Genomic DNA, 115343 nt, shown 5'->3' on the forward strand with positions numbered 1-115343 from the left:
TGCTTTTCTCTTTCTAAATTTAATATTTTCCCAATCATATTTTATTATTACAAATCTAAAGGAACGGAGCTCTTTTTTTGCTAAGGGAAAAGCTGTGGCAAAAAATAGCGGGAACGGAAGGCGGATAAAGGCGTCCAAATTATAATTATTGTATTATTAAAATCCTTTTTTCTTTTGTCTTTTTTCTTGTGTCTTTCATTTATTTTGTAACAAATTATTTTTATTTCTACTAACCGAATAGAGTTAAAGCAAGAATGGATTCTGAGAAAGAATTTTTAGAGAAAATCGATAAACATAAAGGGATTATTTTCAAAATCTCCAAAATATATATGGACAACCGTGATGACCAGAATGATCTCTTCCAGGAGATTGTTTATCAGGTTTGGAAGTCTTTTTCGAGCTTCGAAGGTAAATCTGAATTCTCAACCTGGCTTTATAGAATTGCATTGAATACGGCGATTATTTTCCTGAAATCGGAAAAACGACGAAGCTTTATTCAGAACGATGATGTTTCTGTTTATAAAATCAAAGAGGAAGATTACAATCTGGAAGATGAGCTGAAACTGAAGCAAATGTATGAGGCCATCCAAAAACTGAATCCCATCGACAAAGCATTGATTTTCTACTATTTGGAAGATTTTTCAGGAAAAGAAATGGCAGAGCAAATGGGAATTTCGGAAGGAAATGCGAGAGTGAAACTGAATCGTGCGAAAGAGAAATTAAAGGAATTAATTTTATAATGAGCTTCCCTTCGTCAAGCTCAGGATAAACTTCATCTCAGCCTGAAAATTCTAACATCTAATATCTAATATCTAATATCTAACAAAAATATGGAACTCGATAATCTTAAATCACTTTGGAATAAGGAAGATGTTTCCGAAACGCCGGAGATTTCGCCTGAGAAGCAGAAACAAATGCATCATCCTCTGGAAAGGATCAGGCGAAATATGCGCAACGAATTCTGGTCAACAGCAATACTTTTGCCTATCATTCTGATTATAATCTGGTTCTTTCCTATTCCTTTCAGATTCAAACTTTACATCGAGGTTTTGGTTGGTTCTATGGCTTTGATAACGGGATTTTTCTTTAGCAAATTCTTTAAACTTTATAAAGAAATTAGTAATTCTGCGTTGGGAACTTTGGATTCGTTGAAAGATTTGTTGCATCAGTTTGAATTGAATAAACAGTATTATCTTTCATTCTACCTGAGTTTCGTTCCATTTTTTGTTTGTGAAATAATCATCGTAACAGAATCTATCCCATACACTCATGAATACACGGACGGACTTTTAGCTTTTAAATTTCTAGCATCAATTCTATTTGGATTATTTTTCATATATATTTTGGGAAACTGGTGGTTCAAACATTTCTACGGAAAATACATCAAAAAGATTGAAGCTTTGGTTGAGGAGATGAAACAGAATTAGGATAAAGAAACTCAATAAATTTATTAAATTTGAGAAAAATATTTTATGAAAAATATATACAATTTTCTTTTTTTCTTTTTAATTATTGGGTTTTCTGCACAGAATTTAGAAAAAAAGGCTCAGGAAATTACAGAAGAAGGTATTACACTGTATAGAAGCGAAATGGCAAGTTGGTACGGAACTGATGTTTTTCTTGCAAATTATAAAAATCGAGAAAACATTGGCGGTTATTTTTCATACATAGACGAAGGTGTTCCAAAATGTATTTTTTTTTCAAAAAACAATCAAGTGATTGGAACCATTGCTTTCCCCACAAACTACAAACCGGAAAATGCTGACATTGATCTTAAAGAACGAAATTTCACTAATACCGAAAACGAATATGCAACAATCAGAAAAAGTGCATTAGAGAGAATAAAAACCGATACCATTTTCAAATTTTATAATAAGACAGATTTCAACCTGATCCCTATTATTAAAAATAACTCAAAAAAAGTATACGTTTTAACTGGACCAAAAGAAAACAATGTTGTGTTTTTTGGCAATGATTATCTGATCGACTTTAATAAAAAAAATGAAATCAAAAAAGTTCAACGCTTGCATAAATCGCTTATTTCTCAAAAAATTGTAGATAATGAAGTTGGTAAAACAGTATCGGGAGTTCATTCTCATATTTTGGAAGATTGGCCATATATGACTCCGACTGATATTTGCACGTTGATGCTCTATCAAAATCTTACTAATTGGGAAAGCTATAATGTTATCTCCAAAAAATATATGAGTATTTGGAATGGTAAAACAAATAATCTGTTCATATTGTTGACAGATGTCGTTAAGAAAATAAATGATGACCAGCAGAAAAGACATCCTGAAAAACAAAATCCCAGCAACAGTAATATAGACAAGTAAATTGATAATATAAAAATATTTAATATAGAAGATTAATTTCGCGAGTAATCTAAATCACCTCATTAAAAATCAATTTCAAAAACAATAAGATGCTTATGCATTTCCGTAAGCTGAAAATTTTTGTAAATTTGCCAACTTATGGGACAAATCCTGTCAATTGATTACGGAAAAGCAAGAACTGGAATAGCAGTGACAGATGATATGCAAATCATTGCAAGCGGACTGACAACGGTGGAAACGCCAAAGCTGACAGATTTTCTGAAAAAATATTTTTCTGAAAACCAGGTAGATGAAATTGTGATAGGACTTCCCACAGATCTAAAAGGAAACATGTCCGACATCGAAACTGAGATTCAGAAATTTATTTCAATCTTCGAAAAGGATTTTCCTGACAAAAAAATCAATCGTATGGATGAGCGTTTCACTTCCAAAATGGCTTCTTTTTTCATCAGCCAAAGTGGAAAAAACAAAAAGCAAAGACAGGAAAAAGGATTGATTGACAAAGTGAGTGCAACGATTATTTTGCAGAATTTTTTAGAACAAAAAAGATGATTTTACCAATTAGAGCCTTTGGCGACGCGGTTTTAAGAAAAAAAGCACAGGACATCAACCAAGATTATCCCGAGCTGAAAACGCTTATCGAAAATATGTTCGATACGATGAATGGTGCCAACGGAATTGGTTTGGCAGCGCCACAAATTGGACTGGACATTCGTCTTTTTATCATTGATGTTTCGCCGCTTGCAGATGATGAGGATTATGAAGATATTGCTGACGAGTTGAAGGATTTCCGAAAAGTGTTCATTAATGCACAGATTTTGGAAGAATCTGGTGAAGAGTGGAAATTCAATGAAGGCTGTCTCAGCATCCCGGAAGTTCGTGAGGATGTAAAGCGTAAATCGACCATCAAAATAGAATATTACGACGAAAATTTCGTTAAACATACCGATACTTTCAAAGATATCAGAGCAAGGGTTATTCAGCACGAATATGATCATATTGAAGGAATTCTTTTCACAGATCATCTAAGCGCTTTGAAGAAAAAAATAGTCAAAGGAAAGCTTCAGAAGATTGCAAACGGAGAAGTGAGCGTGAATTATAAAATGAGGTTTCCAAAATAATGCTGGAAGATGGATGAGTGAAAATGGAAGTTTTCTCAATTCAAATCAATCAACTATTAACAGACAACTATCAACTAAGTTAAATTAGATTAAAGAAAACATACTAAAATGCAGTTAGAAAAAATTATTTCAATCTCCGGAAAACCGGGACTTTTCAAATTGGTTTCTCAACTAAAGAACGGATTCATCGTTGAAGATATCACAACTAAGAAAAAAACAAGCATCTCAAATTCAAGCCAGGTAAGCTTATTGGATAATATAGCGATGTTTACGTTTGATAAAGAAGTTCCATTGTTCGAAGTTTTTGAAAATGTTGCAAAAAACCACGATTACAAAGCGACCATCAGCCACAAATCTTCCGGCGATGAGCTAAGAGCTTTTATGACAGCTTCTCTTCCTAACTATGACGTGGAAAGAGTTTACGAATCTGACATCAAAAAACTGGCGCAATGGTACAACCTTTTGCACAAAGCGGGTTACATCACACCTGAGAGTTTTGTAAAAACTGAAGAACATTCTGAAGTTGTAGTTGCTGAAGAAAAAACTGAGGAAGCAACAGAGAAAAAACCTGCAGCTAAAAAAGCGCCGTCAAAGAAAGCAGCTCCAAAAGCGGAGGAAGCAACTGAGGAAAAACCTGCCGCCAAAAAACCTGCCGCAAAGAAAACGACTAAAAAAGAAGATTAATTTTTCATAATTAATTTCAAATTATAAAACTCTCTCAGAAATGTTTATTTTTGAGAGAGTTTTTTTTATGAAAGTTATTTCACTTGTTCCTTCGATTACGGAAACCTTGTTTGATCTGGGTTTGACTTCTGACGAGATTATTGGAAGGACAAAATTCTGCATTCATCCGAAAGAATTGGTGAAAGATGTAGAAATCATTGGCGGAACTAAGAATATTAATATTGAGAAAATAAAATTACTAAAACCAGATATAATCATCGCCAACAAAGAGGAAAATGTGAAAGAACAGGTTGAAGAATTAATGAAAGACTTCAAAGTTTTGGTAACGAATGTAGAGACTTTGGAGGACAATTATTATTTGATCAAACAACTTGGTCATCTATTTGGAAAGGAAGACAAAGCACAATTTTTTAATCTGCAAACTTACGAAGCTTTTGATATTCCAAAACCTGAAAATAAACTGAAAGTTGCATATCTGATTTGGAAAGATCCTTACATGACCGTTGGTGGCGATACTTTTATTTCCAAGATTCTGGAGGAATTGGGATTTGAAAATCAATTTAAAAGTCAGAAACGATATCCCGAAGTTCAATTGGAAGATTTGAGAGAAGCGGATTTGATTTTCCTTTCGTCAGAGCCTTTTCCTTTTAAAGAAAAACATATTGCAGAGATTCAGGATATTTGTGTAAATCAGAAAATAATGATTGTGGACGGCGAAGCATTTTCCTGGTATGGATCGCACTTGGCGAAGTGTGGCGAGTATTATCGGGAGTTAATAGAAAAAGCTTAAAATTACAAAAGTCACAAAGGAAAATTACTTTTGTGACTTTTGTGGTTTTATTATACAGAATATTAATCTACAAAATCTTCGCAACCTCCTCGCAAAGCCAAGTCAATAATTCCTCGTCTTCTTTTGTAAAAGGGTCTATTTCGTGACTGTCAATATCGATTTGTCCGATATTTTCTCCGCCTTTGAAAATTGGAACCACTATTTCAGCTTTTGTATCAATAGAACAAGATAAATAATTGTCCTGAGCGTGAACATCAGGCACTACGAAAGTCTCCCCAGAAACCGCCACCTGACCGCAAATTCCTTTTCCAAACGGAATGATAATATGATCAGTCACTGCGCCGACGTAAGGTCCTAAAGCCAACTCGTCTTTGTCACCGTTCTTAAAATAAAAACCCGTCCAGTTGTAATATGAGATCTCTCTATCTAAAAGTTGACATACTTTCAGAAGTTTAACATTTGTCTCTTGTGGACTTTCCAAGATTACTGAAAGTCGTTTTTTAAGTTCTACCATTGTTTTATTTTAATCCTTCGAAAGTTAATTCTTTATAGCCGAACATTCCCCGGTCTTTTATCATTTGTGCGACGCCGTTTGGCAATTCTTCTTCCCAACCCAAATCATGGGCCATAATTTTTTTCAGAATCTCTCTCGAGTATATTTCTAAGAATTTTGGATTGTAATTTTCTATGTCCACAATTCTCTTATTCAGCTTGAAATACTTATATAATTCCTTCAAATTGTCGTGGACTTTCAGATTTTCTGAGGTCAGTAATTCGCCAGTTTCAGGATCTTTGTAAGGATAAAGATAAACACGCATATCCTTTTTGAAAAACTTACCGAACGCTTCCAAAATTCCGCCCGGAAGATTCTTATAATATTCCTCGTCGAAAACATCTAAAAGGTTGTTTACACCCATCGCAACACCAATATGCTGATTGGTAAATGATGAGAAATAATCTACCATTCTGTAATATTCTGAGAAATTGGAAATCATTACCGTGTAACCTAAAGTTCCCAAAATATCAACTCTGTCTAGAAAATCCCTTTCATCAATATCGCCGGCAGCTCTTAAGTTAGATATTGTAATTTCAAATAAGATCTGTGTATTTTCACTGTCGCAGGCATTATCTTGATTAAACAAATCCAGGCCGTGCTCAAACATATCAATATTCACGCGTGTTACAGGACGGAAACTTCCTCTTACTGCAAAAATATTTTTCTTGTAAAGAATATCCGCAGGAAGCATATTATTTCCTTTCGAATTGAAAATAACTGCATCTGTCATTCCTAATTTCACCAATTGAAGACTCATCAGACGATTGTCCACGTATTGGAAAACCGGACCGCTGAAATCTATCATATCAATCTCCAAACGATCCAAAGTAATATCATCGTACAAAGATTCTACAAGAATTCTGGGATTATCTGTATAAAAATAAGCACCATAAATCAAATTAACACCCAGACTTCCCAAAGTTTCCTGCTGCAAAGTAGGATTGGTCTCTTTGAATTTGACGTGGATAACGATCTCGTTATATTCCTCACTTTCAGAGTTTTGATATCTGATTCCCACCCAGCCGTGGCCTTTGGAAGTTTTATCAAAATTGATTGTCGTTACTGTATTAGCGTAAGAAAAAAACTTTTTTCCGGGATTTTTTTCTCTTGGAATTCTCTCTTCTATGAGCGCCATTTCGTAGCGCAGCATCTTTCTGAGACGGTTTTGCGTAACGTATCGGTTTTTGTTTTCGGTACCGTAGATGGCATCACTAAAGTCCTTATCGTAAGCAGACATCGCTTTTGCAATCGTTTGAGAAGCACCACCAGCACGAAAAAAATGTCTCACAGTTTCCTGTCCTGCACCTATCTCCGCAAATGTTCCGTAAATAGAGGTGTCCAGATTGATGGCTAATGCTTTCTGCTTAGGGGTAAGTTTTGGCTTTATCACAAAGAATTAGATTTATTTTGTAAATTTACCAAAATAACAGCTAAAATAAAAATGCTTTTAAAATTTTTAGGAACCGGTACTTCGCAAGGCATTCCTGTTATTGGCAGCCATCATCCGGTCTGCCTTTCCAACAACCAAAAAGACAAGCGTTTACGCACTTCTGCCCTCATCACTTCTGACTCTGGAAAGAAGATTTTAATTGACTGCGGACCCGATTTTCGCCAGCAGATGTTGACAAATGGCGAGGAACAGATAGATGCTGTCCTTATAACGCACGAACACAATGACCACATTATCGGTCTGGACGACCTTCGTCCTCTGATTTTCAAGAATAAAGGTTCGATGCCGATTTACTGCAATTCGCGGGTTGCTGTTGAAATTAAAGATCGTTTTCCTTACGCTTTTATAGAACATAAATATCCGGGAGCTCCTAGTTTTGATCTATTCGAAGTTGAAAAAAATTTTACATTATTTGACGAAGTTGAGATTCAGCCGATAGATATTATTCATTCGGAGATTAATATTCTTGGCTTTAAGTTTAAAAATCTGGCTTATATAACAGACGCCAGTAAAATTGATGATAAGGAAAAGGAGAAATTAAAAAATCTTGATTTCTTCATTATCAACTGTCTTAGAAAAACAGAACCTCACCATTCACATTTCATATTGCCTCAAGTTTTGGATTTGGTAGAGGAACTTAAGCCTAAAAAAACCTACCTCATTCACATCAGTCATCATCTTGGATTTCATGAGGAAGTGGAAAATGAACTTCCCGAGAACGTCCATTTGGCTTATGATGGTCTGGAAATTGAATTTTGACGAAAATATAATTTTGATTTACAGTTCGTTAAAAAATAAATTTAAAAATATTTGAAAATCATTTTTATCGCGTCAAAAATATTTCTATATTTGCACACCAATAAAAACAATACAATGCCCAGTTGGCGGAATTGGTAGACGCGCTAGACTCAAACTCTAGTATCGAAAGATGTACCAGTTCGATTCTGGTACTGGGTACAAAAACCACTGATTTCTCAGTGGTTTTTTTCTTTTCAACTTTATAAAAATCTATTCTTCCGGTCTGCTTTGTGATTTTGGTTGTTGAAACTTACTTTGGTTATTCTGACAAGACTAAATTATCTTCAACCTCTCCTCTTCCAGATCGATCTGGAATAACTGCTGACGGATGATCTCTTCATTTACCTTAGGATCTCTATTAAGCTCGGAAAGGTACTCCCTTTGAACTTCGAGCATTTCTATGAAAATGACTTTTGTTTTTTCGTTCATCCAGCTGTCGTCTGCCGCCTTTGCTCGTTCTTCCCAATGTTTCAGGAACATTTCCAATCCTGCGTGATCTTTCAATTCATTTTCATATTTAGACTTCAGGAATTGATAAATATGCTGTTTCAGTTCTTTTTTTATTTTTTGTTTGGTTGAATGTTCATTTTCTTCAGCAAAAACGCCATCGAAAAAACCTGTTCTTTTGATGATGTATGGCAACGTAAGACCTTGCACCAAAAGTGTCAACAGAATCACGACAAAGGTTATGAATAATATTAAATTCCTGTGTGGAAAAGCTTCGCCATTGCTCAAAGTTACGGGAATTGCTAAAGCAGCTGCCAGAGAAACTACAACACGCATTCCCGTCCAGCCCAATAAAAGAGGCATCATCCATCGGCGTGCTCTGGAAGAAGCATGTGGTTTTACACTCGGACGGAAAATCACTGTTGCAACCAATGCTGCGTAAGAACTTATCATTCTTGCTGCTATCAAAATTACAGTTACCAAAACACCATAACCAATGGCTGTCTCCAACGGAATCTGATCTTCACGAAGTCCATCTACAATCTCGGGAAGTTCCAATCCGATGATAAGGAAAACCACACCATTTAAAATAAATATCAAACTTTCCCAAACGCTGTACGCGTGGATTCTACTTGTACTATTGAGGAATTTCAATCGTCTTGCTGACATAAAAAGTCCACCAGCTACAACCGCCAACACACCAGAACTGTGAAGCTGTTCCGCAATCCAATACATTAAGTAAGGTTCGATAATTGTCAAAGCAATATCAGAAGGCGCATCTGTCGGAAGAAGCTTGTGCGCCTGTACGAAAAGCCATCCCAAAAGCAAACCAATTCCAACGCCGCCAATTACCATCCAGAAGAAACTTAAAGTTGCATCCTGCCAAACGAACTGGCCCGTCCCAACAGCAACCAATGCGAAGCGGAAAATAATCAATGATGAAGCGTCGTTGAGAAGACTTTCCCCTTCCAGAATAGTAGAAGTTGATTTGGGAATAGTTACAAACTTCGTAATAGCGCCAGTACTCACAGCATCTGGAGGTGAAACAATCCCACCAAGTAAAAACCCCAAAGCAATTGTAAACCCGGGAATAAAATGATTGGCAACCAACGCTACAGATAATGCTGTAAAGAAAACCACCAGAAAAGCAAAACTCCCAATAATCCGCCACCATTTCTTCATTTCTTTAAATGAAATAGTCCAGGCGGCTTCGAAAAGTAAAGGCGGAAGGAATATGAAAAAAATAAGATCCGGATCGATCCTGATGACCGGCAGTCCGGGAATAAAGCTGATTAGCAATCCACCAACCACTAATAAAATCGGATAAGCAATTCTGAGTTTTGCAGCAAACATATTCAGAAGAACGATGACCGCAACCATTGCCAATAGAAAAGGTAAAAGACTGTGCATTGTAATATTTGTGTTTAAGATACAAAAATAACAATTACATGGACTTTATAAAATACAAATTTCGAATCTGTTTTCAAAGATGATATTCGTCACACCAATTTATTAAATCATTAATAATTTAACTTTTTTTATAAATATTCAAAAATATCAATAATGATTTTCGTCATTAATTATCGACCTAACAAATGTCATATCTAATTTTTCTGCAACCATTATTAATAAAAGGCAAATCAAAAATTAATAAAATTTTAACATTTAGACAAAATCGATAAGTATTATTGAAAAAATTTATCAATAATACAAATCGTAGAATACATAAGATTTTTGTCATCATAATATAATATTGTTTTTGTTATTAACCTTATACCTTTGACCTATCAAAAAAGAAAAATAAATAATTATAACAATTAAATTTTATTAAAATGAAAAAAACGAAAAATCTAATTAGTCTTGGTTTAGTTTTAGGAGGTTTGCTATTTCCTCAATTATCAAATGCTCAAAAATTAAATCAAAAATCAACGACAATCACAGTTTCAGGAACATCTCCGATGCACGATTGGGAAATGACAGGTTCATCAGCAACTTTCTCTGGAACTTTAGCAAGTAATGCTATCACAAACATCACTTTCACTGTTCCTGTAAAAAACCTAAAAGCAGAAAAAGGCAAAACTATGGAAAAGAAAGCCTACGAAGCTTTGAAATCTGACAAAGCACCAAATATAACCTTCACAGCAACTTCCATTAATCTAGGAAAAAGCAATGCTGCAGGAAAATTAACCATCGCCGGAGCTTCTAAAAATGTTTCATTTCCTGTATCAATTGTAAAAAAAGGAAACACTTACATCATTGACGGAACCGAAACTATTAAACTATCAGAATTCGGAATGGAACGCCCGGGATTTATGGGAATCAAAACCGGCGATGTGGTCACTGTCAAAGTAAATGTGGTTGCAGAGTAAATCAATCTTGAAAAATTAACTGAATAATATTTAATATCATGAAAAGAAATCTATTAAAAGCCGGCTTCATCGCAGCTTTACTCACAGCAACATTCGGATTCGGTCAGGAAGGCAAACTGGACAATTTGAAACCAAGAGACAAACGAGGATTGACAGTCTTTGAAAATCCAAAAGATACCGTTTCAACCTTTGATCACTTAAGAGTGAAAGTTGGTGGCGCATTCGCTCTGCAATTTCAAGGATTGAAACACGAGAATAATGCAACGCCGGTTCTGAATGCTACAGGAGTAAATACAAATCAATTATTCGATCTTGGAAATAATATCAACCTTCCAACAGCTAATTTAGATCTTGACGTTGCTTTGTACGATGGTGTAAATCTGCACTTGAGAACATTCCTTTCTTCAAGACATCACAACGAAACTTATGTAAAAGGTGGATACTTACAAATCGACAAATTGGACTTTATTGAGAAAGGTTTTGCGGAGGACATTATGAAATACACAACCATTAAAGTAGGTCAGGATCAGATTAATTATGGTGATGCGCAACTCAGAAGATCAGACAACGCTTACGCAATCCTAAATCCATTTGTTGGAAATTATCTGATGGATGCTTATGCAACATTTCCTTTCGCAGAGGTTTATTACAGAAGAAACGGCGTGATTGTAATGGGTGGTGTAACCAACGGAAGACTGAACCAAACCGCAACCGGAGGAACAAGTCCGGGAATCTATGGAAAATTGGGATATGATAAACAACTTAATTCTGATTTAAGAATAAGACTTACAGGATCTGTCTACAATATCGCAAGAGCACCAAGACTTGACTTTTATAATGGCGACAGAGCGGGATCCAGATATTATTTCGTAATGGAAAATACAGCAGCCACTTCTTCAGCCCAAATGAGATCTGGAATGGTGGATCCGGACTTCCAAAACACTTTGACCTCATTTATGATTAACCCGTTTGTGAAATACAAAGGTCTTGAATTCTTCGGAATCTTCGAATCTGCATCCGGACGTAATCTTACAGAAACCGAAAGAAGAACCTACAACCAATATGCAGCTGAATTGCTTTACAGATTTGGTAATGACGAAAACTTCTACTTCGGCGGACGATACAACAAAGTGGACGGAAAACTGATCAGCGGAGACGACATCAGTGTGGACAGATATAATATTGGTGGCGGTTGGTTTATGACCAAAAACATTCTTACAAAACTGGAATACGTCAATCAGAAATACGATGGATATCCTACGACCAACATCAAAAGCGATGGTAAGTTCAATGGATTTATGTTAGAAGCTGTGATCTCTTTTTAAATATTTAGTTAATAGTTGCAGGGGAAACTCTCGGGAATCCTCTGCTTTTTAAAAACAAACATTATGAAATTTCTTTATCTGCTTTTCGGTTTATGTTTTTTCTTTTCAAATGCACAGGAAAACTTTGTTAAAATCAATGGCAGCACAAATGTTAACGGTTTTCAGTGTGTCAATAGTAAATTTAAAAATGATGGCAGCATTTATTATTTCTCAGAAAAAAACCTGCCTAATATCATTTTAAAAGTCACCGATTTCGATTGCGGAAACAAGATGATGACCAAAGATTTTCAAAAGATTCTGAATGCAGAAAAATATCCAGAAATGACGATTAAGTTTATCAAGTTTACGAAAACTCAGAAAAATTTCATCGCTGTTGTAGAAGTCAAAATGATGAATCAAAGCAGAAGGTACAATGTAGAATTCGAATTAGAGAATAACAAAATGACTGGCAGAAAGAATGTAAAATTCAGTGATTTCAACATCACACCACCGAAAAAAATGGGCGGAATGATCGTTGTAAAAGACGATTTGGATCTGACATTCAGCTTAGCAACAAAAATTTAAAACACTTTTTCATACAATTAGATTTTTCAATGCAGCATCACTGGGTTTTCCGGTGATGTTGTTTTCTTATACAACCACAGTATTGACTAAAATTAAATACTGATGATTATATGCTTAATACTGATATTTATATATTTAACACTGATATTTCTATGTTTAATATTGATATCTATACGTCTAATACTGAATATTATCCGTCTAATACTAATAATTATATGTTTTAAACTGATAATTATATATTTAATAAACATTATCATCAGTTTAAAGTATATAATTATGTATTTAAAGTATAAAAAAGATAGTTAACACAGTCTAGATGACGGAGTTTAACCGTTCGCGATCAATATCAAAAATGTATTGAAACCGATTTAAGATTTCGAATAGCAAAACAGCCGTTTTAATCTTTAAAAATTGCGGAAACCCACTTAAAATGCAAATCGTTCGAATCCAATAACCACATCAATTCAAATTCGTAAATTTGCATTGTGAATATCAATCAAGCAGACCTTAATGAATTAGAATTTCCGGAACTTCTTTCGGAGATTGCCCCTTTCGCATTCTCGCCAAAAACGGCAGACAAAATCATGGAACTTCGTCCGATGCCGATTGCCGAAGCCGAAATATCCTTAAAAAAAACCTCAGAATTCCTTTCAAGTTTTGAAGGTGCAGCTGCCGTTCCTTTCGATGAATATGAAGATATTGAAGAAGAGCTGAAACTGATGCTGATCGAGAATTTCCGGTTGGAAAACAAATCTTTCATCAGAATTAAAACGATGACGGAACAGATCGGGAAACTGCAACGGTTTTTCCCGCAGCTTTCCGAGATCTTCCCAACTCTTTTGGAAGAAATCAAACACCTTGAATTCAAAAAAGAAATTGTTGATAAAATCGACAAAGTCTTCAACCGTTTCGGAGAAGTGAAAACTGAAGCTTCGCCAATTCTGAAAGTACTTAGAACAGAAATCCAGCACGCCAGAAAAGCAATTACTGAGAATTTCAACAGAGCATTGTTCAATTATGGGCAAAGTGATTTTTTGGATGATATTAAGGAAAGCATTATAGAAGATCAACGTGTTTTAGCAGTCAAATCCGGATTCAAGAAGAGAGTTGCAGGAAGAGTTCTAGGTCTTTCAAAAACCGGTTCGATTACCTACATTCAGCCGGAAAGCGTTGTCAAACATTACTTCAAACTGAAAGAAAACCAGGAAGAAGAGAAAAAAGAAATCGATAAAATCCTTAGAAAACTGACAGCTGAGCTTGCCGAATTCCAACCGCAGCTTTCAGATTATCAATCTTATATTTTTGATTTAGACTTAATCAGAGCAAAAGCGAAATTTGCAGAATTGGTTAATGGTATTTTACCAAAAATCAACCGTCATCAGACTTTGAGATTGAGAGAAGCTTTTCATCCGTTACTTTGGATAAGAAACAAAAAAGAGAAAAAAGAAATATTTTCGCAAACGATTTCATTAACAGAACATAACAGAATTGTCTGTATTTCCGGACCAAACGCCGGCGGAAAATCCATCACTTTGAAAACCGTTGGATTATTACAATTGATGATCCAGAGTGGAATCCTGGTTTCTTGTCATCCAAAATCTGAAATGTTCTTCTTTGAGAAAATAATGACGGATATCGGTGATAATCAATCCATTGAAAATCATTTATCAACTTACTCTTCCCGACTGAAAAAAATGTCCGGAATGATCAAAGAAGCCGACGGAAAATCACTTTTATTAATTGACGAATTTGGAACAGGTTCAGATCCGGAATTAGGTGGTGCTTTGGCAGAAAGTTTCCTTGAATTTTTCTACGACAAAAAGAGTTTCGGAATTATTACAACCCATTACACCAACATCAAAATTGTGATAGAAAATCTTCCCGCAGCTACAAATGCCGCCATGCTTTTTGATGAAAATTCTTTGGAACCTTTGTACAAATTGGAAGTTGGGCAAGCCGGCAGTTCATTCACATTTGAAGTGGCAGAGAAAAATAGAATTCCGAGATTTATCATCAATTCTGCCAAGAAAAAAGTGGAACACGACATTGTGAATCTTGATAAAACCATTGTAAAACTTCAGCAGGAAAAATTCGAGGTTGAGAAAATCAAATCCGATCTTTCCGAAAAACGAGATTCTGTAGAAGACAAGCGTGATAATCTTCATAAACTCAATGAGCAGCTTCAGCAAAAGCTTCATAATTTCCAGAAATTATATGAAGATGAGCATAGAAAACTTCAGTTCGGAAATAAAATTGAATCTTTTATCGACAGCTACGTGAAAGGAAAATCAAGAAAAGATGTGGTGAAAGATTTCGTTAAGATTCTGGAACAGGAAAAGTTTCGAAAAATTGGCGTTGACAAAGACGAAAGCAAACGTTTGCAGGTCATCAAACGAAAAATCACACAACAGCTGAAAAAAGAAGATGTTCAGGAAAAAATCGTTGAAACCAACGAAAAACTGGAAGAAAAACGTGTTGCAGAACGTGCAGTTTGGATGAAAGTCGGTCAACGCGTCCGCATCAAAGGAAGTGCGAGCGTTGGAACGATAGACGAAATCAAAAAAAATAAAGTCACCGTGAATTACGGAACTTTCAAAACCACAATTGACTCTGGGGAATTGGAGAGGATTTAAAAAACTAAACTATGAAAATTGAAACCAAAATTGGATTGCGAGATTATATGAATCTAAATGTACAATTAATTACAAGTAAAATTTCTTTTTATTTTATCCCTCTTGCAATCATCATTTTGTTGACGAACAATATTGAAGGAATTTTACAAAAAGATATATTATCAATACTGTATGTGCTGGTAATTTTAGTATTTAGTATTTGGTTTCCTATTAATATTTACAAGAAGTTGAAAAGGGAATTTTATACACATAAGAATTTACAAGAATCCATTATCTTTGATTTTTACAAAGAAAAAATAGAAATTATTGGAGAAACTTTTCAATCAGAGATTTCTTGGTCAAATGTGCATAAAGTCAAAGAGTTGAAGAAGTGGTTTCTAATATATCAAAGTAATAATTTAGCAAATTTGATTCAGAAGAAGAATTTCACACAAGAACAAAAAAAAGAATTGAGAAATCTTATCATTCAAAATAATATCAATTCAAAATTAAGAAAAGACTAAATAAAAAAAGCGATCAAATTTTGATCGCTTTAATTTTTTATGCGTGAAAATGTGTTTTCACTTCTTCTAATACTTGTTCATCACTAAGCTGCGAATCTGTGCCTAGCGTAATATTCAGATTTTTGTACTGCGCTGTTTCCAAAAGGTGGTTTCTCAATTCTTCCTGAGCAGTTCCGGGTCCCGTTACATAAAGATCCGTACTGTTTGTAATTAGTTTTTCGATCTCTTTGTAGAACTTCAGCTTGTTGGATTGTTCCGCATTGTTCGCTGCATTTTCACTTGAATTTCCGTGCTGAATTTCTGCTTTTACTGTATCAACTATTGCAAATTCTGTTACTTCCTGAGAATCGTGATTACTCACTACGATTGCTTTTGTACCGTCTATCCAAAGTCCGGCAAGTTTTTTATCACTCATAATTTATTATTTGAATGATTACTTTCAAGGTTCGTGCTAATGGGTTGTTAAAGGAAGTTAAAGTTGCAATTAATGATAATAAATATCTTCATACATTACGCCAGCTTCTATTCGTGCAGATAACCTGTTCTTTTCCGGAACAATCGGGCAATTATAATCAAATGCGTTATAAGCACAAAACGGCTGATAAGACTGGTTGAAATCAATAACAATTTCATCGCCTTTTGGAATTTTCAGATCCATATATTTTCCGCCGCCGTAAGTTTCTTTACCATTGGTCTCATCACGGAAGGGCAGGAAAAGATGATCCTTGTACTTTTCCATTTGTATGAGTCTCAGATTTTGATAGATGGTCAAAGCATATTTTTTCCCATCAATCTCAAATTCCGCAGTTCCAAATTCCTGATAACTTTGAAAATTCCCTGATGATGTAGGTAATTCAAATGGAACAGGATTTTCGGCTTTTATAAATTTTGCTGTAACGCGGTATTTCAAATCAATTGGAAAGAACGGATGCTTTTTAAAATTCTTCAGATTATCACCTCGCAAAGGAGATTCTTTTGGGTTGAGATATTCAGCATTCAGCTCATTTTGAAACTTTTTTATAGCATCAATATTTTCTTTGGTTTGAGAATTAAAAAACAAAGAGAATAGTACAAACAGAAAACTTAGTTTTTTCATAGTTTAATTTTAATTATTTGATTTCATCGAACCACTTGTTAGGTTTGGGCAGCTTTATCCGCCTTCCACTCCCGATATTTTTCGCCCTCACTTTTCCAGCCACAAAAAAATGAGCTCCGTTCAAGTCGGGCTGCGGATACAATCTTTGTACAACTTTTATAAATTACTCAGTCCGTTCATCTTTCGGGTCAGCGACGATTTCCACCTTTTCAATTTTCGTTTTCTTAACCAGAAAATATTTTTCAAAAGTAGATTTAAAAACCGGAACATCATCATCCTCACCCATCAGAAATCCCCAGGACTGAAGCCCTTCTACTCTATCAAAAATGATTTTCATAATTGCCAAAACCGGAATCGTGAGAAGCATTCCGGCAATTCCCCAAAGCATTTCACCAATTACCAAACCGATGATCACAATCAAAGAATTGATCTTCACTTTGGAACCTACAACTCTTGGCATTATGATATTTCCGTCTATCGCGTGGATCACAACTATTGCAATCACGATAAACAAAACATGGCTCACGCCAGAAGTTGCAAACGTAATCAAAGCGCCAATCAGCAAAGCCGTGAAAATTCCGATGTAAGGCAAAATGTTCAAAATTCCTGTAAGAATGGCGAGCATGAAATTATATTTCACACCGATAATTGTGTAAGCAATCAAAGATAAAATCGTGACAATCAGCATTTGGAGAAACAGTCCAACTAAATATTTCTTCACCATAAACTGGATATTATCAATGATTTCAAAAACCGTTTTGTGATAGGCTTCGGAAAAACTGGCGACCAAGAATTTCAGCAAATGCGTTCGGTACAATAGGAAAAATAAGGTAAATAAAAATGTAAAAGCCGTCAGCATCAGGACATAACCAATCGACGTTAATGCTTTTTCCAGAATTGCTGTTCCAGTACTGATTGATTTTTTTGCGGTGTCATTCAGGTACAAAAGCTGATCTTTTCTCCTCACACCGAATGTTCTGGAAATCCAACTTTGAAGATCATCTATCAGATCCACAAACTGTTTCTGAAACTGCGGCCAGTCATTCGCCAATTTAGCAACCTGAAGCGACAAAACATAAATCACACCACCAATAATTGCCAATGCCAAAAGACTTGCTAAAATGGATGATAAACTTCTTGGAAATCGTAATCGCTTCTCCATAAAACGACCGAGGGGCATTAATAAAATCGCAATCAGCAATCCCAAAACCATTGGAATCAGAATCTGCTCACCAATGATAGCAAGGAAACCCAAGATCACAATGCTAATTAATATACAAGAAAGTTTCAGATAAAAAGGATAGGTTTGATTCATAGTTTATAGGATTGATGTTAGAAGCTGGATGATGGAAGTTCGATTCAAATCTAATCTTTAACTTCTTAATTACTTTCCAATGAGAAAAACAGCCGGAATTTTATGCAATTCCGGTTTTTGTTTCTTCCAGTCGTTGATGGTTTTTGTCTGGATAAATTCGTTTTCAGGATCGTTAATATTTGCTGCGATGCACAGTTTTGTATTTGGATTCAGGAATTTGGTTAAGTCTTCGAAAAGTGGATTATTTCGGTAAGGCGTCTCCATAAAAATCTGCGTGAATCCGGTTTTCTCAACCAAACTTTCCAAATGCTGAATTTCCTTTTTCTTCTTCTCTTTTTCAATCGCCAAATAACCATTGAACGAAAACTGCTGACCGTTGAAACCGCTAGCAATCAAAGCCAAAACGAAAGAACTTGGTCCATTGACGGGAATTACTTTTACATTGTTTTTATGCGACCAACCAACGATGATATTTCCCGGATCGCCAATGCAAGGCAAACCAGCTTCTGACAACAATCCGAAATCCACGCCTTCTTTCATCAGTTTTTGAGCTTCTTTCAAATCAGCAGTTTCGGAATATTTGTCGAGGAGAAACAATTTCAATTCAGGTTGTTTTTTTTCCGGTGCGAAAAACTTGATGACTTTTCTGGCCGTTTTTTCATTTTCCACAAAATAATGATCGACATTCATAATAATATCTTTGATCGTTGGTGCAAAGTAATTAACTGGAGAATTTTCGGAAAGGTAAGCTGGTAAAAGGTAAAGCATATTTTTTTGTTGTAAAAAGTATAATGTAAAATGTATTTCCGATTTTGCGTTATTTTTATAGAACGACAAAATACGTTTTTTATGTTGACAGTTGATTTATGCTGAATCTGCAGCCCGACTTGAACTGAAATCCTTTTTTGCTAGTAATTAATTTCTATTGAAATTTAAATCGTCTTGCAAAAAAGATTAGGAGTGGAAGGCGGATTAAGCTGCCCAAAAATTTATCCCTACAAATCTAATTCAAAACTTCTTTTAATCGATCTTTGTCGAGGCGATTTTCCCAATTGGAAACGACGACTGTGGCAACGGCATTTCCAATGACATTGGTCAATGCGCGACATTCGGACATAAATTTGTCAATTCCGAGAATCAAAGTCATTCCGGCAATCGGAACTTCGGGAACAACTGCCAATGTCGCTGCCAGTGTGATAAATCCTGCGCCGGAAACGCCCGCTGCGCCTTTCGAACTCAGCATAGCAACCAAAAGTAAACCGAGCTGATGTTCCAAAGTCAAATTAATATTGCAAGCCTGAGCGATGAAAAGTGCCGCCAAGGTCATATAAATATTGGTCCCATCGAGGTTGAAGGAATAGCCCGTGGGAACCACCAGACCGACAACGCCTTTTTCGCAACCAGCATTTTCGAGTTTTTCCATCAATCCGGGAAGTGCTGGCTCAGAGGAACTTGTGCCGAGAACCAATAGGATTTCATCTTTTAGATACCTTAAGAATTTGAAAATATTGAAACCGTTGTACCAAGCGACACTTCCTAAAACCAAAATTACGAACAAAGCGGAAGTAGCGTAGAATGTGCCGACGAGCATTGCCAAATTTTTGAGAGATTCGACGCCATATTTCCCGATTGTGAAAGCCATTGCTCCAAAAGCACCAATTGGCGCAAGTTTCATTAATATCTCAACAATTTTGAAAATCGGAATCGTCAAGGTTTGAAGGAAATCGTAAACGGGATAACTTTTCTCAGAGGTAATTGCCAATGCAACGCCGAACAAAATCGCCACCAACAAAACCTGAAGAATATTATCGCCTGTCAAAGGACTGAACAAAGTTTCCGGAATAATATTAAAAATAAAACTCACCATCGAATTGTCGTGCGCAGCTTTGACATATTTTTCTATTTCTGCGCCGTTCAACGAATTTGGATTGATGTTGAGTCCTTTTCCCGGCTGAACAATATGACTGACAATCAAACCAATAATCAATGCTAAAGTCGAAAATGTGAAGAAATAAATGAAAGCTTTTCCGGCGACTCTTCCTACTTTTTTAAGGTCGCTCATCCCGGCAATTCCAGTCGAAACCGTGAGAAAAATAACTGGCGCAATGATCATCTTGACGAGTTTGATGAATCCATCGCCTAAAGGTTTCATTTTTTCGCCAAGATCTGGATAAAAATAACCGAGCGAAACGCCAAAAATAATCGCAATCAAAACCTGAATGTAGAGATGCTGATAGAATCTTTTGGGTTTCAGAGGTTTTTGTTCAATGTCAAAATTCATAAGAGTGGCTTATCTTACAAATTTAGAATTGTTTGTGAATTATATGGTATTGTTCTTAATCTTTTCGGCAATTATTTGGCAGGATTCGTCCAGCATTTGATAAACTTTATCAAAACCATCGATTCCTCCGAAATATGGGTCGGGAACTTCCAGCTCATTATCCAAAATCAACCTGACTTTGTGTTTCTGAGAATCATCTGCCAGCTTCAGAACATCTTTGTAATTGTTTTTGTCCATACAGAATATCAAATCAAATTTTTCAAAATCTGACGTTGTGATTGGTCTGGATTGTTGTGTAGAAATATCGATTCCGTTTTTGGTTGCAGTTCTTATTGAACGTTCGTCGGGCTGACTTCCTTCGTGGTAATTGATGGTTCCGGCGCTGTCTACAAAATAACCGTCACCCAATTTATGTTTCAAAATCCCTTCTGCCAGAGGACTTCTGCAGATGTTGCCGAGACAAATCATTAGTATTTTCATTCGATGACTTTTAAAATTAAAACTTTATCAATTTATTGATTTAAAATTTAATTCAAAAATATTTTGTCCGTAAATTTTATATCGTAATATTGCAATATTAAATTATAAATTATGGGAGCAACCAAAACAGAACATTTTACTGAGCGTCAAAATCAAATGGCCAATATCGCAAAAGCATTAGGACATCCTGCAAGAATTGCTATCATAGAATATCTGATGACAGTGAACGAATGTATTTGTGGCGACATTGTAAATGAACTTCCGCTAGCGCAACCGACAGTTTCTCAACATCTTAAAGAACTTAAAAACGCAGGATTAATCAAAGGAAACATCGAAGGAAATGCTATCTGCTATTGTATTGATGAGAATACTTTTGATATTTTGAAAAGTTACTTTTCAAACGTCATTTCTGTAACCAAAGAAAAATGCTGTTAAAATTTTTTGAAAATAACTATCGTAATATTGCAATAAAACAAATTAAAATAATTAAATATGAAACTTTCTGACATTAAACAAATCCTGCCATCTTTAGAAAATGTGGAATTTCAACTGGAAAATGGATCTTTTGTTCCTGAACATTTTCATGTAACAGAAGTTGGAATGATCACAAAAAATTTTATCGATTGTGGTGGCATCATCCGTTCAGAAAAAGTGGTCAACTTTCAACTTTGGAATGCTGATGATTTTGAACATCGCCTGAAACCTGCCAAACTTCTCAATATTATCAAACTTTCAGAAGATAAATTGGGCATCGAAGACGCTGAAATCGAAGTGGAATATCAATTTGAAACCATTGGGAAATATAATCTGGAATTCAACGGAAAAAACTTTGTTCTGGTGAATAAAACAACAACCTGTCTCGTTCAGGACGCTTGTGGAATTCCATCTGAAAAGCAAAAGAAAAATTTATCTGAATTGACTATAAACGAATTAAATTCTTGTACGCCGGGAAGTGGATGTTGCTAAGATGAAACATAAATTCATAAAATATAAAAAACCAATTATTATAACCACATCCGTTATTATTTTGCAACTTATCTTCGGATTTGACCCGAAATTCTGCATCATTAATATCATTTGGTTATTCGTTTAGATTATGACAAAAAAAATATTAGTGCTTTGCACAGGAAACAGCTGCAGAAGCCAAATTGCTGAAGGTTATTTGAAATATTTTGCAGGAGATAAAGCAGAAATTTACAGCGCAGGCGTGGAAACTCACGGTGTAAATCCAAGAGCAATTGCGACAATGGAAGAAGATGGAATAGATATTTCCAACCACACCTCCAACAATATCGATGAATATCAAAATATCGATTTTGATATTATAATTACGGTTTGTGATAACGCTAAGGAACGTTGCCCATTTTTCCCGTCAAGTGCGAGAATAACTCATAACAATTTTCCTGATCCGGCAAAGGCAATTGGAACAGAAGAAAAAATCTTAGAAGAATTCGGAAAAGTTAGAAATCAGATAAAAGAATTTTGTTTTAATTTTATAAAAGAAAATATTTAAAGCGAAAACAAATAATTCCAAATCTATTATAAAAAAAATGTCTGAAATAATTTCAGACATTTTATATTTTATTGAGCGATCTTTTCTTTCAGATCCTTGATGTATTTTTTAAGTTCTTTATCGATTTTCGAAACATCACGAATGGTGTCACAAGCATACATCACCGTGGAGTGGTCTTTTCCGCCCATTTCTTCACCGATTTTTGTAAAAGTTGCATTGGTATATTCTTTTGCGAAATACATTGCCAACTGTCTTGGCAGTGCGATTTCTCTTTTTCTGGTCTTAGACAACAATTGTTCTCTCTGGATTCCAAAATAATCGCAAACAACCTCTTGGATGTAAGGAATATTGATGGTTTTCTTTTGAGTTGTCGCTAATTTATTGATAGTATCTTTTAGTAAGTCTAAACTGAAATCAGATTTGTAAACTGTTGAGTAAGCTATTACCGCATTTACAACGCCGATCAGCTCTCTCACACCGTTTGTCTTCACCTCAGAAGCCAAATAATCCAACATATCATCGGTTAATTCGATTCCGTCACGGCTTAATTTATCAACGATGATTTTTCTTCTGGTTTCAAAGTTAGGAGATTTGATCTCAGCAGAAAGTCCCCATTTGAAACGGGAAATAATTCTTTCCTGAGTATCCAAAATATCAGCAGGTGCTTTATCAGAAGTCAAAATAATTTGTTTCCCATTCTGATGCAAATAATCAAAAATATGAAAGAAACTATCCTGAGTTGCCGCTTTACCGGAGAGGAACTGAATATCATCAATGATCAAAACATCAATCATCTGATAATAATGCTGAAAATCTGTTTTGTTCTGAGATTTGGCCGCTTTCACAAAATCCTGAATGAACTTCTCAGAAGATTGATACAAGACCACTTTTTCCGGGTAAGCAGATTTTACTTCCAAACCAATAGCCTGAGCCAAATGCGTTTTTCCTACTCCATATCCTCCATAAACAAATAATGGATTGAAGGCTGTAGAACCTGGTCGCTTTGCAATCGATCTCGCAACGGTTGATGCGAACTTATTACTTTCTCCTTCTATGAAATTATCAAAAGACTGATCCGCTTTAAGGTTAGAATCAATATTGATTTTTTTGATGCCCGGAACAGCAAATGCGTTGACATTATTTTCTCTTAGTACCGGTCTTGCTTCCTGTATCTTCGGCTGTTGTGTAGAAATTCCTTTTACGTTCATTGTAATTGGTTTTTCTTTCCCCGATGGTTTGTTCTCCATCACAGAATACCACAATTTCACTCCTTTACCGATATTTTTCTTAAGTGCAGCAGACAGTAAAGACAGATAATTGTCCTCGATATATTCTTTGTAAAAATCACTGGGAACAAGCAACGTGAGATTATTGTTCACCAAAGAAATTGGCTGAACCTTATCAAATAACAAGTCGAAAGAGTTTTCTAACTTTTTGAGGTCTGTATTATCCTCCGCTGCGTTTAGATTGTCCCTCATAAATTGGAGACATCTATCCCAGATTAATCCTAAATTTTCATTCATTTTTCTGCTGCTATTTCCGGTGGGATTTTTAGTTTTTAAGAAGACAACAAATATCTAATTATTAATTTTCATAAAAAAATTTTTTCTCTATTGATTATTAAAAAATATATTTGTATGAATTATCAAGCACTTCAAATGATACACACAAAAACCTCAATACGAGTACGTTACGGCGAAACAGACCCTATGAAATACGTCTATTATGGCAACTACGCAGAATACTTTGAGGTAGCAAGGGTTGAACTTTTCCGCAGCCTCGGGATGTCTTATGATCAAATTGAAAAGAGAGGAATTTTCCTTCCTGTTTCAGAATATAAAATTAAGTATTTGAAACCAGCACTTTATGATCAGCTTTTGGAAATAAGAACGTATGTCAAAAAAATTCCGGGAATCAGAATCGAGTTTGATTATGAAATTTATAACGAAGAAAATATCAAAATCACAGAAGCATCCACTACTCTATTTTTCCTTGACTCCGAAACCAATAAAATCGTAAAATGTCCGGATTATCTTATGGAATTGATACAAAAAAAATGGAACATTGAAATTTAAAATTTAATTAAAAAAACATAAATGAACGCATCACATCGCTACAAAGTTTCTCATTTCATATTATGGACAAGAGAAAAAATCATAAAAATGCTGATCATCAGCACAATTCCAACACTTTTATTCTACTTTCTTGGCTGGAAGTGGCTGGCAATCCCATGGGTTCCGATTGCACTTCTGGGCACTGCAACTGCTTTTATCTCAGGATTCCGAAATACGCAGACTTACGGCAGACTTTGGGAAGCCAGACAAATCTATGGTGCAATTATAAACAACAGTCGAAGTTTCGGGATTATGGTCAAAGATTTCATCAGAAAGGAAAATTCTGATCAGGAAAAAGCATTGCACAAAGAATTATTTTATCGCCATTTTGCATGGCTTACAGCTTTAAGATTTCAATTAAGAGAAACTAAAGCTTGGGAAAATGTGAAAACGCGACCTTACAACAGACGCTATCTCAAGTTTTACAAAGTTGCGGAATGGGAATCCGACCTTGGTGAAGAACTAAAAAATTACATCAATGAAAATGAAGTAAAATTCCTCCTCGAAAAGAAAAACCGGGCAACGCAAATCATCGCTTTACAGTCTGATACTTTGAGAAAGATTCACGAAGCAGGATCAATCAATGATTTTAACTATACAGCCTTGGAAAATCAATTGAAAGAATTTTACGATCAGCAGGGCAAATGCGAGAGAATCAAAAATTTTCCTTATCCAAGGCAGTTTTCCACAATCAATACGTACTTCACCAATCTTTTTTGTGTTCTGTTGCCACTGGGTTTTCTGAATGAATTTGCGAAACTGGATAGTATTTATATTTGGTTCACGATTCCTTTCAGTATGCTGTTGGGTTGGGTATTTTTGGTTCTGGAACAGATCGGAGAAAGTTGTGAAAATCCTTTTGAAGGCTGCGCCAATGACGTTCCGATCACCCAAATCAGCCGAACGATTGAGATTGATATGAGAGATATGCTGAACGAGACAGATCTGCCACAAGCCATCCAGCCAACAAACGGAATTTTGATGTAAAATTTTATTGATTCAAAAAAACCAAGTTTCAGCATTTTTACATAACTTGGGATAAATCTTTTTCTTGATGAAAATCTTATCATATTTATTACTTACACTCTGCCTGATTTCCTGTATCAGAAGTGATATGGATCTTAAAACCCTTCAAAGCATTATCAGCAAAAATAGCTTTACCAACAAGCTGAATGTGAATGATGAAATGAAATATTACAGGCCAGACGGAGTGGAGGACATTCAATTTGAAGATTTCCTGTCAAAAAATGATGTCATGACGATAGATCAGGGAGATTTCAATCAAGATGGTGAAGAAGATTATATTGCCAATGTCATCAATAATTTTAACCGGACCAATATTGCACCTTCTCAATATTTTCCAATTATCATTACTTTGAAAAACGGGAAATATGTCATCTACAAATTGGACAAATTCTATGACGCAAAATCTGCAGGCAGAAAACTCACAGTAGATGACAAAGACAATATTCTGTTTTTCTACAGAGATCCGGAAGAAGGTATGAAAATCAAACAGGATACTTTCAGATTCGTCAATAATACACTAGAACATTACAGTAAAAAATAAAATTCAAATGAAATTAAAAACAATATTTACGCTTGCCTTGGCATTTTCTTTAGCCTGGATTTCTGCACAGCAAAAAACCTATTGTAACCCTATCAATATCGATTATGGCTACACACCTTTCGAGGTATTTTCAAAACAAGGAAAACACCGTGCAACTGCCGATCCGGTAATTGTAAATTTCCAAAAAAAGTTATTTCTATTTTCCACCAATCAGGAAGGTTATTGGTACAGTGATAATATGCTGGACTGGAAATTTGTTCACAGAAAGTTTTTAAGAGACAACAAATACACACACGATCTGAACGCTCCTGCAGTTTGGGCAATGAAAGATACTTTGTATGTTTTTGGTTCCACTTGGGAACAGGATTTCCCGATTTGGAAAAGCACAAACCCAACAAAAGATGAGTGGAAAATTGCGGCTGACACTTTGAAAGTTGGTGCTTGGGATCCCGCATTTCATTATGACGAGGACAAAAACAAACTCTATCTCTATTGGGGATCCAGCAATGAATGGCCACTTTTGGGAACCGAAGTTAAAACCAAAACTCTGCAATCCGAAGGTTTTGTAAAACCCGTTATCAGATTAAAACCGGAAGATCACGGCTGGGAAAGATTCGGAGAATATAATGATAATGTTTTCCTTCAGCCATTTGTGGAGGGTGCCTGGATGACAAAGTACAAAGACAAATATTACCTTCAGTACGGTGCGCCGGCAACTGAATTCAGTGGTTATTCAGATGGTGTTTATGTTTCGAAAAATCCATTGGAAGGCTTTGAATATCAGCAGCACAATCCGTTTTCTTATAAACCCGGCGGTTTTGCAAGAGGTGCCGGTCACGGCGCAACGTTTGAAGATAATTTCGGGAATTGGTGGCACGTTTCAACAATTTTCATTTCGACAAAAAATAATTTTGAAAGACGATTGGGAATTTGGCCGACAGGATTTGATAAAGATGATGTAATGTACACCAACACAGCTTATGGCGATTATCCGACTTTACTTCCGCAATATGCTCAAGGAAAAGATTTCTCGAAAGGATTATTTACCAATTGGATGTTACTTAATTATAATAAACCGGTTCAGGTTTCGTCAACTTTAGGTGGTTACCAACCAAATCTTGCAGTTGATGAAGATATTAAAACCTACTGGTCTGCAAAAACAGGGAATTCCGGGGAATGGTTTCAGACAGATCTAGGCGAAGTTTCAACAATCAATGCAATCCAAATCAACTATGCAGATCAGGATGTTGAGTTTATGGGAAAAACGCTCGGCAAAATGCATCAGTACAAAATCTATGGTTCAAACGACGGCAAAAACTGGAAAGTGATCGTTGACAAATCTAAAAATCAAAAAGATGTTCCGCACGATTATGTAGAACTGGAAACGCCTGCAAAAGCAAGATTCCTGAAAATGGAAAATCTGAAAATGCCGACCGGAAAATTTGCTTTAAGCGGATTCCGAGTTTTTGGAAAAGGCGCAGGAAGCAAACCCGAAAAAGTTCAAGGTTTTGTCCCACTACGAGCTGATGCCAAAAAATATGGAGAAAGAAGAAGCATCTGGTTCAAATGGCAGCAGAATTCAGAGGCTGATGGTTACGTTATTTATTGGGGGAAATCGCCGGATAAATTGTACGGAAGCATTATGGTTTACGGTAAAAATGAATATTTTTTTACAGGCGCTGACAGAACAGATGCCTACTATTTTCAGATTGAAGCTTTTAATGCAAACGGAATTTCCGAGAGAACCGAGGTTATAAAATCGGAATAAAATTATAAGTTTTTTCAACAAAAATTCAAGCTTTCGGAGTCATTCTTCGAAAGCTTTTTTATTTTTATTAATATTATTTCGAAATACCTAATTTCCATTAATTCAATGATTTTTAATTTTAGATTAATATTCAATAATAAACTTCTTTTTTTAAAGAAAAAAACTCAACATTATTCGATTAATAGAAATAATTTTATAAATTTATAATTCAATAAGAGAATTAAATAAGAATGGAGTTTTTTCTGAAGTCAGAAGACAATGATGACCGAGCAATTTTTATCACCGGAAATTTCAACAAATGGAATCCAAGAGATCCAAAATTAGAACTGGAAAAATTGGACGAAAGCAATTATTATATCAATATTCCGGATGAATGGCTGAATGATGAGGTAGTAGAATTCAAATTCACAAAAGGCGGCTGGGAAAATGTAGAAATCGACAAATTTGACTGCATCACCCCGAACAGAAAAATAAATAAAGAATCGAAAAAAGTTCAGATCAATGTAGAAAAATGGCGACTAAACTGGGGACCATTCAAAAAGGAATTTTTCCCAACGGTAGAATTGATAAATGAAGAATTTTATATTCCTCAGCTCGATAAAACTAGAAAAGTTTGGGCGCTTTTACCTTTTGATTATTACAAATCTGAAAAAAACTATCCGGTTCTTTATCTTCAGGATGCGCAAAATCTTTTCAATGAAGGATCAGCGTACGGAAATTGGGAAATTGATAAAAAACTGGCGCTTCTCGCAGAGTATGGACGAGGTGAATTAATCGTCATTGCTATTGAACACGGAAATGATGACCGCATAAAGGAATATATTTTTGACAACGACGCCGTGACGGAAAATGCGGAAGGTAAAAAATATCTGAGATTCATCACAGATACTTTAAAACCTTGGGTCGATCAAAATTACAGAACCAAAAAAGACCGTGAAAATACGGGAATTGGCGGAAGTTCTCTAGGTGGATTGATTAGCATTTATGGAGGATTTTTGTATCCCGAAGTCTATTCTAAACTGTTGATTTTTTCGCCGTCGCTTTGGGTAGAACCGGAAAACGATTTTCCGATGATCAGCTTCAGCAATCCTTACAAAATCAAGGTTTATCTGTATGGCGGAAGACAGGAAGGCTCCAGAATGGTTGGCAGAATCAGGCTTTTTGAAAAATCTCTGAAGAGATTGAATGCTCAGAAATCATTTGATTTCGAAGTAAAAACCAATATTAATGAACAGGGAACACATCAGGAATTTTATTGGTCGCAGGAATTTCCAAGAGCTGTAGAGTGGCTTTACATCGATAGTCTGGAAAGTCCTGTGAAAGCCAAAAATGAGTTGGAAAGTGACATCAATAGCGTCAATTAATAATTAAAAAATTGGATTTGGCTTTAGCCGAAAATTTGAAAATATTTATGATTAAAATCTACAACAAAAAAGAAACAACAACACAAAATATATTCTTGTTCAGCGAAGACGATTGGGAACAGGAAAAATCAAATTACCCAAATACTGAACACTTCTTCAACGGAAAAAAGAGCGAAGTTTTCATCAAAACCTATTCTGAAAAAATCAACTTTTTCATTGGAATCGGAAAAGATTCAAAGGGTTTTGAAATCCAAGCTGTAGCGAATAAATTCTCAAATGATTACAAGAAAAATCTACAGTCAGTTCCAACTTCGGTTCATTCAAAATTAGGATTTGATTTAATTGAGGAATTTGTGAAAGGTTTATATTTAGGAACTTACCTCTACCCTTTTGAAAAATCACATCCATTTTGGGATGAGAACTTTGAACTTCATTTTGAAAGTATTTCGGAAGATAAAGCGAAAAATTTAGCCTTAAAAACCGAATCACTTTGTAACGGACAATTTGCCGGAATGGAATGGCTAAACAAACCTGCGAACCATAAAAGAGTGGACCAAATCTCAGAATTCCTCAAATCAACAGCAAAAAAATACGATTTGAATTATAAAGTTCTGAATCGTGAAGAATCTATAAAAAAAGGTTTAGGAGCATTTGTAGCAGTCAATCAGGGAAGTTCGCAGGAAGCAGCTTTCACAATTTTGGAATATAAATCTGGTAAAGAAAATTCAAAAACAGTTGGTTTGGTAGGAAAATGCGTATTATTTGACACAGGCGGAATTTCCATAAAACCTTCTGCCAACCTTCATTATATGAAAAGCGATATGGGCGGCGCAAGTGCGGTGATTGGCGCTTTGATTACAGCTTCGGAACTTAAACTTCCGGTGAATATCATTGCGATTCTTCCGATTACGGACAATGCAGTTTCAGAAAAAGCATATTTGCCAAGTGATGTGATAAAGGCTTACAACGGAAAAACAATTGAAGTTCTTGACACTGATGCGGAAGGCAGAATGACGCTTGCAGACGGACTTTCTTATTTATCAAAAAATTACAAAACCGATGTTTTGATTGATTTGGCAACGCTAACAGGAAGTTCAGTAAGAATGTTTGGCTACACTTGTGGCGCTTATTTTTCCAACAATGACGATTTGAAAAAATCATTAGAAAAGTCAGCAGATAAAACGAATCAGAGAATTTGGAATCTGCCACTTTGGGATGTTTGGAAAGACGACTTCACTTCGGATGTTGCTGATTTTAAGAACATTTCGATGAAGCCTTTTGGTGATTGTATTGTCGCGGCAAAGTTTTTGGAACAGTTTATTGAAGGTCATCAAAACTGGGCACATCTTGACATTGCTGGTGTAGCATTTGGAAATGTTGGCTACGCGAAAGACAAAGCTGCGACTGGTTACGGCGTTCAATTGTTATTGGATTTTATTGAGAATTATAATTAGCAAAACAACTTAGCTTATAGCCTTTCGATTTTGAATAAAAATTAAAAACTAAAAAATAAGAATATCAGACCTCGGTCTTCCGACATCTGACTTCCGCCAAAAATTAATGAATATGGAAAAAACGATTGTCTGCATCTCCTGTTATTACAAAGGCTACGACTTTATGGACGAATGTAAAAAACTTGGAAACAAAGTCATACTCATCACCTCCGAAAATCTCAAAGAAAAACCTTGGCCTTGGCACGCCATAGACGAAGTTTATTATATGCCCGAGCTGGAACCTTCCGTCTGGAATCTCGACCATCTTGTGCAGGGTTTTGCTTATTTGATGAAAAACCATCAGATAGATGCCGTGATTGCGTTGGACGATTTTGATGTGGAAAAAGCAGCAATGATTAGGGAAACTTACCGTATTCCGGGAATGGGACAGACAACTCACCGTTATTTCCGTGATAAACTGGCAATGCGCCAGCAGGCAAAAGACAACGGAATTTCGGTTCCAGAATTTTCATCGATTTTCAATGATGCAAAACTTCACAAATTCACACAGGATGTTCCCGGTCCTTGGGTTTTGAAACCACGTTCCGAAGCTTCAGCCAGCGGAATCAAAAAAATAAACTCAGCAGAAGAACTTTGGCCAGCAGTGGAAAATCTGGGCGACGAACGATATAAATTCCTTTTGGAATCTTTCAAACCCGGCGATGTTTATCACGTGGATTGTTTGGTTTATAATAAAGAAATCGTGTTTTCCTGTTTTTCAAAATACCTTTCTCCACCAATGAAAGTGTCTCACGAAGGCGGCGTTTTCCGAACCAAAACTTTATCTAAAAATTCAGCGGAAGCAATTGGTTTGGAGAAAATCAATAAAGAAGTTCTTGACAAATTCGGAATTCAAAACGGAGCAACACACAGTGAATATATCAGAGGAATCGACGGACAATATTACTTTCTGGAAACTTCATCTCGAGTTGGTGGTGCACATATTCCTGATATGGTGGAGGCTGCGACTGGGGTTAACATCTGGAGAGAATGGGCAAAACTTGAAAATGCCTTATTAGACGGAGAAAAATATTCGGTTGAGGAAACTCAGAAATTATTTGCAGGATTAATTGTCTCCTTGGCCAAAGAAAAACATTCTGATACTACTGACTTACAAAACGAAGATGTTGAAAAATTCTTACCAATCGACTATCACATCGGAATTGTTTACAAAGCAACAACCGAAGAGAAAGTTCAGGAAAGACTGGATGAAGCGGCAACAATCGTCACAGAAAGAATCTTAAACATTCTGCCTCCAAAAGACAAACCGACTTCTTAAGTAATGAACAAGAATATCAATCTTAAAGAAATTATTGATTTCATAAAATCCAATTTATCTAAAGAATATAAATTAATAGCTAATTTAGAAACAATTGAATCAGGAGAATGGGAAAGCAAAGCTTATTACAGATTTGTTGATTCCAAAAATGCAAATCAGCCAGGTTCAAAATGGAAATTTAAAAATAATATTATACTAGAACATCCAAAATTTAAAACAATAGTATTAGATATTCTTGAAGACGACCATCTCGGTGGGATTGAATTCATTAGATATATCTAATTTCTATAATATAATTTTAATTAAAAACAAATATGCCTCAAATCACACATACAGATTATTACTCACACATCCTTGGGAAGAGCATCAAGGTAGAAGTCACGGGACATTTCGGGACTCCTGTCATTATGTTTCCAACTTCGCAGGGCTCTTACACCCAGAATGCAGATTTCCATTTGAACGGAAGCATTTCGTGGTTCACAGACAACGGTAAGCTGAAGCTTTTCAATCTTGAAACCATTGATGCCTTAAGCTTTTACAATAAAAACATTTCGGCTCACGACAGAATCAGAAACTATGAATTATACGTTCAGTTCTTGGTTCAGGAGTTCATTCCTTATATCCAGAGAACGCACAACACGCATCGTGTCGCAGTTGCGGGCGCAAGTTTTGGAGGTTATCACGCTGCTAATTTTGCCTTCAGATATCCGGATTTGGTTTCGCATCTTTTCTGTCTGTCAGGTGCTTTTTCGATTCGAAATTTTATGGATGGAATTCAGGATGAATTAACTTATTTCAATTGTCCGGATGAATTTGTGAAAAATGACGATGCCTGGAAATACAAACATATGCACATCGTTCTCAGCACGTCTGACAGAGATATTTGTCTGGAGCCAACCAGAAGAATGGCAGGAATTCTCACTTCAAAAGGAATCAACCATTGGTACGACGAACAGAAGTGGATAGACCACGACTGGGTACTTTGGAGAATGGTTTTTCCTAAATTCATTGGACGATTTTTCGGATAAAACAAAATTTAAATTAATAAATAACATATAAACTTCGGACTTCCAACTTCGGACTTCCGACCAAATTAAAAAATTATGGCAAAAAAAATTGGAATTTTATTCGGAATGGAAGACACTTTTCCGTGGGCATTCATCGATAAGGTTAATGAATTGGGGAAAGGCGAATATATCGCTGAACCTGTTCAAATTGATAAATTGGAACAAGGCGCAGATTATGGTTATGCTGTGATTATCGACAGGATTTCACAAGACGTTCCGTTCTACAGAGCTTATCTGAAAAATGCTGCCGTTAGCGGAACTTACGTCATCAACAATCCATTTTGGTGGAGTGCAGATGAGAAATTCTTCAACAATGCGTTGATGCTGAAAATCGGAATTCCATTGCCGAAAACCGTGTTGCTTCCTTCTTACGAAAGACCAACAAATACTTCGGAAACATCTTTCAGAAACTTGAAATTCCCGCACGATTGGGAATATATTTTCAATTATGTTGGATTCCCAGCTTATATGAAACCTCACGATGGCGGAGGCTGGAGAAATGTTTACCGAGTTGAAAGTCCGGAAGATATGTGGGCAAAACACGCTGAGACAGAGCAATTGGTAATGATGGTTCAGGAAGAAATCGTTTTTGAGGATTATTACCGTGTGTATTGTCTAGGACGAAAGTATGTTCATATTATGCCTTACGAGCCAAGAAATCCACACCATTTGAGATATGCAACCACGCATCAAACCGAAGGCGCTGCCAGAGAAAAATTGCTTAAAACCATCACAGATTACACTTTGAAAATGAACGAAGCTTTAGGTTACGATTTCAACACGGTGGAATTTGCTGTGAGAGACGGCATTCCTTACGCAATCGATTTCTGTAATCCTGCGCCTGATGCAGACAGAAACTCCGTCGGGGAAGAAAACTTCGAATGGATTGTGGAGCACGCTGCAAAACTTGCCATCGAAAAAGCAAAAGATTACAAACCAGGAAAAGCAAATATCAATTGGGGGAAATTTGTGACCAATAAACTTTAAAACTTAAGTAACTAATATTTAGTGACACAATTTGGAACGCCGAATCGTCGCAGCCCGACTTGAGCGGAAATCCTTTTTTGCGTGTACTCGAGTTCTATTTAGACGGAAATCTTGAGCAAAAAAGATTGGGAGCGGAAGGCGGATTAAGCTGCCCAAATTGTATCATTAATAAAGCAACTACTAACTAACTTTAACTAACAAACACAAATAATATGCACAGATTTACGATAGGTGTAGAAGAAGAATATCAAATTATAGACGCCGAAACGCGGGATCTCGTCTCGCACGTTTCAAAAATAATCGAAGGAGGAAAAGCCGTTCTAAGTGAAAACTTAAAACACGAAATGCACGAATCTGTTGTCGAAATGGAAACGGGAATTTGTGAAAATATCCAGCAAGCACGTAAGGAACTCACCGACCTAAGAAGACATCTTGTAAAAACCGCACACGACCAGGGTTTGCGCGTGTCTGGTGGCGGAACACATCCATTTTCGCACTGGAAAGATAATGTCATTACAAAAGATGCGCGTTACGATAAAATCGTAAGTGATATGGGCGATGTTGCAAGGTCCAATTTAATTTTCGGATTGCACGTCCACATCGGAATTCCTGACCGTGAAGAAGGCATCAGAATCCAAAATGTGATGCGTTACTTTTTGCCGCACGTTTACGCTTTGTCCACCAATTCACCTTTTTGGGTGGGGAGATTGACAGGTTTCAAATCTTACAGGCAGGAAGTTTTTGCTAAATTTCCAAGGACAGGATTGCCAAGTTATTTCGGTAGTGTTGCAGAATTTGATGCTTACGTCAACCTGATGGTAAAAACCGGAACAATTGACAACGCCAAGAAAATCTGGTGGGATCTGAGAGTTCACCCCTTCTACCCGACCATCGAATTCAGGATTTGTGATATGCCAATGACGATTGACGAAACCGTTTGTCTGGCGGCAATTATGCAGTCATTAGTTGCGAAAATCTATAAAATGCATCAGCAAAATACGAGTTACAGAAGTTATAGAAGACTATTATTAACAGAAAATAAATGGCGCGCTTCAAAAGACGGAATCGATGCACATTTGATAGACTTCGGGAAAGAAGCGAGTGTTCCTTATCGTGATCTTTTAGAAGAACTATTAGCTTTTATCGATGACGTTGTAGACGAGTTAGGTTGCAGAAAAGAAGTGGAATTTGCGAGAGAAATCTGCAAAATGGGAACTGGTGCAGACCGACAATTGAAAGTCTTCAACGAAAGTGGCGGCGATCTTAAAAAAGTCGTGGATTACATGATCTACGAAACTGAGAAAGGATTGATTTAATTGTAAATAATGAATTACTAATGATAAATGATTTTGCGATCACTTAGTAATTCAAAATTACCTCAAATTTAAAATTCTTAATTTTGTACAAAATTTATGAATATGAGTAAAAATGATGTAAGAATTGCGCTTTTGGATATGAATAACAACCATCCGAATCAAGGGATGCGCAATATTAAAGAATTATCTCAAGCTTTTCAGGAACAATCTGACAGTGATGTTTCAATAGAAATATTCGACGTACGTTATAAAAATGAAATGCCTAATGTGGCTGATTTCGATATATTTTTATCTTCAGGAGGTCCGGGAAATCCGCACCGTGAAGGTTACGAATGGGAAAATAAATATGCTGATTTCCTAGATCAGATATGGAAACATAATCTGGAAAATGAGCAAAAAAAATATGCTTTCCTGGTTTGTCATTCCTTCCAATTGGCAGTAATCCATTTTGGAATTGCTAACGTTTGCAAAAGAAAATCTTATTCTTTCGGCGTCATGCCAATCCATAAATCTGAAGATGGCGAAAAGGAATTTCTGTTCAAAAATCTTCCAGATCCTTTTTATGCCGTAGATTCAAGAGGTTACCAATGTATCGAACCAAATCAGGAAAAAATAGACGAATTGGGAATGAAGGTTGTGGCTTTGGAAAAGTACCGTCCAACAGTTCATCTCGAAAGAGCGCTGATGGCAGTTCGTTTTTCTGATGAGATTTTCGGAACGCAATTTCACCCGGAAGCAGACCCAACAGGTTTTGTAAAAAATCTGGAAGACGAAAAAAATAAAACGGCAATGATCGAAACTTTCGGAATGGAAAAATATCTGGAAACCATTGATAGAATGAATGATGATGACAAAATCGTTCTGACGCAGGCTCAAATCATTCCAAGATTTTTGAAACTCGCTTCTGAACAGATCACCAAGAATTTAGCTTATATTTAATAAAAAAGCACCAAACACAAACTATGATCCCAAAATACAGAACTCAATTTAACAAAGAATTTTCTCAGGAGAAATATCAGAAAACAAATGAGCTAATCATAGAGAAATGCGGTCAGGAAGCCGCGTTTCGTCTTTCTGAAAGTCCAATTTTCCTTACCCATGATTTTTGGAATAAGCTGGACGACGCTTCAAAATCCATTATTTCACAGATCAAAAATATGTCTGATGAAGAATTGAGCAAAGCGATTCCTGCCAATTGCAATGTTCCGAATGACACCAAAAAACCACATTTTCTGGCCATCGATTTTGGAATTTGCCAAAATGAAAATGGCGATATTATTCCTCAATTGATAGAACTGCAGGCTTTCCCGAGTTTGTTCGGATTTCAAAGGTTGTTTGAGGAAGTTATTACAGAAGTTTATCCTTTTTTGAATGAATTAAAGAAATCACTTTCGCAGGAAGAGTTTGTTGAAAAATTGAAAGCTGTAATTGTTGGAGACGAGAATCCAGAGAATGTTATTCTGTTGGAAATCTATCCGGAAAAACAAAAAACGGCGGTTGATTTTGTATTAACAGAACAATTATTAGGAATCAAAACGGTTTGTCTGACGAAAGTTAAAAAAGAGGGAAAAAAGTTATTTTACGAAAACGACGGAAAATTAATTCCAATCAATCGTATTTACAACCGTGTGATATTTGATGAACTCGATAAAATCGAAGGTTTGAAAACGGAGTTTGATTTCCGTGAAGATGTTGACGTCGAATGGATCACGCATCCGAATTGGTTCTTCAAAATCTCAAAATACATCCTTCCAAAACTTAAACACGATTTTATTCCGAAAAGTTATTTCCTATCCGATTTTCCTGAAACTGAAGCTCTTGAAAACTTTGTTTTGAAACCACTTTTCTCGTTTGCAGGAAGCGGAGTTAACTTGAATCCAACTCAGGAAATCATTAATCAAATTGATAATAAAGAAAATTACATTCTCCAAAGAAAAGTGACTTACGCACCACTTTTTGAGGATATCAACGGGGAATTTTCCAAAGCTGAAATCCGTTTGCTTTTTGGTTGGGATCCGGAAAAAGAAGATCCAGAGTTATTGGTAAATCTTGTAAGAATGACGAAAGCAGCGATGGTCAACGTGGATTTCAACAAGAAAGATGCGATTTGGATCGGGAGTTCTATGGCGTTTTTTGGGGAGTAAATCACATCTCATTATAGGAGCAAGTTCAGACTGAAATTTTTAAAACTTTCTCTGGCGTATTTTTTGACATAGCTTCTAAAAAAACTATGTTCCTTACAAGCGAATCCTTCGACCTCAAACAAATTCTACTCGGCTCTGAAGAATGGAGTTTCCTTCTGGAGACTATATTGAGAACAAGTATTATGTTCTTCATTATCATCTTCGGACTTCGGCTTTTGGGAAAACGAGGCGTTAAACAATTATCTGTATTTGAATTGGTTGTTATTATCGGACTTGGTTCAGCTGCAGGCGATCCGATGTTTTACAAAGATGTTGGTATTATGCCTGCTTTGGTGGTTTTCACAATGATCATAAGTCTTTACAGTATTATCACTTACATCATTAGCAAAAGTAAAAAATTTGAAAAACTGGTTGAAGGAAAACCCATCTGTCTTATAAATCAAGGTGTTTTTTGTATAGAGGATTTCAAAAAAGAAGCACTTGGCGAAGATGAATTTTTCGCAGAACTGAGATTAAAAGGTGTTTCACATCTTGGTCAAATCGAAAAAGCAATTGAAGAGATTTCCGGTGAAATAAGTGTCTTTTATTTCGAAGATAACGATATCAAATACGGATTGCCAATAATGCCACATTCTTTAGATAAAGCAATTAAAACCTTTACTGGAAATTCACATTATTCCTGCATATTTTGCGGTTACACGCAAGAATTTGAGGCGCACAATAAAAGTAAATGTAAAATTTGCGGCAAAGATGAATGGGTAGAATCGTCCAACAAAAAACGGATTTCTTAAATAACTTTCAACTTCTCAACATCCAACTCATCAAAATTATGAATGACCAAATCTGCTAATTCATAATTCTGATTTTTGCTATTTGCACTTTTGTAACCAATACAAAATATTTCTGCGCCCTTTGCAGCTAAGATTCCGTTTGTGCTGTCTTCGATGACGATACAATTGGATTTGTCGTTTCCGGAAAGTCTTTGCGCTTCTATGAAAATGGCAGGATGTGGCTTTGATTCCGGGAAATCTTCGCCACTTACAAGGTAAGAGAAAAACGGAAACAAATTGAAGCGTTTGAAAACTCTGTCGATCGTAGTTTTAGCAGCAGAAGATGCTAAGATTAACTGGAAATTTTGAGAATGTAGATTATTGATTAATGCTTCTACGCCGTCCAATAATTTGAGAGCCGGATCTGTATCGAAAAGATCATAAAATATTGTTCTTTTTCTTTGAATTAATTCTTCTGTAGCAGTTTCGATTCCGAAAACATCTTTGACAATTTGATAGACATTCCGGGTAGATTTTCCAGTGAATTTTGAGAATAATTCCGCATCAACATCGATATTCAATTCTCCAAAATGCTGGTAGTAAGCTTTTTTGTGAAGCGGTTCAGTATCTACAATCACGCCGTCCATATCAAAAATAACCGTGTTCTTCATCTTCAAATTTCTATTTTCAGTTTCATTAATTCGGTGCAAAAATAGGGATTATGGATTTAAGGAGACATGTTTTGAACGCAAAGTCCGCAAAGATTTCTTTGATCTTATTGAAAACATTTTAAGTTTCGCAAAGGCGTAAAACTCATCAAAGAATATGTGTGAAAAATTATGGAAAAGCCAATCTTATGATTTTATCTTTTCCTGCTAAAATCAAAGTGTTTTTGTCAGCCCATTCGCAGACGTAGAGATTCTTTTCATCTGATATTTTCGTCCAGGTTTTGCCATAATCTGAGGAGAAGCTGATGTGTTGGTCGCCAACTGCTATGATTTCTCTTCCTTTGGTATTCGGACGGAATTTCACACAGGTCATATAGCCTGCATTTTGTCCGCTAGCCTGGATCTGCCATGTTCGTCCGCCGTCGTTTGTGGTTGCGATATTGTTGATATTATCGGCTTGCTTGGTGTAATCTCCGCCAACTGCAATTCCAAAGTTTTTATCGTAGAAATCTATGGAATAGATGCCTTGAGAAGAGATTCCTTGAGTGAAAGGTGTGTCATAAACTTTCCAGTCCCATTCACATTTCTCTTTCTTCGTTTTGTAAATTCTGGCTTTAGAACCTCCAGTTGCTATCCAAATGAATTTTCCTGCATTTGCTATATTTGTATTACTTGCAGCAAACGCAGCTTCACCTTTTTCTAAGAATGGAAAATTTTTACAATTACTACAATGCTCCCAACCTTCGCCTCCATTTCTGGTTTGTGAAATATTGAGTTTCTGATTATCTGATGGGTCGCTGAATGCAATCGCAAAAGAATCATCAATAAACTTTAAAGCGTCATAAAAAGCTGTACTTGTGTTATCATAAAATACCACTTCATCTTTAAGCGTTTTTTTATCTATCTGAAAAAAATATGCCGGACTTTCTATATTAATTGCATAAAAATAATTTTTATTTTGAGCCAAAGTTCTGAACTGAAGGTTTTTATCCTTTAATAATGTTATTTGTTTTTTATCAGCTTTATCTTTCATATTCACAAAACCAAACTTGGAATCTGTTCCCGAATACCAAACTTTTCCGTCCCAAAGTTGGATGGCACGGATGCTGATTTTATCGGTCAATAAAGTATCGATTTTGAACTTCTGAGAATAAAAGAATGTTGAAATCAACAGGAAAAGTAAACTTAGTTTTTTCATTTTATAAATTTATAAAAATCTTTGACTAGATAGGATGTTTCAATTTGGTAAATATTTGTTTTGGACTGAAATCCCATAGCCCCGATAGTAACGATTACCCCACAGCAAGCGCTGGGAAATGCGGTGGCGCGAGGAGTAATAGTGGATAGCGGGAAACAGCTCCAAAAAAAAATTCCGCACGAGGCGGAATTTATATTTTTAATGTTTGTTGTCTATATCGACGTCTACTTCTTCCAAAGGTGTTTGTTCCGCTTTGAAAGTCTCTCCAAATCCGCCATTCTGCATTTTGGAGTTTTTCTTACTGTAAAGAAAGTAAATCACGAATCCTAAAGCCAGCCAGATCAGTGAATATTTCTGAGCTTCCGGACTAAGGTTGAAAATCAAATAAACGTTGATCAAAATCCCTAGAGTTGCAACAACCGGCAGCATTGGAACTTTGAAGTTTCTTTGAAGATTCGGTTCTTTTTTTCTCAGGATCCAAACCGCTACACAAACCATAGTGAAGGCAAATAATGTCCCGAAGCTGGTCATATGCGCCAAATCATTGATTGGTGTAAATGCTGCAACCACTGCGATAACTGCTCCTAAAATGTAAAGATTCTTTTTCGGAACACCTGCTTCTGCATCTACTTTTGAAAAGGTAGAAGGAATCAAACCGTCTTTTGACATTCCTAAGAAAATCCTGGATTGCCCCATAATCATTACCATTAGAACGGAGATCAAACCTACTGTTGCTGCAATCGTGATGATATAACCAGCCCAAGCCTGACCTGCGATATCAAAGGCGTAAGCAACCGGTGCTTTGATCGCATCCGGATATTTCCCAAGTGGATTGAAGTCTGTGTAATGCATCATTCCTGTCAATACCAATGATACCAAAATGTATAAAACAGTACAAACCACCAATGAAGTGATGATCGCAAAAGGAACGTCTTTTTTAGGATTGATTGCCTCGCCCGCCTGTGTGGAAACGGCATCGAAACCTACATAAGCAAAGAAAATAGCCGCGGCTCCGGCAATAATACCCTGAAAGCCATAAGCCGGATGAGAAACTCCGTTTTCTGTTATAGTTGTAGCAGCTGGAATAAATGGTTTCCAATTTTCGATATTAATAAAAAATACACCGGCGACGATCACGAAAATGATAGCTGAAACTTTTAATATTACAATAAAGTTATTTGCTTTTGCTGCTCCTTTTGTTCCTCTTACAAGAATTGAAATGACTAATAAAACAATTATTAATGCAGGTAGGTTTAAGAACAATTTGAAATCTAAAATTTGTGGTGCTGCATTGAAGTTATTGATAGTCTCCTGAAACGCCTGTAATTTTTCTAATGGCAAGCCTCCGGCAGCAATCTGTGAAGTAGCTTCTCCAAAAGCTTTTTTAGCAGTTCCGGGATCCGTTGTCATCCAATATGGTAAATGCAAGCCGAACATCTTGAGCAATTTTCCAAAGTAACCCGACCAGGAAACGGCGACCGTCATAGATCCCATCGCATATTCCAAAATAAGTCCCCAACCGATAATCCAGGCGAAGATCTCACCTACAGTTCCGTATGCATAAGCGTACGCTGAACCTTCTACAGGAAGTATTGATGCAAATTCCGCGTAGCAAAGTGCTGCAAAAACGCAGGCGATCCCGGCGACAACGAATGAAAGTGCTAAAGCAGGACCGGCATTATAATAAGCACCTGTTCCTGTTAAAACAAAAATACCACCTCCAATGATGGCACCAATTCCAATAGCAGTTAAACTCCATTTTCCCAATACGCGCTTCAGCTGACTCTTTTTGATGTCGGCCTCGTACGCTTCCATTGGCTTCTTGATCCAAATATTTGCCATAATTTAATTTTTTTAATCCTCACTTAGAATGAGGGCTTTTCTTCTGTATGTTTATTTTGAGTTACGAAAATATTAAAAAAATATGATCCTTAACATTTTTTAACTAATTTATTTTGGGTTTCCATATTAATTATGGATTTTGCTTCCGTTTTTTAACCTTAATAATTATCTTTGAAAATGGAATTTTTACATACCCTCACTGCACAGTATGAATCTTATGAGACTTATCTTGTTATTTTTGAATCGGTTGCAGTTTTTTTTGGATTATTAAGTGTTTATTTTTCGATCAAACAGAACATTTGGGTCTATCCAACGGGAATTATTTCTACCGTACTTTTTATTTACATAATGTACGTTTTCGGATTGCTGGGTGATATGCTAATTAATGTATATTATACAATAATGAGCGTTTACGGCTGGGTTCTATGGGCAAAACATTCAGAAGACCACGTCCACGTGCAGATCAAAAAAGCAAGTTATAAGGACTGGCAGATTGGCGGAATTCTTTTTGTTGGAAGTTTGATTTTCGTGGGAATGGTTTATTACTTCAAACCCTATATCGACAATCATTTTTCTATGAATGGCGTGAGGCTGGGACTTTACCATCTGGATTGGGCAAACTATACTGATATCATCACCACTTCCCTGTTTCTTGTCGGGATGTATTTTATGGCAAAACGAAACATCGAGAATTGGATATTCTGGATCGTGGCAGATTTTATTTGTATCCCGATGATGATCTATAAAGGTTTAGGAATTACCGCTATTCAATACATTATTTTCACCGCAATGGCGATTATCGGTTATTTTGAATGGAAGAAAAGTTTAGCTAAGTCCTGACAATTTATCGGCGTATTCTTTGGAGAAAAGCTCTTTATCTGAATGTAATTTATCTAAAGTTGTTGGTAGAATATAATGGAAAAGATACTCATCCTTGTCATCTACAAAAGTGATTTCTTTCTCTTCATCACCAATTAATTGTGCAAAAATATCCCACATAGATTCGCCTTTCAGTTTTAGTAATTCGAAGAAGTCGTTGGCTTTTATTGTTATTTTTTTCATTGTTAAATGTAAGATGTATTGAGTAAAGTATAATGTATTTTGTCTAAACTGACTTGATAAAATCCTCATATTCATAATAAAACATTTCGAAGGCATTCATCTTTTCCACAAAAAACTCGAAAGCGTCTGGCCACGTTTGTTTGTTAAAAATGCTGACACTATGCTTTTCCATCCAAATCCTGCTGATGACTTTTCCGTTTTCCAGAGTATAAAATTCATCCATCTGGAATTCGCCGACCTCATCCCTAAGCAAATCTTCCAAAGATTGAAACTTCTCGAAGTAGGCATTTCTGAACAATTCGTCTTTCATTTCTATATCCAGAGAAACCTCAGCTTTTTTATTATCTGCGGAAAACTTGAAAGAGAAATCCTTTATTTTGGTATCATACAACAGCCATTTCCTCGGGAAAGCTTTTCCGAAAGCCATCCAGAATTCTGTCTTGAGTTGTTGCGCTTCTTGTTTGGAGAACATAATATATAAATAATGATTGATAAATGATGAGTGATTGTCATGCTGAGGCTCTCGAAGCCCATTACAATTTACTCTTCTGCCTTTATCTTCTTACAATGTAAGTTCCACTTTTGCCTCGTTGAATTCTTTAATTAAGTTTTCAAACACTTTTTGTACTGGAAGTATTTCATCAATCAAAGCCGAAACTTGTCCGATTTCTAATTCGCCTTCGATAAGATCGCCTTCGAACATTCCGAGTTTTGCACGTGCTCTACCCAAAGTTTCTTTCAGAGCTTCAACATTTCTGCCGGATTCATAAAGGCTTTCCAGATCGTGATAGAATTTATTCTTAATTAATCGAACTGGTGCTAATTCTTTTAAAGTGAGTTGTGTGTCACCTTCTTTCAGTTCAACTATTTTATTTTTGAAGTTATCATGAGAACTTGCTTCAACGGTTGCCGCGAAACGAGAACCAATCTGCACGCCGTCTGCACCAAGAATCATCGCCGCTTTCATCTGACTTCCAATACCAATTCCACCTGCTGCGATCAATGGAATATCGATATGCTTTCTAACATTCGGGATGAGACAAAGCGTTGTTGTTTCTTCACGACCGTTATGTCCGCCGGCTTCGAAACCTTCTGCTACAACAGCATCTACGCCTGCATCCTGACATTTGACGGCAAACTTCGCACTTGCAACCACGTGAGCAACCTTGATGCCTTCTTTCTTCAAGATTTCTGTATAAGTTTTGGGATTTCCAGCTGAAGTGAAAACGATCTTGACGCCTTCTTCCAGAATGATATTAATGATTTCTTCAATGTTTGGATAAAGCAAAGCGATGTTAACGCCGAAAGGTTTGTCTGTGGCCGCCTTACACTTCTGAATATTTTCTCTAAGAATATCAGGATACATACTTGCGGAACCTATCAATCCCAATCCGCCGCTGTTGGAAACAGCTGAAGCCAACTTCCATCCGGAATGCCAGATCATCCCGCCCTGGATGATTGGATATTTGATATTGAAGAGATGTGTGATTATGTTCATTCCGTGATATTGTTTTGAGGCAATTCCGAAGTCTATGAAACTGGACATTGTTTATTTTTTCCAAAAATATAAAAGATTTATAAAGAATTACCATCATTTTATCTTTAATAACAACCAATTTTTCATGACTAGACGCAAACAAAAACACAATTCATAACAATAATATTAAAAAATTAAAAATACATCAATTTTATATCAAAATATTTTTTACATTTACACTTAAATTAAAAAATCTATACAATTATGAAAAAAACTCTATTCTTTGTATTAACATCTATTGCAGCGGCTAATTTCCACGCGCAAGTAGATATTGCTGCTACATCTGGTACGCCTACTGCAACCTACACAACCCTGAAAGGAGCTTTCGATGCTATCAATGCCGGAACACACCAGGGAGCTATCAACATCATCATTACGGCAAACACCACTGAAACTGCATCTGCAGTACTGAATGCCAGTGGCGGAACAGCAAGTTATACATCAATACTTTTGAAACCTGCAGCAGCTACAACACCAACTATTTCCGGTAGTATTGCAGCCGGAACACTTATCAAAATTCTGGGGAGCAATGTAACTCTTGACGGCAGTAATGCAGTTTCCGGTACGACAAAAGATCTTACCATTACAAACACTTCCACAACGACTCCTCAGGTTCTTAACCTTACAGGTCCTACAGCTGCAACAGCAATTACCAACGTTACTGTGAAAAACCTGAACATCGTCAATGGAGTCAATACGTCATCTGCTTTCGTAATGACAGATGGTAACGCCACCGCAGCAGGAGGATATTTTAATAATATTACCATTCAGAATAATGCTGTTAAAAAAGCCTATATCGGAATGTATATTTGGGCAGCTACTGCAGCAGGAAACGGTGCAAACACATTAGTTACCGGTAACGACCTTAGCGCATCCGGTACAGACGCCATCCGTCTGGCGGGAGTATATCTGCAGGGAGTAGATGGCGGTACAGTAAGCAACAATGTCATTGGTAATTTCGAAACTGTAAGTGCAGAGATCAAAAGAGGAATCTGGTTTGCAACAGCAACAGTTAATTCTTCCATAACTGCCAACACTATTACAAATCTTGGATATTCAGGAACGGGAGCAGGAGGAGCATCAGGTATCTCTGTAACTTCTGGTAATACAGGTGCTTCTGCAGCTGCCAATGTGGTAATTCGCGGGAATACGATTTCCAACTTTACATCTGGAGGAACAGGAGCTTTATTTTGCGGTATCTACGCAGGAGGAACTCTTACCAATGGTATGATCGTTGACAATAACAAAGTTTCTTCCATCAAAAATACTAACGCAGGAGGCTATGGTGCACAGGGAATCTATATTGCATCTACCAGCCCAACAGCTAATACTCTGGTATCAAATAATGTTGTGAGCGGCGTTTCTGGCTATGGCTACTCCTTAGGAGGTGGTGTGAACGATAACGGAAACGGCATCGTGGTAGGTTCAGGAGCAGGTTATAAATTCTATTATAATACTGTTGTGATGAATACAAATCAAAACGTTGGCGGAAGACCTTCTGCATTCAACGTTCTGGCTGCAGTTACAGCTGCCGGTGCAATAGATCTTCGCAATAATATTTTTGTAAACAGCCAAACCCAGACCGGAGAGAAATACACCATCTATTCCGGTGCGGCAAACACTGTTTTTTCTAATATCAACTACAATGATTACTACTCTACCGGAGCAAACCTTGGCTTCCTTGGTACTGCAAGAGCTACGTTGGCAGACATCCAGACAGGCTTCGGCGGCAATGCGAATTCTATCAGCGTTCTTCCGGTATTTATGTCGGCTACAGATTTCAATCTTGCTACTTCAGGGAATTCATTATTGGATAACAAAGGAACTCCTGTTGCAGAAGTTACCGTAGACATCAACGGAAATCAAAGAAGTGCTACCACACCGGATTTGGGAGGTTACGAATTTACAGATGTAACGCTTGCCGTGAATGATGTTGCGAAAAACAGAATCACTTACTATCCAAATCCTGTAGTAGATCAGCTTAAAATAAGCAATGATACCAAAATCATCAATGCAGAACTTTACAACACAACAGGACAAGTCATTATGAATGTAAACATCAACGCTGAAAAGGCTTCTCTAGATATGACAAAAGTACCTGCAGGGGTTTATATCCTGAAATTGAATACAGAAAAACAATCTGAATCTGTGAAAATTATAAAAAAATAATCACACAATTTCTCCATATTTAAAGGCAGGGATAATTAATTTATCCCTGCTTTTTTGTTTGGAAGACTGTCATTTAAAAAAACTAAATCTTATTTTTACAAAAAAATTCAAATTGGATCTATCCTTACGAACAGTTACCGTCACACGATACATCCTGCCTTTGCGGGAAGGTGGATCTCTGCCGGCTTTGGCAGAAGCAGATGATGACTTCAAATATGTACTGAAATTCCGGGGTGCAGGTCACGGCGTCAAAGCTTTGATCTCGGAATTAATAGGCGGGAAAATCTCGCAGGTTTTGGGATTCCGAATTCCGGAACTGGTATTTGCGAATCTTTCCGTGGACTTTGGACGCAGCGAAGCTGATGAAGAAATTCAGGATCTTTTGAAAGCCAGCTGCGGGCTGAATCTCGCTTTGCATTACCTTTCCGGAGCCATCACGTATGATCCCGGCGCTGTGAAAATTGATCCGAAGTTGTCTTCCGAGATTGTCTGGCTGGATGCTTTCCTCACCAATATCGACCGGACTTTCCGAAACACGAATATGCTGATGTGGCACAAGGAATTGTGGCTGATAGATAATGGTGCATCACTCTACTTCCACCACTCCTGGGACAACTGGGAGAAGAATGCCGTGAGTCCTTTTGTAATGATTAAAGATCACGTTCTATTGCCTCAGGCTTCGGAATTGGATGCTGCCAATGAGAAATTCAAAGCGGTATTGACGGATGAGGTTCTGAGGGAAATAGTAGAGCTGATCCCCGAAGACTGGCTGCACTGGAATGATACAGATCTGACTCCAACGGAGATTAAAGATGTTTATTTCCAATTCCTGATACTGAGACGCGATAATTCCGATAACTTTTTAAATGAAGCCAAAAATGCAAGAGCAAAAGTTATATGAGTATGCGGTAATCCGCCTGGTGCCAAAGCCTGAGCGTGAGGAATTCTTCAACGTTGGATTGATCCTGTTCTCAAAAAGGGAGAAATTCATCAAGGTGAAAATCCATCTTTGTGAGGAGAAGTTTCGGGTCATCCATTCCAAAATAGAATATGAGGACGTCAAGAAACACCTGGAATCTTTTGTCAGCATTGCCAACGGCGAAAAGTCGGCTGGTTCTATTGCACAGCTGGAAATCCCGGAGCGTTTCCGGTGGCTGACGGCTGTGAAGAGTTCTATCATCCAGACTTCCCGTCCACATCCCGGTGCCAGTATGGACTTAGAAAAGACTTTCGAAAGGTTGTTTGAGGAACTGGTGCTGTAACTATTAATCCTTTAACCACAAATATCATCTTAACAATTAAAAAACTAAAACACCCATACAAATCAGATGAACTGTAAAAACTGTAACGCCGAACTTAATTCAAATTACTGCCCAGATTGCGGAGTGCCAAAAGAGCTGAAAAGAATAGACAGACATTACATAGTGCACGAGATAGAGCACGTTCTGCACTTTGAACGTGGAATCCTGTACACCATCCGGGGACTTATGACCAATCCGGGGCAGAACATCCGCAACTATCTGGGAGAGAACAGAAGCCGCCTGGTGAAACCTATTATTTTCATCATCGTCACTTCTTTGATCTATACACTTCTTAGCCATTTTTTCCACATAGAGGATGGCTATGTGAAATATCATGAACAAGCAAAATCAACAACAGGCTCCATTGTAAAATGGGTGCAGGACCACTATGGCTACGCCAACATTATGATGGGCGTTTTTATCGCGTTGTGGCTGAAACTGTTTTTCCGAAAGAGCCAATACAACATCTATGAGATCCTTATTATGCTGTGCTTTGTTATGGGAATGGGAATGTTGATTTTTTCAGTTTTTGTGGTTTTGCAGGGTATTACACATTTCAATTTTATGACGATTGCAGGCGTAGCAGGCACTCTGTATGCCGTATGGGCTGTAGGACAATTCTTTGACAGGGTAAAAGTATCAAGCTACTTCAAAGCACTTGCCGGCTATGTTCTTGGAATGATTTCTTTCTGGGTTGTTCCAATCCTCATAGGAACGCTCATAGACGTGCTGAGCAGGCATTAGACCCATTAGACACAAAGAAGCTGAAAGAGGGATTGAGCTTCTTTCTGCACCCATAAAAAACATAAAAACACACAAATGAAAACACAGCACAAGATCCGGGCATATCTCTATGAGAATGTCCTTACGAAAGACAACCCCAATGATTATATTGCCCGTACCGCAAGCGAGCGTTCTCTGAATGTAAAGCAGATCTGCGAAATGGCAGTCAGCCGCGGCGGAGCAGATGTATCTGCCTCTGCTATGGAACGCGCCACAGAACTGTTCCTGAAGGAGATGGCCTACCAGCTATGCGACGGCTACTCTATCAACACAGATTACTTCACAGCGCGAACCAAGATTTTGGGTAAGTTTGACAGTCCAGATGAGACTTTTGACACTAACAAGCACGGCCTTATTTTTAATTTTAATCAGGGGAAAAAACTAAAGTCCGAGATCCCGAATATCGAGATCAATATCCTTGGTATGGCGGATCCCATATCTTCGATTTCGCAAATCACAGATTTGAAGAGCGGCAGCATCAATGATCTTCTGACGCCCAACCGCAACCTGAAAATCCGGGGCAGTAAAATCAAAATCATCGGTAATGATCCTGGAAACGGCATATTCTTCGTAAATACAGACAGCTACAAACGTACAAGGGCACAAAGCGAAGATATAGCCGTCAACAAACCATCGGAACTCATTATCATGGTCCCGGATCTGTCCAAAGGAACATATTACCTGGAAGTGGCAACGCAATATACCGGTAGCAAAAAACAACTTAAGGAAGCCAGAACAACCCGATTCGATAAGATACTGAGAGTATTATAGCGTTGTACTAACACTTAGTACCGCCCGGTACTAACTATTCGTATCGCTCGGTACTATGTCTTAGTACCGAGCGATACTAGGCTATTAATACAATCATCCTCTGAACGTAAGGCTGTCCGTTATGCAGATACCACTTCGTCTTCTTTCAGACTATCTATGAAATAGGACGGTGTCACGCCATTGATCTTTTTGAATGCAATCACGAAGACCTGCGAGGAGGAATATCCGCATTCCTCTGCCAGATAGCTGATCTTATATTCTCTGTACTTCGGCTCGTTGTACAGTTTATGAACAATATAATTGATGCGGAGGCTATTGATATAATTGTTGAAATTATGGGATCTGTGGTTCTTGATAATCTCGGACAGGTATTTGGAATTGGTACTGAGCTGCCCGGAAAGCATACCGATGGTAAGGTCCTTTTTGAGGAATCTTTCAGATCTTTCAAAGGTTACCAGACGCTTGAGGATTCTTGCCTCCGTTTCAGTAGAGATTGTTCTGTTGCTAGCAAGTTCTGCTTCACCGGTCTCGGGTTCAATTTGTTTTTTATCAACATCATTAACCTCAGCAGTCTCTTCTAAAGGGATAAGTGTTTCAGCTTTCAGCTTATCAATGATCCGCTCATAATTCTTGCGAAGCATCTTGTTTTTGTTGCGTACATAAAACCAAGCACCAAGAGTAATGATTAATATAAGTGCTGACCCAAACAACAATAGATTTCTTGTTAAATGCTCATTTTCCAGATTAGACTTCTTGATCTCTTTCCTTGACTGATGGACAACGGCATTCTTCTCTACAGCATTGATGCTGTCATTAAGCGTGGTGTACAAACGTAAATATTTGTTTTCCTGAGAGGTATTATTTAGGAATTTATATGAATCTTTCAAATTTCTAAAGCCAAATAATCTGTCTCTGGGACTACTCTTCAGTTTTTCTGCTTCCAGTAATTTATAAGCATAGTCAATTGCATTCTGATATTCTTTTTTAGTGATATAAAAACTGCTCATAGATTCGTAAGCATCCATTTCCATTATCTTAAAATGTTCGGGAGCAGATTTCTGAAACGCCATCAATCTTTCAAAATAAGGTTCTGCGAGCTCCGGTTTTGGGACTTTGAGACTAAAACAGTAATAATTGCCCATATTCATCAACTCAAAAATATAGAGGTAATAGTATTTTGATTTCTGATATTCTGTAAGATTATTTGTAGGCGTAGTTTCTATAGCATTTAGGCTTTTTTTTGTGAAACCGTACCAGCCATCCGACTTGCCAAGCCCCTCGTACATCCCCGCGAAATTGGCGTAAATACGACACAGCTGAATATGCTTATCTGCCTTATTCGCAATCTTTTCCCCATACGAGACCGCTTTATTCAGATTGGCTTCTGCTTCCGGATATTGGTCTAAGATGATATTTATTTTTCCACGGTACAGATATATTGCACTTAGTGATGCATTATCATTTAATTGATTGGCCAGGACTTCTGCCTCATCGCTGTATTTACCTGAAAGGATGTAATCACTCTGCATCAAGGCAATCTTCTGGAGCATTGTCAAACCACGCAATACACCTTGCTGAAATCCTATCTTCTTTGCCTGATCAGATAATATTTTTATTTCTTCTATGCTTTCAGTTTCTTGGTCGTCAATTTCTATCCTATCATAAGCATTTATAATTTTTTGATGAATCGGTTTGTGATTTTGAGAAAAGAAAGTCGTGCAAAGTGAAAAAAGAATGATAAATAAGAAGAAAGTTCTTTTCATAAAATTATACTGTTGATTAGATTTGTGAATAGGCTGAGACCTTTCAGCAGGTTCATTTCAAAAATACAATATTATGTTTATCCATAGAAAATATTCTGATGATAGGATTAACTTTTTTTGAATTCTATTTTATGAATTTCGAAAACAACATTCAGTCTGTCCGGTTCTCCGAAATAGGCGACATTCACTTCATCCACTTTCTTTGCATCGAGCTTTTCCATTGCTTTTTGTGACCGGATATTATCTTTCCCAACGTGGAAATTAACTTTGTCTACGAATTGAAAAATATAATCCAGCATCAGTTTTTTGACTTGAGGATTCAGTTTGGAACCCCAGAATTTTCTGCCATAGAAAGTATAACCAATAAAGATCGAGTTATCTTCCGGATTATAATCATAGAATCTTGTGCTTCCGGCAAGTTCTCCCGTATTTGTCTCAATAATTTTGAAAGCACCACCACTTTCCATTGCACCTTTGAAGAAATTCTCGAAGACTTCCCTTTTATAACGGTCTTTATTTGGATGTTGTTCCCAAACCAAAGGATCCGAAGCGACGGCAAACAATTGCTCAAAATCGCTTTCGTGCAAAGGAATGAGTTTTACATTTTCGTTTTCTAACGTGGGCTGAACAGAAAAATCCATGATCTATATTTTTTTCAAAGATAAAAATATCACCCGTGATAAACTCTTGAGAAGATGATTTTCCCATCTTTAATTTCCAGTATTTCTCCGATTTCCATATCGTCTTCACCTTCCACTTTTCTCGTGTATTCCATAAAGACCTGTTCGGAATCAGCTGTCAGTTTGTTCACTTGATAACGTAAAGTCGGCAGTCTTTCGAAGCAATCTTTCCACCAGTTTCTCAGTGCATCTTTGCCTTGTATCAATCCTTTGGTCTTAGGTTCCCGGATTTTAAGTTTCGGGCTGTAATGCTGAGCGGACTCATCATAAAGAGAAAGCAGATCATCTAGATTCTGCTCATTAAATGCTTTGAACCAAAGATTGGCTATGTTTTTTAAATCGGAAGGATTCATAATTTTTTGATGTTAAATTTAAAACAAAATTGCTTTCTCCAATTCCAATAATTTCTGTTTTCGCCAGATTCCGCCGCCGTAACCGGTTAAAGTTCCATTAGTACCAATCACTCTGTGACAAGGAATGATAATTGAAATTTTATTAAGTCCGTTTGCATTAGCAACTGCTCTCACTGCTTTCGGATTGCCAAGAATGTCGGCTTGCTGCTGGTAACTTCTGGTTGTTCCATAAGGAATAGTTCGTAATATTTCCCACACATTTTTCTGAAAATTTGTTCCAACCGGCGAAAGCGGAACGGTAAAGTCCAATCTTTTTCCCTCGAAATATTCGGTTAATTCTTTTTCCAAAGTTTTGAAATGCGGATTTTCTCCCTGGATAATATTGGCATTAAAATATTTCGAAATATCTTCCAGTTCCTTGGAAAGCGATTTCCGGTCGGAGAATTCCAGCATAGAAATTCCGTTTTCATCTGCGCAGGCAATCATTGTTCCAAGCGGTGTTTCGATTCTTTTGAGATCAACAATCTTTTCAAATTTTGAATTTTTTGGAGACGTTCCGATAATGGATTTAAAACTGTCACTGAAACCGCTCAAACTTTCGTAACCGTTTTCCAAAGCCACTTCCAGAACATTTTCGCCCTGCTGAAGTTTCTTGAAAGCTGAATTAATTTTGAACATTCTTTGAAAAGCGTGGAAAGTCATGCCGTGGTGTTTCAGAAACCAGCGTTTTACGGTTGCAGGCTGCAATCCACGGTTCATCAAATCAAGATCTTTGAATTTAAGTTCCGGATTCTCAGATAATTCATCCATCAACTTTTGAATTTCAATCGGGGTTTCATCAGGGTTTTCCAACGGTTTACAGACTTTGCAAGGCCGATAACCTTTCAGGATTGCATCTTTTGTATTCTCAAAAAACTCAACATTTTCCGGTTTCGGTTTTCTGGCTGTACAAGTAGGCCGGCAGAAGATTCCCGTCGTTTTCACGCCCATCCAAAATACGCCTTCAAATTCCGGATCTTTCCGGAAAGAAGCCTGATACATCTGCTCGAAACTTGGTTTCATAAAAGTGATAATTAATAATACAAATGTAATCGTTTTGGAAAATTGATGACAACCGAAAACTGAACACATAATTTTTTTATGTCATATTCTCCAAAAATTTCTATCTTCCAAAACACAAAATCAACAGTTTATGGATAAGAAAAAACTTCGGGAATCGATCTTCAGACATTTGGATGGCATCGTGACAGCACCTGTCATTTCGGCTTTGTCAAAGAAAGACATCCTAAATTTCATTAATGAAAATAAGAACCTGGAACTTTCTGAGATTAATGAGAAATTCAACTCCAATGAAGGTTATCTGAATGTTGCGTTGCGGGTTTTGGCATCTCAAGGATTTATTGATTATCATCTGGATAATGCAACGAATGTTGTGAAAATCTCCGTCAATTCTAAAACTGAAGAAGTTTTTTCTCATCAGAATATTTACTGTGATTTGGCTGAATTTTTGGCGGATCAAAATGTGATTAATTCCAAAGAACTGACCGAAGAACTCTGTAAAAAATGGATTTCAATCTTCGAAAAGTACAAAGCTTTCCTGACTGAAAATGCGGATGAAAATTCATTAAAATATCAAATTCAAAAACATATTGAAGGCGCTCTTGTCGGTCCAATCATCATCAAACTCGGAATGAGCGGCATGTTTCACAAATACTTTATGGAAGCGAGTTTCAGCGCAGAAGAATTTCATAAAAATCCACATTATTTCGAAATCATTCTTAATTATCTTTCAGAAATCGGCTGGTTTTCAAAAAAAGGAAATAACTTCCAGTTTACAGAAACCGGATTATTTTTTGCGAGACGCGCAACCGCTTATGGCGTAACGGTTTCATATCTTCCAATGTTCTCAAAACTGGATAATCTGATTTTCGGAAAAGCATCTGAAATTCGGGAAATTGAAGATGGCGAAGACGAAATCCACGTGAATCGCGAGATGAATGTCTGGGGAAGTGGCGGCGCGCATTTGACTTATTTCAAAGTGATTGATGAATTTATTATCGATATTTTCAACCGGCCAATCAACGAGCAACCAAAAGGAATTCTGGATATGGGTTGCGGAAACGGAGCGCTTTTACAACATCTTTACGAAGTGATCGAAAGGCAGACTTTGCGAGGAAAATTTTTGGAAGAACATCCGTTATTTTTGGTTGGCGCGGATTATAACCAAGCCGCTTTGAAAGTGACACGAGCCAATCTTATTAAAAATGATATTTGGGCAAAAGTGATTTGGGGCGACATTGGAAATCCGAAACAACTTGCCGAAGATTTGCAATCCGATTATAATATTGAGTTGGGAGATTTGCTGAATATCAGGACTTTTCTGGACCACAACAGAATTTGGGAAGATATTTTGGAAACCGACAGCCAAAGAATCAGCACTTCGACTGGTGCATTTGCGTTTCGTGGAAAAAGATTGTCCAATCAGGATGTGGAAGAAAATCTATTAAATCATCTCAAAAAATGGACACCTTATGTAGAAAAATTTGGATTATTGTTGATTGAACTTCATACACTTTCGCCGGAAATCACTTCGAAGAATCTTGGTTTGACAGCTTCAACTGCTTATGACGCAACGCACGGATTTTCTGATCAATATATTCTGGAAGTGGATGTTTTTCACAGAATTTGCAAGGAATCTGGTCTGGAACCTGACATTAATTTATTCAAGAAATTCCCGGATTCTGAACTGGCAACTGTGAGTATTAATCTTTTGAAGAAATAGGATTTTCATATTTTAAATTTTATTAAATTTGAAATAATAATCTATGAAAACTAAATATTTTGAAAAAGATCTGTCTCATTTTATGTTCTGCTTTCTTCATTAATTCTATAAATGCTCAGGAAATTATCCCATTTCGAATTACAAAATACAATAACATCATTGTAAAAACTTTGGTGAATGACAAAGATTCACTGGATCTGATGTTCCAGATTGCAATGGAAGACGCATCGATTTCGCCCGAAAGAACACGTCCAGCAAAGAGTTTGAAATTCGATAAAAATGGAATCAGTGAAAATAATTCTGTGAAAATTGGTAAACAAGAATTTAAGAATATTCGTTTTTTTGATAATGAATTAACAGGTCAGGAAGCTGACGGAAAAATCGGAACCGGAATTTTCAAAGGGAAAACCTATAAAATCGATTATGACAAAAACCAGTTCGTTATTTATGATCAATTGCCTGATGTAAAGGATTACAAGCAGGTTTCTTTTACTTATAACAAACAAGGTCAGATTTTTTTAGCTTGTGATAATCTGATTAATAATGAAAGCTATGAAACCAATTTTCTTTTACAATCCGGTTATCCCGGAGGTTTGCTTTACAGTAATCAATTTGCAGATGCAAAAAAACTTAATGAAAACCTGAAGGTTACGGGCGAAAAAACTTTGAAAAATTCTTACGGACAAAGTATTACAACAAAGCAAGGCGTTTTACCAACATTGACAATCATCGATGATATTGCCTTGCAAAATGTGTCAGCCGGATTCTTCACTAGCGATATTAAAAATCAGACTACCAGTTATTTCGGGGCAGATTTGATTAAAAGGTTTAACTGGATTTTTGATGCGGAAACACAGATAATTTATATCCAGCCAAGTAAATATTTCAACGAGCCTTATTTTAAATTGAATTAAAAATAAATCCCTCATCAATTGTATTTTGTTGAGGGTTCATTCTTTTACTTGATGCTTTTGACTCTTATCATTCCTTTATTCTCGTGATACATCATACACATAATTTTGCCGTTTCTTTCTGCGCATTCTTTGGTATAAACAAAAACGAGTGATACTTTTTCACCGTCTTTTTTTTCAGTCAAAATATCAGAATTGCATACGAGATAATCTTTATTTTCTCCAATTCTAAGATAAGTTCCGGTACAATCTCTTACAATGGTTCCGGTTTGCAATCTGTCGTGAACGGACTTGCAGGATAAAAATGATAACGGGAAAATTAATAATAGTAGGATTTTGGATGCTTTCATTTTTTAATTTATTTGACATCAAAAATACGATTTTAAAGTTTTAAAGTACTGTAATATATAGAGGCATATCATCAATTTTTTATTAATTTTGCTAAAAATAACAATGATGAATATTTCTAATCAAACTCTGCATCAGGAAATTACAGACAAGTTAAAAAACGCTCCGAAAGAAGTTTTGGAAGTTGTTTTATCTTATCTGAATGGGATTTCAGAGAACAAAAACATCTCTCAATTTGAACTTTCAGAAGAACAAAAAGAAAGTTTACTAAAAATTAAAAAGCGAGCTTATTCTGAACATACCGACGTAGATATTTTCATTAACGAAATGAGTGAAAAGTATGGCATTTAAAGTCATAATATCTGACGAAGCAAAAATTGATTTAGAATATTCCTATCTATATTATCGGGAAAACGCAAACAAAAAAGTTGCTGATAATTTCATTAAAGATTTTAACAAAATAAGAAAAACGATTTCTGAAAATCCTTATTATAAAATATGGTTTGAAGATTTTCGAGGCGTTCCTTTGAAAAAATATCCTTTCTTAATATTTTTTTCAATTGGTGAAAAAGAAAATATTATTTTAATAGCAAGAGTTTTCCATACCTCTCAAAACCCTGAAAAATATCCATAAAAAAAGCGAAAGAAATCTTTCGCTTTTTCATTTTTATTATAATTTGAAATTACATCGCCTCCATTTTAAAAGTCATACTCTCAATCACTTTCAAAATTGCTTCGACCGTATCCATCGATGTCAGACAAGGAACACCGTTTTCCACGCTCATTCTTCTAATCTGGAAACCGTCTCTTTCGGCTTGCTTTCCTTTTGTGGTCGTATTGACAACGTATTGGACTTTTCCTTTTTGGATTAGATCGATTAGATTAACACTTTCCTCTCCAATCTTGTAACCGATTTTAGTTGGAATTCCTTTTTCCTCGAAATACTTCGCCGTTCCTTCCGTAGCCCAGATTCTGAAACCAATGGTATGAAATCTTCTCGCGATTTCAGACGCTTCTTCTTTGTCCTGATCTGCAACTGTGAACAATATTGAACCGTGGGTCGGAACTTTTCTTCCAGCGCCAATCAAACCTTTGTACAAGGCTTTTTCGAAGGTTGAATCTTTCCCCATTACTTCTCCAGTAGATTTCATTTCTGGTCCGAGAGAAATATCCACTTTCGTCAATTTGCTGAAAGAGAAAACCGGAACTTTCACGAAGATGCCTTCTTTGTTCGGAATCAATCCCGATGTGTAACCAAGGTCTTTCAGTTTCGCTCCGAGAATGGCTTTGGTTGCAAGATTTGCCATTGGAACATCCGTGATTTTGGATAAGAAAGGAACGGTTCTGGACGAACGTGGATTCACTTCGATCACAAAAACTTCGCCTTTGGAAATCACGTATTGAATATTCATCAATCCAATCACATTCAAGCCTTTCGCTAATCTTATCGTATAATCTTCTAATGTTTTGATTTGAATTTCAGTCAAATGTTGTGGAGGATAAACCGCGATTGAATCTCCGGAATGAACACCTGCTCTTTCAATATGTTCCATAATTCCCGGAATCACAGTCGTTTCCCCATCGCAAATCGCATCCACTTCCACTTCTTGTCCTGTCAAATATCGGTCAATCAAAACAGGCTGATCCGGGCTTGCTTCCACCGCATTTTCCATATAGTGCGAAAGTTCTTTTTCAGTATAAACGATTTCCATCGCTCTTCCGCCCAAAACATAACTTGGACGAACCAAAACCGGGTAACCAATTTCGTTGGCAATCACAATCGCCTCTTCTTTTGAAGTTGAAGTTTTCCCCAGTGGTTGCGGAATTCCCAATTCCTGAAGTGCTTTTTCGAATTTATCTCTGTTCTCTGCTCTATCCAAATCTTCAAGTGAAGTTCCCAAAATCTGAACGCCGTGAGCCGCTAATTTATCTGCCAAGTTGATGGCTGTTTGTCCGCCAAACTGAACCACAACACCTTTTGGTTTTTCGAGTTCTATGATGTTCATCACGTCTTCTTCCGCCAAAGGTTCGAAGTACAATTTGTCTGCAATCGAGAAATCTGTGGAAACAGTTTCCGGATTATTATTAATGATAATCGCCTCGTAACCCATCTGTTGGATTGCCCAAACCGAATGAACCGTCGCATAATCAAATTCAACACCCTGCCCAATTCTGATTGGACCTGAACCGAGAACGATGATTTTTTCTTTGTCAGAAACCACGCTTTCATTTTCTTCCTCGTAAGTTCCGTAGAAATAAGGCGTTTCAGATTCAAATTCTGCGGCACAAGTGTCCACCATTTTGTAAACCGGCATCACACCATTTTCTTTTCTGAAATTGAAAACTTCACGCTGAGTCGTTTCCCAAAGATGAGCGATATTCAAATCTGCAAAACCTAATTTCTTAGCTTCGATAAGCGTTTCCTTATCGAATTTGTTATCTGCGATTGTCTTTTCGAAATCAATTAATTTTTTGATTTTCCAAATGAAGAATTTATCTATTTTGCTCCATTCAACGATTTGTTCCCAGTCGTAACCTCTTCGCAAAGCGTCGCCGATGATGAATAATCTTTCGTCATCACAAACTCGGATTCTTCTTTCGATTTCTTCGTCGGTAAGTGCTAAAGCTTGTTTTGTTTTTAATCCCAAATGACGAAGTCCTGTTTCCAAAGAACGAATCGCCTTGTGCAAAGACTCTTCGAAGTTTCTTCCGATGGCCATTACTTCTCCCGTCGCTTTCATCTGCGTTGACAACCTTCTGTCAGCCGTTTCAAACTTATCGAAAGGGAATCTTGGGAATTTTGTTACGACATAATCCAAAGCTGGCTCGAAACAAGCATAAGACGTTCCGGTTACAGGATTTTTGATTTCGTCCAATGTCAGCCCAACTGCAATTTTCGCGGCAATTTTCGCAATCGGATAACCAGTTGCTTTACTCGCCAAAGCCGATGAACGCGAAACTCTTGGATTTACTTCGATAATATAATATTGGTAAGAATGTGGGTCGAGAGCGAGCTGAACATTGCAACCACCTTCGATTCCCAATGCTCGGATGATTTTGAGTGATGCATTTCTCAGCATCTGATATTCTCTGTCAGAAAGTGTTTGCGAAGGTGCAACAACAATTGAATCTCCTGTATGAACACCAACCGGGTCGATGTTTTCCATATTACAAACCACAATCGCATTGTCGTTTTTGTCACGCATCACTTCGTATTCGATTTCTTTGAAACCTGCGATAGATTTCTCAATCAGACATTGCGTTACTGGAGAATATTTCAATCCCAATTCGGCAATTTCACGAAGTTCAGGTTCTGTGGCAGCAATTCCACCGCCTGTTCCACCCATTGTAAAAGCGGGGCGAACAATCACCGGATAACCGATTCTGTCAGCAAAAGCGACTGCGCCATCAACGGTTGTTACGATGTCAGAATCTGGAACTGGTTCGTTCAGTTCGTGCATCAATTCACGGAAAAGGTCTCTGTCTTCGGCCTGATTGATAGCGTCTAATTTGGTTCCCAGAACTTCCACTTTACATTCCTCCAAGATTCCGGATTTCTGTAATTCCACCGCCATATTAAGTCCGGTTTGTCCACCTAAAGTAGGCAACAAGGCATCCGGGCGTTCTTTTCTGATAATTCTGGAAACGAATTCCAGAGAAATCGGTTCGATATAAACTTTGTCGGCAATCTCCTTGTCCGTCATTATCGTCGCGGGATTGGAATTGATAAGAATCACGCTGTAACCTTCCTCTCTCAAAGAAAGGCAAGCCTGTGTTCCCGAATAATCAAATTCCGCAGCCTGGCCAATGATGATGGGACCTGAGCCGATTACTAAAATTGTTTTTATGTCTGTACGCTTTGCCATTTTACTTTTTTACTTGATTAGATTTAAACTCCTCCATTAATTCAATAAAATCATCAAATAGATAATTCGCATCTTCTGGTCCTGGACTTGCCTCAGGGTGATATTGAACTGAGAAACAAGGATGGATTTTGTGCTTTAAACCTTCGTTGGTTCTGTCGTTCAGTGCGATATGTGTTTCTATTAAGTCCGTATCTTTCAAAGATTCCTGGTCGATGGCATAACCGTGATTCTGAGAAGTAATGGCCACTTTATTTTTTTCTAATTCCAAAACCGGGTGATTTCCACCTCTGTGCCCGAATTTCAGTTTGTAAGTCTTTGCGCCACAAGCCAAACCAATCAATTGATGACCTAGACAAATCCCAAAAATCGGCACTTTTCCAAGCAATCCATTAATTAATTCTGATGCACCTTTTACATCTTCCGGGTCGCCGGGACCGTTGGAAAGCATTATTCCGTCCGGATCCATCAATAAAATCTCTTCTGCAGTTGTGTCCTGAGAAACGACGATGATGTCGCAATTTCTTTGAGACAATTCGCGGATGATTCCCAACTTTGACCCGAAATCTACCAACACCACTTTGAAGCCTCTTCCCGGACTTGCATAAGCTGTTTTTGTGGAAACAGATTCTACTTGATTTGTTGGGAAATTGGTTATTTTCAACTCCTCAACCACAGAATTTTCATCCGTTTCTGCGTTGACGATTTTTCCCTTAACCACACCTTTGTTACGAAGGATTCTGGTCAATCTTCTGGTATCGATTCCTGAAATTCCGGATAGATTTTTCTTGATAAAAAACTCGTCCAAAGTCATCTGCGTTCGAAAGTTGGAAGGCAAATCGCACAATTCTTTGACGATTAAACCTTTGATTGCTGGTTCGATGCTTTCATAATCGTCTCTGTTGATGCCGTAATTTCCTATCAAAGGATACGTCATACAAACAATTTGTCCGCAATAACTTGGGTCGGAAATCAATTCCTGATAACCCGTCATTCCTGTGTTGAAAACCACTTCGCCGGCAGTTTCCTGTTCTGCTCCGAATCCTACCCCATTGAATACTTCTCCGGATTCTAATATTAATTTCTTTTTCATTTTTACTTTTTATTTTGGAAGCGGGAAGATGGATCCTGGAAGTCTTCCATCTTCCCGCTTCTGTATTCCTTTCGTTATATCTCAAAAAAAACACGCCCGAAAAGCGTGAATTAATTTTTAATTTTTGACGTCGACAAACTCGAATCCTTTATTCTCAAGGTCAAATTTAAGAATCGCCATTCTTGCAAAAACGCCGTTCTGCATTTGTTTGAAGATTCTTGACCTTTCACATTCCACCAATTCAGAATCAATCTCCACACCTCTGTTGATTGGTGCAGGATGCATAATAATGGCACCTGGTTTCATTTTCTTTTCTCTTTCCTTAGTCAAACCAAATTTCTTCAGATAATCTTCAGACTTGAAGTTGAAAGTTCTTTCGTGACGCTCGTGCTGGATTCTTAATAACATCAAAACGTCTACTTCTTTCACCAAATCATCGAACTGCATATAAGTTCCGTTGACCAGCATTCCTTCGTCAAACCAGAATTCCGGTCCCGAGAAATATACCTTTGCGCCCATTCTCCTGAACAATCCTGCGTCTGAATTTGCAACGCGACTGTGCTTTACATCACCCACGATTCCTATTTTCAGACCTTCTATCTTTCCAAACTCCTGAATGATGGTCAAAGAGTCTAATACCGCTTGTGTAGGATGATTTCCTGCGCCGTCGCCAGCATTCACAATACTTAATTTAGCATCTGATAGCTGGTCGTAATATCTTTTTTCAGAATGTCTGATAACTGCCACTTCCACGCCAATAGCTTCCAAAGTTTTAATTGTATCAAGCATTGTTTCGCCTTTTGCGATAGAACTTTTTTCGGATTCAAAATCGATAACCTGAAGTCCGAGTTTTTTCTCAGCAACTTCAAAGCTTGTTTTGGTTCTTGTGCTATTCTCAAAAAAGAGGTTCGCGGCGAAAACATCACCTTTAATTTTGCTGACTTTACCATCTGCAAACTGCTGTGCTTCCTGTAAAATTTTCTCTATACTCTCCGTGGAGACGCGTGCAAGCTTAATCATATCTGAAATTTTTAAATAAAAAAAACGAAGCCTAAAAGACTTCGTTAAATATAAAAAATATTGTTGTTGTCGGCAAATTTGCCAAACACTATTGTCGCTAAATTCTGTACCAGATTCATTGGGTGCAAAGATACCAATATTTTCGATATGATAAAATCTTATTCATACTTTTTTGTAATAAATCAATGAACTTCTGCGCTTAAAATTTCTCCAGTCAAATATTTTCTTTACTTTTGAAAGAATTGATATTATTATGAGTTTGGACAAAAAAGACAAATTAATTCTCTCGCTTCTTCAGGAAGATTCTACGCTATCGGTAAAGGAAATCTCCGAAAAAATCGGACTGACTTTCACACCGACCTACGAGCGTATCAAAAACCTTGAAAAAAGTGGTGTTGTAGAAAAATATGTCGCCCTACTCAACCGCGAAAAACTTGGAATCAATATCGTTGTTTACTGTAATGTTCGTCTCAAAGAACAGTCTCAAAATACGCTTAAAGACTTTGAAAATTACATCTCAAAATATGATGAAGTACAGGAAATCATCAGTCTTTCCGGCGAATATGATTATCAGTTAAAAATTCTTGCAAACGATATTTATTCTTATAATCATTTTACTGTTAATGTGATTTCAAACAGTCCTCACATTGGCCAATATCACAGTTCTATCGTTTTGGCTGAAGTAAAAAAATCGACCAAATTTAAGCTTGATTAACCTAATAATTTATCTCTTACTTTATTGAATTGATATTCGATTTCGTCGAGGCAAAGATTTCCTAAACTGCCTTGATGAGTATGATTGAGTTCTTTATAATCATATTCGAATAAGCCATTTTCTATTTCTTGACCAATTTGGATGTAAGCATCTCGGAATGATTTTCCATTCTTCACTTCTTCGTTGATTTTCTCTACGCTGAAAATGTATTTATACTTTTCATCATCCAGAATATTGTCTTTCACTTCGATGTTTGGAAGCGTGTAAATCAGGATTTCCAGGCATTCTTTCAAAGAATCGATGGCTGGGAAAAGGATTTCTTTTGTCAACTGCAAATCTCTGTGATAACCTGACGGCAAATTATTTGTCACCAAAATCAATTCGTTTGGCAAAGCCTGAATTCTGTTGCATCTCGCTCTCACCAATTCGAAAATATCCGGATTTTTCTTGTGTGGCATAATGCTGCTTCCAGTTGTGAATTCCTTTGGAAAGCTTATGAAATCGAAGTTCTGACTAAGATAAAGACAAACATCGTAAGAAAATTTGCTTAAAGTTCCAGCTAATACCGACAACGAATTCGCCAGTAATTTTTCTGATTTCCCACGTGTCATTTGAGCGTACACCACATTATGATTTAGCGTTCTGAACCCGAGTTTGTAAGTCGTACTTTCTCTGTCAATCGGGAACGACGAACCGTAGCCAGCGGCTGAACCGAGCGGATTTTTATTATTGATATTCTTCGTCGCAAACAGCAATTCCAAGTCGTCCACCAAAGATTCCGCATACGCACCAAACCACAATCCGAAAGACGACGGCATCGCCACCTGCAAATGTGTGTAGCCAGGCAACAAAACGTCTTTATGAAGATTGGCTTTGTCTTTCAGGATTTGAAAAAAAGAATCCGTCAGTTCTGTTATTTCTCTGATTTCGTCAATTAAATACAATTTAACATCAGTCAAAACCTGATCATTTCTTGACCTTGCGGTGTGGATTTTCTTTCCGGTTTCACCCAGTTTTTCGATGAGGATATTTTCGATTTGAGAATGGATGTCTTCTGCGGTTTTATCGATTTCGAAATTTTCTTTTTCGATGTCGACGAGAACTTCTTCCAAAACTGAAACAATTGCCTGCTCTTCATCAAGTCGAATCAATCCAACTTCTGCGAGCATTTTTGCGTGGGCGATAGAACCCAACACATCGTATTTTGCTAATCTGTCGTCAAAATCCAGGTCTTTCCCGACTGTGAATTTTGTAACCAAATCATTGGTTGTCGTATTGTCTTTTTGCCAGATTTTTTTCATTTTGTAATATTTTGATGTTTTGAACGCAAAGCGCGCAAAGATTTTTTTGATTTTTATTGAAAACATTTTTAAGGTTCACAAAGGCGCTGAAGCTCAGCTAAGATTAAATAATCTTAAAGTATTTTTTGTCATTCTGGAGGAATCTAAACTGTCTGGATTCCTATGGAATGACAAACTTTGTGGTTATAAACTTCTCTTGTTTTATGCTGAATCCGCAGCCCGACTTGAGTGGAAATCCTTTTTTGCTTTGACTTCAAGTTCTATTTAAAAGGAAATCGTGTGCAAAAAAGATTGGGAGCGGAAGGCGGAAATAGCTGCCCAAATCCTTAAAATTTATTACAATATTTTTTCTAATATTTTGATGTAAACATCGATGCCTTCTCGGATTTCGTCGATGTAAATAAATTCGTCTGCGGTGTGGGAACGTAAGCTGTCGCCGGGTCCCAACTTGACCGATGTGCACGGAATAATCGCCTGGTCCGAAGATGTCGGCGAACCGTAAGTTGTCCTGCCCAACGCCAATCCAGCCTGAACAAACGGATGATTGACGTCGATTTTTGAGGAGTTTAAGCGGAACGACCTTGGTGTCAATTTTGATTTCATCTGCGATTGGATGATTTCGAAGACTTCGCGATTCGTGTATTCGTCTGTCACGCGGACATCCAAAGTGAAATTGCATTTTTCCGGGACCACGTTGTGTTGCGTTCCTGCGTTGAGAACTGACAAAGTCACTTTTACTTCGCCCAAATAATCTGAAACTTTCGAAAATTTGAAGTCCAAAATGTTTTGCAAATCCTTCATACATTTCACAATCGCATTGTCATCGTTTGGATGCGCAGCGTGAGAAGGCGTTCCCAGCATTTCGCCATCGATGACGAGCAAACCTTTTTCTGCGATTGCCAGATTCATTTTTGTAGGCTCGCCGACGATTGCCAGTTCGACGTTCGGAAGTTGTGGAAACAAGGCTTCGATGCCGTCCAGACCTGAGATTTCTTCTTCGGCCGTCAACGCAATTAATAAATTATGCGACAAATCTTCGGCTTCATAAAAATAAAGAAAAGTCTGCGCCATCGCCACCAAAGACGCGCCTGCATCGTTGCTTCCCAAACCGAATAATTTGCCGTCTTTTTCAACCGGAATGAACGGGTCCAAAGTGTAAGCTTTGTTTGGTTTTACCGTGTCGTGGTGCGTGTTTAGGAGAATCGATGGTTTGCCGGCGTCAAAATGTTTGTTGGTTGCCCAAATGTTATTTTTGAATCGGTTGACCGTCAATTGATGCTCGTTGAAAAAGCCTTCGATGATGAGCGAAGCGTTATACTCGTCGCGACTCATAGATGGTGTTGCGATGAGTTTTTTCAGTAATTTGACGGCGTTTTCCGTGAGTTCTTCTCGGCTAAAGACAGATTTCAGTTCCTTCATTTCCTTTTTTTATTTGGTCTGACAGTTTTTTCTCGTTAATCAAAGACACTTTCTGAACGCCGTTTTCTTTGGCTTTGAAAGCATTTTCGAGTTTTGGTAAAATTCCTTTGTGAAGTTTTCCTTTTGATTTTAATTCAGAAAATTCATTTTTATTAATGTTTTTCAAATTCGAATTTTCGTCTTCCACATTTTCCAAAATCCCGTTTTTATCGAAGCAGAACAACAATTCTGTCTCGAAATTTTTTGATAAAGCCTGAGCAATAGTTCCGGCAATCGTGTCTGCGTTGGTGTTTAACAGATTTCCTTTTTTATCGTGAGTGATTGCAGAAAACACCGGAACCAAACCCAGATTTATCATATTTGTAATCAATTCGTGATTGATGCTTTTTTCATTAATATCGCCAACATATCCAAAATTGATGGTTGGATGCTGGCGTTTTTCAGCTTTAATTAAATTGCCATCGGCGCCGGAGAATCCCATCGCGTTGCAATTGAAACTCTGCAATTTTGCCACAATATTTTTATTGATTCGGCCGGCATAAACCATCGTTACCAACTTCAGAGTTTTCTTGTTGGTAATTCTTCGACCATCAATCATTGTCTGCGTGATTTTCAGTTTTTCCGCCAGTGTTTCTGCAATCTTTCCACCGCCGTGAATCAGAATTTTGGAGCCTTCGATTTGAGAAAACTGCTGAAGAAAAGCTTTCAGTGATTTTTTGTCATCGATTAAAGCGCCTCCGATTTTTATGATGTGTAGTTTTTGCATTTATTTTGAACACAAAGTGCGCTAAGATTTTTTTGTTAATTATTGAAAATATTTTAAGGTTCGCAAAGGCGCTTACGCTCAGCAAAGTTTTTTTAATTTAATTCATCTAATATTTCAGAGAAAACAACCTGCGCAGAGAAGATTCTGTTTTTTGCTTGTTGATAAATAATAGAATTTTCGCCATCCATTATTTCATCACTCAGTTCCAGATTTCTACGGACTGGAAGGCAATGCATTACTTTTCCGTTGTTTGTTAATTCCAATTTTTCATTGGTCAACATCCAATTCTCTTCAACTTTCGGCATCGCAGTATAATCTTCAAACGACGACCAGTTTTTAACGTAAACAAAATCTGCACCTTTCAACGCTTCGTCCTGATTATGAATTACTTTTGTATCTTTTGTAAAATTTTTATCCAAATCATAACCTTCCGGATTTGCAATCACAAAATCGACGTCCATTTGTTGCATCCATTCTGCGAACGAGTTTCCAACAGCCTGCGCAATTGGTTTGATGTGAGGCGCCCAAGTCAAAACGACTTTTGGCTTTCTATTTTCTGTCCAATTTTCTGTGATTGTGATGCAATCTGCCAGACTTTGCAAAGGATGTCTAGTCGCAGATTCCAACGAAACGACCGGAACTTTGGCGTGTTTCAAGAACTGGCTCAGAATACTTTCGTTCACGTCGTCTTCTTTGCTTTTCATTCCTGCAAAACATCTTACGGCGATGATGTCACAATATTGATTCAGAACTTCGATGGCGTCTTTGATGTGTTCAACTGTGTCGCCGTTCATCACCGTTCCGTCAGCAAATTCCAGATTCCAGGCTTCTTGTGCAGCGTTGAGAGTCAGAACATTTAATCCTAAATTCTGAGCCGCTATCTGAGAGCTCAATCTTGTTCTGAGGCTTGAATTGAGGAAAACCAAACCAATCGTTTTTCCCTTTCCTTTGGTTGGATTTTCTAATGGATTTTCTTTTATTTTTAGAGCTTTTGCAATGATTTCCTGCAAATTATCTATATCGTAAACCGAAGTGAAATTTTTCATTTTAATAATTTTTGAATGAGAAAGAAATATTTCTAATTCTCAGTTAAAATTTTCTTTTTCTCATCAATGGCTTTCAAGGTTTTTTCTAAAGCATTGATGAACAAATCGGATTCTTTTTCTAAGATGTTGAGCGCCGGCAAAATGCGAAGAACGTTTTTGTCGTTGGCATTGCCCGTGAAAATAAAATGTTCGAACAGCAATTCTTTCCTGACATCCGCGCAAGCTTGGTCGAGTTCGATTCCAATCATCAGACCGCGCCTTTTGATATTTTTGATGTGAGGGAAATCTTTAATTTTCTCTTCGATGTAAGCGCCGATTTTTTCAGAATTTTCAATCAAATTTTCATTTTCAATCACTTCTAAAACTGCTAATCCGGCAACACAAGCGAGATGATTTCCACCAAACGTGGTTCCTAACAATCCATAACTCGCTTTGAATTTTGGACTAATCAAAACACCGCCTATCGGGAAGCCATTTCCCATTCCTTTTGCAACCGTAATCAAATCCGGTTTGATGTCGAATTCCTGATGCGCAAAGAATTTACCGGAACGTCCGTAACCAGACTGAACTTCATCCAAAATCAAAACCGCATCATTGTCTTTGCACAATTTTTCTACCATTAAAATGAAATCCTTTTCCAACAAATTAATTCCGCCAACACCTTGAATTCCCTCTACAATAACCGCAGAAATTTCGTTCTGATTTTCCGCAAAAATTGTTTTCAATTCTTCCGAATTATTGAATTCACATTTGATGAAATTCTCAGATTCGTTGACTGGTGCTATGATTTTTGGGTTGTCTGTGACTGCAACTGAAGCAGAAGTTCTGCCGTGAAAGGATTCGGAAAAATAAATGACTTTCTTTTTATGATTGTGAAATGAAGCGAGTTTCAAAGCGTTTTCATTCGCTTCTGCTCCGGAATTGCACAAGAACAATGAATAATCTTCATAACCTGACAATTCTCCCAGCTTTTTAGCTAATTCTTCCTGAATTTTGTTCTGTACAGAATTGGAGTAAAAACTGATTTTCTCCAACTGATTTTTCAATTTCTCAACATAATGCGGATGATTGTGACCGATAGAAATAACGGCGTGACCGCCATAAAAATCGAGGTATTTTTGTCCGTTTTCATCCCAAAGAAAAGAACCTTCGGCTTTAACAGGATTGATGTTGAAAAGTGGATATACGTTGAATAAATTCATTTTTGGTTGATTGTTGTCGGTTGATAGTTGATGGTTAATTACTCTACAAAAGCTTCGACTCCGCTCGGCGTGACAATTCTGATATTAAACGCTGTCAGTCTGAGGCTCTCGAAGACTCTTATTTATTTTAAAATGCTAAAGGTTTTAAATTCAAACCTAAATTTTGTTCCCAACCATTGGCGATATTCATATTTTGAACCGCTTGTCCGGATGCACCTTTCAGAAGATTATCGATTGCGGAATGAACTGCTATTTTGTTTTCTTGTTTTTCGATTTGAATGACGCAGAAATTGGTGTTCACAACTTGTTTCAAATCAATCGGTTTCTCTGAAACTTTTACGAAAGGCGAATCTTTGTAGAAGTCTTTATATAAGGTGTAAATTTTATCTAATTCCACATCACATTCGATGATAGAACTTGTAAAAATCCCTCTTGCAAAATCACCACGCCAAGGCACAAAGTTGAGTTCAACTTCTTTCTCGTTAAGCAAATTGACTTGTTTTAAAATCTCGTCAACGTGCTGATGGTTTAAAGTTTTGTAGGCTGAAATATTATCATTTCGCCAAGTGAAATGGGTTGTCGGTTGCAGAATTTGTCCTGCACCTGTCGAACCTGTAATTCCAGTTGTGTAAATATCTTTCAACAGATTTTCTTTTGCTAAAGGCAACAACGCCAACTGAATCGCAGTTGCAAAACATCCGGGATTAGCAATACTTTTTGACTTCTGGATTTCATTAAAATAAATTTCCGGCAAACCGTAAACAAAATTTCTATTTCCGAAATTGCCGTCGAGACGGAAATCATTTCCTAAATCAATAATTAAAGTATCATCTGAAACCGGATTTTCATTCAGCCAGTTCTGACTTTCTTTATGAGGAAGACAAAGGAATAAAATGTCCGTTTCTGAAATTTCGTTCGTCAAAACCAAGTCACAAATCGAGTCCAAATCCGGATATAATTCGGAAATTTTCACTCCGGAATTGGAACGACTGAACAAAAACTTTAATTCTATATTCGGATGGAATGCGAGCAAACGAACGAGTTCGCTTCCTGTGTAGCCATTAGCTCCTATGATTCCGACTGATTTTTTCATTTATATTTTAACGCAAAGAGCGCAAAGATTTTTTGTAATTATTAAAAATATTTAAAGTCGCAAAGTCTTTCGACTTCGTTCAGGATGACATCTTAAAAATTATTCTAATTCAACTTATTGACCTGATGATATATGTTGAGCGAGTTGCTTAGGATTTTGGTAAAGCCCTTGACATCATCGCCACTCCAAGCGAGATTTTCTTCTCCGTAACTTCCAAATTTTGAAGACATTAAATCATTTCCAGACTCGATTCCGTTCAAAGCAAAACGATATGAATGAAGCGTAATAAATACTTTTCCATTGACTGTTTTCTGAGAATCCTGCAAAAATGATTCGATGTTCCTCATCACAGGGTCTAGGAAAAGCGCCTCGTGAAGCCAGTTTCCGTACCAATCTGACAATTGTGATTTGATGGTCTGCTGATATTTGGAAAGTGTATGTTTCTCCAAAAGATGGTGCGTTTTTATGATAATTGACGCGGCAGCAGCTTCGAAACCTACACGTCCTTTTATCCCGACAATCGTGTCTCCAACGTGGATATCGCGACCAATTCCGTAAGGTGACGCCAACTCTTCAATCTTTTGAATCGCTAAAACCGGATGAGAAAAAGTCTCGCCGTTAACAGAAATCAATTCGCCATTTTTGAATTCGATTTCCAATTGAGATGGTTCTGTTTTTTCAACTTGCGAAGGAAAAGCTTCTTCTGGAAGAGAAAATCGGGACGTCAAAGTTTCTTTTCCGCCGACGGAAGTTCCCCAAAGTCCTTTGTTGATGGAATATTTGGCTTTGTCAAAATCCATTTCGTAGTTGTGGTCTTTCAGGAACTGGATTTCGTCTTCTCGAGACAAACTCAAATCACGGATTGGTGTGATAATTTCGATTTTTGGACACATTACATTGAAAATCAAATCGAAACGAACCTGGTCATTTCCTGCACCCGTACTTCCGTGAGCAATTGCTTCGGCTCCGATTTCCAAAGCTGCTTCCGCAATCGTTTGCGCCTGAATCGTTCTTTCGGCGCTGACAGACAATGGATAAGTATTGTTTTTTAGAACATTACCGAAAATCAAATACTTGACACAGTCGTTATAATATTTTTCTGAAGCATCGATAAACCTGTAAGAAGCCACGCCTAAATTTTCTGCTTTTTCTTTAAGCAAAACCTCATCGTTTTTATCAAAACCACCTGTGTCGATTGTGACTGCGTGAACTTCGTAGCCCAAAGTTTCACTTAGATATTTGGCGCAATACGACGTGTCCAAACCTCCGCTAAATGCCAAAACTACTTTCTTACTCATTGTCGTTGTTTATAGATTCAAAATCTTTTTCTTTATTCATATTTACTTTTTCCGGGACGAAAAGCATTGCTGTGCATAGACAATTTTTGCGTTCCTTCATCATCAGAATTTCGTAGTTTACGCAGTTTTTGCAACCGTTCCAGAATTGTTCATCTTGAGTCAATTCAGAATAAATCACCGGCGTGTAACCTAAACTGCTGTTGATTTTCATCACTGCCAATCCTGTGGTGAGACCGAAAATCTTTGCATTTGGATATTTCTCCCTGGAAAGCTCGAAGATTCTTTCTTTAATCAAAGTTGCTAATCCAGCGTTTCTGAATTGTGGCGAAACAATCAATCCGGAATTGGCGACATACTCTCCGTTTGTCCAGGTTTCGATATAGCAGAAGCCTGTCCAGGTTCCATCTTCGTCGATGGCGATGATGGCGTTACCTTCCGAGATTTTCTTGCCCAGATATTCGGAGGAACGTTTTGCGATGCCTGTTCCTCTTTTCTTTGCAGAATCCTCCATTTCGTTTCGGATTTCTTCCACATATACCAAATGTTTCTCTGAGGAAACTTCTAATTTCATTGATATTATCTAATTAAGTCGCAAATTTAAATATATTTATCTTTATTGTCCAAATTAATTAGATATTATTATCTGTTAATTTATCATTAACAACAATATTATCTTTTATACAATTAATAAACAAAGAAGCTATAAGTTTTATTTGTTTGCAGATTTTATGTAATTTGGCTAAGCTAAAATTGCGATCTGAACGAAGATTCGCTTCTATTCATTCATTAAACCCAGAAATCATAAATCAATTGTTATGAGAAATTATCACATTCAGAATCTACAGGATTATTTCAAAGAGTATAAAAAGTCAATTAAGAATCCGAAGAAGTTTTGGGATAAGATTGCGGATGAGAATTTCGTCTGGTATCAGCGTTGGTCCAAGGTAGTGGATTATGATATGCAGGAAGCGAACATCAAATGGTTCAAGAATGCGAAACTTAATATTACAAAGAATTGTCTGGACAGACATCTTTCCGTGCGTGGCGATAAGACAGCAATCATCTGGGAACCGAACGACCCGAAGGAAGAAGCTCAACACATTTCTTACAACGAATTATATACAAGAGTTAATAAAGTCGCGAATATCCTTCGTGAAATGGGCATTGAAAAAGGCGACCGCGTTTGTATCTATCTTCCGATGATTCCGGAATTGGCAATCACGATGTTGGCTTGTGCAAAATTGGGTGCTGTTCATTCTGTGATATTTGCCGGATTTTCTGCTTCAGCGGTGGCTTCGCGGGTGAATGACTGCGGGGCGAAGATGGTCATCACGTCCGACGGAAGCTACAGAGGAAACAAAGTCTTAGATCTTAAAACTCTTGTGGACGAAGCATTAGATAAAACACCAACCGTAGAAAACGTTCTGGTTGTGAAAAGAACGCACAATGATGTGAAGATGAAGGAAGGCCGTGACTATTGGATGGACGACTATTACGATAAAGCATCGGCAGATTTCGTGACAGTGATTATGGATGCAGAAGATCCGTTGTTCATTCTTTACACTTCGGGATCGACTGGGAAACCGAAAGGAATGCTACACACTTGTGCCGGATATATGGTTTATACGGCTTACACTTTCCAGAATGTATTTAATTATAAAGAGAATGACATCTATTGGTGTACGGCGGATATTGGCTGGATCACGGGGCATTCTTATATTCTTTACGGTCCGCTTCTAAATGGCGCAACGACTGTCATCTTCGAGGGAGTGCCGACTTTCCCTGACGCGGGGCGATTCTGGGAAGTGATAGAGAAACATAAGGTGACTCAGTTTTACACGGCTCCGACGGCGATCCGTTCTTTGGCAAAGGAAAGCGTGGATTGGGTTTTGAAACATAATCTGGATTCTCTTAAAGTGATTGGCTCCGTAGGAGAACCTATCAATGACGAGGCGTGGCACTGGTACAATGATAATGTCGGGAAGAAGAAATGCCCGATCGTAGATACCTGGTGGCAGACTGAAACCGGCGGTATTATGATCTCGCCAATTCCTTTTGTGACACCTACCAAACCTACTTACGCTACCCTTCCGTTGCCGGGAATTCAGCCGGTGCTGATGGATGAGAAGCGAAACGAGATCACCGGAAACCAGGTGGATGGAAACCTTTGCATCCGTTTTCCTTGGCCGGGAATTGCCAGGACTATTTGGGGCGATCATCAGCGGTATAAGGAGACCTACTTCTCAGCTTTCCCTGGGAAATATTTCACGGGCGATGGGGCTTTGAGGGACGAGGTTGGCTATTACAGAATCACAGGTCGTGTGGATGATGTGATCATCGTTTCCGGACACAATCTGGGGACGGCGCCTATTGAGGACAGCATCAATGAACATCCTGCGGTGGCGGAGTCTGCGATTGTGGGTTATCCGCACGACATCAAAGGGAATGCGCTTTACGGTTTTGTAATCCTGAAAGAGGCAGGCGAAGACAGAAAGCGTGAGAACCTGGCGAAGGAAATCAACCAGTTGATTTCTGACCAGATCGGGCCGATTGCGAAGCTCGATAAGATCCAATTTGTTTCCGGGTTGCCGAAGACGAGATCCGGGAAGATTATGCGCCGAATCCTGAGAAAGATTGCCGAGGGCGACTTCAACAGTTTTGGGGACACTTCTACTTTGCTGAATCCGGAGATTGTGGATGAGATTAAGAATGAGAGAGTTTAGATTAATGATAAGTTATGAGTTATGGGTGGCTCGCAGATTTAGCTGATTAATGCTTGAAATAAATCTGCTGAATTTGCACGATCTGCGAGAAAAGTATTTAAATAATTATCCTTAATTCTCAATAGCTTTAACAGATAAATACATAACAAAGCCATCCGGATTGGGTGGCTTTTGTTATTTGATAAGGTCTGATGCCTTAATGCTAAGGTCGTGCGTGATGGTGTTGGTTTTTTATTTTTTGAAGCATTAGTAATAATTGAGTTTATATTATGTTAAATTGATAAATTAATTAGCTGATTATCAGTTTGTTTTGTACATTTGAACAAACTAAAATTCACTAACCAAATGAAAATAATAAAATGGACAAACTTTTATTAGCTCTTTCGCTTTTGATATTTTCTTTCAGCTATGCGCAGGATTGGAAATTTATCTTTGAGAACAATACCGATTCCTTTTACTACAAACCCAATACAGAAAATACGGCTTGGATAAAAGTGATATCTGGAAAAACGGAGTACTTTCCGAAGACTTCTACCGGTTTACGGGTGATTGACAGCTATGTATTGACCTTATGGAGATTTGACTGCGAAAATAAAAAAGCAGGCCTGTTGCAATGGAACATTTACTCAAAGGAAGACAATCTCTTGGTTACTTTGCAACAGAACAAATATGTAGTCGAAATGGCGTATGCTATCCCGGATTCTGTAGGGGAAGGGTTTTTTGGTGCGTTTTGCAGTAATGACTACAAATAGTTTTGTTGTCAGGCTGAGGTGAAGTTTATCCTGAGCTTGACGGAGGGAAGCCTTTTTTTAGAAGAGACTTCGGCGAGCTATGTATGACCATAGAAAAAGCCACCGCGATTGGGTGGCTTTTGTCATTTTGACATATTTTTTTTGTAGGCTATCGGTATACGGTCGGTATACGCAACCTATACGCAAAACTTAGTTTCAGTTCTTAAAGCGTCCGGGTCATTTCTGTCATATTGTCAGGGTTGTCTGTTGCTGTAATTGTGATCTTATCGCCAGCGAGATCTTTGTTATCTTGAGTTGCTGTATACAGCCACTCGAAGCCGGAATCTACTGCGGAACCTTCTTCTAAGAGAGTGCCGTCTTCGTTTTCTATTTTGACGGTTACACTTTTTACTGCGAAGTCATCCAATACAATTATTTTGATGGTATCTCCTTTCTTACCTGTGTAGGCAGACAGGTCTATGGATTCTATATCCGGTGCTTTCAGGAGATCGGCTACTGCTACGTTGTATGTGCTGATTCCTTTGGAAACATCTGCTGCTGCGGAATACATTTGGTTTTGGTCCGGATCTTTGATAACCGATTTGGCGTATAGGGTTGCTTTTTGAAATTTACGCTGATGCTCTTTCTGATTATCGGTGTAATCTCCGGTTCTGTCTTTTGGGACTTTTGATACTATGGTTTTGCCGTTTCTCTGGCTGAAAACGATGAGGTCTCCAACTTTACCGCTAAGGCCGTGTGTGATGATGTTGTTTTTACTTTCTGCCATCTTCGTGTTTTTTTAAAGGTTAATAATAATTTTGAGCTTCTAAAATAAATATTTTAATCATACGAAACGGAATTTTTTATGGATTATTTTTCGATAATACATTGTTATAAATTTTATTCAAGACAATATATTGTCATTTTGGTTTATATTATGTTAAATTGGATTGGTACTGGTTTGAGAATCAATGGTTAATCAAGATATATAAAAACTAAAATCAACTAACAATTTCGTTGGAATATTATAATTAAGTAATATTTTTACCATTAAACTTTTAATAATGAAAATCCCATCTCGATTTGAGGAAATACTAAAACAAAATCAAACATTATATTCCGTTGTTTTAGATGTAATATCATCATTTGATCCAATTTTTAAAGATAATAAGCTATACTTCTTTGAAGAATATACTGATCATGGCATTAATCACATTGAAAGTGTTTTAAATTCTTGTGAATTTATTATAACTGATGATTCATATAAAAACCTAAGCCCAAATGAAGTCGCAACATTAATACTTGCAGTAATTTTACACGATTTAGGAATGCACATTGAATTTATCACTTTTACCTCACTTCTTAATGGGGATTATGACGATGTGATATGTAATTCGATAGACAATAAAACTTGGAGTCAATTATGGGAAGATTATTTATCCGAGGTAAAAAGGTTTAATACTTATCAAAAGAAAAATATTTTCGGAGATGAAAATATTAAATTTAAAATTCCGGATTTATCTAATAAAGATAATCTAGATGGTGTTGATAAAAAAGTCATAGGCGAATTCATTAGGAGAAATCACGCAAGAATTGCTCATGAAATAGCTGTAAAAGGTTTAATCGGAAATACTAGTATTGAATTTGGTACAGAAAAATTAGACATCAAAAATCGACAAATCGCAGGGATAGTAGCAAGAAGCCATGGTTTAGATATCAGAGACTGTTTTTATTTTCTCGAAGAAATAGGTAATGACAGCTGGCGAAATCCTCTAAATATAAATATTGTCTATTTGATGGTAATTCTTAGAATTGCAGATTACATACAGATTGATAAACAGAGAGTAAATCCCTACCTACTTAAAGTGAAGTCATTTAACAGTCCGATTTAAAGTGTAGAGCATAAAACTCATTTGGCAATTGAATCACTTAATTATAATCAATTTGATTCTGAGAAAATTTATGTTGAATGTTCTCCAAAGAACAGTTTAGAATTTGTTAAAATCTATAATTTAATTTCTGATATTCAAAAAGAGTTTGACAAGTCGTGGGCTATATTAGGTGAAATTTATGGCTTCATACCGCTAAACAAACCTTCAATTCGATTTAGAAGGATAAGTTCAAACTTAGAAAACAGTAAATATGTAAATAACCTGCCATTCCTTACCAAGAAAATTGGATTTCATGTAGACAATAATTTATCCAGATTATTAGTAGCACCATTATATGGTGATAATCCAACTTTTGGGGTTCGAGAACTTTTGCAGAACTCAATAGATTCATGCTTAGAAAGGAAAGAAATGGAATATTCAAATGATAATTTTATTTTTATTCCTGAGATAAATGTATCGTTAGAAAGAATTGATGACGAATGGAGTCTATTTACAATTCAAGATAATGGTAAGGGTATGAATGAATTTGAAATAATTAACTACTTTCTAAGCGTTGGTACATCATTTAGAAAAAGTATGGATTGGAAAAAGAGATTCGTAGATGATGACGGAAAATCAAAAGTTAATAGAAATGGAAAATTTGGAATCGGAGTATTAGCTGCATTTTTACTAGGAGATGAAATTGAAGTTCATTCAAAAAGTATTTTAGATAACACAACTTATTCTTTTACAGCATCAATAGATTCACAATCAATAAATGTTTCTAAGCATACAACATTAGAGACTCATGGGGTGAAAATATCAATCAAGGTAGATAATGACAGAAGAGAAAACTTACTGGCAGAATACTATAGAGAAAGTAACGTAGTAAAATGGACTAATTGGTATATATATGATGAACCTAGAATTAATTTCTTTTTAGACAGGGAGCAATTAATTTTAAAAAATGAATATGATATTACAAAATATTTTAGCTTTAAGACTAATTCATTTGAACTCATTCGGTGGAATTATAATTTAATTAGATACAATAACTCATATGAATCATATGAAAAAATGCTCGCTTGTAATGGCATTGTTATAAATAAAGCTTATAGTAATGATCGATTTAGATATGGAAATAAAAATTATTATAATTTAATCACAAGCAAGCCCACAGTTATTGTAGATGATAAAGATGGCATATTTCCTCTCAAGTTAGATCGCAGTGAATTAGATTCCTCCGAATTTCCTTTTGAAGAACAACTATTAGGCGAAGTCTCAAAGCATTATTTAGCTAAAATATTAACTATTGATATAGATTTGGAAAACATCCAAAATAATAATTTATTACATAACGGTGAGTTTCTTTATGGAGAAAATGGTTTTATTATTGACAGTGAATATTTTTTAGAAGGTGTAGAAAGCTTGGGATATAACTACTTGAAAATTATTACTGATAAAAACACATTTAACTTAAATTCATTAAATCTTTATAAAGAAACTTTAATTTTAATATCTTTAAAAGAATCTATTAATCTAACTGTTCAACGAAATAGTATATTTCCAGAAGGCGGAGCAAGAATAATTTTACCGAAGAATAAATTTGACATCCACTTTTCTCAAAGTTCTCGTAGATTACCACAATATATTAAGAGAGGGATCGAGATAGAAAATCAAAATGATGATTATGTTATTTATAAAAGTTTAGATTTTAAAAAGCCTTTTATTTTATCAAACATTGAATCTTTAGATAAACAATTAATACAACAAATACAGTCTCTACAAGAAATAAGTATTAAATATTTTTCGGAAAAAACACATAAAGTAACCAAAGATATTTTTCGGAAATATATAAAGGATAATTATATCATACCCTATGACATTAATGAAAGAAAAAAATTATATAGTGAAGCGTTTAGAGAATTAAAGGAATTTATATAATGTCAAGTACTTAGACATCACTCTTGGAAAAACTATGAAAAAACTACTAGCTCTTTGTTTTATTTTTAGTTTGTCGGTTCCTGGTAATGCTCAGAAACAGGGCGCCAAGGATAGCATCAAGGTGTTTTACGACGGGCTTTTCTCGGTTCTCAAAAAAGGCTATCTGCACAGGAAGCAAGTCAACTGGCCCGCGGTAGAAGCGGAAACCAGACAGAACCACGATAGCGCAGATTTGCAATCCTTGCTTTCCAACCGCATATTGATAAAGTCACGGATTGCAAATCTACGACATCAAGTACCCCGAAATATTAGCACAAATTTTAAAAAACACCCCTCACAAATGAAATTGATTATCTTTTTTCTTGGAATTTCTACATTTTGCTTCTCGCAAAAAATAAGTTTTATCTACGAAACAAAATACAAACTGAATTCAGAAAAACCAGATGAGGTTAATTCCGGGAAGATGAGTTTGGATCTAAAAAATAACACTTCAATTTTTAGAGATTCACTAGAACGAAAATCAGACTCAGTAAGGTTAAACAGTGGAAATGGAAGTTTTAAAATGGGTGTTGAAAACCAATTCTATGTCAAAAAGAATCTTGCTCAAAAAAGAATTGGAAAAAATAATCACTTATTTGGAAAGAGATTATCTTCTTCCAATTGAGGACATCTTAAATTGGAAAATAAGTTCCGAACAAAAAGTAATTGGAAACTATAAATCTCAAAAAGCCGAAACTACGTATGGCGGAAGAAACTGGATTGCCTGGTTTACCACAGAATTACCTTTCAGTGATGGCCCCTATATTTTCAATGGTTTACCTGGATTGATTGTTTCTATTCAGGACTCAAACAATGACTATTCATTTAATTTGATAGAAGTCAAAAAAGGCGGGACTATTTTTGACGCACGCACAAAAACAATAAAAATCGATTGGAAAAAATATGAAGCACTTGCAAGATCCTATTTTAATGACCCATTTAATATAAATTCAAGAGGGTGGAAAACAGCTAAATTTACCGACGCAAATGGTACAACAGTGGATATTTCTATAAAGAATAAAGAACTACAAAATTATATTTTACAAGAAAATAACCCCATTGAATTAGATCACAAAATAAACTATAAATAAAAACCTTCTGCTAAGAAGAGTTTGGCGATAGCGATCGGAAAGTCATCAGTTCAGGTTTTGCGCTTCGGTACAATTTTGTATTTTAGTTGAAGGTTTTGGCTTCGGTTTGCCCACCATCGCCAAGCCACGAAACGTCGTGCGATATGCTAGATCAAAAGCTTTCTAAAGTTGAAACAAGAGAAAATCTAATGAAAAAACTAGTATTCCTATTTTCCATTTTATCAATTTTCAATGCCTGTAACGGACAAGGAAAAGAACATAAAACGTATCATAAAAACGGTCAAGTTAAAGAACACTTTTTTTTAGACAAAGACGGTGAATTGACGGGCGAAGCGAAAGTATATTTCGAAAATGGACAATTATCAACCATCAGCAAATATGACACAGGAAAAAATGAAGAAAGGAAGTGGTATTGGAAAAATGGAAAATTAAGAGGTGGTGTATCTTTTAATGAAAATAAAAAAATGATCGGCGAATGGAAAGAATATCACGAAAATGGACAACTTGCGGAAGTTGGAAATTATGACAATGGCGAAAAAACAGGTCTATGGAAAGTCTATTTTGAAAATGGACAATTATCGGCTGTTGGAAAGAATAAAAATGGATATCCTGTCGGTGAATGGAAACTTTACCACGAAAATGGTAAGTCAAGAGGAAACTGGCTGTTTGACGAAGAAGGGTTTAAAACTGGCGAATGGAAAGAATACTATGATAATGGACAGCTAGAAAGTATTGGGAAATACAACAGAGGGATGAAAACCGAGGAGTGGAACTATTATTATGAAAATGGAAAATTAGAACGTTTTGAGCGCTATAACCAATATCAAAAATATAATGGGGAATGGAAATTCTACAATGAGGAGGGTAATCTGATAAAAACAGAAAACTATACTGATGGAAAAGAAAGTGGCGACTGGAAATTTTATGACGAAAAAGGCAACTTAGTGAAGACGGAAAAACATTAAATAATGGGGCGAAACCGCAAAGTTCACCGGTAGTTCTTTGACTGAAGAGTTGTGCTTAGATTTGCCCTGACATCGCAAAGTCCAGACATTTTACAAACCGAACGTAAACATCTAAAATTTAATACAGAAAAAATGAGAAACCATATTTATACTTTGTTATTATTATTTCTATTCACAACTGTCAATGCTCAAGAATATCCAACACTAATAAGTGAAGCTCATCAATCATATGAAGCAAAAGATTACAAAATGTCTACTGATCTGTATGATAAAGCTTTTAAAATTGAAAGCAAAAATCCAAGTCACTTGTATAATGGCGCCTGCGCATCTTCTTTAGCGGGAAATACAACAATAGCATTTAAATGGTTGAACTTATCCATAGAAAATGGCTGGACAAATCTAATGCACTTAAAATCTGATACTGATCTAGAAAATCTGCATTCAAAAAAAGAATGGGGAAAAACGATTGAAAAGTTGGAAAAAAAATTAGAGTTAGTAGAAGCCAATTATGACAAACCATTGCAGGCTGAATTGTTGACCATTCTTGAGGAAGACCAGAAATATAGAAAGCAAATCCATGAAACTCTAAAAAAATCCAGTGATGATTCTAAAGAAATGCAAGATCTTTGGAAAATAACCCTTCACAGCGACTCAATTAACTTATTAAAAGTAAAAAAAATATTAGATGAAAAAGGTTGGGTTGGCAAAGACAAAGTAGGCGCACAAGCCAATAGTGCCATATTTCTTGTCATTCAACATTCGGATCTGGAAACGCAAAAAAAATATTTACCAATGATGAAAGAAGCTGTAACAAAAGGAAATGCAAATCCAGGTTCTTTAGCTTTGTTGATTGACAGAATAGAAATTCGGGAAGGTAGAAAACAAATCTACGGAAGTCAGATAGGAATCAATCCAAATACTAATGATCACTATGTCTTACCATTAATTGATCCTGACAATGTAGATAAAAGAAGAACAGAAGTAGGCTTGGGCCTGATCTCTGACTATGTTAAAACTTGGAATTTAGTTTGGGACGCTGAAAAGTATAAAAGTGAATTACCCGAATTAGAAAAATTAAATAAATAGAAAAAATGTCTGCTGACAACAGTTTTCCCGATAGCGTGAATTTGCAATCCGTGCTTTTCCATCCACAACATAGATAAAAATTACAGATTACAAATCTGCGACGTCGTAAAAGATTACAAATTCCTGACATTACAATTATTGTAGACTAATTAGAATTAATAATTATTATTTTAGTACCAAAAATTAATCTGACTAAAACAAATAAAACCATGATAAGAAATTCAAAATTTGTTAAATTAACTCAAATCAAGAATACATTTCTTTTTATATTATTCTTATTATCTGTTTTCTCGTGTGAACCTCGAGAAACCGAAAACAGCCATTACAAAATATCTTTTGAAAATAATTCTAATAAAAATCTATACATCTTCTGGAGCTCTGACACAATGCTAACACAATACGGAACGCCAGACCCAAGAAATAATCCCGATCGAAAAGTCCTGGCACACTCCATTAATAATGATGCCTTGAGAAGCAATGGAGGAAAACCAGAATCGTGGGAGACGATGTTTAAATCTTACCCGAAAATAAGTGTATTCGTTTTCGATGAACAGGTCCTTCTAAATAATGACTGGCAAACCATAAAAGAAAATGGTATGTATTTGAAAAGATATGACCTAAACTACGACGATGTAAAAAATGCTAATTGGACAATTAAACACACAGATTAGCAAGATCATTATTATGAAGGAACAAATCTGTGACATCGAAGTACAAACAGTTAATTAGGCTCCAGCGCCCAATTATAACCTATGAAAATAAAAGTCTATTCCCCTTCCAATCCTTTACTTAAAAAATACATAGAAAGTATTTATATCCTCACCCATACCGCTGAAGAAGAACCCGCCAAATACATCACCTTTCCTTCTATTTTTACCATTGTATCAAGCAGTGAAAAATCAAAATCGATCACAAAAGGAAATCAATTGATCATCAGGCAATGCGATGACAATGAGGTGGAAACCAATTTGGTGTCTGATTTCAATAAGCCGGTGTATGTGCAATACGAAGGGAAAATAAACGAAATCACGATCTATTTCAAACCATTGGCCATCAATGCATTTTTGGAGCAGAACCTAAATCATTACAACAGCTCCAACTTTTCTGAATTTTCACCTTTTGAGGATTACAGAAAATCGATGATCGACATTCTTTCCTTGCAAAATGACACCGAAAAAATTGAGGCTCTTGAAAGTTATTGGTTATCCAAATTAAGAGGATTTCAGCACAATTTCCTTGAAACTGTTTTGTCTGAAATGATGGGTGATGAAAATGATGCTTTAACTATTACAGAACTTTGCAAAAAAAATGCTATTTCACGCACCACATTGAACAAACACTTTGGCAGACATATTTGCAAAACACCATCTCAATTCAAGAAGATTTTAAGATTTAGAAATGCAGTTAACAGATACGCATCAAATAAGACAAGAAACAACTTAACGGATATCGCCTATGGTGTTGATTATTTTGACCAGTCACATATGACAAGAGAATTCAAATCAGTAACAGGGTTTTCGCCCAAGGTTTTTTTTGACAAAACGACTGCTCTGGAAAAAAAACAAATTCACTGGCTGTTTTTATAGATGGGTTTACAATTGTACAATTTTTCATTTTGTGATTAAAGTACTTTTGTCGCTTAAACAAAAAGATACCACTATGACCATCCGTCAAATCTATTTTATTACAGCTGTCTTCTTGATAGCCTTTTTACAGCCTATTGTGGTCCAATCACAAAATTCTGAAAGTATAATTAATCCGATAAAGTTTCACTTAAAAAATCTTGAAAAAGAAAACAACCTAAGCGGGGTTGTTCTTATTGCAAAAAATGGCAAACCAATCTATAGAGAAGCCTTTGGTTTTGCCAATTTGCCGGACCGTGTTAAAAATAAACCGGACACGAAGTTCAATTTAGCTTCTATCAACAAGATGTTCACCGCAATGGCTATTATGCAATTGGTGGAATCCGGGAAAATTTCGCTTCAGGATAAAGTAGGCCAATATCTTACAAATTATCCAAATAAAACGGTTGCCGACTCTGTGACCATCCATCAATTATTGACGCACACTTCAGGAATGATGAGTTTTTGGGAGGAATACGACAAGTTTGCAAAAGTAAACTTCAAAACAGTTTCTGATTACCTTCCGTTGTTTGCTGATAAAAAACTAGCCTTTTCGCCAGGTAGTGACTTCTACTACAGCAATTCCGGATATATGGTTTTAGGATTGATTATTGAAAAGGTATCGGGTCAGAATTATTTTGATTTCGTAAAAGAGCATATCTATCAACCAGCAAAAATGATCAATACTGATGCTTACGAATTGGATCATGCGATTCCAAATTTGGCGACCGGTTACACCATGTCATTGGAGGAACCGGGACAATGGAAAAATAATATTTTCTCAAATTTAGCCAAAGGAACGCCTGCCGGTGGCGGCTATTCGACAGCTGACGATTTGCTGAATTTCGCCAATGCTTTACAAAACAATATTTTATTGAGTAAAGAGAAAGTGACTCTTTTTACATCGGGTAAAGTGAAGTACAGAGAAGGAATGTATGGCTATGGGTTTGAAGAAAACACAATCAACGGACACCGCATCTTTGGACATACCGGCGGACACGATGGTATTGCCTGTGAAATAATGATTTATCCTGATCTGGGCTATACTGTCGTAATTCTAACCAACGGAGAAGTCGAAAATTATTGGGAAGCGAGTAATCTGATTAAAAAACAATTGGTGGGTTCAGCACCGTCCATTGACAATTTTTTCTACACTAAGGATATTATCAAGATCGTAACTAACAAAGGTTATGAAGCAGGCATTAAAGAAATAGAACTAAATTCAAAGAAATATTCATTAAGAGAAAATCTGATTGAGAGATATGGTTATAAGCTCTTGTTCGAAAAAAAGACCAATCAGGCCATAGATTTGTTTAAGTTGAATCTTCGTTTTTTCCCCCACTCAAACAATGGTTATTATTACATCAGTGAGGCATACAGGGTGTCAGGTCAAAAAGAAAAAGCGATTGAATATTTAAAGTTATACCTTGAAAAAGAGCCGGAAGACATTGATGCTCAATTAAAATATAAGTTGTTGATGAAATAACTACAATAGATTTGGGAATTTGACTTAATTCAAAATTTAGTGTTTATTTGTGAGAATTTGGTTAAACTGAAAAATAACATTAATTTAGCCCAAAACCTCTTGTAGCAAGGGAAAGGCTGTACGTTATTACAATACAAATTCGATAACTATAAAATGAAAAAATTAACATTATTATTTCTCACATTATTCATTACAAATTTTAACTATGCTCAAAACAGAGTACTCGACAGTTTGGTTCAAAAGAATGGCTTTGCTTTCCAGGCTGATAAAAACATTTCATTTCAGGGAAAAGGATGGGATGCTTTGCTCAACGAAATAAAACAATCGAATTCTGTTTTGCTGGGAGAAACTCATTTTACAAACGAAATTCCTTATTTCACAAACGCCGTTATCAATGAGGTTAAGTTTGACAACTATTTTCTTGAGGTTGATCCTTATTCAGTAGATATCATCGAAACAAAAATCAAATCTCTATCTGATGAGCAGCTTAATTCTTTTGTTAAAGAATACAGTACCAACTTTTCTTTTTTGGAGTATGAGCCTGAATTTGCTTTGTTTAAGGATTTAGTTAAACGCAATACCAAAATATATGGTGCCGAACAAATCAGCATTTTTGCAGACCAAATGATCATTTCACGTTTGAAAGAAAATTCGAAAAATAAAAAAGCGGTTGAGATCTATGAGCAAATGCTTCATAATTCCAAACTAGCTGCCTCTAAAGATGGTAAGGAAAAATACTATCTGTTATCTGAAGATTGCCTTCAAAAAATAGATTCGCTATTGAAGTTAAAGCTTTCTGACAAAGAGCGAAAACAAATTGAAGACTTAAAGTTAAGCAGAGAGATTTATGTTAAAAGAAATCATCCGCAAAGGATTCAACTGTTGAAAAATATCCTGCTGACGCAAATGCCCGAGTGGAAAAACAAAAAAAATCTCTTCAAATTTGGCGCAGTTCATCTACCAAGAGGTGAAACCATCTTAACAAAAACAGATATATACGATATTGGTAGCTTAATCTCTAATATAGAAGAAGCGAATTATAGAAAATCGTTACACATCATGCTTGTTGGTAAAGGAGACGAAGATGATGACACTAGTTTTAAATCTTTTCTAAATGTGGCAAAAGACGATCAATGGCACTGTTTTGATTTAAGACCTTTGAAAAAATCTATTTTACAAAACAAGCTGAAAGTAGATGATGTATACTTATCGAGAGTTATAAAGGGTTACGATTATCTAATCTATATTCCGAAAGTCACTAAAAGTAAAGAAATATCGTTAAAATAACAACGTACATACTATAAAGCTGCTCACTCAAATAAAAAAACCGCCCTTAAAAAGCGGTTTTTATTTTGCCATTCCAATGGTAATTTAAGATATTTGATACTCAGACATCAATGTTTAAAGTCTTATGAAAAAACTACTAACTATATTCTTTTTTCTCAGCTTGTCAATCCTAAGTTTTGCTCAGAAACAGGCAAGCGCGAAGGATAGCATCAAGTTGTTTTATGATGAGCTATTTTCGGTTCTTAAAAAAGGCTATCTGCACAAGAATTCTGTTGACTGGAAATCTGTGGAAGCTGAAACCAATCAGAATCTTACGCAATACGGAAGTTTTAAAAAGTCATTGAGTGAGATTAAGCCGCTGTTTGACAAGATAGGTGCCAACCACTGTGGCATATACTATCAACAGAAAAGATACGCCGGCTCCGGAAAAACCATCCCCAAAGATGCCTACACAGACCAACTGAAAAAGAAACTGGCTGCCAAACCTGTCTTCGAAGCCAGAATGCTGAAAGACCGGTACGCTTACATCCTGATGCCCGCCATGGTCTTTATGGATACCAGCGCCAGAAACATCTCCAGCATAGCGCAGCCGATGTATGACCAGATTGCAGCCCTAAAAAAGAAGCACCACCCGCAAGGCTGGATTGTGGATCTGCGCCTCAATACCGGCGGGAACGCGATGCCGATGCTCCTGGCGCTGTATGACCTGCTGGGCGACAACGCTGTCTGGGGCACGCTGGACCTCAACAAAAAACAGGAAAACCTGGTCCGACTCAAACAGGGAAAGTATCTAGATGGTTCTAAAATAATCCCATCCATAAAACCCAATGGCGAACTCCTGGATCAGGCGAAAGTGGCGGTGATTACAGGGATCTTCACAGCAAGCTCGGGAGAGGTAACCGCACTGGCGTTCAAAGGGAGACCCAACACGGTCTTCATTGGCGAAAAATCTTACGGCGCCACGACAAGTAATATCCAGACGGAGCTGCCATTTGGTGCCGTATTGGCGCTGACGGTCGGCTATGACAGTGACAGGAATGGCATCTATCACGAGGAGATTGTTCCGGAAATACCGGTTTCAAAGGAGGATAACTTTGAGGATCTGATGCTGGATGGTAATGTTTTGGAGGCGGTAAAGTTTTTTGAGGGGAAGTAGGTTTTTGGACACGCGCAGGATGCCCGCGCCGGCGGTGTGAAGTTGGTTTTTGAAGATTGGGTTTTTGTTTCTGAAAATTAGTATTTTAGTGACGTAAAAAACTGACTTAATCTTAAAACTATTTCAAACTATGGAGAAAAATAATCCAATGACTTTCACGATGAGCATCGTCGCCATCATTGTAGGTGTAGCGCTGTACAAGCAAATTGATTTTAAAACGATGACTGTGGAGAAGCCGGCTTTGTCTGTGCTTTATGCTGTTACGTTTTTGTTCGCCGTTGTGGTTTTGGTGAGGAATTTCCGGAAGCGAGCGGAAAAGTGACAAGCTGCCAAAAGTATTAAATCATCCTTAAAACCGTAGCCGTATGAACAAAGAACTTTGGGACCACATTCTTCAATTTGATTTTGATGATCCGCCCGGTGAATATGGATTTACAACCCGGCTTGCCAACGAAAACTTCTGGACAAAAGCATTTACGGAACTTGCTATTCTGGAATACAGGAAGTTTATGTATCTGGCAGCGACTTCGGACATGATGGTTTCGCCGTCTGAGATTGTAGATACGGTCTGGCATCAGCATCTGATTTTCACGCAGTCTTACCAGAGTTTCTGCGATCTGATAGGCAGGCAGATTCAGCACATTCCTTCTACGCATAACCGGGAACAATTTGAGAAATTCAGTCAGGCTAAAGAGAGGACTCAGAAACTGTATTTGTCCGTATTTGGTGCACAGCCGAAAAGCATCTGGGAATATCACAGTATGTTTGAAAGCCTGAATCTGGATAAATCCAAATTTAAAATCAGAACCTTTCTGGTATTTGGGATTCTTGGTTTCATTGCGCTGATAGCGCCTTGTTATTTTATACTGAGGCCGATCTATATGGAGATTGATAATCCTTATTTCATCATTGGATTTACAGCTTTGTGCATTCTGACGTTCGCCGGACTTGAATTTCACAACCGAAACCAACTGAAAAACATTGCGAAAGGATTTGATAAAGATTCATTTATCTATCATCTTCAGCCTTACGAACTTGTTTACCTCAAAACGCAGAAACTTGGAAATGTAATCAACGGAACTGTCAACGAATTGATTGACAACAATACCATCTACATCAATCCGGACAAGACTTTTGGTCTCATAAATCCGGGTAATGCAAGTTCCAAAGAGCAGCTACAGACCATCACTCTCCTGAGTGAATTGGGAAGGCCATTTTATCCCGCCTTATTAAAACAACTATCCAACAAACCGATCTTCTGGAATACCGCCAAATGTATGGATGCCTTTAAGAAATATGTGAATAAGTCTAAGAAATTCGGGAACTTGTTTCATCTCAATTTTGGTGTTCTGGCAATTGTATTAATGTTTAGTTTCATACGGCTGACGAGCGGAATTCTACGAGAAAAACCTGTCTTTCAAATTTTGATTGCCACAGTTATTTTGATTGTTTTAATGATTGCTTATCTGAACAGACTTACCAGACTTGTCTGCACCCAAACCATTCCTGACCTATACAAAACGGATATTTTGCCAACAAGACAAGTGAAAGACGATTGGCAATGGCAGTACTTTCTGATAGGTTCGGCTGTGCTGGCGGCGGCTTTTATCCCTGTTATTAATTACACAGAGAGGAAAGACATTTTCGGGAGCGACAGCGGAAGCACCGGATCATCCTGCGGAAGCAGCTGTGGAAGTTCCTGCGGCAGCTGCGGCGGTTGTGGTGGCGGCGATTAATTTAAAGTTCAATTCTTAAAATCTTATGATGTTACATTTTAAAACCAGGACAATGAAAAGAATAGCAATCCTATTCACTACCGTGATCTTGTTGGTTTCCGCTTTTGTTTTTTATCAGAAAAAAGTACGGTACAATCTTGTAACTATTTCAGAAAATAAAGTTTATAATTCGGGAGTCATTGCACCAGAAAAACTGCCTGAGGTTCTGGGTAATCATCATATAAAAACGGTGATCGATTTACGAGACGGCATTGAGCAAACCGAACTTAACCCTGAAACAAAAAAGCAAGTGAATGCCGAAGAAAATGCGATAGACAAAATCGCAGGAATTCAGTATTACAATCTGCCTACGGATCAAATCCCAGAAGACAGTACAGTTAAGAAATTTCTAAAGATTATGGATAATCCCAAGAATTACCCTGTTTTGATTCATTGTCATCATGGTGTTGGGCGCTCACGCTTGTTTAGTTCCATCTACAGAATCGAATATGAAAATTTTTCTAATGAAGATGCGAGAGCCAATGCGCGATTCTTATGGGAACTCAGCGGAAATTTTTCAAAAAATTCTGAGAAGGGCATTTATCTTACTAATTACAGAAAGAGAATCAGACCATAAAAAACCGTTCTTCAGTACAACGGTTTTTATGTTATTTACGATCTTTTATTGATTTTCTGTGTCAAATCTTTTCATAATAACCGATTTGAGACGTTCCTCATTATCGTCTCCCCAACTTCCTATAGCCGAAATTACAGGAATTAGACTTTTGCCAAAATCCGTAAGGCTGTACTCTACTTTTGGCGGAACAACCGGATAGATGACCTTGGAAACCAACTCGTGCTCTTCCAGCTCTTTCAGTTGAATATTCAGAACGCGTCTGGTTGCATCGGGAATTTTGCGCTGCAATTCACTGGGACGCTGATGTCCCTGATTGATAAACCAAAGCAAGCGGATTTTCCATTTGCCATAGAGTACTTCGCCAATCAGATCGAGACCGCAATTCAGGTTTGGTAAAATCTTTCTCTCATACATAAAAGCAAAATTAAACCTATGTTCCAAATTGTGCAATAGGGGAAAAATTTATCCCATAGTGAATCGTATTTCCGTAATTGTACAAAATGTTTTTATACCTCAATTTTGTCCTATAAATAATTCTTAAAAATGGAACAATTTAATTTCAACAATGAGTTATCAGGCAAAATCGCCTTAGTAACAGGAGGCACAAAAGGAGCAGGAAGAGCAATTGCAGAAAGGCTTTTACAAGCCGGCGCTACAGTTATCATTACGGCACGAAACGCACCGGAAAAAGAGAACAATAACCTGCATTTCATTTCTTCCGATCTAAGCAAGGCAGAAGATGCACAAAAAGTTGTCAGCGAAGTACTTTCGACTTACGGCAGGCTTGACATTTTAGTCAATAACTTAGGTTCTTCAGTGACTCCTGCCGGTGGTTTTTCTGTATTAAGCGATGAAGATTGGGAATCTACCCTGCGAGCCAATTTGCTCGCTCCTGTAAGACTGGACAGAGGATTTTTACCACAAATGATTGAGAGAAAAAGTGGTGTTATCATTCATATTGCTTCTATTCAGGGTAAACTACCACTCTACCATTCTACATTACCTTACGCGGCTTCAAAAGCAGCATTGATCAATTACAGTAAAAGTTTGTCCAATGAAGTGACACCAAAAGGCGTTCGTGTACTCACTGTTTCGCCGGGATGGATCAATACGACAGCATCCAAAGCCTGGCTGGGCGAAATTGCAAGAAATGCAAACAGTACTGTAGAAGAAGCACAGCAAGGTGTAATGGATGCATTGGGTGGAATCCCTTTTGGAAGACCTGCCGAATCAGAAGAAGTAGCAGAATTTGTTGGCTTTTTGGTTTCGCCAAGAGCTGATTATTTAACAGGAACCAATTTCGTCATCGATGGTGGCACAGTGCCAACCGTTTAATCATCTTAAAATTTAAAACAATGAATTTACCAAAAGTAGTAGCAGAATTAGTAAAAACGCAAAACAACTTTGACAGTGCCGCTTATGCCAATTGTTTTTCCGAAACGGCCGTAGTTTTTGACGAGGGCAAAACGCACAACGGCAGAAAAGAAATAGAACATTGGATTGCAGATGCCAATGAGCGTTATAAATCAACTATGGAGCCAATCAGTTATGAAGAAAATGAAACGGAAAGCATTTTAAAAGCAGAAGTTTCTGGAACTTTTCCGGGAAGCCCACTTGTTTTATATTTTCATTTGAAATTAAAAAATGATTTGATAGAATCTCTTAAAACCACTTCATAAGAATTTGGTTTGAAAATCAGAAAAACCGCCCTTCATACGGTGGTTTATTTATTTATTTAAAAATATTCTGAGCAAATTCATAAAGACAACGTCTCCACGTGAGCCATTCGTGATAGGTTCCGGCAGATTTGTACAGGACGTAAGGATATTTATTTTGGCTTAAATAATTAGTCAATAAATCATTGTATTCAAAGAAACGATTGTCTTCTTTTTCGCCTATTCCGATGAAGAAAAAAGGTTTTTGTTTTGATTTCAACAAATTATCTATGGGCAATTCTTTGAAAGGCTGAAATTCCGTCCCTTCATAAATCACAGGGCTGAAAGAACCAATTGCAGAGAATAGCTCCGGATGATTGGCTCCAATGAACATTGCTTGATAACTTCCCCGAGAAAGTCCGGCAATTGCTTTTTTGCCATTCGTTTTATATTTCTTTTCGATGTAAGGAATTAATTCCTGAACTACGATCTTGTCGAGGTTTTTGGTGGAAAGTACCGTTCTTGGATAATCGTCGGGCATCTTTTCCTGTTCAGGAGTGAGTGCAACACCGTAATCCATTACTACGATCATTTCATTTGATTTTTTTTCAGCAAAAAGATTATCCAGAATATTCTTGATATAACCTTGCTTTTCCCAACCTGTGATATCTTCACCAGTCCCGTGATAGAGATATAAAACCGGGAATTTCTTTGTTCCGTAATTTGGTGGCAAATAAACTTTAAAGTTCCGTTTTCCTTTAGTGATTTCAGAATTTAAACTGTCATCAACGATTTTTCCGTGTTTCACATTTTTTTCGAAGAAGAAATCTTCACCGGAAGGGATTTCGATGCCGCTTGTTGGTTGTCCATAACCAAAATATAATTCTGTATTCGGATCATTCGTTCGTTTGCCGTCAACATTGAACCAATAATAATGAAATCCAATTTCCAAAGGCGAAGTTGAGATATTCAAAAATCCATCTTTATCTTTAGTTGTTGTGTAATCAAAAGTTTTATTCATACCATCTCCACCTTGCAGAACTACGGATTTTGCATCAGGAAAATAAACTTTAAACTTAACTTTTCCGTCTGCATCCACTTTAGGAAATTCCTTGCCTGCTTTTGCCGTTGAAGATGTTTTATACTTTTGAGAAAATATTAGGGATGAAGACATGGCAAGAATAGCCGTTATGATTTTGAAGTTTTGCATTGATCTGATTTTGAAAGGTGTAATTTAAGGATTATTTCACTTCAATATTTTACTGCTAATCTTTGTTTAATTAGATTTATTTCTTTAACAATTCTATATCATTAAAACAACATCTATTATCACAGGCTCTTTTTCAAATAATGAAATTTTGATTATCTTTCCAATCGATTAGTAAAAAATCCCTCTGCAAAATCATTTTCAATATCAAACTACTTGGAAATACTGGTATAATTATTTAAAATATAGCATTTAAAAAACTCATGAAAAAACTTTTATTTATTATCTCATTAATATTATTTCAACTGATTTTTGGTCAGGAAAAAATTTACTTTGATAAAAACTGGAAAGAAACCACTAAAGAAAATGCAGAATTTGTCAGAAAAATAAATAAGACAGGTGAGATTTTCATTATTACAGATTTTTTTATTTCCGGAGAAAAACAATTTGAGGGAAAATCTTCCATTTCTACAGATCCTCTATCCTTGGAAGGTACAGCAATTTGGTATAATAAAAATGGAAAAATAGCCGAAAAAGGAAACTTTAAAAACAATATTCCAAATGGTGAACAGACTAGTTATTATTCAGATGGAACGCTTAAAACATCCGGACAATATACAGAAGGGAAACTAAATGGTTTATATACAGAATATTTTCCTTCTGGTGATATATCTGGTCAAGGTAATTTTGTTGATGGTAAAACGGATGGCATTTCTTTAAGATATAAAAGCCCTGGTAAACCAGATTATAAAATTAATTATAAAAATGGTATGGTAGATGGTCCTTATGAGTTTTATAATAGCAACAATAGTCTTTTCATGAAGGGAAATTCTAAAAACAATTCTCAAGAAGGATTTTGTCAAGAATTTTTTTATGAAGGAGAATTACATTCTCAGTACACAGTTAATAACAAAAAATTAGATGGTCTATATTTAGAATTTAACAAAGAAAAAGATACAACTACTGTTGCTCATTTTAAAGATGGAAAAGTTCTGGATTTTGTTTCAAAATTATCAAGAACAATGAACGGAAGCAAATTCGGCGCAAAAATGATACTTGTCAATTCAGTTGAAAATTGGAGTATTTATAGAGATGGTAAATTAATTGTAAAAGCATTCTATAAAAATGGCGAAAAAACAGATTTATGGAATGTCTATAATTATGACGGAACCAAGTTGATACAAACTATTGATTTTGGAAAAAATTCTTCATGCAAAGAACCGTATTTACAAGAGGTAAACATGGATTTTTCGCCTACTTTTAGCCTAACAGATCGATTTCATTCTGATGCAGATATACTGGAAACCAAGGATTGTGAAAATGCTATTATTAAAACCCTAAGTGATGACTTTCGTGATGAACATCCCTTCTATCATATGTCGAAAGAAGCAAATAAAAAATTATCTGATATCTTATCAGACCCAACTGTGGTAGACTATGTAGATGCCAGTAAAAAACCAGAATTTATCTCAAAAAATAAATGTGTAAAATACAATAGCGATAGAAATGTTATGACTTGTGCGAAAGAAATTGACAAGATTATTCATAAAGTTATTCTATCCGAAAACGTAGATAGTCTCAAAAAAATCAGATCAAGTATAAAACCAAAAAATAATGAGATCTATTTTTTCTTTCAGCAGTTTGAAAGCAGAAAATATGATTTTGATAAAGAAGAGAGACCAGAAAGATATACCGCATTCTTAATCTCTAACACCTTAAAAGAGGCATTTAAAGATAAGACTCTTGATTATATATCTGTCATTGGAGTTTATGAGCACCAATTTTGGAACATCGATGATTTTTCAGGAATGCAAGCCTATGATGCCTTTGAAAAAGAAATGAAACAAAAATAAATATGGATCATCTGGTAGTTGACAATAATTTCCATAGTCCTTAGAAGATAAAAAACCGCCATTTAAAAAGGCGGTTTTTAAATTTATTTTAGTTGGTAAATATTACCGTTCCGTTATTGGTTTGAATATGGTAGCCAGCTTGTCCAGTTTGAAAGCTTTCGACAATGTAATACCAAAGAATGGCCTTGGATTCAGTGCTGTATTCATGATTTCGGTTTGCAGCGTAAGCCCGGTTTTGGCTTCCGTGATCCAGGCTCGTCACAAAAAGAAAATATCACTCCGTCTTCCTACACTAGCCTAGCCATCTGAATTGCTTGGATAAAAGTATGAGGAATAGCCTGTAGAAGCCTGAACCCTGAAGCTGAAATCTTTGGTTTCGTAGACCAAAAACAAGCCAAGCAATCCGGCATTAAACACATATTCGTTTTGAATTCTCGTCGAAATATCTTCCATCGTAATGGTTCCCGGAATGTAGCCTGGTACAACGTCTGACGTTAAGTTGGTCGGATTTTTAAACTCTCTGGTTATGGTAGATTGTCTCCAGATAAACTCCAATGACGGTGCGTAGAATAAATTAAGATTTTCATTTGATGACCTTATAAATCGAAATAACGGACTGATATGCACGCCTATATTATCTGACACTCGGGAGGTAATCATCCTATTCTGCGAACTATATTCCATATGGTTGTTTTCGTCAATAGATTCTATTTTGTATGTTCTGCGGACATTATCCGTAGAATCTATATCGCTCATCGTCCTATTTCCGTATAAACTAAAATAGAATCCAACTTTATTTTTATCCAAAACCGGAGGAATATATATGTTGGTCGCAAAAAATAAATTCTTGGCTTTTGTTTTCCCCTCTACAATGTCGAAATTGGTTCCTACATAAGAAAGAATTTTGTAATCATCTATCAGGTCGGCAGATTTTTTCTTTGAAGATTTTACCATTATAACAACCTTTTTGTTGGCTCCGGTATTTCTTTTTGCAACATCTGCCGAATCCTGATATGTTTTTAGATTGATAATAAGGTATCTATTTCTGTCTTCGATGGTATCCTTTTTCAAGATGAGGTTGACTACATCTTCGCCTCCCAATTCTGTAAAATTAAGACCTGAATCTAGTAATTTATAATCAGACACCGGCAAAGAACTTTCTGACGGATCTGCTTCAATCTTCAGCCGGTATCCTTCCCAATTTTTGGCATCTCCGATATTGATCCTGAGCGGGAGATTAATATATTGGTCGTTTGAACTTTTCTCCGCTTTTACAGTATCATTTTTAAAAGAAACCTCAAAAATACTTTTGTCCTGAGGCTTGCTTTGATCTTTTGTCTTAGTGGTTTTCTGTCCCAAAACTAATCCCATAGTAAACAGAAGCAGCGGCAATAATAATTTTGTTCTCATAATTAATTTTATTTTATGGTTAAAAGAAATATAATTGTTAAGAATGCGTCTCAGATAACCCCTTATCACTTTTAATCATTTTGCGGTAAAGAGAGATGAGAAGTCTATTACGCCAGGGAAGTTATCTCAGAAATGAAAACTTTAAAGCAGAGCGTATTTTTTGGAGAAATTAATTTTAGTTTTCATGGGTATCAGTCTTAGTTATTACAAATCTAAATTTTTTTTGTTCAAAAAAAAATATTCCAAAAGGAGTATTTTTAAGCTAATGAGCAGAAAATCAATTATAAAATCCCATTCTGAATGCAGTTTTTGATAAGCTGTGCCGTATTGCTACATTTGGATTTTTCCAGGATATTGCTCCGGTGTTTCTTAACCGTGAGCGGGCTGATAGAGAGTTGCTGACCAATCTGATCATTGTTTTTGCCATCGCTGATGAGTCGGATGATGTCAATTTCACGTCTGGAGAATTCTATTTTACTCTTTCCGTCATCCTCAAGACTAAGATTCATATAAGATGGTTCACCATTGAGTCCGATAAGAGAAATCTTGTAAGTATTCTGATTGCTCAGATGATCGATCTGTGTATGAATATTCAGAGATTTTGCAGAATTCCCCTGATTATCCAGAGACAACAATAAAGCCTGATGGTTGAGAAGCATATATTTACCATCTTTTCCTCTGCTGCGGAAGCTGTAATTCATTTTATAATTCAGGATTTTATCTTTTCCTATGATGTTTTTGAAAAATTTTGTAATGAGTGCTTCTGCCCCAATCACAAATTCCATATCATCCGGATGGATTGTTTCCAGAATATGATTGAGAGCAACAGTTTCTGGCTTCAGTCCGTGAATATCATAAATATTGGGACTAATATTGGATAGTGAAAGATCAAAAAAATCAATAATGTAATAATAAAATGGTCCAGAACTAATTATAGAATTGATAAGATCATCAAAATTGATCTGATCAAATGTGATCAACTCTGTAGGCCGGCTGAGAGACCAAACTTCGTGCAATTTCTGTAGATTTTCTTCCATAGGTGCGAGAAATTACGGTTTTTCAAATAATTTCGGGTCTACCGTTTTATTTATCTGGAAGCTGGTATAAACCAAGCTTGTTCCAGCAGGAGAATAATGGTAAGAAGAGGCATAAACAAATCCATCGTCATTTTTTTTGTAATTGCTCATAGTCTCCGTGATCTCTACAACGGTACCCTGCATTTTTTTATTGATTATACGCTTTGCAGGAAGGTAAGTATTTGCATCTATGAAAAGCATTACAACAGTTCCGCTTTTGCGTGTAAGCCTGATTTTGTAAAAATCATTACCATCTGCAGATTCTTTTCCCAATAATTCTGCCGTGCTGCCTTTTTGCTTGTAGTCCAGAAGGTCTCCAGTAAGGTCCAACTCCTCAAAACTTTCTTTTGCAACTGTAGGATCAGAATCCACCGGTTTTCTCTGGCGTTGAACAGGGAAAAGCGTCCAGGCAGAATTATTTGTGACCACTGTAGAATTTGCCTTACCCTGGATTTCCATATCCATACGCATTGCCTGATTGTGGACAGACCAGCTTTTGACTGGAATCTGTATTCCCTGCATCTGAATCACACCTTCTGACACAAGTGTTTGGATAGACTTTATCTTGTCTGCTCCGCCAAATGCTTCAGCATACTTTTCTACCACATCATCTATGGTAAGTTCTTTTGAGACTGGCGGCTCCATTTTATCTATCTTTATTTTTTCTTCGGCCAAAAACTGTTCTTTAGAGATTTTATTACCAAGTTTTAATAAGTTAAAAGTGTTATCCAACTGAGTTAACAATTGGTTGCGAGATCCTTCTTCACTTCTATTGTAAAAGAACTCAAGATAATATTCTCTGACCGTATTGGTATAAACTCCATTTGTATAGATCTGTGTTTTTAAACCTTCCGGAAAATTCATTCTTACAACACCCGCCTTACCAGGGTATTGAACCTGAAAAGCTTCATCTGCTTTGGAAAGATCAATATTCTCTGTAATGCAGACAAACTCTTTGTCACCTATTTTTTTATTGACAACTTTTGTAGCAGTATTGGTACTGGAAAAGATCTGGAAATTGTTTTCAGGAAAGCTTAATTCGTAATCGTCTTTGCCATCATTGTAAGTCAAATTATCGGATTTTTGCTGATACTGACTGATGGCTAAAGATATGGAATCCAGTTTCTCGTAGGATAGTTGTTGGGATTTTGCAGTAATACAAATTAGCAGTAAGATAAAGACATAGATTTTTTTCATAATAACTATTTTTTATTGCTCGCGACGCAAGAACTCAATTCTTTGCTCATTTGTAATGGTTATTTCTTTTATTTCATCGGCATTGGACAAATAAATAATTCTTGATTCTGTTTGAGATCGCGAAGGTGATACACTTAGAGAGATAAATGCTTTCCAATTTTCACTGCCTCCCGTAGAGATGTCTAAAAGTTTTTCATGCAGACGTCTATCTTTATTTGTGGAAACATATGTGCCGGAAATATAATCTGGGTTTTTATAAAGAACTTTTTCTAAATTAACTGTTGCCAAATACTCATAATTTGCATGTTTTAAATAAACGCCATTGTCAAAAGGTGAAACAGGCAAGGTAAATTCTTTTTTATTTCTTATGTTAAATAATTTTGCTCCGCCCAATTTAACAGAGTTAAAGGGACCATTAAATTCTTGATAATCATAACCTATAAGAAACCAGTCACCAAAAAAATGACTGATGAGACAGATAGCATCAGAATTGAAATATCTTTGACTTTTGCTGTCAATCAGATCCATAACATTATACGTACTAACTTTATTATTGTACGCAGGATGTCTGGACTGATCCATTTTATCATTAAGGGCAACGATTCCTACACCTTTAGGAAAATCATATCTATTGATATTATCATAATACATTGCTCCAAAGGTTTCAAAGAATGCATCTTTAGGAATAATTACATCTCCATTGACATTTTCAAATCCGCCATAACGATTACTAATCATAAGTATTTCATCCTTTTTTACTGATGCTTTCATGGGTGTTTTTTTTGTACTTGCCGATACAGGTTTACTTGTTTTCGGCATTACAACCTTTACTTCTGTCACTTTTTCCTTCGCTTTCCGCTCAGCCATTTCTTTTTTATAGGCAGTTTCTTTTGCAAGCCTTTCTGCGTTTGCTTTTGCTGTGGCGATATCTTGTCTTTTTTTGTTTACAACATCTCTTGCAGCCTGTTCTTTTTTATCTTTTGCCACACAACCGGGGCAAGACGCACCTTCCTCAATAGCTTTATTTTTAAATAATTTGCAGGCTCCTCTGCTATTATCGTGAGCCTGGGCATCTATATGAAGCCAGGTAAACATCAAAATGAAAAATGTTAATAAAATTTTTGATTTCATAGGTATAGATTTTTGATTGTAAATATAAAATTATTACTTGTAATTCTATAAATAATTTTCGATATGATTATTAATTTCACATTAAAACAATAGAAAAACAAGTTATATCAAAACAAAATTACTGATAGATACATAAATAAGAAAATCATAATTCACAAAACAACCTCAGAAAAAGTTCTGAGGTTGTTGTAGTATATAGCCCCGATTGCAGCGGCATCCTTTTTTGTTTTATGGGTAAATTTCTATCAGAAAACAAAACTTGTAAAACAAAAAAGATATAGCGGAAAGCGGGAATTAGCTCCTAAAAATTTATTTTGTTACGACGTAAACTTCTTCATAAGGCTGGATCAAAACCCAACCGTTACCTGAAAATTTCATTTGGAATTCTTCGCCGCTTCCTCTGCCGATAAGGCTTTTCAGGGAAACATTGGTTTTCAGTTCCGGTGTCAGATTTCCGGACCACGCCACTGTTGCATTTGGATCTGTGAAAACTGGTGCGTCGGGCGTTACCAAAAGTGTCAAAGGATGCCCATGGGTTGTAATGGCAATGTGACCAGTTCCGCTCAATTTTACCTGGAAAAGTCCACCAGCCATTACACCTGCAATGCTTTTCAGCATTTTAATGTCGCTTTTGATGCTTTGGTCGTGGGCAAGAACGTCGTTTCCGTTGACTGAGATGGACTCATTGTTAAGGTGAAGGATTCTTACTTTTTTGCCGTTGTCTGCAACGTAAAGTCTTCCTGAACCCTCTGCTTTCATCAGTTTGGTTCCTTCGCCCGAAATTGCTTTTTTAAGAAGGTTCCCTAGTCCGCCGGACAGCATTCCCTGTCTTTCGAAATTGATGTTTCCAACGTAACCGACCATACTTCCGGCCTTTGTCCAAACTGCCTGATTGTTTAGATTGATTTCCAGAAGTTCCGGTTTTTCCAGTTCGAAATAGTCTTTTTCCTGTGGGTTTTCTTTCGTTTCGTTGACGAAAGCTTCGATTGAAAATTTGCTCATACTTTATTTTTTTTTGGTTTTACCAAACTACTGATTTTTTTTAATAGGATTATATTAAATAAATGAAAACCTGACAAAGGCTGTCAGGTTTTAAATATTCAATAAAATTTATTGTCTTGTCCTAAAATTGTCCGCCGCCAAGTGCTCTGTAGAATTCTGTAACGGCCTGTAATTGTTGTAGTTTATCATTAACACCGGAAAGTCTTGCCTGAAGCAACGATTGTTCCGATGTTAAAACATTCACGTAATTCACATTAGATGAATACGTCAACAATTCCTTATTGTACTCCACTGCTTTTTCCAAAGACTGTATTTGAAGTTGTCGTGTGGTTTCTTTTTCTTTCGCTTTTTGATATGATAATAATGCGTTGGAAACTTCGGAACCTGCAGTTAATAAAGCTTTCTCGAATGTATAGTAAGCCTGCATTTTACGGGCTTCCATAATTCTGACCTGTGCTTTTCTGGTTCCCATTTGGAAAATATTTTGCGTCACAGTTCCTCCAAGTGTATAGAAGAGAGAATTAGTAAAGAAGCTTTCCAAAGTTCTGGATGATAAGCCTAAAGTTCCCGTGATACTAATCGTGGGGTAAACCTGTGCCATTGCCATATTTTTGTTCTCGAATGCCTGGCGGAAAGTTAATTCAGCTGACTGAACATCAGGACGATTTTTCAATAATGAAGCAGGAACTCCAGTTTTTAAATCCGTGTAAATTACCTGAGAATCGATAGAATTTCTATCAATCGATTGCGGATTATCATTCATTAAAATATTTAAAGAATTCTCGGTTTGCTGGATCTGCATTTCCAAATCCGGAACCGATAATTGCGCTGAATAAAGGTTTGCCTTACTTTGTTCAACGTCAGCTCCTGTCAAATAAGCCGCATCCATCAGCAGCTGAACAGTTTCTACATCCTGTTTACGAAGTTCAATGGTCTGTTTTGTAATTTCCAATTGTTTATCCAGCGAAATCAATTGATAATATAATGTTGCCGCCTGAGCTACCATTTGTGTTTGAATGGCACGTTTTGCCGCATCGGTTTGAAGAAATCCTGCGTAAGCTGAGTTTTTAAGCGCTTTGATTCTTCCCCAAACATCTATTTCCCAACCTGTAGAGATTCCTAATCTGTACACCAGCAAATCTGGCATCACAAAGTTTCCACCTTGCGCAGCCGCACTATTTTTGGTTTCTGTAATAGAAGCAACGCCATCCAGACTTGGAAGATTCTGCAATTTGGATTGTTTGAAAACTGCACTTGCTTCCTGGATTCTCGCAACCGCCACTTTTAAATCCAGATTATTCTGAATAGTTTTATTGATAATATTCTGAAGTTTGTTATCTGTGAAGATTTGATTCCATGCAATGTTGGCTACAGAAGTACCGTCATTATTGGTTTTTTGTCTAAAGAGATTATCTTGACGACTTTGCTCGATATCCGGATTCTTATAAGTATCTGTGACTTTACACGAGTAAAAGAAACCAGCGACACCTGCTAATATGATTAGATTTTTTAAATTCATCTGTTAGATTTAATTTTTAAGAGGTCATATGGAACGCTTTGCGTTTCATTTTTCTCAAATTTTGGTTACTCGCTTAGTTCGCCTTCGTATTTATCAGACACTTTTTTGCTGCTCACTTTCTCTTGCAAATACATAAATACAGCAAACAAAATCGGGATAAAAAATACGCCGAAAATAGTTCCGAATAACATTCCCCCAATCGCTCCAATACCGATAGATTGATTACCGACAGCTCCAGCTCCAGTTGAAATTGCCAATGGAATCAAACCGAAAATAAAAGCAAATGAGGTCATCAAAATCGGACGAAGTCTTTGTTTCGCGCCACTGATGGCTGCGTGAGCAATGGTGTAACCTTTTCTTCTGGCATCGAGGGCAAATTCTACAATTAGAATCGCATTCTTGGCCAAAAGTCCGATTAGCATAATCAAGGAAATCTGAGTATAAATATTATTAGAACCACCAATCCAGCTGCTGAACATCATTACCCCAGCCAAGCCAACAGGTAAAGACAACATTACTGCAAATGGTAAAATATAACTTTCATACTGTGCTGCCAAAAGGAAATAAACGAATACACAACATAAAATAAAGATGTAAACAGTTTGTCCTCCGGCGGTAACTTCTTCCCTCGTCAATCCGGAAAATTCGTAGCCATAACCTTGTGGTAAAGTTTCTTTTGCGACTTTTTCTACTGTATTAATGGCATCTCCGGAAGAGAAACCAGGATTTGGAGTACCATTAATTGAAATTGCCGTAAATAAGTTGAAACGGCCAATCGCCTGCGGACCATAAACTCTTCTTGCAGTGATGAATCTGCTTAAAGGCGCCATTTCTCCATTTGAGTTTCTTACCTGAACCATATTGAAACTTTCCAGATTTTCTCTGTCTTCAAAAGGTGCCTGATAAATTACACGGTATTGTTTCCCGAAAAGATTGACATTCGAAGCGTAAACACCACCATAATAACCTTGCATTGTGGTTAAAATATCATTGACTGTAAATCCTGCTGATTTGGTTGCGGGAATATCAATATCAATCATATACTGCGGATAATTTGGGTTGAACGATGTAAACGTTCTTTGGATATCCGGCTGCTGATTCATTTTATCGATGAAATCATTGGTCACTTTCGTAAGATCTGCCACACTCCCACCTTTCTGATCCTGGATCTGCATTTCGAAACCTGCAGCATTACCAAAACCCTGCAAAGTCGGTCTTCCGAAGAAGGTCATTTTTGCATCCTTGATTCCGGCGGTTTCCTTGTACATTCTGGCAACGAAGGATTGCAAGTCGGTTCCTTTATCCGTTCTGTCTTTCCAGTCTTTCAGTTTTACAATTAGCATTCCGTTGTTTGAACCACTTCCACTTACCATTCCTCGTCCTGAAACTTTGAAGATATGCAGAACTTCCGGTTGTTTTTTGACGATGTCTTCAACCTTTTGCATTACTACTTTCGTTCTATTTTCGTTAGACCCTATTGGAAGCGAAATATCCATAAAAATCCCTCCCATATCTTCACTTGGAACGAAGGATTTCGGAGTTGTATTCATCAGCCAAACAAATATTCCAGCGAAAACAGCTAATCCTGCAAATGCCATCCATTTTTTCCTTAGTAAGAATAAAATTCCCCGTGTATATTTTTTTACCATTGCATCAAAAATAATGTTGAAATTGGTAAAAAACCGTTGAAGGAAATTCTTTTTCTGCTCTTCGTGAGAATGGGGTTTTAGGAAAATTGCACATAAAGCCGGACTTAATGTCAATGCATTTACGGCTGATAATATGATTGATATCGCTAATGTTAATCCAAATTGTTTGTAGAAAACCCCGGCTGATCCTGAAATGAAACTTACCGGAATGAAAACCGCTGCCATTACCAATGTGATACTGATAATCGCGCCGCTGATCTCGTCCATCGCTGTGATTGAAGCCCGAAGCGGCGATTTTTCGCCTTGTTCCAATTTACTGTGGACAGCTTCTACAACCACAATTGCATCATCCACCACAATTCCCACTGCTAAGATCAATGCGAAAAGCGTCAATAAATTAATTGTAAATCCAAAAATACTCAGAAAGAAGAACGTCCCAACAATTGCAACCGGAACCGAAATCGCCGGAATCAAAGTTGAGCGCCAATCTTGTAAGAAAAGGAAAACCACGATGAATACAAGGATAAATGCTTCAAATAATGTATGAATTACTTTCTCGATAGATGCATCCAAAAAGTCATTTGCGTTTACAAGCGCTTCGTACTTAACACCTTTCGGAAAAGATTCCTGAGCTTTATCAAGAACTGCAATTGATTGATTAATAACATCCTGGGCATTTGATCCTGCGGTTTGCGCAACAGCCATACCAATTGATGGATGACCGTCTGTAAAACTGCTTCCAGTATAATCCTGTGCTCCAAGTTCTACTCTCGCAACGTCTTTTAGCTTTAAAGTTTGTCCGTTTTGAGTTGCTTTAATAACAATATTATCAAACTCTGGGATTTCTGTTAACCTTCCTTTGTACTTTAGTGTGTATCTGAAGCTTTGGTCACTTTCGTCACCTAAACTTCCTGGAGCCGCTTCTATATTTTGTTCAGCTAAGATCGTACTGATGTCGGACGGAACCATTCCATAAGCTGCCATTTTATTAGGATCAAGCCAAATTCTTACCGAATAATCCTTAGAACCGAAAACCGTCACATCTCCAACACCTGTTACCCTTTTGATCTGCGGAACAATGTTTATGTTGGTATAATTCTGAAGAAAAGTCATATCGTACGCAGGATTCTCACTGTAAAGCGAGAAAATCAATACGTTGGAACTTTGTCTTTTCGTCACGGTAACTCCGGCTTGCGTTACCTCTCTTGGCAACAGTGAGTTGGCTCTGGAAACCCTGTTCTGAACGTTAACCGCAGCAATATCAGGATTCACGCCCTGTTTGAAATAAACGGTTACGGAACCTGAACCATCATTGGTAGCAGACGATGTCATATAAGTCATCCCTTCTACCCCATTGATTTGCTCTTCCAAAGGAACAATTACACTTTTGAGGATCACATCGGCATTTGCACCCTGGTAACTTGTGTTCACAACTACTGTTGGCGGCGCAATATCAGGATATTGAGAAACCGGTAAGGTCACAATTCCCAGCACACCGAGAATCACGATGATAATGGAAATTACGGTGGATAATACCGGACGTTCTATAAATTTTTTAAACATATAATTAGACTATGAGAGGAAAGATGAAAGAGAAAAGACTTTAATTGTATTTTTAAATCTTATCTGTTTTTACTTTCACATTGATATTGATATGACTAATATTATTTTTTGCTGATTGCATTTTGCAAAGTTGTTTCTTTCGGAACAACAACTGTTTCGTCTTTCAAGAGGCCAACGCCTTCTACAACAACTTTATCGCCCTGTTTCAGTCCGGAAGTTACTGCGTAAGTTAAACCGTCCGGAAGATCTTCCACTTTGATTTCACTGGATTTTACTTTATTTTCTGCGCCAATCAAGTAAACAAAAACTTTACCCTGAAGCTCGTAAGTCGCAGATTGCGGAATCGTAATTACATTTTCTAAATTGTTAGGAAGTTGAACCGTTGCGCTGTAACCACTTCTGATAATACCTTTGGGATTAGGAAATGTTGCCCGCATAGAAAATGAACCGGTATTTGGATCAACCAATCCGCTGATGGATTCGATTTTTCCTTTTTCGTCGTATTTACTTCCGTCGGAAAGAATCAATTCTACCAGAGGGGAATTTTTTAATTTTTCTTTGATTGTTGCACCTTCCGCGTGCTTGAAGAATTCTAACTGTTGTTTTTCATTAATTGAAAAATAAGCGAATATTTTTGAAACATTGGAAACCGTCGTCAAAGGTTGAGCAGTAGCTGTGCTAATGTAGCTTCCAGCTTTGTAAGGTAAAGTTCCTACAACACCATTTACAGGACTGTAAAGTTTTGTATAACCTTGATTGACTTGTGCATTAGTCAACTGAGCCTGTGTTTCTGCTAAAGAAGCTTTTGCAGATTTAAGCGCCAATTCAGCCGATTGAAGTTCGTAAGCCGAGATGATTTTTTTGTCAACCAAAGGTTTTGTTTTTGTGACCTGCATTTGTGCGGTTGCAACTGCTGCTCTTGCGCTGTTTACCGTAGCTTGTGCTGCTAGAACTGACTGTTCATATTGGGGATTTCTAATAAGGAAAAGCAATTGTCCTTTGCTGACCTGGCTGCCTTCATCGATGTAGATTTTTTCTACAAAACCATCAATTTTCGGACGGATTTCTACATTTTCAATCCCTTCCAGTCGGGCGGGATATTGAGTTAGACTTTCAGCGGGACCACTTTTTGCAACGATATATTGATATGGTTGAGGCGGTAATTCTTTTTTCTCGTCTTTGTTTTCTGACTTGGAACATGATGTCAAAAGACCTAAAACAACAAAAAAGCTAAGCGCGATATTCCTCATAAATACTAATTTTTTAGATGTGTTTTCAAACAAACGTTCAAATTTATTGATTAAATACAAAATACACGTTATGTATCTAACAATAATATCTATCAAATATAATGCACAAAAACTATTATTACTGACTTCCAATAAGTTAAAAAATAATTTTAATGAATATTTAACACAATATTATCAAACAAATGTTTGAAACACCTTTTCTTATTTAAATAAAACATTTTGAATTTTTATTAAATTTGACAATCATAAAAATTCTCGAACATAAAATCTGCTTATGAAAATCATTATACTAATATTCATAACATTAATTTTATCAAATTATAAGTCTCAGAACAAAAACACAGAAAATGAAATCAATGTTTTATTCATTGGAAACAGTATGACCTATTTTCACAACATGCCACAGACTCTTCAGGAAATGCTAAATGAAACTAATTCTAATATTAAAATTGATCAAAGTACGTTTCCCGGGATGCCTCTAAATGGGCATTTGTCAGAAATTATAACCTCAAACACCGAAAACGAAATCAGTACAAGAAAAAAAAATGATGGTGAAAAAACTGAAACCGAAAAAAAAATTGCAGAGAAAAAATGGGATATTATCATTTTACAAACAGGTTCAGTAACTGTTTTGATACCCGAAAATCGTGAGTTTAAAATCAATAAAGCGATTTCTTATATAAAAAAATTAGTTGCAAATCCCAGATGTAAATTCATACTTTTCAATACCTGGCCTTCTAAAAGCGAATATCCCAAAGAGTATTGCTATCCTGCAATAATTATTGATAAGTCTATAGAAAAGTCTAAATGCTGTTCACCAGTTGTGAAAAATTTGAAACAAGAATTAATGATTATCAATCAGTCATACGAAATACTTGCAAGGGAAAACAACATTAGAAAATCAGATAACGGAAACAAATTTTTTGAAATCCTGACAAAATATCCAGAAATAGAACTCTATGATGATGACAGCCATCCTAGTAAATATGGTTCTTTTTTAAACGCTTGTATATTTTATAAAATGCTCACTAACAAAAAAGCAACTGATTTAATTTACACTGAAGAAATAGAGCCAGAAAAAGCGAAATTATTAAAATATATTGTCGATGAGTAAAATTATTGATCACAAACCTAATTTTTCCTCACAACAGGAAGAATCTCATTCTTGTTCAAGCCAAATCTGCTGATCTCTGCATCTGATAATTTTTGGGAATAGAAATTTGCGTCAGCTTCGAAACCAACACTTTTCAAACGGTCAAAATAATCCATTCCGTACCAACGAACGTGATCATACTGACCAAAATGCTTTTGGCGTTCTTTCGGATCTGTGATTGTGAAATCTTCGTAAGTCGTCTCAAGGGAATTTTTCATAGGAACCTGCACAATTCCCCAGCCATTTGGTCTCATCACGCGATAAAGCTCGGACATCGCTTTTCTGTCGTCAATAATGTGTTCCAAAACGTGATTGCAAATGATGACATCGTAATTATTATCCTTGAAAGGTAAATCAAGAATATCTGCCCTTACATCCACAATCGGCGAAAAAAGGTCGGCCGAAGTGTAATCCAGATTTTTCATTTTCTTGAATTTCCTAAGAAATTCCTGCTCCGGAGCAATATGAAGAACTTTTAATTTTGCAGTAAAAAAATCTGTTTCATTTTGTAGATAAAGCCACATTTGGCGGTGTCTTTCCAATGATAAAGTTCCCGGAGAAAGCGCATTTGCACGTTGTTTTCCGTAGCCGTAAGGTAAAAATTTACGGTAAGATTTTCCATCGATAGGATCGGTAAAATTATTACCCTTAAAAAATAAGACAATCAACGGACGCAAAAAAATGCTCAGATTAATAAGCATTGGCCGTGGGATTTTATTGAGTAGAAACTTAGTAAACTTTTTCATTAATTAAAAATCCAGCTGAAATGCTTTTTCCTCGTCAGATTTGATTCCCAAAGCTTCGTAAATATAATCGTAAGTGGAAAGCAAGACCGGTTTTCCGTTGATAATGCACACATCGTGTTCGAAATGTGCGGACGTTTTATTGTCCAAAGTTGTTACTGTCCAGCCATCATTATGGAATTTAACTTTTTCAGTTCCGAGATTGATCATCGGTTCGATTGCAAGACATATTCCATCTTTCAGGACTTTTCCGCTTCCTGATTTTCCATAGTTTGGAACTTGCGGATCTTCATGCATTTTTCTACCAACACCGTGTCCAACTAACTCGCGGACAACGCCATAACCTTCTTTTTCACAATGTTTCTGGATTGCGTTGGAAATATCGCCAACACGTTTTCCTCTGATACATTGCTCGATGCCTTTGTACAAAGATTCTTTTGCAACTCTCAATAATTTTTTGTTTTCAGCAGAAACTTCCCCCACTTCAAAAGTATAAGCATGGTCACCAACGAATCCGTTCCAGAAAACGCCGCAATCCACGGAAAGAACATCACCGTCTTTCAGAATATCCGTATTTGGAAATCCGTGAACAACCTGATCATTCGGGGATATACAAAGCGAGGCCGGAAAACCGCCGTAACCTAAAAATGCAGGTTCTGCACCGTGATCTTTTATGAATTCGTGCGCTAATTTGTCTAAAGATAAAGTGTTGATACCAGGTTTTATTTCCTTTGCCAACATTCCCAATGTCTGGGAAACCAATCGTGCACTTTGCTTCATCAGGCGAAGCTCCTCTATTGTTTTGAGTTGAATCATTTAAATTGTATTAATGTATGATGTAAAATGTACAATGTATTTTTTAATACAATACTTTGTACTTAATACATTTTACTTTGTACGAAAAAGTTTTACCAAAAAAGGCCTTTTTTCTTTTCTTTTTTCATTTTGGAGTAAGCATGAACCTCTCCTCCGGCAACCTGGAATTCTATTTTTTCATTGATAATCTGATAGATTTCTCCCCAACCCGGGAATCCGCCAAGATTTCTGTCATCTATGAAAAGGTCTGCATCTATTTTTCTGGACTGCGTTTCGTGATCGAAAACTTCGCCTTCGAAACTTGAGTTTACTGCATAGAATTCAATTCCATTTTTGCGGCAGAATTCTACAGCTTCCTCCAGCGTTTTTCCGTGACGGTAAGTCCAAAGAATCAGACGGTAACCTTCGCCCTGAAGTTTTTTAAGCGTTTCAAAAGCAAATGTTTTGGTCTTCCCAATTCCCGGGTAAGCATCGTCAACAATAGTTCCGTCAAAATCGATCGCCAGCTTTTTGTTACTTTTTATCATTATGTATTTTATTGTAAAATAAGTGTGCAAATATACGAATTATATAAATTCTATTTTAAATAGAAGTTAGATATTAGATTTTTCGAATTAAAAATTAAATCTATATTTCAAATCAATATCACAAAAAAATGCGCCATTTCAGCGCATTGATATTTAACTTTTAACCCATTTGAAACTGTAAGGCAGTTCCGGAGTTTTGATTCTGTCTGAGATCCGTTGCAATCTGTTTGGTAATTTCATCAGATAATCTCTGGCTCTTTCGGCTTGATCGTTAAGATTTTTCATTTGATCGATTTTCCATTCGTCCAAAAGATCTGAGAGAATATTGATGTAATCCTGCGCTGTATAAACCATCACTCTCTGTGCTGCATCGGAAAAATGTTCCCAAAGTTCCCCGGCTTTTTGTCCTGATTCTCTTAATAAATGGGCAGGCATCACGATTTTCCTCTTCATCATATCTTCAAATGCGAGCATCATTCCGCTGGCGTCCATTTCGAAAATTCTGGCTGAGAAATCTTTGTATGCTTTGGCGTGTCTGGCTTCGTCTGCTGCGATGACACCGCACATCTGCGCCAGTTTTTTGTTCCCGGATTGTTTTGCCAAAGTCCCTACTCTTCTGTGGGAAATATTGGTTGCTGTTTCCTGGAAACTTGTATAAACGAAATTTTTATAAGGATCTGAACTGGTTCCGATATCAAAACCGTCACTGATTAAATGTTGTGTTGTGATTTCCATTTCGCGCATATTCACGCGGCCACAGAGGTAAAGATATTTCCCTAAAAGATCACCATGACGGTTTTCTTCTGCGGTCCAGGCTCTGATCCATTTGGTCCAGCCTGTGTTTTTTTCCTGGTTTACGCCATCCAGGTTCATCAACCAAGATTCGTAAGTTGGTAATGCTTCTTCTGTAATGCAATCACCTATTAATGTTACAAAAAGGTCATAAGGCATTTCTCTGGCAAACGTCTGCAATTCCTCGATCTCATATTTGAAATTGTCGCTAGAACTGTCCGGAAGGAAATCCGAAGGCTGCCAAATTTTCTCGATGGGTGTGAGGTATGAAGCGATGAACTCGTCCATATTACCTTCCATCGATCTCATAACTTCTATCTGTAACTCTTTTTCGTGCATTAACTAAATTATTTTAAGTGTTCAAATATACGACAAAACCAATTATTGGTTTTGAAAGACTTGAACTTTTATATAAACAAAACCTGATCCAAAAAGATGAGATCAGGTTTTATTACAATATAAATTAACTAAATTACTTCTTAATTATTTTAAAGGTCTTCGTTTCGCCATTTTCAAGCATTGCATTTACAAAATAAACCCCCTGAGAAAGTTCTGAAACATTCAATTTAGAATCCTGTAGTTTGTCCGAAGTTTTGACAAGCTGCCCAACAGAATTATAAACTGAAACTTTTGTAATGGCTTTATTTGAATTGATGATCATCACATCAGAAACTGGATTTGGATAAACTGAGATGCTATTATTTTTAACATCATCAACCGCCAAATATGGTTTTGTAAATCCGGAAACATTAAAAACAAAATTGTATCCATCATTCATTTCCCAAGATTCGCCGCCATCATAAGATGTGTAGGAAAACCCTCCGGTTCCCGGCTGAGACGTAGCTTCCCAACGCTGATAATCTGTAAAAGGCTGTGGCGTAGCAACTACCTCGATAAAATATTTACCAGGCAACAACTCTACAGGCTGAGCCCATTCAAATTCTAAATCTACTGCTACGACATCCAACGGATAACCCTGTACCGTATGATAACCGTAGAAATTTTCAGTTTTTGGACCCACATTTTCGAATGAATAAAGAACTTCTCCCGGTGCATCATCTACGGAAGATCTTACGTTAATGGTTGCACTTTTAATGTTTCCAATTTGTAAAGTTGACATTTTGAATTTTGTAAAAGTAAATTTCTGGTTGTCCGGAACAATGAAATCATCTGCCAAACTTCTGGCTACAGTTGTACCACCTGTTTCATAGTTATTTCCTACGTTGCCCTGACTAAAAGCCGTTCCAACCTCTGGTTCCGGTTCGCTGGTATCATTGCAATTTCCCGATATCTCGAAAACGTGATCATAATAAGAAAAGCCACCAAACCAAGGTTCTGAATCCATCTTTGTAAAATCAAATCTTCCAACTTTGGTAGTCTCCTGTTTTGTAATTTCCCAGAATACAGGCGAAGCATCAACATTTTTTGCCTGAATCTGCACAAAATATTTGCCTTTTGGAAGGTCAAAACTTTCAGGAAAATTGACAGTGATTTTGTAAGCACTAAGATTTTCCTCAGTCGTTACATAATCCAGCGTCTGAGAAACGGGAACCAAATTCACAAAAGTGTGAAGAATCTCTCCCGGCATTCCCTGGAACTCTTTCAAAATGTTAACATTTACAGAACTCACATTGGCATTGCCTTTCAAAACATTGAAGCTTAATTTTTGTGCTTTCAATACCTTTCTGGCAGCCACATCAAAATCCGTTGCAGCACTGTACTCAAAACCACCGCCTGTTGTAATGTTTTCACCGTTTGATGTGCGTTCTGATCCCGCCGCATAATTACAGTTGCTTTGTGCAAACCCAAACAAACCGGACAACACAAATCCAAATAATAATTTTTTTCTCATATCAATCTATTAAATTTATTTGATGCTAAACTATAGCAAAGAATTACAGAATCAAAGGAAATGCCTTTCAAAATCCGTGATTTTGAAAACTTAAATGCAACATAAAATTCTAAATATCAATTGATTAAAAATAAATTAATCTTTTGTAGATGCAAACTTTTTTGAAGCTTCCCGCAAAAATGCTGAAGGCGAAATTCCGGTTATATTTTTGAAAACTGTGGTAAAAGCGCTATGCGATGTGAAGCCACTTTCTTCTGCCAGATAGCTGATTTTATAATTGAGATATTCTCTGTTGTTATAAATCTTTTCACAGATGTAAGCAATGCGAAGCTCATTAATATAAGTGTTGAAATTTTTTCCTTTGCTATGATTGATAACATCCGAAAGATAACTTGTATTGGTCTTCAAAGCAACCGCAAGATTGGAAATATTAAGTTTCGGATTTGTGAATTTTCCCGACTCTTCGAATTTTGAAAGTTTGACAAGTAGTTCTTTTTCTGCTAATTCTGGAACTGCAATTCTTTCTGTTTTAATTTCAGGTTTTTCTGCAGCATTTTCCGTAATAATTTTTGTCTGATCGTTTTTTAAATTATTAATAACCAATTCAAAAGTCGACCTTTCCTTTTTCCGTTTGTACAAGAGGTAAAAGATAAAAAGCAAAAATGCAGTGATAAACAAAATACTTATAAAAGCAATGATTTTCGTATTACTGTCGGCATCCGAAATTTCGGCTTTGTAATCCTTCTGCTCCTCATTCATTGCAGAATTGATCGCTTTGAACTCTTTCTCCTTATTCGCACTATCCAGCTTTACATATTTGTCATTGTAAAAAATGGATTTATCAAAGTTTCCAATCTTTTTATAATTCTGAGAAAGTGCAAAATAAATATCGGACTCCAGGCGGACATTATTCAGATTTTTATTATTAATAATATGCGTCAAAGAATCTATAGCACGCTGATACAAACCTTTTTGAGTGTAAATCTGAGATAAAGAATTGGTTATAAAAAAATTAAGTTCTTTGTTCTCATCATCTTTTATGATTAAAGCTTTGTTAAGAAATAGTTCCGCAGAATCTGTTTTATTAATGTAAATAAATGAGTTACCAATGTTATACAAAGAACGTCTGTAATGATAGACAGGAATATTTTTTGCTGATTTTGCCGACTGAAATTCCTTCAGGGATTTTTTGTAATAAAGATTGGCATCAGCAAATTTCTTCTCATCGAAAGTTATATTCCCTAAATCCAGATAAGACAGACCTTTGAACAATTTTTTCTCATCGCCTTCCGGCATTTGATTGATCTGTTCTATGGCTTTGTCTAGATATTTTTTCGCATTATCATCCAGATTCAATTGCATATATTGATGAGCAAGTGAACCGTAGATCTTAGCCGTCAGTCCATGATTATTACTTTCCTCCGCAAGATCTTTTGCCTGGAACAACAGTTGTGTTGATTTTTTAAAATCGTTCTTTTTAAAATATTCAACCGCCAGTTCCATAAGGGCTTTGCTTTCTTTTTCCTTCGCCGTTTCTACATTATCACTCTTATTCTGAGCAGAAATCTGCACAGCAAAAAGCATGATAAATATAATGAGTAGCCTGCGCATAGATTTTGACTTAAATAAATTGGTTGATTTTAATCATTAACAAAATTAAGCAAATAATCACCACTTAAAACCACAAAAAAAGCCGGCTTTAAAAACCGACTTTCTATTTTATTATTGATTTATTTTAATTCGCTAAAACATTCCCAGTCATTTCTTCAGGAATATCTACGCCCATTACTTTCAGGATGGTTGGAGCAACGTCGCCCAGTTTTCCTGGTGTCAGATTCCAGGTGTGGTCTTTGTCCATCACGATGAACGGAACTAAGTTCGTAGTGTGTTGCGTGTTAGGCGTTCCGTTTGGATTGATCATAATATCAGAATTACCGTGATCTGCAAGAATGAAAACCGCATAACCATGCTCGTAAGCCGTTTCAGCTACTTTTTTGATACAAGAATCTACAACTTCCGCCGCTTTTACCGCTGCTGAAAAAACACCAGTGTGACCTACCATATCTGTATTTGCAAAATTCAGAACGATGAAATCTGCTGATTCTTTTTCCAGTTCCGGAACGATGGCATTTGTAAGATCGTAAGCAGACATTTCCGGTTTCAGATCGTAGGTTGCAACGTCTTTTGGACTTGGGCAAAGCAATCTTCTTTCCTGAACAAATTCTGCCTCGCGACCGCCTGAGAAGAAGAAGGTAACGTGCGGATATTTTTCAGTTTCAGCAATTCTGATCTGAGATTTTCCTGCAGCTTCCAGAACTTCGCCCATAGTTTTCTCAAGAACACTCTCATCGAAAACAACTTTTACGTTGTGGAAAGATTTATCATAGTTCGTTAAAGTCACATAATAAAGATCCAGTTTTTTCATTCCGTATTCCGGGAAGTCTTGCTGAGAAAGCACTTCTGTGATTTCGCGGCCTCTGTCTGTACGGAAGTTGAAAGAAATTACCACATCGTGATCCTCAATTTTTGCAATCGGAAAATGATTCTGAATCGCAACAATTGGCTGGATAAATTCATCCGTTACATCCTCATTATAAGAATCCTGAATCGACTGTGCAAAATCTTTACTTTCTTTTCCAACGCCGTTTACCAAAAGGTCATAAGCCAATTTCACACGTTCCCAACGCTTGTCTCTGTCCATTGCATAATAACGACCGATCACCGACGCCAGTTTTCCCGTTGTAGTTTTCATATGTGCCAAAAGCTCCTCGATGAAACCTTTTCCGGATTTTGGGTCACAATCTCTACCGTCTGTGAAAGCGTGAACGAAGACATTTTCATTCAGTCCATATTCGTGAGCGGCAGTCAATAAACCTTTTAGGTGATTGATGTGAGAATGCACACCACCGTTGGAAACCAAGCCGATGAAATGTACTTTTTTATTGTTTGCTTTTGCGTATTCGAAAGCGTCCTGGATTACTTTTTCTCTGCCAAGACTTCCTGTTTCCACCGCCATATTCAGTCTTACCAAATTTTGGTAAACTACCCTACCAGCACCAAGATTCATATGTCCAACTTCGGAATTTCCCATTTGCCCGGCGGGAAGACCAACGGCCAAACCACTAGCTTCGAGGGTTGTGCTTGGAAAAGTTTGAAGGGCGTAATCTATAAAAGGCGTTTTGGCTTGTTTGAGAGCGGAAACTTCGTCATTAAGACCGATTCCCCAGCCGTCTAATATTGCAAGGATTGCTTTTTTTGACATTTTGATTTCTTATTTTGTTTATACAAATTTACGAAATGGAATGGGGAATGGGGAATTTTGGTGGGTGTTTTTTAATAATTAAGAAATTTTTAAAAGTTTCCACCCAAAGCTTTATAATACTCAATTGTTCTTTTTATCCCGTTTAATTGCTCCTTGGAAATATTCCTTATATCGTAATATTGTCTTCCGATAAACTTCATCTTAGCAGATTTTGCATTT

General features: G+C 36.7%; 113 protein-coding genes and 1 tRNA gene (1 of these 114 running past the window's edge). 62 read left to right on the forward strand and 52 right to left on the reverse strand.

The window, feature by feature from the left end:
* Positions 1 to 254: 254 nt before the first annotated feature.
* The 7 genes from OPU68_RS12980 (at position 255) to OPU68_RS13010 (ending at position 4931) form a co-directional block, all read left to right on the forward strand.
* On the forward strand, positions 255 to 740 hold the full coding sequence (locus OPU68_RS12980; protein WP_498474417.1) for an RNA polymerase sigma factor: 486 nt from the start codon (positions 255 to 257) through the stop codon (positions 738 to 740).
* A gap of 90 nt (positions 741 to 830) precedes the next feature.
* Complete coding sequence (locus OPU68_RS12985; RefSeq protein WP_498474418.1) at positions 831 to 1427, forward strand: hypothetical protein; 597 nt, start codon at positions 831 to 833, stop codon at positions 1425 to 1427.
* A gap of 45 nt (positions 1428 to 1472) precedes the next feature.
* Positions 1473 to 2336: a hypothetical protein gene (locus OPU68_RS12990; RefSeq protein ID WP_498474419.1), complete on the forward strand. Its 864-nt coding sequence runs from the start codon at positions 1473 to 1475 to the stop codon at positions 2334 to 2336.
* A gap of 138 nt (positions 2337 to 2474) precedes the next feature.
* Positions 2475 to 2888 (forward strand): Holliday junction resolvase RuvX, encoded by a 414-nt coding sequence (gene ruvX, locus OPU68_RS12995; RefSeq protein ID WP_498474420.1) that lies wholly within the window; start codon positions 2475 to 2477, stop codon positions 2886 to 2888.
* Positions 2885 to 3457 carry a peptide deformylase gene (gene def, locus OPU68_RS13000; protein ID WP_498474421.1) on the forward strand — a complete coding sequence of 191 codons (573 nt, stop codon included), beginning with the start codon at positions 2885 to 2887 and terminating at the stop codon, positions 3455 to 3457. The genes ruvX and def overlap by 4 nt, the downstream gene beginning before the upstream one ends.
* A 108-nt stretch (positions 3458 to 3565) precedes the next feature.
* Positions 3566 to 4141: a DUF5606 family protein gene (locus tag OPU68_RS13005; RefSeq protein WP_498474422.1), complete on the forward strand. Its 576-nt coding sequence runs from the start codon at positions 3566 to 3568 to the stop codon at positions 4139 to 4141.
* Between the two features lie 67 nt (positions 4142 to 4208).
* Positions 4209 to 4931: an ABC transporter substrate-binding protein gene (locus OPU68_RS13010; RefSeq protein ID WP_498474423.1), complete on the forward strand. Its 723-nt coding sequence runs from the start codon at positions 4209 to 4211 to the stop codon at positions 4929 to 4931.
* Positions 4932 to 4998: 67 nt separating this feature from the next.
* Here OPU68_RS13010 and OPU68_RS13015 read toward each other — a convergent pair whose 3' ends face one another.
* Together OPU68_RS13015 and OPU68_RS13020 are read right to left on the reverse strand one after the other, a co-directional pair.
* Positions 4999 to 5445, reverse strand: a complete 447-nt coding sequence (locus tag OPU68_RS13015; RefSeq protein WP_498474424.1) for an XrtF-associated fRMsr-like GAF protein — start codon at positions 5443 to 5445, stop codon at positions 4999 to 5001.
* Between the two features lie 4 nt (positions 5446 to 5449).
* A complete protein-coding gene (locus OPU68_RS13020) occupies positions 5450 to 6874 on the reverse strand; it encodes a TonB-dependent receptor (protein ID WP_498474614.1) in 1425 nt (474 codons plus the stop codon).
* Positions 6875 to 6928: 54 nt separating this feature from the next.
* On the opposite strand from OPU68_RS13020, the gene OPU68_RS13025 reads away from it, so the two are divergent.
* Together OPU68_RS13025 and OPU68_RS13030 are read left to right on the forward strand one after the other, a co-directional pair.
* A complete protein-coding gene (locus OPU68_RS13025; protein WP_498474425.1) occupies positions 6929 to 7696 on the forward strand; it encodes an MBL fold metallo-hydrolase in 768 nt (255 codons plus the stop codon).
* 116 nt (positions 7697 to 7812) lie between these two features.
* A tRNA-Leu gene (locus OPU68_RS13030) sits at positions 7813 to 7894 on the forward strand.
* Positions 7895 to 8008: 114 nt separating this feature from the next.
* Here OPU68_RS13030 and OPU68_RS13035 read toward each other — a convergent pair.
* Positions 8009 to 9592, reverse strand: a complete 1584-nt coding sequence (locus OPU68_RS13035) for a Na+/H+ antiporter (RefSeq protein ID WP_498474426.1) — start codon at positions 9590 to 9592, stop codon at positions 8009 to 8011.
* Between the two features lie 422 nt (positions 9593 to 10014).
* On the opposite strand from OPU68_RS13035, the gene OPU68_RS13040 reads away from it, so the two are divergent.
* The 5 genes from OPU68_RS13040 (at position 10015) to OPU68_RS13060 (ending at position 15576) form a co-directional block, all read left to right on the forward strand.
* Positions 10015 to 10551, forward strand: a complete 537-nt coding sequence (locus OPU68_RS13040) for a YceI family protein (RefSeq protein WP_498474427.1) — start codon at positions 10015 to 10017, stop codon at positions 10549 to 10551.
* Positions 10552 to 10589: 38 nt separating this feature from the next.
* A complete protein-coding gene (locus OPU68_RS13045) occupies positions 10590 to 11876 on the forward strand; it encodes a hypothetical protein (RefSeq protein ID WP_498474428.1) in 1287 nt (428 codons plus the stop codon).
* 63 nt (positions 11877 to 11939) lie between these two features.
* Positions 11940 to 12440: a YceI family protein gene (locus tag OPU68_RS13050; protein WP_498474429.1), complete on the forward strand. Its 501-nt coding sequence runs from the start codon at positions 11940 to 11942 to the stop codon at positions 12438 to 12440.
* Positions 12441 to 12925: 485 nt separating this feature from the next.
* Positions 12926 to 15073 (forward strand): endonuclease MutS2, encoded by a 2148-nt coding sequence (locus OPU68_RS13055; protein ID WP_498474430.1) that lies wholly within the window; start codon positions 12926 to 12928, stop codon positions 15071 to 15073.
* An 11-nt stretch (positions 15074 to 15084) separates the two neighbouring features.
* Positions 15085 to 15576, forward strand: a complete 492-nt coding sequence (locus OPU68_RS13060) for a YcxB family protein (RefSeq protein WP_498474431.1) — start codon at positions 15085 to 15087, stop codon at positions 15574 to 15576.
* Positions 15577 to 15613: 37 nt separating this feature from the next.
* Here the strand turns inward: OPU68_RS13060 and OPU68_RS13065 are convergent, their stop codons facing one another.
* The 6 genes from OPU68_RS13065 to OPU68_RS13090 form a co-directional block, all read right to left on the reverse strand.
* A complete protein-coding gene (locus tag OPU68_RS13065) occupies positions 15614 to 15991 on the reverse strand; it encodes a hypothetical protein (RefSeq protein ID WP_498474432.1) in 378 nt (125 codons plus the stop codon).
* A 69-nt stretch (positions 15992 to 16060) separates the two neighbouring features.
* Positions 16061 to 16672 (reverse strand): DUF1684 domain-containing protein, encoded by a 612-nt coding sequence (locus OPU68_RS13070; protein ID WP_498474433.1) that lies wholly within the window; start codon positions 16670 to 16672, stop codon positions 16061 to 16063.
* A gap of 163 nt (positions 16673 to 16835) precedes the next feature.
* Positions 16836 to 17987 (reverse strand): AI-2E family transporter, encoded by a 1152-nt coding sequence (locus tag OPU68_RS13075; protein WP_498474434.1) that lies wholly within the window; start codon positions 17985 to 17987, stop codon positions 16836 to 16838.
* A 69-nt stretch (positions 17988 to 18056) separates the two neighbouring features.
* Complete coding sequence (locus tag OPU68_RS13080; protein ID WP_498474435.1) at positions 18057 to 18755, reverse strand: SAM-dependent methyltransferase; 699 nt, start codon at positions 18753 to 18755, stop codon at positions 18057 to 18059.
* 235 nt (positions 18756 to 18990) lie between these two features.
* On the reverse strand, positions 18991 to 20268 hold the full coding sequence (locus OPU68_RS13085; RefSeq protein WP_498474436.1) for a dicarboxylate/amino acid:cation symporter: 1278 nt from the start codon (positions 20266 to 20268) through the stop codon (positions 18991 to 18993).
* A gap of 39 nt (positions 20269 to 20307) precedes the next feature.
* Entirely contained in the window at positions 20308 to 20748 is a 441-nt protein-coding gene (locus OPU68_RS13090) for a low molecular weight protein-tyrosine-phosphatase (protein ID WP_498474437.1), read from the reverse strand.
* Positions 20749 to 20859: 111 nt separating this feature from the next.
* Here OPU68_RS13090 and OPU68_RS13095 point away from each other — a divergent pair, with 111 nt between their 5' ends.
* From OPU68_RS13095 to OPU68_RS13105, 3 genes are all read left to right on the forward strand, one after another.
* Positions 20860 to 21183, forward strand: a complete 324-nt coding sequence (locus OPU68_RS13095) for an ArsR/SmtB family transcription factor (RefSeq protein ID WP_498474438.1) — start codon at positions 20860 to 20862, stop codon at positions 21181 to 21183.
* A gap of 57 nt (positions 21184 to 21240) precedes the next feature.
* Entirely contained in the window at positions 21241 to 21714 is a 474-nt protein-coding gene (locus OPU68_RS13100; RefSeq protein WP_498474439.1) for a DUF6428 family protein, read from the forward strand.
* A gap of 130 nt (positions 21715 to 21844) precedes the next feature.
* A complete protein-coding gene (locus OPU68_RS13105; protein WP_498474440.1) occupies positions 21845 to 22261 on the forward strand; it encodes an arsenate reductase ArsC in 417 nt (138 codons plus the stop codon).
* A 68-nt stretch (positions 22262 to 22329) separates the two neighbouring features.
* Here OPU68_RS13105 and dnaA read toward each other — a convergent pair whose 3' ends face one another.
* Positions 22330 to 23784: a chromosomal replication initiator protein DnaA gene (dnaA, locus tag OPU68_RS13110; protein ID WP_498474441.1), complete on the reverse strand. Its 1455-nt coding sequence runs from the start codon at positions 23782 to 23784 to the stop codon at positions 22330 to 22332.
* Positions 23785 to 23919: 135 nt separating this feature from the next.
* Between dnaA and OPU68_RS13115 the strand changes: the two genes are divergently transcribed.
* From OPU68_RS13115 to OPU68_RS13180, 14 genes are all read left to right on the forward strand, one after another.
* Complete coding sequence (locus OPU68_RS13115; RefSeq protein WP_498474442.1) at positions 23920 to 24336, forward strand: acyl-CoA thioesterase; 417 nt, start codon at positions 23920 to 23922, stop codon at positions 24334 to 24336.
* Between the two features lie 21 nt (positions 24337 to 24357).
* The gene (locus OPU68_RS13120; protein WP_498474443.1) at positions 24358 to 25362 is read left to right on the forward strand and encodes a bestrophin family protein; all 1005 of its coding nucleotides are present in this window, start codon (positions 24358 to 24360) and stop codon (positions 25360 to 25362) included.
* Between the two features lie 67 nt (positions 25363 to 25429).
* Positions 25430 to 25942, forward strand: a complete 513-nt coding sequence (locus OPU68_RS13125) for a hypothetical protein (RefSeq protein WP_498474444.1) — start codon at positions 25430 to 25432, stop codon at positions 25940 to 25942.
* 7 nt (positions 25943 to 25949) lie between these two features.
* Complete coding sequence (locus OPU68_RS13130) at positions 25950 to 27710, forward strand: discoidin domain-containing protein (protein WP_498474445.1); 1761 nt, start codon at positions 25950 to 25952, stop codon at positions 27708 to 27710.
* Positions 27711 to 27940: 230 nt separating this feature from the next.
* A complete protein-coding gene (locus OPU68_RS13135; RefSeq protein ID WP_498474446.1) occupies positions 27941 to 29074 on the forward strand; it encodes an alpha/beta hydrolase in 1134 nt (377 codons plus the stop codon).
* 47 nt (positions 29075 to 29121) lie between these two features.
* On the forward strand, positions 29122 to 30528 hold the full coding sequence (locus OPU68_RS13140) for a M17 family metallopeptidase (RefSeq protein WP_498474447.1): 1407 nt from the start codon (positions 29122 to 29124) through the stop codon (positions 30526 to 30528).
* A 112-nt stretch (positions 30529 to 30640) separates the two neighbouring features.
* The gene (locus OPU68_RS13145) at positions 30641 to 31846 is read left to right on the forward strand and encodes an ATP-grasp domain-containing protein (RefSeq protein ID WP_498474448.1); all 1206 of its coding nucleotides are present in this window, start codon (positions 30641 to 30643) and stop codon (positions 31844 to 31846) included.
* A 3-nt stretch (positions 31847 to 31849) separates the two neighbouring features.
* Positions 31850 to 32128: a hypothetical protein gene (locus OPU68_RS13150; RefSeq protein ID WP_498474449.1), complete on the forward strand. Its 279-nt coding sequence runs from the start codon at positions 31850 to 31852 to the stop codon at positions 32126 to 32128.
* Positions 32129 to 32160: 32 nt separating this feature from the next.
* The gene (locus tag OPU68_RS13155) at positions 32161 to 32874 is read left to right on the forward strand and encodes an alpha/beta fold hydrolase (protein WP_498474450.1); all 714 of its coding nucleotides are present in this window, start codon (positions 32161 to 32163) and stop codon (positions 32872 to 32874) included.
* Between the two features lie 75 nt (positions 32875 to 32949).
* Positions 32950 to 33900, forward strand: coding sequence for an ATP-grasp domain-containing protein (locus OPU68_RS13160; RefSeq protein ID WP_498474451.1), 951 nt, complete (start codon positions 32950 to 32952; stop codon positions 33898 to 33900).
* Between the two features lie 212 nt (positions 33901 to 34112).
* The gene (locus OPU68_RS13165; RefSeq protein ID WP_498474452.1) at positions 34113 to 35216 is read left to right on the forward strand and encodes a carboxylate-amine ligase; all 1104 of its coding nucleotides are present in this window, start codon (positions 34113 to 34115) and stop codon (positions 35214 to 35216) included.
* A 102-nt stretch (positions 35217 to 35318) separates the two neighbouring features.
* A complete protein-coding gene (locus tag OPU68_RS13170; protein WP_498474453.1) occupies positions 35319 to 36155 on the forward strand; it encodes a type 1 glutamine amidotransferase in 837 nt (278 codons plus the stop codon).
* Between the two features lie 23 nt (positions 36156 to 36178).
* Complete coding sequence (locus tag OPU68_RS13175) at positions 36179 to 37360, forward strand: hypothetical protein (RefSeq protein ID WP_498474454.1); 1182 nt, start codon at positions 36179 to 36181, stop codon at positions 37358 to 37360.
* Positions 37361 to 37446: 86 nt separating this feature from the next.
* A complete protein-coding gene (locus OPU68_RS13180; RefSeq protein ID WP_498474455.1) occupies positions 37447 to 38151 on the forward strand; it encodes a DUF421 domain-containing protein in 705 nt (234 codons plus the stop codon).
* Here OPU68_RS13180 and OPU68_RS13185 read toward each other — a convergent pair.
* From OPU68_RS13185 to OPU68_RS13195, 3 genes are all read right to left on the reverse strand, one after another.
* The gene (locus OPU68_RS13185; protein ID WP_498474456.1) at positions 38148 to 38801 is read right to left on the reverse strand and encodes an HAD family hydrolase; all 654 of its coding nucleotides are present in this window, start codon (positions 38799 to 38801) and stop codon (positions 38148 to 38150) included. The genes OPU68_RS13180 and OPU68_RS13185 overlap by 4 nt on opposite strands.
* Before the next feature lie 166 nt (positions 38802 to 38967).
* Positions 38968 to 39996 (reverse strand): WD40/YVTN/BNR-like repeat-containing protein, encoded by a 1029-nt coding sequence (locus tag OPU68_RS13190; RefSeq protein WP_498474457.1) that lies wholly within the window; start codon positions 39994 to 39996, stop codon positions 38968 to 38970.
* Between the two features lie 198 nt (positions 39997 to 40194).
* The gene (locus OPU68_RS13195; protein WP_498474458.1) at positions 40195 to 41838 is read right to left on the reverse strand and encodes an APC family permease; all 1644 of its coding nucleotides are present in this window, start codon (positions 41836 to 41838) and stop codon (positions 40195 to 40197) included.
* 177 nt (positions 41839 to 42015) lie between these two features.
* Between OPU68_RS13195 and pnuC the strand changes: the two genes are divergently transcribed.
* Positions 42016 to 42678: a nicotinamide riboside transporter PnuC gene (pnuC, locus tag OPU68_RS13200; protein WP_498474459.1), complete on the forward strand. Its 663-nt coding sequence runs from the start codon at positions 42016 to 42018 to the stop codon at positions 42676 to 42678.
* On the opposite strand, the gene OPU68_RS13205 is transcribed toward pnuC, so the two are convergent.
* The 3 genes from OPU68_RS13205 to OPU68_RS13215 all read right to left on the reverse strand — a co-directional run bounded on the left by OPU68_RS13205 (position 42664) and on the right by OPU68_RS13215 (position 44398).
* Positions 42664 to 42900: a hypothetical protein gene (locus OPU68_RS13205; protein WP_498474460.1), complete on the reverse strand. Its 237-nt coding sequence runs from the start codon at positions 42898 to 42900 to the stop codon at positions 42664 to 42666. The two genes, pnuC and OPU68_RS13205, sit on opposite strands and share 15 nt — an antisense overlap.
* Positions 42901 to 42943: 43 nt before the next feature.
* Positions 42944 to 43372 carry a DUF4268 domain-containing protein gene (locus OPU68_RS13210; protein WP_498474461.1) on the reverse strand — a complete coding sequence of 143 codons (429 nt, stop codon included), beginning with the start codon at positions 43370 to 43372 and terminating at the stop codon, positions 42944 to 42946.
* 90 nt (positions 43373 to 43462) lie between these two features.
* On the reverse strand, positions 43463 to 44398 hold the full coding sequence (locus OPU68_RS13215; RefSeq protein WP_498474615.1) for an NAD(P)H-dependent flavin oxidoreductase: 936 nt from the start codon (positions 44396 to 44398) through the stop codon (positions 43463 to 43465).
* 243 nt (positions 44399 to 44641) lie between these two features.
* On the opposite strand from OPU68_RS13215, the gene OPU68_RS13220 reads away from it, so the two are divergent.
* From OPU68_RS13220 to OPU68_RS13240, 5 genes are all read left to right on the forward strand, one after another.
* Entirely contained in the window at positions 44642 to 46606 is a 1965-nt protein-coding gene (locus OPU68_RS13220; protein WP_498474462.1) for a T9SS type A sorting domain-containing protein, read from the forward strand.
* Between the two features lie 112 nt (positions 46607 to 46718).
* Positions 46719 to 47507: a HipA family kinase gene (locus tag OPU68_RS13225; RefSeq protein WP_498474463.1), complete on the forward strand. Its 789-nt coding sequence runs from the start codon at positions 46719 to 46721 to the stop codon at positions 47505 to 47507.
* Positions 47485 to 47868, forward strand: coding sequence for a DUF3037 domain-containing protein (locus OPU68_RS13230; protein ID WP_498474464.1), 384 nt, complete (start codon positions 47485 to 47487; stop codon positions 47866 to 47868). Before OPU68_RS13225 ends, OPU68_RS13230 begins: the two co-directional genes overlap by 23 nt.
* A gap of 66 nt (positions 47869 to 47934) precedes the next feature.
* The gene (locus OPU68_RS13235) at positions 47935 to 48651 is read left to right on the forward strand and encodes a DUF3667 domain-containing protein (RefSeq protein WP_498474465.1); all 717 of its coding nucleotides are present in this window, start codon (positions 47935 to 47937) and stop codon (positions 48649 to 48651) included.
* 75 nt (positions 48652 to 48726) lie between these two features.
* On the forward strand, positions 48727 to 49461 hold the full coding sequence (locus tag OPU68_RS13240; RefSeq protein WP_498474466.1) for a DNA-binding domain-containing protein: 735 nt from the start codon (positions 48727 to 48729) through the stop codon (positions 49459 to 49461).
* A gap of 119 nt (positions 49462 to 49580) precedes the next feature.
* On the opposite strand, the gene OPU68_RS13245 is transcribed toward OPU68_RS13240, so the two are convergent.
* The 4 genes from OPU68_RS13245 to OPU68_RS13260 all read right to left on the reverse strand — a co-directional run bounded on the left by OPU68_RS13245 (position 49581) and on the right by OPU68_RS13260 (position 53388).
* Positions 49581 to 51224 (reverse strand): helix-turn-helix domain-containing protein, encoded by a 1644-nt coding sequence (locus OPU68_RS13245; RefSeq protein ID WP_498474467.1) that lies wholly within the window; start codon positions 51222 to 51224, stop codon positions 49581 to 49583.
* A gap of 107 nt (positions 51225 to 51331) precedes the next feature.
* On the reverse strand, positions 51332 to 51865 hold the full coding sequence (locus OPU68_RS13250) for a GNAT family N-acetyltransferase (RefSeq protein ID WP_498474468.1): 534 nt from the start codon (positions 51863 to 51865) through the stop codon (positions 51332 to 51334).
* A gap of 29 nt (positions 51866 to 51894) precedes the next feature.
* A complete protein-coding gene (locus tag OPU68_RS13255; protein WP_498474469.1) occupies positions 51895 to 52257 on the reverse strand; it encodes a nuclear transport factor 2 family protein in 363 nt (120 codons plus the stop codon).
* A gap of 18 nt (positions 52258 to 52275) precedes the next feature.
* Complete coding sequence (locus OPU68_RS13260) at positions 52276 to 53388, reverse strand: bifunctional transcriptional activator/DNA repair enzyme AdaA (RefSeq protein WP_498474470.1); 1113 nt, start codon at positions 53386 to 53388, stop codon at positions 52276 to 52278.
* A gap of 61 nt (positions 53389 to 53449) precedes the next feature.
* Here OPU68_RS13260 and OPU68_RS13265 point away from each other — a divergent pair, with 61 nt between their 5' ends.
* On the forward strand, positions 53450 to 55039 hold the full coding sequence (locus OPU68_RS13265) for a class I SAM-dependent methyltransferase (protein ID WP_498474471.1): 1590 nt from the start codon (positions 53450 to 53452) through the stop codon (positions 55037 to 55039).
* Positions 55040 to 55098: 59 nt separating this feature from the next.
* Entirely contained in the window at positions 55099 to 55953 is an 855-nt protein-coding gene (locus OPU68_RS13270; protein ID WP_498474472.1) for a hypothetical protein, read from the forward strand.
* A 44-nt stretch (positions 55954 to 55997) separates the two neighbouring features.
* Here OPU68_RS13270 and OPU68_RS13275 read toward each other — a convergent pair whose 3' ends face one another.
* Positions 55998 to 56300, reverse strand: a complete 303-nt coding sequence (locus tag OPU68_RS13275) for a hypothetical protein (protein ID WP_498474473.1) — start codon at positions 56298 to 56300, stop codon at positions 55998 to 56000.
* A 103-nt stretch (positions 56301 to 56403) separates the two neighbouring features.
* Here OPU68_RS13275 and OPU68_RS13280 point away from each other — a divergent pair, with 103 nt between their 5' ends.
* Both OPU68_RS13280 and OPU68_RS13285 read left to right on the forward strand, forming a co-directional pair.
* Positions 56404 to 56649, forward strand: coding sequence for a hypothetical protein (locus OPU68_RS13280; protein ID WP_498474474.1), 246 nt, complete (start codon positions 56404 to 56406; stop codon positions 56647 to 56649).
* Positions 56639 to 56932, forward strand: a complete 294-nt coding sequence (locus OPU68_RS13285; protein ID WP_498474475.1) for a type II toxin-antitoxin system RelE/ParE family toxin — start codon at positions 56639 to 56641, stop codon at positions 56930 to 56932. The genes OPU68_RS13280 and OPU68_RS13285 overlap by 11 nt, the downstream gene beginning before the upstream one ends.
* Before the next feature lie 49 nt (positions 56933 to 56981).
* Here the strand turns inward: OPU68_RS13285 and carB are convergent, their stop codons facing one another.
* From carB to OPU68_RS13300, 3 genes are all read right to left on the reverse strand, one after another.
* A complete protein-coding gene (carB, locus tag OPU68_RS13290) occupies positions 56982 to 60164 on the reverse strand; it encodes a carbamoyl-phosphate synthase large subunit (protein WP_498474476.1) in 3183 nt (1060 codons plus the stop codon).
* Position 60165: 1 nt separating this feature from the next.
* Positions 60166 to 61254, reverse strand: coding sequence for a carbamoyl phosphate synthase small subunit (locus tag OPU68_RS13295; protein WP_498474477.1), 1089 nt, complete (start codon positions 61252 to 61254; stop codon positions 60166 to 60168).
* A gap of 117 nt (positions 61255 to 61371) precedes the next feature.
* Entirely contained in the window at positions 61372 to 62274 is a 903-nt protein-coding gene (locus OPU68_RS13300; protein ID WP_498474478.1) for an aspartate carbamoyltransferase catalytic subunit, read from the reverse strand.
* A 253-nt stretch (positions 62275 to 62527) separates the two neighbouring features.
* Between OPU68_RS13300 and OPU68_RS13305 the strand changes: the two genes are divergently transcribed.
* Positions 62528 to 62989 (forward strand): Lrp/AsnC family transcriptional regulator, encoded by a 462-nt coding sequence (locus OPU68_RS13305; protein WP_034967340.1) that lies wholly within the window; start codon positions 62528 to 62530, stop codon positions 62987 to 62989.
* Here the strand turns inward: OPU68_RS13305 and argH are convergent.
* From argH to OPU68_RS13345, 8 genes are all read right to left on the reverse strand, one after another.
* Positions 62986 to 64290: an argininosuccinate lyase gene (gene argH / locus OPU68_RS13310; RefSeq protein ID WP_498474479.1), complete on the reverse strand. Its 1305-nt coding sequence runs from the start codon at positions 64288 to 64290 to the stop codon at positions 62986 to 62988. The genes OPU68_RS13305 and argH overlap by 4 nt on opposite strands.
* A 336-nt stretch (positions 64291 to 64626) precedes the next feature.
* Entirely contained in the window at positions 64627 to 65709 is a 1083-nt protein-coding gene (locus OPU68_RS13315) for a M20 family metallo-hydrolase (protein WP_498474480.1), read from the reverse strand.
* Positions 65684 to 66475, reverse strand: coding sequence for an acetylglutamate kinase (gene argB / locus OPU68_RS13320; RefSeq protein WP_498474481.1), 792 nt, complete (start codon positions 66473 to 66475; stop codon positions 65684 to 65686). The genes OPU68_RS13315 and argB overlap by 26 nt, the downstream gene beginning before the upstream one ends.
* A gap of 92 nt (positions 66476 to 66567) precedes the next feature.
* Positions 66568 to 67521 carry a Rossmann-fold NAD(P)-binding domain-containing protein gene (locus tag OPU68_RS13325; RefSeq protein ID WP_498474482.1) on the reverse strand — a complete coding sequence of 318 codons (954 nt, stop codon included), beginning with the start codon at positions 67519 to 67521 and terminating at the stop codon, positions 66568 to 66570.
* 32 nt (positions 67522 to 67553) lie between these two features.
* Positions 67554 to 68723, reverse strand: coding sequence for an aspartate aminotransferase family protein (locus OPU68_RS13330; RefSeq protein WP_498474483.1), 1170 nt, complete (start codon positions 68721 to 68723; stop codon positions 67554 to 67556).
* Positions 68724 to 68850: 127 nt separating this feature from the next.
* Positions 68851 to 69816: an N-acetyl-gamma-glutamyl-phosphate reductase gene (argC, locus tag OPU68_RS13335; protein WP_498474484.1), complete on the reverse strand. Its 966-nt coding sequence runs from the start codon at positions 69814 to 69816 to the stop codon at positions 68851 to 68853.
* Positions 69817 to 69920: 104 nt separating this feature from the next.
* A complete protein-coding gene (locus OPU68_RS13340; RefSeq protein ID WP_498474485.1) occupies positions 69921 to 71114 on the reverse strand; it encodes an argininosuccinate synthase in 1194 nt (397 codons plus the stop codon).
* Complete coding sequence (locus OPU68_RS13345; RefSeq protein WP_498474486.1) at positions 71107 to 71685, reverse strand: GNAT family N-acetyltransferase; 579 nt, start codon at positions 71683 to 71685, stop codon at positions 71107 to 71109. Before OPU68_RS13345 ends, OPU68_RS13340 begins: the two co-directional genes overlap by 8 nt.
* Positions 71686 to 71929: 244 nt before the next feature.
* On the opposite strand from OPU68_RS13345, the gene acs reads away from it, so the two are divergent.
* Positions 71930 to 73837 carry an acetate--CoA ligase gene (gene acs / locus OPU68_RS13350; RefSeq protein WP_498474487.1) on the forward strand — a complete coding sequence of 636 codons (1908 nt, stop codon included), beginning with the start codon at positions 71930 to 71932 and terminating at the stop codon, positions 73835 to 73837.
* A gap of 359 nt (positions 73838 to 74196) precedes the next feature.
* On the forward strand, positions 74197 to 74589 hold the full coding sequence (locus OPU68_RS13355) for a hypothetical protein (RefSeq protein ID WP_498474488.1): 393 nt from the start codon (positions 74197 to 74199) through the stop codon (positions 74587 to 74589).
* A gap of 202 nt (positions 74590 to 74791) precedes the next feature.
* Here OPU68_RS13355 and OPU68_RS13360 read toward each other — a convergent pair whose 3' ends face one another.
* Positions 74792 to 75355, reverse strand: a complete 564-nt coding sequence (locus tag OPU68_RS13360; RefSeq protein ID WP_498474489.1) for a hypothetical protein — start codon at positions 75353 to 75355, stop codon at positions 74792 to 74794.
* A gap of 277 nt (positions 75356 to 75632) precedes the next feature.
* Here OPU68_RS13360 and OPU68_RS13365 point away from each other — a divergent pair, with 277 nt between their 5' ends.
* The 14 genes from OPU68_RS13365 (at position 75633) to OPU68_RS13430 (ending at position 89467) form a co-directional block, all read left to right on the forward strand.
* Positions 75633 to 76460, forward strand: coding sequence for an HD domain-containing protein (locus tag OPU68_RS13365; RefSeq protein WP_498474490.1), 828 nt, complete (start codon positions 75633 to 75635; stop codon positions 76458 to 76460).
* 21 nt (positions 76461 to 76481) lie between these two features.
* Positions 76482 to 78383 carry an ATP-binding protein gene (locus OPU68_RS13370; RefSeq protein ID WP_498474491.1) on the forward strand — a complete coding sequence of 634 codons (1902 nt, stop codon included), beginning with the start codon at positions 76482 to 76484 and terminating at the stop codon, positions 78381 to 78383.
* Positions 78384 to 78417: 34 nt separating this feature from the next.
* The gene (locus OPU68_RS13375) at positions 78418 to 79047 is read left to right on the forward strand and encodes a hypothetical protein (protein ID WP_498474492.1); all 630 of its coding nucleotides are present in this window, start codon (positions 78418 to 78420) and stop codon (positions 79045 to 79047) included.
* Entirely contained in the window at positions 79019 to 79513 is a 495-nt protein-coding gene (locus OPU68_RS13380; protein ID WP_498474493.1) for a GLPGLI family protein, read from the forward strand. The genes OPU68_RS13375 and OPU68_RS13380 overlap by 29 nt, the downstream gene beginning before the upstream one ends.
* A gap of 188 nt (positions 79514 to 79701) precedes the next feature.
* A complete protein-coding gene (locus tag OPU68_RS13385; RefSeq protein WP_498474494.1) occupies positions 79702 to 80478 on the forward strand; it encodes a toxin-antitoxin system YwqK family antitoxin in 777 nt (258 codons plus the stop codon).
* Between the two features lie 132 nt (positions 80479 to 80610).
* Positions 80611 to 81564 carry a DUF6624 domain-containing protein gene (locus OPU68_RS13390; protein ID WP_498474495.1) on the forward strand — a complete coding sequence of 318 codons (954 nt, stop codon included), beginning with the start codon at positions 80611 to 80613 and terminating at the stop codon, positions 81562 to 81564.
* A gap of 209 nt (positions 81565 to 81773) precedes the next feature.
* Positions 81774 to 82235, forward strand: a complete 462-nt coding sequence (locus OPU68_RS13395) for a hypothetical protein (protein WP_498474496.1) — start codon at positions 81774 to 81776, stop codon at positions 82233 to 82235.
* Positions 82236 to 82316: 81 nt separating this feature from the next.
* Positions 82317 to 83150, forward strand: a complete 834-nt coding sequence (locus tag OPU68_RS13400) for a helix-turn-helix domain-containing protein (RefSeq protein WP_498474497.1) — start codon at positions 82317 to 82319, stop codon at positions 83148 to 83150.
* 73 nt (positions 83151 to 83223) lie between these two features.
* The gene (locus OPU68_RS13405) at positions 83224 to 84672 is read left to right on the forward strand and encodes a serine hydrolase domain-containing protein (protein ID WP_498474498.1); all 1449 of its coding nucleotides are present in this window, start codon (positions 83224 to 83226) and stop codon (positions 84670 to 84672) included.
* A 153-nt stretch (positions 84673 to 84825) separates the two neighbouring features.
* Complete coding sequence (locus tag OPU68_RS13410) at positions 84826 to 85959, forward strand: hypothetical protein (RefSeq protein ID WP_498474499.1); 1134 nt, start codon at positions 84826 to 84828, stop codon at positions 85957 to 85959.
* A 124-nt stretch (positions 85960 to 86083) separates the two neighbouring features.
* Positions 86084 to 87115 carry a S41 family peptidase gene (locus OPU68_RS13415; protein WP_498474500.1) on the forward strand — a complete coding sequence of 344 codons (1032 nt, stop codon included), beginning with the start codon at positions 86084 to 86086 and terminating at the stop codon, positions 87113 to 87115.
* Between the two features lie 130 nt (positions 87116 to 87245).
* Positions 87246 to 87437: a hypothetical protein gene (locus OPU68_RS13420; protein ID WP_498474501.1), complete on the forward strand. Its 192-nt coding sequence runs from the start codon at positions 87246 to 87248 to the stop codon at positions 87435 to 87437.
* A 43-nt stretch (positions 87438 to 87480) separates the two neighbouring features.
* The gene (locus OPU68_RS13425; RefSeq protein ID WP_498474502.1) at positions 87481 to 88851 is read left to right on the forward strand and encodes a glycine-rich domain-containing protein; all 1371 of its coding nucleotides are present in this window, start codon (positions 87481 to 87483) and stop codon (positions 88849 to 88851) included.
* 52 nt (positions 88852 to 88903) lie between these two features.
* Positions 88904 to 89467 carry a dual specificity protein phosphatase family protein gene (locus OPU68_RS13430; protein WP_498474503.1) on the forward strand — a complete coding sequence of 188 codons (564 nt, stop codon included), beginning with the start codon at positions 88904 to 88906 and terminating at the stop codon, positions 89465 to 89467.
* 45 nt (positions 89468 to 89512) lie between these two features.
* Here OPU68_RS13430 and OPU68_RS13435 read toward each other — a convergent pair whose 3' ends face one another.
* Entirely contained in the window at positions 89513 to 89881 is a 369-nt protein-coding gene (locus OPU68_RS13435) for a winged helix-turn-helix transcriptional regulator (protein WP_498474504.1), read from the reverse strand.
* A gap of 129 nt (positions 89882 to 90010) precedes the next feature.
* Here OPU68_RS13435 and OPU68_RS13440 point away from each other — a divergent pair, with 129 nt between their 5' ends.
* Positions 90011 to 90802 carry an SDR family oxidoreductase gene (locus tag OPU68_RS13440; protein WP_498474505.1) on the forward strand — a complete coding sequence of 264 codons (792 nt, stop codon included), beginning with the start codon at positions 90011 to 90013 and terminating at the stop codon, positions 90800 to 90802.
* 20 nt (positions 90803 to 90822) lie between these two features.
* Positions 90823 to 91146: a nuclear transport factor 2 family protein gene (locus tag OPU68_RS13445; protein ID WP_498474506.1), complete on the forward strand. Its 324-nt coding sequence runs from the start codon at positions 90823 to 90825 to the stop codon at positions 91144 to 91146.
* Positions 91147 to 91198: 52 nt separating this feature from the next.
* Here OPU68_RS13445 and OPU68_RS13450 read toward each other — a convergent pair whose 3' ends face one another.
* Positions 91199 to 92332 (reverse strand): alpha/beta hydrolase-fold protein, encoded by a 1134-nt coding sequence (locus OPU68_RS13450; RefSeq protein WP_498474507.1) that lies wholly within the window; start codon positions 92330 to 92332, stop codon positions 91199 to 91201.
* A 260-nt stretch (positions 92333 to 92592) separates the two neighbouring features.
* On the opposite strand from OPU68_RS13450, the gene OPU68_RS13455 reads away from it, so the two are divergent.
* Entirely contained in the window at positions 92593 to 94182 is a 1590-nt protein-coding gene (locus tag OPU68_RS13455; protein WP_498474509.1) for a toxin-antitoxin system YwqK family antitoxin, read from the forward strand.
* Between the two features lie 88 nt (positions 94183 to 94270).
* Here OPU68_RS13455 and OPU68_RS13460 read toward each other — a convergent pair whose 3' ends face one another.
* From OPU68_RS13460 to OPU68_RS13500, 9 genes are all read right to left on the reverse strand, one after another.
* Positions 94271 to 94444 carry a hypothetical protein gene (locus OPU68_RS13460; RefSeq protein WP_498474510.1) on the reverse strand — a complete coding sequence of 58 codons (174 nt, stop codon included), beginning with the start codon at positions 94442 to 94444 and terminating at the stop codon, positions 94271 to 94273.
* A 35-nt stretch (positions 94445 to 94479) separates the two neighbouring features.
* Entirely contained in the window at positions 94480 to 95592 is a 1113-nt protein-coding gene (locus tag OPU68_RS13465; RefSeq protein WP_498474511.1) for a hypothetical protein, read from the reverse strand.
* Between the two features lie 281 nt (positions 95593 to 95873).
* Complete coding sequence (locus OPU68_RS13470) at positions 95874 to 96629, reverse strand: LuxR C-terminal-related transcriptional regulator (protein WP_498474512.1); 756 nt, start codon at positions 96627 to 96629, stop codon at positions 95874 to 95876.
* A gap of 12 nt (positions 96630 to 96641) precedes the next feature.
* Positions 96642 to 97865: a LolA-like protein gene (locus OPU68_RS13475; RefSeq protein WP_498474513.1), complete on the reverse strand. Its 1224-nt coding sequence runs from the start codon at positions 97863 to 97865 to the stop codon at positions 96642 to 96644.
* A gap of 12 nt (positions 97866 to 97877) precedes the next feature.
* On the reverse strand, positions 97878 to 98996 hold the full coding sequence (locus OPU68_RS13480) for a hypothetical protein (RefSeq protein WP_498474514.1): 1119 nt from the start codon (positions 98994 to 98996) through the stop codon (positions 97878 to 97880).
* 309 nt (positions 98997 to 99305) lie between these two features.
* A complete protein-coding gene (locus OPU68_RS13485; RefSeq protein ID WP_498474515.1) occupies positions 99306 to 99998 on the reverse strand; it encodes an AIM24 family protein in 693 nt (230 codons plus the stop codon).
* A 121-nt stretch (positions 99999 to 100119) separates the two neighbouring features.
* Entirely contained in the window at positions 100120 to 101517 is a 1398-nt protein-coding gene (locus tag OPU68_RS13490; protein ID WP_498474516.1) for an efflux transporter outer membrane subunit, read from the reverse strand.
* A 65-nt stretch (positions 101518 to 101582) separates the two neighbouring features.
* Entirely contained in the window at positions 101583 to 104729 is a 3147-nt protein-coding gene (locus tag OPU68_RS13495) for an efflux RND transporter permease subunit (protein WP_498474517.1), read from the reverse strand.
* 101 nt (positions 104730 to 104830) lie between these two features.
* Positions 104831 to 105979: an efflux RND transporter periplasmic adaptor subunit gene (locus OPU68_RS13500; RefSeq protein WP_498474518.1), complete on the reverse strand. Its 1149-nt coding sequence runs from the start codon at positions 105977 to 105979 to the stop codon at positions 104831 to 104833.
* A gap of 274 nt (positions 105980 to 106253) precedes the next feature.
* On the opposite strand from OPU68_RS13500, the gene OPU68_RS13505 reads away from it, so the two are divergent.
* Positions 106254 to 107093: a DUF4886 domain-containing protein gene (locus OPU68_RS13505; RefSeq protein WP_498474519.1), complete on the forward strand. Its 840-nt coding sequence runs from the start codon at positions 106254 to 106256 to the stop codon at positions 107091 to 107093.
* 17 nt (positions 107094 to 107110) lie between these two features.
* Here OPU68_RS13505 and OPU68_RS13510 read toward each other — a convergent pair whose 3' ends face one another.
* From OPU68_RS13510 to OPU68_RS13545, 8 genes are all read right to left on the reverse strand, one after another.
* Positions 107111 to 107878, reverse strand: coding sequence for a class I SAM-dependent methyltransferase (locus OPU68_RS13510; RefSeq protein ID WP_498474520.1), 768 nt, complete (start codon positions 107876 to 107878; stop codon positions 107111 to 107113).
* Positions 107879 to 107881: 3 nt separating this feature from the next.
* On the reverse strand, positions 107882 to 108691 hold the full coding sequence (map, locus tag OPU68_RS13515) for a type I methionyl aminopeptidase (protein ID WP_498474521.1): 810 nt from the start codon (positions 108689 to 108691) through the stop codon (positions 107882 to 107884).
* Between the two features lie 92 nt (positions 108692 to 108783).
* Positions 108784 to 109215 carry a BT0820 family HAD-type phosphatase gene (locus tag OPU68_RS13520; protein ID WP_498474616.1) on the reverse strand — a complete coding sequence of 144 codons (432 nt, stop codon included), beginning with the start codon at positions 109213 to 109215 and terminating at the stop codon, positions 108784 to 108786.
* Between the two features lie 156 nt (positions 109216 to 109371).
* Positions 109372 to 110349, reverse strand: coding sequence for an acyl-ACP desaturase (locus OPU68_RS13525; RefSeq protein WP_498474522.1), 978 nt, complete (start codon positions 110347 to 110349; stop codon positions 109372 to 109374).
* A 133-nt stretch (positions 110350 to 110482) separates the two neighbouring features.
* On the reverse strand, positions 110483 to 111862 hold the full coding sequence (locus tag OPU68_RS13530) for a T9SS type A sorting domain-containing protein (RefSeq protein WP_498474523.1): 1380 nt from the start codon (positions 111860 to 111862) through the stop codon (positions 110483 to 110485).
* A 135-nt stretch (positions 111863 to 111997) separates the two neighbouring features.
* Positions 111998 to 113473, reverse strand: coding sequence for a helix-turn-helix domain-containing protein (locus OPU68_RS13535; RefSeq protein WP_498474524.1), 1476 nt, complete (start codon positions 113471 to 113473; stop codon positions 111998 to 112000).
* Positions 113474 to 113597: 124 nt separating this feature from the next.
* Positions 113598 to 115124 carry a 2,3-bisphosphoglycerate-independent phosphoglycerate mutase gene (gpmI, locus tag OPU68_RS13540; RefSeq protein WP_498474525.1) on the reverse strand — a complete coding sequence of 509 codons (1527 nt, stop codon included), beginning with the start codon at positions 115122 to 115124 and terminating at the stop codon, positions 113598 to 113600.
* Between the two features lie 89 nt (positions 115125 to 115213).
* A protein-coding gene (locus OPU68_RS13545; protein WP_498474526.1) for a hypothetical protein crosses the window boundary here: on the reverse strand, positions 115214 to 115343 show its end. Its footprint extends 758 nt past the window's final position; the window shows 130 of its 888 coding nt (coding positions 759-888); its start codon lies off the right edge, out of view; it ends in the stop codon at positions 115214 to 115216.

This window comes from Chryseobacterium sp. TB1-D10 (genome assembly GCF_059803555.1).

Bases quoted from the DNA above. Each gene is read 5' to 3' on its own strand.
- OPU68_RS12980 (WP_498474417.1), top strand. From the start codon at position 255: ATGGATTCTGAGAAAGAATTTTTAGAGAAAATCGATAAACATAAAGGG.
- OPU68_RS12985 (WP_498474418.1), top strand. From the start codon at position 831: ATGGAACTCGATAATCTTAAATCACTTTGGAATAAGGAAGATGTTTCC.
- OPU68_RS12990 (WP_498474419.1), top strand. From the start codon at position 1,473: ATGAAAAATATATACAATTTTCTTTTTTTCTTTTTAATTATTGGGTTT.
- ruvX (WP_498474420.1), top strand. From the start codon at position 2,475: ATGGGACAAATCCTGTCAATTGATTACGGAAAAGCAAGAACTGGAATA.
- def (WP_498474421.1), top strand. From the start codon at position 2,885: ATGATTTTACCAATTAGAGCCTTTGGCGACGCGGTTTTAAGAAAAAAA.
- OPU68_RS13005 (WP_498474422.1), top strand. From the start codon at position 3,566: ATGCAGTTAGAAAAAATTATTTCAATCTCCGGAAAACCGGGACTTTTC.
- OPU68_RS13010 (WP_498474423.1), top strand. From the start codon at position 4,209: ATGAAAGTTATTTCACTTGTTCCTTCGATTACGGAAACCTTGTTTGAT.
- OPU68_RS13015 (WP_498474424.1), bottom strand. From the start codon at position 5,445: ATGGTAGAACTTAAAAAACGACTTTCAGTAATCTTGGAAAGTCCACAA.
- OPU68_RS13025 (WP_498474425.1), top strand. From the start codon at position 6,929: ATGCTTTTAAAATTTTTAGGAACCGGTACTTCGCAAGGCATTCCTGTT.
- OPU68_RS13035 (WP_498474426.1), bottom strand. From the start codon at position 9,592: ATGCACAGTCTTTTACCTTTTCTATTGGCAATGGTTGCGGTCATCGTT.
- OPU68_RS13040 (WP_498474427.1), top strand. From the start codon at position 10,015: ATGAAAAAAACGAAAAATCTAATTAGTCTTGGTTTAGTTTTAGGAGGT.
- OPU68_RS13045 (WP_498474428.1), top strand. From the start codon at position 10,590: ATGAAAAGAAATCTATTAAAAGCCGGCTTCATCGCAGCTTTACTCACA.
- OPU68_RS13050 (WP_498474429.1), top strand. From the start codon at position 11,940: ATGAAATTTCTTTATCTGCTTTTCGGTTTATGTTTTTTCTTTTCAAAT.
- OPU68_RS13060 (WP_498474431.1), top strand. From the start codon at position 15,085: ATGAAAATTGAAACCAAAATTGGATTGCGAGATTATATGAATCTAAAT.
- OPU68_RS13065 (WP_498474432.1), bottom strand. From the start codon at position 15,991: ATGAGTGATAAAAAACTTGCCGGACTTTGGATAGACGGTACAAAAGCA.
- OPU68_RS13070 (WP_498474433.1), bottom strand. From the start codon at position 16,672: ATGAAAAAACTAAGTTTTCTGTTTGTACTATTCTCTTTGTTTTTTAAT.
- OPU68_RS13075 (WP_498474434.1), bottom strand. From the start codon at position 17,987: ATGAATCAAACCTATCCTTTTTATCTGAAACTTTCTTGTATATTAATT.
- OPU68_RS13080 (WP_498474435.1), bottom strand. From the start codon at position 18,755: ATGCTTTACCTTTTACCAGCTTACCTTTCCGAAAATTCTCCAGTTAAT.
- OPU68_RS13085 (WP_498474436.1), bottom strand. From the start codon at position 20,268: ATGAATTTTGACATTGAACAAAAACCTCTGAAACCCAAAAGATTCTAT.
- OPU68_RS13090 (WP_498474437.1), bottom strand. From the start codon at position 20,748: ATGAAAATACTAATGATTTGTCTCGGCAACATCTGCAGAAGTCCTCTG.
- OPU68_RS13095 (WP_498474438.1), top strand. From the start codon at position 20,860: ATGGGAGCAACCAAAACAGAACATTTTACTGAGCGTCAAAATCAAATG.
- OPU68_RS13100 (WP_498474439.1), top strand. From the start codon at position 21,241: ATGAAACTTTCTGACATTAAACAAATCCTGCCATCTTTAGAAAATGTG.
- OPU68_RS13105 (WP_498474440.1), top strand. From the start codon at position 21,845: ATGACAAAAAAAATATTAGTGCTTTGCACAGGAAACAGCTGCAGAAGC.
- dnaA (WP_498474441.1), bottom strand. From the start codon at position 23,784: ATGAATGAAAATTTAGGATTAATCTGGGATAGATGTCTCCAATTTATG.
- OPU68_RS13115 (WP_498474442.1), top strand. From the start codon at position 23,920: ATGATACACACAAAAACCTCAATACGAGTACGTTACGGCGAAACAGAC.
- OPU68_RS13120 (WP_498474443.1), top strand. From the start codon at position 24,358: ATGAACGCATCACATCGCTACAAAGTTTCTCATTTCATATTATGGACA.
- OPU68_RS13125 (WP_498474444.1), top strand. From the start codon at position 25,430: ATGAAAATCTTATCATATTTATTACTTACACTCTGCCTGATTTCCTGT.
- OPU68_RS13130 (WP_498474445.1), top strand. From the start codon at position 25,950: ATGAAATTAAAAACAATATTTACGCTTGCCTTGGCATTTTCTTTAGCC.
- OPU68_RS13135 (WP_498474446.1), top strand. From the start codon at position 27,941: ATGGAGTTTTTTCTGAAGTCAGAAGACAATGATGACCGAGCAATTTTT.
- OPU68_RS13140 (WP_498474447.1), top strand. From the start codon at position 29,122: ATGATTAAAATCTACAACAAAAAAGAAACAACAACACAAAATATATTC.
- OPU68_RS13145 (WP_498474448.1), top strand. From the start codon at position 30,641: ATGGAAAAAACGATTGTCTGCATCTCCTGTTATTACAAAGGCTACGAC.
- OPU68_RS13150 (WP_498474449.1), top strand. From the start codon at position 31,850: ATGAACAAGAATATCAATCTTAAAGAAATTATTGATTTCATAAAATCC.
- OPU68_RS13155 (WP_498474450.1), top strand. From the start codon at position 32,161: ATGCCTCAAATCACACATACAGATTATTACTCACACATCCTTGGGAAG.
- OPU68_RS13160 (WP_498474451.1), top strand. From the start codon at position 32,950: ATGGCAAAAAAAATTGGAATTTTATTCGGAATGGAAGACACTTTTCCG.
- OPU68_RS13165 (WP_498474452.1), top strand. From the start codon at position 34,113: ATGCACAGATTTACGATAGGTGTAGAAGAAGAATATCAAATTATAGAC.
- OPU68_RS13170 (WP_498474453.1), top strand. From the start codon at position 35,319: ATGAGTAAAAATGATGTAAGAATTGCGCTTTTGGATATGAATAACAAC.
- OPU68_RS13175 (WP_498474454.1), top strand. From the start codon at position 36,179: ATGATCCCAAAATACAGAACTCAATTTAACAAAGAATTTTCTCAGGAG.
- OPU68_RS13180 (WP_498474455.1), top strand. From the start codon at position 37,447: ATGTTCCTTACAAGCGAATCCTTCGACCTCAAACAAATTCTACTCGGC.
- OPU68_RS13185 (WP_498474456.1), bottom strand. From the start codon at position 38,801: ATGAAGAACACGGTTATTTTTGATATGGACGGCGTGATTGTAGATACT.
- OPU68_RS13190 (WP_498474457.1), bottom strand. From the start codon at position 39,996: ATGAAAAAACTAAGTTTACTTTTCCTGTTGATTTCAACATTCTTTTAT.
- OPU68_RS13195 (WP_498474458.1), bottom strand. From the start codon at position 41,838: ATGGCAAATATTTGGATCAAGAAGCCAATGGAAGCGTACGAGGCCGAC.
- pnuC (WP_498474459.1), top strand. From the start codon at position 42,016: ATGGAATTTTTACATACCCTCACTGCACAGTATGAATCTTATGAGACT.
- OPU68_RS13205 (WP_498474460.1), bottom strand. From the start codon at position 42,900: ATGAAAAAAATAACAATAAAAGCCAACGACTTCTTCGAATTACTAAAA.
- OPU68_RS13210 (WP_498474461.1), bottom strand. From the start codon at position 43,372: ATGTTCTCCAAACAAGAAGCGCAACAACTCAAGACAGAATTCTGGATG.
- OPU68_RS13215 (WP_498474615.1), bottom strand. From the start codon at position 44,398: ATGAACATAATCACACATCTCTTCAATATCAAATATCCAATCATCCAG.
- OPU68_RS13220 (WP_498474462.1), top strand. From the start codon at position 44,642: ATGAAAAAAACTCTATTCTTTGTATTAACATCTATTGCAGCGGCTAAT.
- OPU68_RS13230 (WP_498474464.1), top strand. From the start codon at position 47,485: ATGCAAGAGCAAAAGTTATATGAGTATGCGGTAATCCGCCTGGTGCCA.
- OPU68_RS13235 (WP_498474465.1), top strand. From the start codon at position 47,935: ATGAACTGTAAAAACTGTAACGCCGAACTTAATTCAAATTACTGCCCA.
- OPU68_RS13240 (WP_498474466.1), top strand. From the start codon at position 48,727: ATGAAAACACAGCACAAGATCCGGGCATATCTCTATGAGAATGTCCTT.
- OPU68_RS13245 (WP_498474467.1), bottom strand. From the start codon at position 51,224: ATGAAAAGAACTTTCTTCTTATTTATCATTCTTTTTTCACTTTGCACG.
- OPU68_RS13250 (WP_498474468.1), bottom strand. From the start codon at position 51,865: ATGGATTTTTCTGTTCAGCCCACGTTAGAAAACGAAAATGTAAAACTC.
- OPU68_RS13255 (WP_498474469.1), bottom strand. From the start codon at position 52,257: ATGAATCCTTCCGATTTAAAAAACATAGCCAATCTTTGGTTCAAAGCA.
- OPU68_RS13260 (WP_498474470.1), bottom strand. From the start codon at position 53,388: ATGTGTTCAGTTTTCGGTTGTCATCAATTTTCCAAAACGATTACATTT.
- OPU68_RS13265 (WP_498474471.1), top strand. From the start codon at position 53,450: ATGGATAAGAAAAAACTTCGGGAATCGATCTTCAGACATTTGGATGGC.
- OPU68_RS13275 (WP_498474473.1), bottom strand. From the start codon at position 56,300: ATGAAAGCATCCAAAATCCTACTATTATTAATTTTCCCGTTATCATTT.
- OPU68_RS13280 (WP_498474474.1), top strand. From the start codon at position 56,404: ATGATGAATATTTCTAATCAAACTCTGCATCAGGAAATTACAGACAAG.
- OPU68_RS13285 (WP_498474475.1), top strand. From the start codon at position 56,639: ATGGCATTTAAAGTCATAATATCTGACGAAGCAAAAATTGATTTAGAA.
- carB (WP_498474476.1), bottom strand. From the start codon at position 60,164: ATGGCAAAGCGTACAGACATAAAAACAATTTTAGTAATCGGCTCAGGT.
- OPU68_RS13295 (WP_498474477.1), bottom strand. From the start codon at position 61,254: ATGAAAAAGAAATTAATATTAGAATCCGGAGAAGTATTCAATGGGGTA.
- OPU68_RS13300 (WP_498474478.1), bottom strand. From the start codon at position 62,274: ATGATTAAGCTTGCACGCGTCTCCACGGAGAGTATAGAGAAAATTTTA.
- OPU68_RS13305 (WP_034967340.1), top strand. From the start codon at position 62,528: ATGAGTTTGGACAAAAAAGACAAATTAATTCTCTCGCTTCTTCAGGAA.
- argH (WP_498474479.1), bottom strand. From the start codon at position 64,290: ATGAAAAAAATCTGGCAAAAAGACAATACGACAACCAATGATTTGGTT.
- OPU68_RS13315 (WP_498474480.1), bottom strand. From the start codon at position 65,709: ATGAAGGAACTGAAATCTGTCTTTAGCCGAGAAGAACTCACGGAAAAC.
- argB (WP_498474481.1), bottom strand. From the start codon at position 66,475: ATGCAAAAACTACACATCATAAAAATCGGAGGCGCTTTAATCGATGAC.
- OPU68_RS13325 (WP_498474482.1), bottom strand. From the start codon at position 67,521: ATGAAAAATTTCACTTCGGTTTACGATATAGATAATTTGCAGGAAATC.
- OPU68_RS13330 (WP_498474483.1), bottom strand. From the start codon at position 68,723: ATGAATTTATTCAACGTATATCCACTTTTCAACATCAATCCTGTTAAA.
- argC (WP_498474484.1), bottom strand. From the start codon at position 69,816: ATGAAAAAATCAGTCGGAATCATAGGAGCTAATGGCTACACAGGAAGC.
- OPU68_RS13340 (WP_498474485.1), bottom strand. From the start codon at position 71,114: ATGAGTAAGAAAGTAGTTTTGGCATTTAGCGGAGGTTTGGACACGTCG.
- OPU68_RS13345 (WP_498474486.1), bottom strand. From the start codon at position 71,685: ATGAAATTAGAAGTTTCCTCAGAGAAACATTTGGTATATGTGGAAGAA.
- acs (WP_498474487.1), top strand. From the start codon at position 71,930: ATGAGAAATTATCACATTCAGAATCTACAGGATTATTTCAAAGAGTAT.
- OPU68_RS13355 (WP_498474488.1), top strand. From the start codon at position 74,197: ATGGACAAACTTTTATTAGCTCTTTCGCTTTTGATATTTTCTTTCAGC.
- OPU68_RS13360 (WP_498474489.1), bottom strand. From the start codon at position 75,355: ATGGCAGAAAGTAAAAACAACATCATCACACACGGCCTTAGCGGTAAA.
- OPU68_RS13365 (WP_498474490.1), top strand. From the start codon at position 75,633: ATGAAAATCCCATCTCGATTTGAGGAAATACTAAAACAAAATCAAACA.
- OPU68_RS13375 (WP_498474492.1), top strand. From the start codon at position 78,418: ATGAAAAAACTACTAGCTCTTTGTTTTATTTTTAGTTTGTCGGTTCCT.
- OPU68_RS13385 (WP_498474494.1), top strand. From the start codon at position 79,702: ATGAAAAAACTAGTATTCCTATTTTCCATTTTATCAATTTTCAATGCC.
- OPU68_RS13390 (WP_498474495.1), top strand. From the start codon at position 80,611: ATGAGAAACCATATTTATACTTTGTTATTATTATTTCTATTCACAACT.
- OPU68_RS13395 (WP_498474496.1), top strand. From the start codon at position 81,774: ATGATAAGAAATTCAAAATTTGTTAAATTAACTCAAATCAAGAATACA.
- OPU68_RS13400 (WP_498474497.1), top strand. From the start codon at position 82,317: ATGAAAATAAAAGTCTATTCCCCTTCCAATCCTTTACTTAAAAAATAC.
- OPU68_RS13405 (WP_498474498.1), top strand. From the start codon at position 83,224: ATGACCATCCGTCAAATCTATTTTATTACAGCTGTCTTCTTGATAGCC.
- OPU68_RS13410 (WP_498474499.1), top strand. From the start codon at position 84,826: ATGAAAAAATTAACATTATTATTTCTCACATTATTCATTACAAATTTT.
- OPU68_RS13415 (WP_498474500.1), top strand. From the start codon at position 86,084: ATGAAAAAACTACTAACTATATTCTTTTTTCTCAGCTTGTCAATCCTA.
- OPU68_RS13420 (WP_498474501.1), top strand. From the start codon at position 87,246: ATGGAGAAAAATAATCCAATGACTTTCACGATGAGCATCGTCGCCATC.
- OPU68_RS13425 (WP_498474502.1), top strand. From the start codon at position 87,481: ATGAACAAAGAACTTTGGGACCACATTCTTCAATTTGATTTTGATGAT.
- OPU68_RS13430 (WP_498474503.1), top strand. From the start codon at position 88,904: ATGAAAAGAATAGCAATCCTATTCACTACCGTGATCTTGTTGGTTTCC.
- OPU68_RS13435 (WP_498474504.1), bottom strand. From the start codon at position 89,881: ATGTATGAGAGAAAGATTTTACCAAACCTGAATTGCGGTCTCGATCTG.
- OPU68_RS13440 (WP_498474505.1), top strand. From the start codon at position 90,011: ATGGAACAATTTAATTTCAACAATGAGTTATCAGGCAAAATCGCCTTA.
- OPU68_RS13445 (WP_498474506.1), top strand. From the start codon at position 90,823: ATGAATTTACCAAAAGTAGTAGCAGAATTAGTAAAAACGCAAAACAAC.
- OPU68_RS13450 (WP_498474507.1), bottom strand. From the start codon at position 92,332: ATGCAAAACTTCAAAATCATAACGGCTATTCTTGCCATGTCTTCATCC.
- OPU68_RS13455 (WP_498474509.1), top strand. From the start codon at position 92,593: ATGAAAAAACTTTTATTTATTATCTCATTAATATTATTTCAACTGATT.
- OPU68_RS13465 (WP_498474511.1), bottom strand. From the start codon at position 95,592: ATGAGAACAAAATTATTATTGCCGCTGCTTCTGTTTACTATGGGATTA.
- OPU68_RS13470 (WP_498474512.1), bottom strand. From the start codon at position 96,629: ATGGAAGAAAATCTACAGAAATTGCACGAAGTTTGGTCTCTCAGCCGG.
- OPU68_RS13475 (WP_498474513.1), bottom strand. From the start codon at position 97,865: ATGAAAAAAATCTATGTCTTTATCTTACTGCTAATTTGTATTACTGCA.
- OPU68_RS13480 (WP_498474514.1), bottom strand. From the start codon at position 98,996: ATGAAATCAAAAATTTTATTAACATTTTTCATTTTGATGTTTACCTGG.
- OPU68_RS13485 (WP_498474515.1), bottom strand. From the start codon at position 99,998: ATGAGCAAATTTTCAATCGAAGCTTTCGTCAACGAAACGAAAGAAAAC.
- OPU68_RS13490 (WP_498474516.1), bottom strand. From the start codon at position 101,517: ATGAATTTAAAAAATCTAATCATATTAGCAGGTGTCGCTGGTTTCTTT.
- OPU68_RS13495 (WP_498474517.1), bottom strand. From the start codon at position 104,729: ATGTTTAAAAAATTTATAGAACGTCCGGTATTATCCACCGTAATTTCC.
- OPU68_RS13500 (WP_498474518.1), bottom strand. From the start codon at position 105,979: ATGAGGAATATCGCGCTTAGCTTTTTTGTTGTTTTAGGTCTTTTGACA.
- OPU68_RS13505 (WP_498474519.1), top strand. From the start codon at position 106,254: ATGAAAATCATTATACTAATATTCATAACATTAATTTTATCAAATTAT.
- OPU68_RS13510 (WP_498474520.1), bottom strand. From the start codon at position 107,878: ATGAAAAAGTTTACTAAGTTTCTACTCAATAAAATCCCACGGCCAATG.
- map (WP_498474521.1), bottom strand. From the start codon at position 108,691: ATGATTCAACTCAAAACAATAGAGGAGCTTCGCCTGATGAAGCAAAGT.
- OPU68_RS13525 (WP_498474522.1), bottom strand. From the start codon at position 110,349: ATGCACGAAAAAGAGTTACAGATAGAAGTTATGAGATCGATGGAAGGT.
- OPU68_RS13530 (WP_498474523.1), bottom strand. From the start codon at position 111,862: ATGAGAAAAAAATTATTATTTGGATTTGTGTTGTCCGGTTTGTTTGGG.
- OPU68_RS13535 (WP_498474524.1), bottom strand. From the start codon at position 113,473: ATGCGCAGGCTACTCATTATATTTATCATGCTTTTTGCTGTGCAGATT.
- gpmI (WP_498474525.1), bottom strand. From the start codon at position 115,124: ATGTCAAAAAAAGCAATCCTTGCAATATTAGACGGCTGGGGAATCGGT.